Source organism: Streptomyces pilosus (genome assembly GCF_014649835.1).
Taxonomy (GTDB): domain Bacteria; phylum Actinomycetota; class Actinomycetes; order Streptomycetales; family Streptomycetaceae; genus Streptomyces; species Streptomyces pilosus.
In genome coordinates, this window is the sequence record NZ_BMTU01000002.1 from 512572 (window position 1) to 623663 (window position 111092).

Consider the following 111092-nt stretch of genomic DNA (forward strand, 5'->3'; position numbering starts at 1 on the left):
AGCCCCTGCAACGCCTCAACGCCGTCAAGAACGTGCTCGTCGCGATCGTCAACACCGTCGCCGCGACCTTCTTCCTGTTCGTCGCCGACTTCGACTGGACGGCCGTCGCGCTCGTCGCGGCCGGCTCCGCCCTGGGCGGCCAGCTCGGGGCGGCGACCGGCCGCAGGTTCAGCCCCGCGGTGCTGCGCGCCGTCATCGTCGTCGTCGGCACCGTCGCCCTCGTCCAGTTGCTGCTCCGCTGACCGGCCGGTCCGGCCGGAGCGAGCGGGGCACCTTTGTCGTGCACCTTGCCATCCCGGTCGGGCTCTGGTTCCGTCTGGTTAGGAAACTTTCCTAACCATGCGTCCGGACGGAGCCCCCCATGACACCGGCACGTCTCCCGCTACGCCCCGCCGCGGCCGCCGCGGCGCTCGCCAGTGCCCTCCTCCTCACCCTGACCACCGCCCCCACCGCCCGCGCACAGGCCGGCACCCCCGTGGACGTCAACGGCCGCCTCGAGGTCTGCGGCACGAAACTCTGCAACCAGCACGGCAACCCGATCCAGCTGCGCGGCATGAGCACCCACGGCACCCAGTGGTACTCCCAGTGCCTCACCGGCGGATCGCTCGACGCCCTGGCCGAGGACTGGAAGGCCGACGTCCTGCGCGTCTCCACCTACGTCCAGGAAGGCGGCTACGAGACCGACCCGGCGCGCTACACCGACCTGGCCGACTCCCTGATCCGGCAGGCGAGCGAGCGCGGCATGTACGTGATCGTCGACTGGCACATGCTCGACCCCGGCGACCCGATGGCCAACCTCGACCACGCGCGGAAGTTCTTCACCGACATCGCGCACCGCAACAAGGGCCGCGACAACATCCTCTACGAGATCGCCAACGAACCCAGCGGCGTGAGCTGGTCGCGGATCAAGAACTACGCGGAGCGGATCATCCCCGTCATCCGCTCCGTCGACGCGGACGCCCCGGTCCTCGTCGGCACCCGCGCCTGGTCCTCGTTCGGCGTCTCCGAGGGCGCCGACGAGTCCGAGGTCGTCGACAACCCGGTCGACGCCTCCAACATCATGTACACCTTCCACTTCTACGCCGACTCGCACCGCGACGCGTACCTGGCCACCCTCTCCCGCGCCGCCGACCGGCTGCCGGTGTTCGTCACCGAGTTCGGCACCCAGAACTACGCCGGAGAGGGGGCAGACGACTTCGCCATGTCCCAGCGCTACCTCGACCTGATGGCGGACAAGAAGATCAGCTGGGTCAACTGGAACTTCTCCGACGACCACCGCTCCGGCGCCGTCTTCCGCACCGGCACGTGCGCCGCCGACGGACCCTGGACCGGCACGGCGTCACTGAAACCCGCCGGCGTCTGGATCCGCGACCGCGTCAGGACCCCCGACGCCTTCCCCGCCGGCTGACGCGCCCCGTCGGCCTTCGCCCGTCCGGTGTCCGTGCCGGACGGGCGGCACCCCGCCCTCAGGGCAGGATCGAGTCGACGTATCCGCCGTCCACCCGCAGCGCCCCGCCCGTCGTGGCGGAAGCCTGCTCGGAGCTGAGGTACACGACCATGTTCGCGATCTCGTCGGGCTCGATCAGCCGCTGGAGCAGCGACTGCGGCCGGTGCTCGCGCATGAAGGCGCGCTGCGCCTGCTCCCACGGAAGATCCCGGTCCACGAGTTCGTAGACGAAGTCCTCCACCCCTCCGGTGTGCGTGGGCCCGGCGATCACCGAGTTCACCGTGACGCCCGTCCCCGCCGCCTGCTTGGCGAACCCACGGCTCACCGCGAGCAGCGCCGTCTTGGACATCCCGTAGTGGATCATTTCGGCCGGGGTGGCGATCGCCGAGTCGCTGGCGAGGTACTGGACGCGCCCCCAGCCGCGCTCCGTCATGCCGGGCAGGAAGAGCCGGGTCAGCCGCACCGCGGCCAGGACGTTCACCTCGAAGTAGCGCCGCCACTCCTCGTCGGTGATCTCCAGCGGGTCGGCGGACCCGAAGACACCGAGGTTGTTGACGAGGATGTCCAGCCGTCGTCCGAGAGCCTCGGCCACCTGCTCGGCGCCCGCCTCGGTGGTCACGTCCGCCGCGACCGGCACCACGTCGGCGCCGGGCACCTCGTGCTCGATCGCGGCGGCGCTCCGGCGCACGCGTCCGGTGGAGCGCCCGTTGACCGCGACCCGGGCGCCCGCACGGGCGAGCCCGGTCGCGATCGCCGCCCCGATGCCCTGGGTGGAGCCGGTGACCAGCGCGGTACGGCCCCTCAGATCGATCTGCACGTCACGCGTCCCCTTTGCACCTGATGACGGAGGAGGGCGCTGCTCGCCCGTCGGCTGTCTACGCAACGTACCCGGCGGGGCACGCCGCCGCCCCCGGGCGAAGTCGTCGGATTACCCCACCCGGTCGGCGGACATACGCTTGCCGTAGAGAACCGGAAGAGGCGGGAGACGACGTGACGGCCGAACACGCGGACACCCCGGAGAGCCGTGCCGGAGCCGAGGATGCGTCACCCGGCACGAGCGGCGACGACCTGCTCCAGGGGCTGGAGGTGGACACCCGGCGCCCGGAGCGTCCCGTGCTCCTCGACGCCGACGGCACCCCGATCGAGACCTGGCGGGAGAACCACCCCTACGACCGCAGGATCCGCCGGGCGGAGTACGACCGGACGAAGCGCATCCTGCAGATCGAACTGCTGAAGATGCAGCGCTGGGTGAAGGACACCGGCCAGCGGATCGTGGTGGTCTGCGAGGGGCGGGACGCGGCCGGCAAGGGTGGCACCATCCAGCGGTTCATGGAGCGCCTCAACCCCCGCGGCGCCCGCGTGGTCGCCCTGGAGAAGCCGACCGAGAGGGAGGCGGGGCAGTGGTACTTCCAGCGTTACGTGGCCCACCTCCCGGCCCGGGGTGAGATCGTCTTCTTCGACCGCTCCTGGTACAACCGCGCCGGGGTCGAGCGGGTCATGGGGTTCTGCAGCGACGACGAGTACGACCAGTTCCTCCAGCAGACGCCGATGTTCGAGCAGCTGCTCACCGACGACGGCATCATGCTGGTGAAGTTCTGGTTCTCCGTGTCCCGGGCCGAGCAGCGGACCCGGTTCGCGATCCGCCAGGTCGATCCGCTGCGGCGCTGGAAACTGTCCCCGATGGACCTCGCCTCCCTGGACCTGTGGGACGACTACACCAAGGCCAAGGTCGAGATGTTCCGGGCCACCGACACCGCCCACGCGCCCTGGACCGTGGTGAAGAACAACGACAAGCGCCGGGGCCGCCTGGAGGCCATGCGCAGCCTCCTCGACCGCTGCGACTACCCCTCGAAGGACCACGGGGCGCTGGGCAAGCCGGACCCGCTGATCGTGGGCGCGGCGGACACCCTGCTGGAGGCCGGTGAGGAACCAGCGGTCCTCTCACCGACCCCTCTGGCCGGCCCCGGCCACGGCCCGGGCAGCCACCCGGGGGACTGAGCCGGTCAGGCCAGGGGCACGGTCACCTCGCCCGTGCCCCGCGCTTCGGCCCCGCCGGCCACCCGCACCGTGAACGGGCGGTCGGTCCCGGACGCGGTGACCCGCACGACGCCGTCCTCCCACCGGACCCGGAACGTCGCGGCGGGCAGCCCCGCCGTGTCCGGCACCATGACCTGGCCGGTGGTGCCGGGCACCGCCGGCGGGTGGGCGAGCAGCACCGGCTCGTCCAGCCAGTCGCCGTCCGGCCGGGAGTCGTCGCCGGCCAGGGGCAGGACGGCGCCCTCACGGACGTACAGCGGGAGGCTGTCGCAGTCGTGCCGTTCGGTGCGCCAGCACGGGCCGGTGACGCGCTCGCCGCCGAGCAGCGGGGTCCAGGTGCCCTCCGGCAGGTACACCTCCACCTCGCCGTCCTCGCTGAACACCGGCGCGACCAGGAGGTCGGGACCCAGCATGTACTGGCGGTCGAGGGTGCGGCACGCCGGGTCGTGCGGGAACTCCAGCACCATCGGCCGCATCATCGGCACGCCGGTGCGGTGGGTCTCGGCCGCCGCGCCGTACAGGTAGGGCATCAGACGGTGCTTGAGCAGGGTGAAGCGGCGGGCGACCTCGACGGCCTCGTCACCGAACTCCCACGGCACCCGGTACGACGTGGAGCCGTGCAGCCGGCTGTGCGAGGACAGCAGACCGAAGGCGAGCCAGCGCGTGAACACCGCGGGACTCGGTGTGCCCTCGAAGCCGCCGATGTCGTGGCTCCAGAAGCCGAACCCGCTCAGTGACAGGGACAGGCCGCCCCGCAGCGATTCGGCCATCGCCTCGAAGGACGACCAGCAGTCGCCGCCCCAGTGCACCGGGTACTGCTGTCCGCCCGCGGTCGCGGAGCGGGCGAAGAGCACGGCCTCGCCCTGCCCGCGTTCCTTCTCCAGCAGCTCGAAGACGGTGCGGTTGTACAGGTGCGTGTAGTAGTTGTGCATGCGCTCCGGGTCGGAGCCGTCGTGCCAGACGACGTCGGTCGGGATGCGCTCGCCGAAGTCGGTCTTGAAGCAGTCCACGCCCTGGTCGAGGAGCGGCCTGAGCTTGGACTGGAACCAGGCGCGGGCGTCCGGGCTGGTGAAGTCGACCAGGCCCATGCCGGCCTGCCACAGGTCCCACTGCCACACGTCGCCGTTCGCCCGGCGCACCAGGTGCCCGAGGGCCGCGGCCTCGTCGAACAGCGGGGACTTCTGCGCGATGTACGGGTTGATCCAGGCGCTGATGCGCAGGCCCTTGTCCTTGAGCCGGGCCAGCATGCCGTCCGGGTCGGGGAAGACGTCCGGGTCCCACTGGAAGTCGCACCACTGGTACTCGCGCATCCAGAAGCAGTCGAAGTGGAACACGGACAGCGGGATGCCGCGCTCGGCCATGCCGTCGACGAACGAGGTCACCGTCGCCTCGTCGTAGGAGGTGGTGAAGGAGGTGCTCAGCCACAGGCCGAAGGACCAGGCCGGGGGCAGGGCCGGGCGCCCGGTGAGGGCGGTGTAGCGGCCGAGGACCTCCTTGGGAGTCGGTCCCGCGACGACGTAGTACTCCAGCGACTGGTCCTCGACGCTGAACTGCACCTCGCCGACGGACTCGGACCCGATCTCGAAGGAGACCGCGCCCGGGTGGTTGACGAAGACGCCGTAACCGCGCGAGGAGAGGTAGAACGGAACGTTCTTGTAGGCCTGCTCGCTGCTCGTGCCCCCGTCGGCCTGCCAGACGTCGACGGTCTGGCCGTTCTTGACGAACGGGGTGAAACGCTCGCCCAGGCCGTAGACCTGCTCGCCGACGCCGAGCGACAGCCGGCTCAGCACGTGGTGCGCTCCCTCGCCGGTCGTGGCGAAGGCGGTGCTCTTGGCACCGGAGCGGGTCACCTCCCGTCCGTCCGCGTCGAGGAACGTCAGCCCGAAGGGACCGGCGCCGTCGAGCCGCACGGTCAGCGGGCCACTGGTCAGCTCGGTGACCGTGCCGTCCCGGCGCACCGCCCCCGCTCCGCCCGACTCGCCGGTGAGCGCGAAGTCGGGCCCCGGCCGGTGCCTGCCCGCGTGATGGGTGACCCGGACACCGATGACGCCCTCGGCGGGGGAGAAGCACTCGACCGTGATCAGTGGTGCGTTGAGGGTGTCGCCCCTGCGTGTCACCTTCTTCACGGAGGCATAGCTGGTGAAGCGCTTCGATTCGGAGCGCACGTCACGCACTTCGATGGCATACGCGATCTGGACACCGTCGCGGATGCGCCAGAAGCCGTCAGTGAATTTCATGGTCTTCCTCGGAGAGTGAGGGCGGCGGAGGGGCGAGTGTCAGCCTCTGACCAGCCACTATGACAGGCGCTCTGGAGCCTGTCACGCCTTGGTGCGAGCAGATCGTGCGGCCGGGGGGCTAGCGCGAGGGGCTGTCGCTGGCGTATTAGTAATCGGGCCAAACAAATTACACCCGGTGCGGCGCCGAGCAACACCTCGACGCGAGCGGCCTCTCGTCGAAGCGCTTCACCTGCCTCCCTGAAAGAGCCACCGGCTCGGCACACGCCGAGCCGGTCCCACACAAGGGCCCCCACCGTGACAGCACATCCCCCGGTTGCCGCGCACCACCTGCGCGCACGCCCGCGCAGCGCCGTCATCCCGCTGGCCGCCGTCTGCGCCCTCGTCCTCGGAACGGCACTGACCGGCTGCGCACAGCAGCGCGACGGCGACGTCTACACCGTGATGAACTCCTCGACCGACGAGACCTACCACCGCTGGGACGCCGAGGCGATGGCCCGCTGCGGCGAGCGGCTGGGGGTCACCATCGAGCAGCAGAGCGTCCCCGCGTCCCAGGTGATGACGAAGGCGCTGCGCATGGCCTCGTCCAAGTCCCTGCCGGACATCGTGCAGTTCGACGCCTCCGAGATGCCGACCTTCGCCGAGGCCGGCGGACTGGTCGACCTGCGCACCCTGGGACTGGAGACCGAGGGCATCCCCGAGGGCATCGTCGACTTCGGCTCGTACGAGGGCACGTACTACGGGGCGGCCCGCTCCGTGAACACCCTCGCGCTCTTCTACAACAAGGACATCCTCGACGCGGCGGGGGCCGAGGTGCCGGCCACCTGGGACGAACTGCGGCAGACGGCGAAGAAGCTCACCCAGGGCAAGCGGTACGGCCTGGCGCTCAGCGCGGGCGGCGCCGAGGACGGCGTCTTCCAGTTCACCCCGTTCATGTGGTCCAACGGCGGGGACGAGCGGGACCTCGACAGCCCGGAGGTCGTCGAGGCGCTCGACTACTGGAAGGCGCTGCTGGAGGACGGGTCCCTCTCCAAGTCCACGGTCAACTGGACGCAGGCCGACGTGAACGACCAGTTCATGGCGGGCAACGCGGCCATGATGATCAACGGCCCGTGGCAGGTGGAGACCCTCAACACCAAGAAGTCGCTGAACTGGGAGATCGCACGGATCCCCGTCCCCGAGCGGGGCGCCGACTCGGTCGGACCCCTCGGCGGCGCCGTGCTCACCGTGCCGGACACCGGTGACCCCGGGCGCCAGAAGACGGCCGGCCGGATCGTCGCCTGCATGGCGGGCGAGGAGGAACAGCTCACCTACGCGCTGAACAGCTGGATGGTCCCGGCCCACGGGGAGGCGGCCGCCCAGTGGCGCGAGCAGGTGCCCGAACTGGACGCGCTGGCCGACCAGGTCGCCGCCGCCCGGTCACGCACCGCCCAACTCGGCGCCGGCTGGTCGGGCGTCTCGCTCGCGCTGCAGAGCGCCTTCCAGTCCGCCCTGACAGGGCAGTCCAGCGAGGCCGCCCTGAAGCGCGCCCAGCAGCGCGCCACGAGCGGGAACTGAGGTACGCCCCCCATGACCACCTCCACCGCTCCGGCGCCCGCGAAGGCGCCCCGCAAGGCCGCGGCGCCCGGCCCGGACCGCGCGCGCCGCCGCAGGCTCGCCCAGTGGGGCTTCGTCGCCCCCGCCGTCGTCTTCATGCTGCTGTTCTTCGGCTACCCGCTCGTGCGCAACGTCGTGATGAGCTTCCAGCACTACACCCCGAAGACGTTCTTCACCGGCGAGGCCCCGTTCAACGGCACCGACAACTGGTCGTCCGTCTTCCAGGACGCCCTCTTCGGCAAGGCCCTGTGGCACACCCTGCTGTTCACCGCCGGCTCCCTGCTCGGACAGTTCTGCGTCGGCCTCGCCCTCGCCGTCTTCTTCAACCGCAGGTTCCCCCTCGGCGGTGTCCTGCGGTCGCTGATCCTGCTGCCCTGGCTCGTGCCCATGGTGGTGTCCGGCATCGTCTGGCGACGCATCCTCGACCAGGACACCGGCGTACTGAACACCTTCCTCGACACCCTCGGCCTCGGCGGGAACACCCCATGGCTGACCAGCCCCGACATGGCCCTGCTCTCGGTGATCCTGGTCAACATCTGGATCGGCATCCCGTTCAACATGGTCATCCTCTACGGCGGCCTCCAGGAGATCCCGAAGGAGCTGTACGAGGCGGCCGCCCTGGACGGCGCCTCCGCCTGGCGCACCTTCCGTTCCGTCACCCTGCCGATGCTCAAGCCGGTGATCACGGTCGTCCTCGTGCTGGGCTTCATGTCGACGGTCAAGATCCTCGACCTGATCCTCGCCCTCACCGACGGCGGTCCCGCCGACGCGACCCAGACCCTGGGCACGCTCACCTACCAGAACTCCTTCGTCGAACTGGACTTCGGCGCCGGAGCGGTCGTCGGCAACGTACTCATCCTGATCTCCGCGGTGTTCGCGGTGTTCTACCTGCGGGCCAACCGCACCGAGGGGAAGTGACCGACATGGCCGCTCACGCGCCCACCGCGCCCCGCCGCCGCTGGGGCTCCACCGTCGCGGGGCTGCTCGTCCTCGCCGTGATGCTCTTCCCGCTGTACTGGATGCTCAACACCGCGCTCCAGCCGGACTCCGGCCTGCTCCAGGTCGACCCGGTGCCGTCCGGCCTCGACCTCTCCGGCTTCTCCAAGGCCCTCGGCGACCAGGGCGGACACCTGCTGACCTCGCTGGTCGTCTCGTTCGGTGCCGTCGCCATCTGCCTCGCCGTGGCCGCCCCGGCGGCCTACGGACTGGCCCGGTTCGGTCTGCGCGGCTCGCGCACCATCGTCTTCGGCACCCTCATCACGCAGATGGTGCCGGGCATCGTCATCGCCAACGCCCTCTACAACTCCTACGTCGACCTGGGCCTGGTGAACTCCTACTTCGGCCTGATGCTCGCGGACGCCTCGCTCGGCATCCCGTTCGCCATCGTGCTGATGCGCTCGTTCATGGTGTCCATCCCGGGCGAGGTCGTCGAAGCGGCCGAGATCGACGGCGCCGGACCGGTCCGGGTCTTCCTGCGGGTGGTGCTCCCGATGAGCCGCAACGCCGTCATCACCTCCGGCCTGTTCGCGTTCCTGTTCGCGTGGAGCGACTTCATGTTCGCGCTCACCCTGAACACCACCGACGACGTCAAGCCGGTCACGCTGGGCATCTACCAGTACATCGGCGCGCACGTCGGCGACTGGGGGTCGGTGATGGCCGCGTCCGTGCTCTCCGCCGTACCGGCCGCCGCCCTGCTCGTCCTCGCCCAGAAGTACATCGCCGCCGGCATCACCGGCGGCTCCGTCAAGTGAACACCGCGCACCCCGGGATGGACCTGAACCGCATGAGCGACTTCCCCCGTTTCCCGTCCGGCTTCGTCTTCGGCGCCGCGACCGCCTCCTACCAGATCGAGGGGGCGGCCCGCGAGGACGGCCGCGGCCCGTCGATCTGGGACACGTACAGCCACACCCCCGGCCTGGTCGCGGGCGGCGACACCGGCGACGTGGCGTGCGACCACTACCACCGCTACCCGCAGGACGTCGCCCTGCTGCGGGACCTCGGCGTCGGTTCGTACCGCTTCTCGATCGCCTGGCCGCGCGTCGTGCCCGACGGCTCGGGACCGGTGAACCCCAAGGGCCTGGACTTCTACTCCCGCCTGGTCGACGAGCTCCTCGACGCCGGCATCGAGCCCGCCGCCACCCTCTACCACTGGGACCTCCCGCAGGCCCTCGAGGACCGCGGCGGCTGGCGGGTGCGGGAGACCGCCGAACGGTTCGCCGAGTACACGGCCGTCGTCGCCGGCCACCTGGCCGACCGGGTGCCGCGCTGGATCACCCTCAACGAACCCTGGTGCAGCGCCTTCCTCGGCTACTCCGTCGGGCGCCACGCCCCGGGCGCCCGTGAGGGCCGGGGTGCCCTGGCCGCCGCCCACCACCTGCTGGTCGGCCACGGACTGGCCGTCACGGCGCTCCGGTCCGCCGGGGTCCGCGAGGCCGGCATCACCCTCAACCTCGACCACCACCTCCCCGCCACCGGCTCCGCCGCCGACCGGGAAGCCGTCGTGCGCGCCGACACCCTGCACAACCTGGTGTGGACGGAGCCGATCCTCGCCGGGCGCTACCCCGGCACCGAGGAGGAGACCTGGGGCGAGCTGATCACCGCACAGGACTTCCGCCGCGACGGCGACCTGGAGCTGATCGCCCAGCCGCTGGACTTCCTCGGCATCAACTACTACCGGCCCGTCGTCGTCGCCGACGCCCCGTACCGCGAGAGCGACCCCGCCCGGCGGGTGGCGACCGACAACCGCTACGCCGAGACACCGATGCCCGGGGTGCGCCGGACCGCGATGGGCTGGCCGGTGGCCCCGGACACCTTCACCGGCCTCCTGGTGGACCTCAAGGAGCAGTACGGCGACGCCCTGCCCCCCGTCCACATCACCGAGAACGGCTCCGCCGAGGACGACGAGGTGGCCCCCGACGGCTCCGTGCACGACACCGAGCGGGTGGCCTACCTGCGTGACCACCTCACCGCCCTGCGGGCCGCGATCGACGCCGGCGTCGACGTGCGCGGGTACTACGTGTGGTCGCTCCTCGACAACTTCGAATGGGCCTTCGGCTACGACAAGCGGTTCGGCATCGTCCGGGTCGACTACGCCACCCAGGAGCGCACCCCCAAGGACAGCTACCACTGGTACCGCCGTCTGATCGCCGCCCAGCACGCCTGACGCACGCCGCCCCGGTCGTCAGACCGCGCCCTCGCACCCGCCGGCGGCCGGCACGCGACCGTCCGGGCGCGACCCGGCGCCCGGGGCCCGGGCGGCGAGGGGCTTGCGCAGCAGGAGCAGTGCGGCGTCGTCGTGCAGCCGGCCGCCGACGTGGTCCAGCAGTTCCTGGTGCACCGCCGCGAGCGTGCGGGCCGGCTCGTCGCACAGGTGCCGGGCGAGGCCCTCGGTCAGGGGGTAGAACGCACGGGCGGCGTCGCGGGCCTCCGTGACCCCGTCGGTGTAGAGCAGCAGCTGGTCCCCCTCGGTGAACGGCACCACCTGCAGGCAGGGGGACTCGTCCGACAGGGCGCGCAGTCCGAGCGGCGGCGCGGGACGGACCGGGTCGACCGGCGTCACCTCGGTGCCGCGGATCAGCAGCGGGGGCGCGTGCCCGCAGTTCACCATCTCCAGTTGTCCGGGCTCCGGGTACCCGGCGACCACGGCGGTGACGAAGTCGTCGCTGCCGAGGTTGCGGGCCAGGCTCCGCTCGATCCGGCCCACGACGTCCCGCAGGTCCGGCTCGTCGTGGGCCGCCTCCCGGAACACACCGAGCACGAGGGCGGCGGTGCCGACGGCCGGCAGCCCCTTGCCGCGCACATCGCCGACGATCGTCCTGACCCCGTACGGGGTGTCGACGAGCGCGTAGAGGTCGCCACCGATCCGCGCCTCCGCCGCCGCGGCGCTGTAGTGGACCGCCGCCTGGAACGGCCCGACGCTCTCGGGGACCGGCTGGAGCAGGGCGTGCTGCGCGGTCTCCGCGACCGAGCGGACGGCGGCGAGCGTCCGTTCACGCCGTACCCGCAGCGCACTGGCCAGCGTGCCCGCGAGGGTGACGGTCAGCAGCGCGGCGAGTACGGCGACCAGCTGGGAGGCGTCCACGGCGTGGCGGGCCCCGATGCCCGCTCCGAGCAGGGAGGCCAGCAGCCCGACCCCCAGCACTCCGGCCGGCCGGCTGGTCGCCGCCGCCAGCGCCGGTCCGGCGGACAGCAGCGGCAGCCAGATCCTGCCCGTGCCGCCGAAGAGGTCGACGCACACCACGAGGAGGACGATGAGCAGGGGCAGGGCCGTGGTGCTGGCGGCCCAGTGCGCGGCCGTCAGGACCCGGGGGGACCAGGTACGGCCGGTCCTGCGCGGGGAACGCGGGGACGGCCGTGCGGGCGAAGGGTCGCGTCCGTGCTGTGGGGCGTGACTCATGTGTCGTCCGGTGTCCTCACCTCTGCGCGCCGTGCACGCGGCCTGAAAGGTCTGCTTTATTCAGAAAAGGTGATCGTCGCGAACGTCACAAGGGCGGGCTTTTCAGATAGTGAGCGAGAGGCCGCGGGTCACCCGCCCGGCGGTGGGGAGGAGCCGCTCGCGGACCGCGCCGAGCCGGGAGAGCTGGTCCTTCGGCATCGACACCCCGAGTGATCCCAGCGTCCGGCCGCTGCGGACCGGCACCGCGACGCAGACGGTGCCCAGCGCGTACTCCTCCAGGTCGGTCACGGCCGGTGCCAGCGAGGTGGCCTCGATCTCGCGGATCAGTGCCGGGGCCGTGGTGATCGTCCGGGGAGTGAGGTCGTTGAGGGGGTGCCGGGAGAGGTACTCCCGGCGCGCCTCGTCGTCGAGCTCCCGCAGCACGGACTTGCCCAGGGCGGTGGCGTGCCCGGCGTCCTCGAAACCCACCCAGAGATCCACCCGGGGGGCGCGCGGACCGTCGGCGATGTCGGCGACCCGGATCTCGCCGTCCTCGTAGAACGTGAGGTAGACGGCGCTGGACAGCTCGTCGCGCAGCGCGGCGAGGGCGGGCCGGACCCGGCTCAGCAGCGCCTGTCCGCCGCCCGCGGTGTTCAGGGTCCGCATCCGGTCGCCCAGCACGAATCCGCCGTCGTCCAGCTTGCGCAGGTACCCGTCGTGCACGAGCGTGCGCAGCAGGTGGTAGGCGGTCGCCAGCGGCAGTCCCGTCTCCCGCGCCAGTTGCTTGGCCGGCGCGCCGTTCTGATGCGCGCTCGCCGCCTCCAGCAGCCGGAAGGCCCGCTGCACGGAGGAGATGAGCGTCGGGCTCGCACCCATGCGACCAGCCTGCGCCGCTCCTGCGCCACAGGCAAGAGCGGCCCGCGCCGGACGCGTGTCCCCCGGCCGGTGGGCCGGGGGAGTGGCGCGCGGTGCCGTCGGCCGGTCCGTCAGGGAGCGGGGACCTCGTCCACGAAGGAGGTGCCGGCGCCGCGCAGTGCCTGAATCCTCGAGGCGACCTGGGCCGGTGTGAGGACCTGGTCCTTGACGTGCAGCACGTAGTCGACCTGCTGGTCGTAGGCGCGGGGCGTGGTCGAGGTCAGGCCGTCGAGGTCGATCAGCCACTGGTTGAAGTTGATCGACATGGGGCGCTCGGGCAGGTACGCGGCGTCGTGGGTGCCGAAGTGCCGTCCGTCGACGTAGTAGGTGATGGCGCTGTCGTCGATGGTCACCACGAGGTCGTGCCAGCCGGCGAAGCTCTGCCGGCTCTCGCTGTGCTGGTTGACCGCCTGCCAGGGATCCGGGTTGTACGTCTCCCAGGAGGTCGTGTACAGGATGTTGGACGGCTCGCCCCAGCCTCCGTTGGGCAGGTACTCGAAGTCGTACTCGGCGTAGTCGTCCGCCATCGGTGCCTTGAGGTCGTTGATGGTGAAGAAGGTCTGGACGACCCGGTCGCCGTCGGGCCCGTACACGGGGGCGTCGGAGAACCGCACGCGGGCGGCGTACGTGCCGTTCCTGAACTTGGTGCCCCGGGTGAGGACTTCGGTGTGGGTGGTGGAGGCGCCGGTGCCGGCGGTGGAGGTCCGCAGGTTCATCACCGAGGTGCCGCCGGAGGAGGCGAAGGTGACCTGGGAGGGGTCCCAGGTGGCGCCGGGCACCCCGGGGCCGCCGGCGTTGGAGCGCACGCTCCAGCCGTGCGCGGAGAGGTCCGGGTCGGTGTGGGAGGCGTAGTCGAAGTCGTCGAACAGGGTCTGGCCGCCCTCGCCCGGCGGGTCGGTCGGGTCCGTGGGGTCGTTGCCCTCCGGGGCGGTCCCCCACACGGTGGCTCCGGCGAGCTGCGCGGTGACCCTGGGCCAGTCGGTGTAGGAGGTCCGGTCGCCGCCGAAGGAGTAGTCGTCGCTCTGCCTGAGCGTCTGCCAGTCGGAGCGGTGGAAGCGCAGTTGCATGTCCCCGGTGTCGGCGCCCGGGGCCAGCGACCCGGCGGCCGGGGTGAAGCCGATCTCCAGGTAGCGGTCGGCCGTGGCGGTGGGACGGGCGAGCGTCCCGAACGTGCCGGTGACGGCGGAACAGCCCCTGACCGCCCAGGAGCAGGCGAAACGGTACGAGGCGCCCGGTGCGTCGGCCTTGAAGTAGTAGCGGATCTTCACCTGGCTCAGCTGCACGGGTGACGAGCCGGTGTTGCGGACCTTGAACCAGGGCTCGCTCTGGTCGGCGGTGGCTCCGCCGGAGCCGGTGCGGTACTGCACGCTGACGGCACCCTCCGCGGCGGCGGCGGTGGTGGTCGCGGGAAGGCCGGCCAGGACGGCGCTGCCCAGCAGGGTGGTCAGCGCGAGCGCCGCGCGGGTGCGGCGGCCGGTGGGACGAGTACTCATCCGTGGTCCTTTCGGGGGTGGGGGTGGCGCACGGCGGGACGTCGGTGCGGCGCGCGTGGGGGCTGCCGGACGACGAGGAGTTCACGTTCACGGTGGCGGCCCGGCCCTCCGGGTTGACCAGTTGGCCGCCGAGGCTTTACCAGTCGATGTCGAGAGAAGGTGGCATAGACCAATGTGCGCGTCAACCCCCGGCACACGGATGGGAGTTGACGCGGCAGAAGGGCTCTCCCCGGCGAACGGACCAGTTAGGGTCGGAGCCGTACCAGTGGCCCGACGGTCCTCCGCGGCCGACGACGAACGAGAGCCCCGCATGGAGATCGACTCCGCCGCCTCAGGCGCCGTGCTCAAGCGTGAACGGGTCCGCGACGCGATCCTCGAACTCGTCGAGGCCCGGCGCCCGGGGGACGCCATCCCCTCGGAACGAGTCCTGTGTGCCGAACTGGGCGTCTCACGCCCGACCTTGCGTGCCGCGGTGGACGAACTCGTGGTCGCCGGGCTGCTGGTGCGCCAGCACGGACGCGGCATGTTCGTGGCGGCCGAGAAGATCACCCAGGAACTGGTCTCCGGGCGGGACTCGCTCACCCTGCCCCGGGCCGGCGGGGTGTGGACCAGCAGGGTCCTGGAGTTCCGCACCCTGCCGGCGGGTGCCAGGGTGGGCCGCAGGCTGCGTGTGCCGCCCGCGGCGCGGATCCGCTGCGCGACGCGGCTCCGGCTGGTCGACGGCTCGCCCATGGCCATCGAGCACCTGCACGTCCCGGCGGACCTGGTGCCCGGCCTCACCGAGGAGGAGCTGGAACACGGCGACCTCTACGAACACTTCCGGGACCGGCACGGTGTGCGGGTCGGCGAGGCGGTGCAGTCCATCGAGCCCACGGTGCTGACCCGCGCCGAGGCGGACCTGCTGGACGTACCCGAACTGTCGCCCGCCCTGCTGTTCGAGCGGCTCACCGGCGACACCGGCGGGCGTCCGGTCGAGTACGTCCGCTCCCTCTACCGGGGCGACCGCTACCGCATCGTGTCCCGGCTCGCGCTCGGACCGGCGACAGCCCGGCGGGAGCCGCCGGAGGGTCACCATCCGGGCATCCCGCCGGGCGACTTCGCCTCCCGGGGTCCGGTGACCTTCTCGACCCGGGGCGTGGTGCAGGGCGACGGCTGATCCGCCTTCGCCGCGCGAAGCCGAGGGTCACGGCTGATCCGCCTCCGCCCCGCGGACGCCGATCCGGAATCACGAACTCCCAACCCGTTGACAGGTCCATACCAGGGCGGGACGCTGCTGAGAGCGCTCTCACGACGGTTCCCGGCCACGGTTGAACGGAGAAGGAGCATGCTGCGCACCCTCACACGCAAGGTCATGGCGATGGGACTGGGTATCGCCACGGCGCTCGGCGGCTCATTGCTCGCCACCGGGGCGTCGTCCCCCGCCCACGCCGCGGTGCCCGACACCATCCCCATGACGATCACCAACAACTCCGGCCGCGGGGAGCCGGTGTACCTCTACAACCTCGGTACCGAGCTGTCCACCGGCCGGCAGGGCTGGGCCGACGCGGGCGGCACGTTCCACCCCTGGCCCGCCGGCGGCAACCCGCCCACGCCCGCACCCGACGCCTCGATCCCGGGCCCGGCGGCAGGGCAGACCAGGACCATCCGCGTCCCGAAGCTCTCCGGCCGCATCTACTTCTCCTACGGGCAGAAGATGGTCTTCAGGCTGACCACCGGCGGCCTGGTGCAGCCCGCCGTCCAGAACCCCACGGACCCCAACCGCAACATCCTGTTCAACTGGTCGGAGTACACGCTCAACCAGGACGGCCTCTGGCTCAACAGCACCCAGGTCGATATGTTCTCCGCGCCCTACACGGTCGGCGTGCAACGCGCCGACGGCGGCACGGCGACCGCCGGCCGGCTCAGGCCCGGCGGATACACCGGAGTCCTCAACGCCCTCAGGGCACAGCCCGGAGGCTGGGCCAACCTGATCCAGACCCGCCCCGACGGCACCGTGCTGCGCGCGCTGTCCCCGCTCTACGGGGTGGAGACGGGCGCCCTGCCGGCGACGATCCTGGACGACTACATCAACCGGGTCTGGCAGAAGTACTCCGGCTCGACGCTGACCGTCACGCCCTTCGGTGACCGGCCCGACATCAAGTACTCCGGCCGGGTCTCCGGCGGCGTCCTGCACTTCACGAACAGCTCGGGTGCCGTCGTCACCAGCTTCCACAAACCCGACGCCTCGTCCGTGTTCGGCTGCCACCGCCTTCTCGACGCCCCCAACGACCAGGTGCGCGGGCCGATCTCCCGCACCCTGTGCGCGGGCTTCCACCGCACCACCCTGCTCACCAACCCCAACCAGCCGGACTCCGGCGCGGCCGGCTTCTACCGGGAGCCCGTCACCGACCACTACTCCCGGATCATCCACGCGCACATGGCCGACGGGAAGGCCTACGGCTTCGCCTTCGACGACGTCGGCCACCACGAGTCGCTCGTCCACGACGGCAACCCGCGCCAGGCGTCCGTCACGCTCGACCCGCTCAACTGACCCACCCCGACGGTGCCCCGGCATGCTCCCGGGTGATCACACCGAAGCCCGGGCACCGTAAGGTGCCCCCATGTCTGCGACGTTGAACGCGGGGAAGACCCGTGCCGCACTGCGCACCTCGGCGCGCATCTCCGGTGAACTGCTGCTGGTCCTGGTGGCCGCCGCGGTGGTGCTGTGGGTGGTGGGCCGGATGTGGTCGGTGGTCTGGCCCCTCGTGGTCGGTCTGCTCCTCACCACGCTGACCTGGCCCCCGGCCCGCTACCTGCGCCGGCGCGGCATGCCCCCCGCTCTCGCCGCCTCCCTGGTGACCGTCCTGTTCCTGCTGGTGGCGGCGGGCACCGTGGCGCTGATCGCGGTGCCCGTGGCCTCGGAGTCCGGAAAGCTGGGCGAGGGTGTCGTCGAAGGCGTCCAGCGGCTGCGCGAATGGGCCGCCGGGCCGCCGCTGAACATCGACGACGCGCAGATCTCGGACGCCTTCGACAGTGCGACGGCCCGCCTCCAGGACAGCGCCGGGTCCATCGCCACCACCGCCGTCACCGGTGTGAGCACCGTCGTCAGCGGGGTCGTCACCGCCGTACTGGCGCTGTTTCTGATGTTCTTCTTCCTCAAGGACGGCCCGCGCTTCCTGCCGTGGCTGCGCCGCCAGCTCCCCGGCCGCCTCGCCACCGACATCCCGGTCGTGGCCGAGCGGTGCTGGCTCACCCTGGGCTCGTTCGTGCGCTCCCAGGCGCTCGTCGGCCTGTTCGACGCCGTCCTCATCGGCCTGGGCCTGTGGATCCTCGACGTGCCGCTGGTGCTCCCGCTGGCGGTGCTGACCTTCGTGTCCGCGTTCGTCCCCATCATCGGCGCCCTGTTCGCCGGACTGGTCGCGGTACTGATCGCTCTGGTGTCCAACGGACTGATGGACGCCCTGCTCGTGCTGGCGATCATCGTCGTGGTGCAGCAACTGGAGGGCAACGTGTTCCAGCCGCTGATCCAGAGCCGCGGTCTCGGACTGCACGCGGCCGTCGTGCTGCTGGCGGTCACCTTGGGCGGCAGCCTGGCCGGCATCGTCGGCAGCCTGCTCGCGGTACCCGTCGCCGCCCTGATCGCGGTCGTCTGGAACTATCTGCGCGAGCAGCTCACCGACCCGCCGCGGGAACCGGCGCCCGCCGTCCCGCCCACCGGCTGACCGGCACACCGGCCCCGCACCGAGAGGAAGCCCCCGTGACGTACGACCTCACCGCCCTGCGCGCCCAGGTGCCCGCGCTGGCCGCCGGCACCGCGCACTTCGACGGCCCCGGCGGCACCCAGACGCCGCAGCCCGTCATCGACGCCATCGGCGCCGCCCTCTCCGGGCCCCTCTCCAACCGCGGCGCGCTCCTGCCCGGCGAGCGCAACGCCGACACCGTGGTCACCGGGGCCCGCCGCGCCATGGCCGACCTGCTCGGCGCCGACCCCGCGGGCATCGTCTTCGGCCGCAGCGCCACCCAGCTCACCTACGACTTCTCCCGCACCCTGGCCGCCGGCTGGTCGCCCGGCGACGAGGTGGTCGTGACACGCCTGGACCACGACTCCAACATCCGCCCCTGGGTCCAGGCGGCCGAACGGGCCGGCGCCACCGTCCGTCACGCCGACTTCGACCCGGACACCGGTGAACTCACCGCCGACGACATCCGCGAGCGGCTGTCCGGACGCACCCGCCTGGTCGCCGTCACCGCCGCCTCGAACCTCATCGGCACCATCCCCCCGATCGCCGAGATCGCACGGATCGTCCACGAGGCGGGCGCCCTGCTGTACGTCGACGGCGTGCACTACACCGCGCACGCCCTGGTTGACGTCGGGGCGCTCGGCGCGGACTTCTTCGTCTGCTCCCCCTACAAGTTCCTCGGCCCGCACCACGGGGTCCTGGCCGCCCGCCCGGAACTGCTGGAGACCCTCCACCCGGACAAGCTGCTGCCCTCCACGGACGCCGTACCCGAGCGCTTCGAACTCGGCACGCTGCCCTACGAGTTCCTCGCCGGAACCCGAGCGGCCGTCGACTTCCTGGCCGCACTGTCCGGACAGCGGGCCGGCGACCGCCGGGCCCGGCTCGTCCGGACCTACGAACTGCTCGAGGAACACGAGACCGTGCTGCGGGACCGGCTGGAGAAAGGGCTGGCGGCCCTCGACGGGGTCACCGTGCGCTCGCGGGCCGCCCGGCGCACCCCCACCCTGCTGATCACCCTCGACGGCCACCGCACCGAGGACGCCTACCGCTTCCTCGCGGAGCGCGGCGTCCACGCGCCCTCCGGCAGCTTCTACGCCCTGGAGGCCTCCCGCCACCTCGGCCTCGGGGACACCGGAGGACTCCGCGTCAGCCTGGCCCCGTACACCGACGTCGAGGACGTCGACCGCCTCCTGGCCGGCCTGGCGGCCTTCCTGGAGCGGCCGGCGCATGGGTGACGGCACGTCCCTGAGCTACCCCGCCCGCGGGGCCACCTCCCCGGACACCCCGCTCTGGCCCGCCTCCCCGCCCGGGTACCGCCGCTACGAGAAGACCGTCACCCTCGGGCACTCGGACGGCACCTGGGCGGCGGCCAGGGACGCCGTGGTGCGCTGGGAGGTCAAACGCCGCAGCGGCTTCTCCGTCGCCCCGGCCGACGGCGGCGGCCTCCGGGTGCGGAGCGGCGGGCGGTACACCATCACCGCCGGACCCGGCCGGTTCTCCGTCCGCGAGCCGGTCGAGGTGGTCGCCGTGGTGGAGACCGCGAACCGGTGCGGCTTCGCCTACGGCACCCGCTGGGGCCACCCGGTCAGCGGCGAGGAGGCCTTCGTCGTACACCGGGACGACGACGGCCGGGTCCTGCTGACGCTCCGCTCACTGACCCGGGCGGCGCCCGCCGGCCCCTGGCGGTACCTCTTCCCGGTCCTGCTCCTCGTCCAGCTCGGCGTCCGCGCCCGCTACCTCCGCGCGCTGCGGTGAGCGCCACGGCACGGCACCGGCCGGCCGGGCATGGCATCGTGGTCGCATGACCGTCGAAGTCCGCCCCGCCTCCGTCTTCGCGGACGTCCGCGCCGTGCTCGGTCCCAAGTCGCCCACGGCGAACGTGTGCTGGTGCCTGAGCTACCGCGTCCCCTCGAAGCTCAACCAGGAACTGCGCGGACCGGCCCGCGGCGACTACGTCGCCGAACTGTGCCGGACCGGCACACCCATCGGGGTGCTCGCCTACGACGGCGGCGAACCGGTCGGCTGGGCCGCCGTCGCACCCCGCGCGGACACCTCCTTCGCCCGCAGCCGCAAGATCCCCCACGTCGACGACCTGCCCGTCTGGTCCCTGTGGTGCATCCGGGTGCGTCCCGGTCACCGCAAGCAGGGCATCTCGCACGCCCTCATCACCGGCGCGGTCGACTTCGCCCGCGCCCACGGCGCCCCCGCGATCGAGGCGTACCCGCTCGACAACGGCGACGCCCGCGTCGACCTGACGATGGCCTACGCCGGGATCCGCAAGAACTTCGAGCGGGCCGGCTTCACCCACGCCGCCGACACCACCTCGGTGCTGTCCGGCCACCCCCGCGTCCTGATGCGCCTGGACCTGCGCTGAGGGGGCGCCGACGGGGCGGGGGCGTTCAGGAGTACAGGGCCGCGATCTCCGCGGCGTACGCCTGCTCGGCCGCCTGCCGTCTGACCTTGAGGGAGGGGGTCAGCAGCCCGTTCTCCTCGGTGAACTCGCCCTCCACCAGGGTGAAGGCGCGGATGGACTCGGCGCGGGAGACGGCCTCGTTGGCGTAGTCCACGGCCTTCTGCACGTCGGCGCGCATCCGCGGGTCGCGGACCACCTCGGACATCGGGGTGTCGGCGGGCAGCCTGCGCACCGACAGCCAGTGCGCGACCGTCTCGGGGTCGAGGGTGACCAGCGCACCGACGAAGGGCCGGTTGTCGCCGACGACGAGGCACTGGCCGACGGGCGGACGGCTGCGCAGCCGGTCCTCCAGGACGGCGGGGGAGACGTTCTTGCCGCCGGAGGTGACGATGATGTCCTTCTTGCGCCCGGTGATGGTCAGATAACCGTCGTCGTCGAGGGAGCCGAGGTCCCCGGTGGTGAACCAGCCGTCGTCGAGCACCTCCTGGGTGGCGGACGGGTTGTTCCGGTACGACCCGAAGACGATGCCGCCCCTGACGCAGACCTCGCCGTCGTCGGCGATGCGGACCGCCGTGCCGGGCACCGGGAGGCCGACCGTGCCGGGACGGGGGCCGAGCGGCGGGACGATGGTCGCGGCGGCGGTGGTCTCGGTCAGGCCGTAGCCCTCGTAGACCATGATGCCGGCGGCGTAGAAGAACAGGTTGAGGTCGCGCTCCAGGGGGGAGCCGCCGCTGATGGCGTACCGCACGCGCCCGCCGAGCTCCTTGCGCACCCGGCGGTAGACGAGCAGGTCGTACAGCGCCCAGGCCGCGTAGAGGCCGGGGCCGGGGCCCTTGCCGCGGCCGAGGAAGCGGTTCAGATGGGCCTCGCCGAAGCGGACGGCGACGCGGTGGGCCCGTTCGAAGGAGGCGCCGCGGCCCAGCTTCTCGGCGGTGGCCCGGCCGGTGTCGTGGATCTTCTCGAACAGGTAGGGGACCCCCACCAGGAACGTCGGACGGAACGCCTTGAACCTGGGCCGCAGTTCGTCCGGCTTGATGCTCGGGCAGTGGCCGATCTCGATGCGGGCCATCAGGCAGGAGATCTGCAGGGTGCGGCCGAGGATGTGCGCGAGCGGGAGGAACAGCAGGGTCGAGGCGACCTGGTCGGTGACCTCCTTGAAGACGGGGTGCAGCAACTCGATGGTGTTCGCCGCCTCCGCGTACAGGTTGGCGTGGGTGAGGACGCAGCCCTTGGGACGCCCGGTGGTGCCGGAGGTGTAGCAGACGGTCGCGACGGTGTCGGGGGTGAGGGCCGTGCGCCGCTTGGTGACCTCCTCGTCGGACACGCCCTCGCCGAGCGCGGTGAGGTCGGCGAGGGCGCCCGCGTCGAGTTCCCACAGGCGCGGGGGCTCGGTACGGGCGGCGGTGCCCGTGCGGACCGTGGCGGTGTTCTCCGCGGTCTCCGTGACGGCGTACCGGGCACCGGAGTCACCGATGATCCACTCCACCTGGCCGGCGGAGGAGGTCGGGTAGATCGGCACGGTCCGGCCGCCGGCGGACCAGATGGCGAAGTCCAGCACCGCCCACTCGTAGCGGGTGCGGGACATCACGGCGACCCGGTCGCCCGGTTCCAGTCCGGCCGCGATCAGGCCCTTGGCCACGTCGGTGACTTCGCGGGCGAAGGCCGCCGCCGTGACCGGGTGCCAGGCGCCCCGTTCCTCGCGGCGCAGCACCACCGCGTCGGGCGCCTCGGCCGCGTTGGTGAACGGGATGTCCGCGGTACTGCCGGTCGTCCGCCGGGCGGCGAGGGCCGCCGTACGGGCCTCACGGACGACGCCCCGCTCGTCCCTGACGAGCTCGACCCCGGTCCGCCCCGCCAGATCGGTGCGTCGTTTCGCCCGTTTCAGATCCCTGCGTACACCCATGACGGCTCCCGGTCGCGGCTGATGCGGTCGTGCTGGTTGCTGCCGTTCCTACTTACTCAGGAGTCAACTTACCGGTGCGTAAGGCCGAGTCAAAGGGCCGGGGTCACTCCAGACGGTCCGCCCGGCGGATCGCCTCGGCCAGCCCGCGGACGTCGTCGTCCTCGGTCCGCTCCGCCAGTGAACCCGCGCGCTCCGCGAGTTCACCGAGCCCCGGGGCGCCCGGCAGGGCGCTGTGGCGGTGGTCGGAGGAGCGCAGCGCGTCGGCGAAGTAGGCGGCGGTGGCGGTGACCGCCAGACCGCTCCGCGCGCGCCAGACGGAGTCCGCCAGACCCTCGGTCTCCACGTCGCCCGTCTCCTCGTGCGGCGCACGGCTGCCCGGGTCCAGCCAGCGCACGGTCGCCGTCGCCAGATGGCCCTCGGCGCCCGGCCGGGTGCGCACGGCGTACAGGGCCGTCACGGTGTGCCCGGGCCCGACCTCGCCGCCGTCGACGCCGTCGTCGCGGAAGTCCTCGTCGGCGACCCGGCGGTTGTCGTAGCCGACCAGGCGGAACTCGGCGACCGTCCCCGGGTCGAAGGCGACCTGCGCCTTCGCGTCCCGCGCCGTCAGCTCGATGTTCCTCGGCAGCTGTTCGCAGAACACCTCCCGCGCGTCCCGCTCGTCGGACACGTACACCGTGTGGCCGTCGCCGCGGTCCGCGAGCCGCTCCATGAGCGCGTCGCCGTAGTCGCTGCCGACGCCCACGCCGAACAGGGTGACACCGTGCTCGCGGCGGGAGTCGGCGATGCGTTCCAGGATGGTGTCGGCCTCCGTCTCGCCGGTGTTGGCGAGCGCGTCCGAGACCAGGACGACCCGGTTGGTGGCTCCCTCGCGCAGTCCCTCGACGGCCGTCTCATATCCGGTCTCCACGCCCGCGCCGAGGTTGGTGGAGTCGGTGGGCTCCAGGCCGGCGATCGCGTCGTGGATGTCGCCCCGGTTGCCGCCGATCCGCGTCATCGGCAGGACGGCCTCGGCCTCGTCGCTGAAGGTGACGAGGGCCACCGAGTCGTCGTCGCGCAACCGGTCCGTCATGGTGGCCAGGGACTCCTTCGCCAGGTCGAGACGGCCCGGCTCGGCCATCGAACCCGAGACGTCGATGACGAAGGTCAGGGCGGCGGGCGGCCGGTCACCGCTCGGCTCGGCGGTCCGGGTGGCCAGGCCCACCCGGACCAGCGACCAGTCCTTCTCCCCGGTGCGGGCCCCGTCGACGGTGACCGTGAAACCGTCGCCGCCGGGCCGTTCGTAGTCCTGCCGGAAGCTGTTGACGAACTCCTCGGGGCGCACGGTCGACGGCTCGGGCAGCCGGCCCTCCGCGAGGGTGCGGCGGGCGTAGCCGTACGAGGCCGTGTCGACGTCCAGGGCGAAGGTCGACAGGTGGTCGGGTGCCGGGGCGACGTCGCGCGCGTCCTGTTCCCCCTCGTTCCGGTCACCGTCGTACCGTCCGCCCGGCCCCCGGGGACCGTCCGGTGCGGGCATCGGCGCCGAACCGCCGCTCCCGCGGTCGTAGGACGAGTCGCCCGCCCGCGACCCGCCGTCGTCCCCTCCGCCGCACCCGCTCACCAGCAGCCCGCTCGCCACCGTGAGCGCGATCAGCACTCCGGCCGGCCGGCATGACCCGTTCCGCCTCATCGTCCCTGCCCCCTCGCTCCGTTGAACGCCGACTTCCTCGACTGTGACGGCGGGGCGGGCCGGAACGTGCGGTACGGGGCGTTGCGGGTGCGTCTCGAAGTGGCCACGGAAAGAGCCCGCCGAGACCGGTAGGTGATACTCCGCCGGCCCGCGGCGTCACACCCCGGCCCCCGAAGCCGCCTCCGGCCGGTGGGAACGGCGCCCGGCGAGTGCGTCGCGCGGGCCCCCGGGCCTCCGAACCGGGGCCGCGGCGCCGTAGGATCGGGTGATCTCGTGGGGGTGGTCATGGTCAGGCAGCGTCCCGGCACACCGACGCTCGAGGAGGTCGCCGCGCTCGCCGGAGTGGGGCGGGGCACCGTCTCCCGCGTCATCAACAACGCGGCGGGTGTGAAGGAGTCGACGCGCCGCACCGTGCAGCGGGCCATCGCGGAACTGGGCTACGTCCCCAACCTGGCCGCCCGCTCGCTGGCGGGCCGGCGCGCGGACGCCGTCGCGCTGGTCATGACGGAGCCGGACTGGCGGATGTTCGGCGAACCGTTCTTCTCGGAGATCGTGCGGTCCGTCGGCGACGCGCTCACCGACACCAAGGTGCAGCTGCTGCTCACCCTCGTCCGCACGGACGCCGAACGCCGGCGCTTCGTGGAGTACGCGCGCGGCGGCCGGGTGGACGGGGTCATGCTGATGTCCGTGCACGCCGAGGACGCGCTGCCCGACATGCTCGCCGAGGTGGGGCTGCCCACCGTGCTGCTGGGGAGGCGATCGGGCGACGAGGGCGTGACCTATGTGGACGCGGACAACGCCGGAGGCGCCCGCAGCGCGGTGACGCACCTGCTGGACAGCGGCCGCCGCTCCGTCGCGACCGTCACCGGCCCGCTCGACATGTACGTGGCCCAGTGCCGGCTGCGCGGATACCGCGAAGCGCTGCTGCGGGCGGGGGTCGAGAGCCGCCCGTCGTGGATCGCCGAGGGCGACTTCTCCGAGGACAGCGGGCGGCGCGCGACGGCCGGACTGCTGGAGCGCGCACCGGAGATCGACGCGGTGTTCGCCGCCTCGGACACCATGGCCGCCGGAGCGCTGAACGCCCTGCGTGCGGCGGGTCGCCGGGTGCCCGAGGACGTCGCGGTGATCGGTTTCGACGACTTCCCCCTCGCCCAGCACACCGACCCGAAGCTGACCACGGTGCGGCAGCCGCTGGAGGACATCGGCCGGACCATGGTGCGCCTGCTGCTGGAGGAGATGGAGGACTCGGCGGTGGCCTGGCGGCACGTCATCCTCCGTACGGAGCTGGTGCTCCGCGGTTCCGCCTGACGCGCCCGCCTGTCGGACGCGAAAGTTTTCGGGAGCGCTCCCGTCGCGCGACCCCTTCTCGATCACCTCGCTGACCTGCGGTTTCGAAATGAATTCGACAGGCCCGTGCGCACAGTCTTGTCAGGGACATGTGAGCCTTCTACAGTCCGGATCCGAACCAGTAATGGGAGCGCTCCCATCACATGGGGAGACGGGAGCGCTCCCGCCGGTCGCCCACGCACCCTCCAGGAGAGGCCCCCCGCATGCGACGGTTACCGCACCAGACCCGCACACTGTTCGCGACCCTCCTCACGGCTCTCGCCGTGGTCGCCGCCCTGATGAGCGCGACGGCTCCCGCCCGGGCCGACACCACGATCTGCGAACAGTACGGATCGACCACCATCCAGGGCCGCTACGTCGTCCAGAACAACCGCTGGGGCACCAGCGCCCCGCAGTGCGTCACCGCCACGGACAACGGCTTCCGTCTCACGCAGGCCGACGGCTCGGTGCCGACCAACGGCGCCCCGAAGTCGTACCCGTCGGTCTTCAACGGCTGCCACTACACCAACTGTTCGCCCGGCACCGCGCTCCCGGCCCGGATCAGCGGCATCTCCGGCGCGCCCACCAGCATCTCCTACGGCTACGTCGGCGACGCCGTGTACAACGCCTCGTACGACATCTGGCTGGACCCCACGCCCCGCACCGACGGCGTGAACCGGACCGAGATCATGATCTGGTTCAACAAGGTGGGCCCGATCCAGCCGATCGGTTCCCAGGTCGGCACGGCCACCGTCGGCGGACGCACCTGGCAGGTGTGGTCGGGCGGCAACGGGACCAACGACGTGCTGTCGTTCGTCGCACCGTCGGCCATCAGCAGCTGGAGCTTCGACGTCATGGACTTCGTCCGGGAGACCGTCGCGCGCGGGATGGCGCAGAACGACTGGTACCTGACGAGCATCCAGGCCGGTTTCGAGCCCTGGCAGAACGGGGCGGGACTCGCGGTGAACTCCTTCTCCTCCACCATCGAGACCGGCGGCGGCGGCCCCGGTGGGCCCGGCGGCCCCGCGGCGTGCTCGGTGTCGTACGCCACCAACGTGTGGCCGGGCGGCTTCACCGCGAACGTCACGGTGCGCAACACCGGTTCGGCCCCCGTCGACGGCTGGACGCTCGCCTTCACCCTGCCCTCGGGGCAGCGCGTCACCCACGCCTGGAACGCGACGGTCGCTCCCTCCTCGGGTGCCGTCACGGCCAGGGCGACGGACAACAACGCCCGCATCGCGCCCGGCGGCAGCCAGAGCTTCGGGTTCCAGGGAACCTACAGCGGTTCCTTCGCCCAACCGAACGGCTACAGCCTGAACGGCACCGCCTGCACGACCGCCTGACACGTCGCAAGGGGCCGCGCGCCCACCGTGTCCGGCGGCTCCGGGGCCCGCTCTTCCTCCCTGCGCCGGCAGGGCGGCCCCCGGCCCGCCCCAGATCCCCCTGCCCGATCCGGTCGACGCCCCTCCCGGGACGGGCAGGGGTTCCACTCCCTCACCACGCTCCGGCCGCTCCTCCCGCTCCGCCGCCCCCTCGTCCCGGCGCAGGCCGGGTCACCGATTCACCCACCCGCCATCGGCACAGGAGACCCCATGGCCTTACGCAACAGATTCATGGCCCTCGCAGCGGTGCTGGCCACCCTCCTCGGAGGGCTCGGCCTGAGCTTCCTCTGGCAGAACAACGCGCAGGCGCACGGCGTGGCGATGATGCCCGGTTCGCGCACCTACCTCTGCCAGCTGGACGCCGTCACCGGCACCGGGGGACTGGACCCGTCCAACCCGGCGTGCCGCGACGCGCTGAACCGCAGCGGCGCCTCGGCGCTGTACAACTGGTTCGCCGTGCTCGACTCCAACGCCGGTGGCCGCGGCGCCGGTTACGTCCCGGACGGCACCCTCTGCAGCGCCGGTGACCGGTCCCCGTACGACTTCTCCGCCTACAACGCGGCCCGCTCCGACTGGCCCCGGACACATCTGACGTCCGGTTCCACGATCAAGGTGAAGTACAGCAACTGGGCAGCCCACCCGGGCGACTTCCGGGTGTACCTCACCAAGCCCGGCTGGTCGCCCACCTCCCAGCTGCGCTGGGCCGACCTGGAGCTGATCCAGACCGTCACCGACCCGCCCCAGCAGGGTTCGGCGGGCACCAACGGCGGTCACTACAACTGGAACCTGAACCTGCCCTCCGGCCGCTCCGGGAACGCGCTGCTCTTCATGCAGTGGGTGCGTTCGGACAGCCAGGAGAACTTCTTCTCCTGCTCCGACATCGTCTTCGACGGCGGCAACGGCGAGGTCACCGGCATCGGCGACTCGGCGCCCGACCCGGACCCGACTCCCACCGACCCGCCTCCGCACACCGGGTCCTGCATGGCCGTGTACAACGTGGTGAACTCCTGGAACGGCGGCTTCCAGGCCTCGGTCGAGGTCATGAACCACGGGACATCACCGCGCAACGGGTGGGCGGTGCAGTGGAAGCCCGGTGACGGGACCCGGATCGCCAGCGCGTGGAACGGTTCGCTGTCCACCGGTTCCGACGGCACGGTGACGGTCAGGAACGTCGACCACAACCGCGTGATCCCGGCGGACGGAAGCGTCACGTTCGGCTTCACGGCCACCTCGTCGGGCAACAACTTCCCGGCGGGAACGATCGGCTGCGTGAATCCGTGACGCCCGCTGCGGGGACCGACGCCGACGGTCCCCGCAGCGCGGGGCCCCGCACCGCCGCGCGGTACGGGGCCCGTTGCGCGTCACCCGGGCCGAGCCCCGGTCAGACGCCCGCGACCGACTGGATCCAGGAGCGGTACGCCGTCACGTTGGTGTACGCGGTGGTCGTCTGACGGTCACTGGTGGAGGCGACACCGACCTGGACGCCGTTCGCCATCATCGGGCCGCCCGAGTCCCCGCCGGCGGTGATGCCGTCGCCCCTGCGGGCACAGATCGCGGAGCCGCCGTAGGCGTCACCGCACGCACCGGTGACCGTGACGTTCGCGACCTTCAGGTAGCGGGACTGGCAGGTCGCCTCGGAACCGCACCGGGAGGTGGCGCCCCAGCCGTACACCTGCACGCTCTGGCCGACACGCACGGTGCCCGGCTGACCCAGGCGCGCGTAGGTCGCCGACACGGAACGGTCGAGACGGACGAGCGCGAGGTCCGAGCTGTGGGTGTAGGTCTGCGCACCGTTGGCGACGGTTCCGCCGCTGTGCTGGTCCAGACTGCCGATGCGGAAGGACAGTCCGCCGCCGCTGACGCAGTGCTTGGCGGTGAGGATCCAGGTCGGGGCGATGATCGTCGCCGAGCAGGTCTCCCTGCCGTTGGAGAACAGCCGGGCGGCCCACGGGCCGCTGCTCGCCTGGCTGCCGCCGATGATGGGCTGCGGGCCCTGGGAGACCGGGGGTGCCGGGGACTCGGCCGCGGCGGCGTTGGGGGCGAGAAGCGCGAGGACGGAGACCGCCGCGGCGGCGAGAGCGGGCATGAGCCTTGATATGCGCAAGGTTCCTCGATTCCGGAGCCACGCCGATGGGCGTGTGGGTGTGGGGGTCCACGGCCCCGAGGGCCGCGCCCGGACGAACTGCCCCGCACGGCGGTGCGGTTCGCCGAGGCGTCACCCAGAATTCCGGACGATCGCCGAACGGCGGTACTCACACTTGGTGATAACGCGGTGCTATACCCGGCGGGACGGGGAGAGGGGACCGCCGGGACGGACGGACTACAGCCGGACGACGATCAGGGCGATGTCGTCGGGTCCTCCGTCGGCCACGCCGAGGCACGCGAGCAGGGTGTCCGCCAGCTCGTCCGGGCTCAGCCTGGCGTGCCGCGCGACGGCCCCGGTGAGGCGCAGCAGTCCCGAGTCGATGTCCTCACCGCGGCGTTCGACCAGTCCGTCGGTGTACAGCACGAGGGTGTCGCCCGGCGCGTACGGCACTGTCGCCTCAGGGCGTGGTGTCTGGTGGCTGAGGACGCCCAGCGGCGGGTCGGTCGCCTGGTCGAGCAGTGCGGTGGTGCCGTCCGGACGGGACAGGACGGGCGGCAGGTGCCCGGCGCTGGTGTAGGTGATCCGGTGGTTGCGCCGGTCGACGACCGCCTTGACCGCGGTCGTCGCGAGCGCGCTCTCGAACGTACGGGCGTACCCGCTGAGGACGTCCATGGCCCTGCCCGGCTCGGGGATGGCGCGGACGGCCGCGGACAGGGCGCTGCGGAGCATGCCCATCATGGCGGCGGCCTCCAGGCCGTGTCCGACCACGTCGCCGACCGCGACGGTGAACCTGTCGTCGGGGAGGTCGACCACGTCGTACCAGTCGCCGCAGATGTTCATGGACCGGGTCGCGGGCATGTAGCGCACGGCGATCTCACGGTGCGCCGCCAGGTCCGGGGCGTGCAGCATGGCCTTCTGCAGGGTGAGGGCGGTCAGGCGTTCCCAGTCGTGTGCGTCGCGCAGCTCCTCGTTGACGAGCTGGAGGTCCTGGGCGCGGGTGAACAGTTCCAGCTCGACGTCCTCCCCGCCCTCGCGGGCATCGTCCCCCGGCTCGGCCGGCACGGGACGGGACAGCATGTACTCCGTCAGGTCCTGCACCCGGTGGATGATCCACCCGACCTCTCCGTCCGGCGTCAGAACGGGTGTGTTGACGGGGGACCACCACCTCGCCCGGAACACCCCAGGGCGCCCGGAGACGGCGAGGTCGTACCGCTGCACCGCCATGGTGTCCGGCTGTTTCGAGCTCACCACGCGCTCCAGCGAGGCGGTCAGGTTGCGCACTCCGGTGGCGGTGGGGTCCGCCGGATTGTCCGGGTGGACGTCGAAGAGGTGACGGCCGACGAGCTCGTCCCTCGTCCGGCCGGTGACCTCGAGGTAGGCCTCGTTGACCTCGACGATCACGAAGTCCGGGGACAGCACCAGGTAGGGATTGGGCGTAGCGGCGAACAACGCCGGATAGTCGATCCGCGGTGTGCTCACGTGCGCTCTCCCGGTCCGTCCGCGGGCTCTCGTACGCCCCCTCCCACCATTCGACCACGCGGCCGACTCGCGCGGCGGGCACCGGCGCCCCGGGGACACCGCCCGGCCGCCTTCGCCGCGCCCGGCCGATACCGCGCACCGGCGACGGGCGCGGGCCCCGGTGCCGCCTTGTCGGATCCGCCTACGGTGCCGCCCGGTCGGATCGGCCCACGGTGCTGCCTGCTTCCGGCAGCCGGGCGGCCCGCAAGGTTGCCGACCTGCCGCCCCCTCCCGGCCCGGGGCGACTGCCTAGGGTTCGTTCCTGTGCGCCGGGAATCCCGGTCGGCGTCCGGTCCCACCCGGAAGTCTCCGGAGACCCACGCGGACCGGTCGCACCACGACAACGCCGCGTCCTGCTCCACCGCGGCGCACCCGGCCGTATCCCTCCCCCTCCCCCGGAATGACCGCCCATGCCGAGCCGAGACGCATCCCGTGAACCCCTTCCCCCACCGCACGACCTGGTCGAAGAAGTCGTCGTCCGCTTCGACGCCTACGCCCGGGCCCGGGCGGCGCGCGACAGCCTCTTCCCGACGGCGCGGACGACCCCGCGGCAGGAGCAGCGCGCCTTCGACGACCTGCAGGCAGCCGTCACCCGCCTGCGCAAGTGGCTCGGCTGAAGCCGGAGGGACGGCCCGGTGGGGGAGCCGGGCGGGGGAGCGGCCGCGGACGTGGGATCCGGTGCCGCCTCGCGTGAGGAGGACTCCCGGCCTTCCGGCGCCGGGTAACCATGGACCGGTTCACGGCTGCGAAGCTCACCTGGTTCCCGGAGCGCCGTCACGCCGCGCTCGCCGGCCGTCGGGCGACGGCTGCCTCCCGGGTCCCGCCGGCAACGGCGCCGACCGGACCCGGGAGGGCACCGGAGGAGGCCGTGGTGCCGCGCCGCCCGGCCGGCTCCGCCACCCGGGCGGGCGCGGTCGTGCGGTGCCGGAGGCACTGGCGCAGCGGAGCGTCGGGGGACACGGCAGGTCCGCCGCCGGCCGGTCTCAGGACGACTCGCGCACCACCAGCTCCGTCGGCAGTGTCCGTTGCTGCCGGGGCGCGCCGTGCTGGGTGATGTCGGTGAGGATGCGGGCCATGGTGCGGCCCAGTTCCTCCACCGGCTGACGCACCGTCGTCAGCGGCGGGTTGGTGTGCCGTGCCAGGACGGAGTCCTCGAAACCCACCACGGCGACGTCGCCGGGCACCTGCCGCTTCTGACGCCGCAATTCGGCCAGTGCGCCGACCGCCATGAGGTCGGACGCGGCGAACACGGCGTCCAGGTCCGGTGCGCGTTCAAGAAGCAAACGCATCGCGCGACCGCCGCTCTCCTCGCTGAAGTCACCCGTCTCCACGAGCAGTTCGTTCGCCGGTACCCCCGCCTCCGTATGCGCGGCGCTCCACCCGGCGAGCCGGCTGCGGCCGACGTCCATGTCCTGCGGGCCGGTGATCGTGGCGATCCGGGTCCTGCCGCTGCCCAGCAGGTGCCGGACGGCCTCGGCGGCCCCGCCCGCGTTGTCGGAGTTGACGTAACTCAGCTGCTCGCCCGCGTCACGCCGGCCGGCGAGCACGGTGGGCAGGCCCATCTCCTCCAGCATGCCGGGCAGTCTGTCCTCGGCGTGGACGGAGACCAGGAGCACGCCGTCGACACGTCGCGTCGCCACCGACTCGGTGAGCTGGTCACGCTCGGACTGGTCGCGCACCAGCATGAGCTGCAACTGGGTACGGCTCTCGGCGAGGGCGCCGCTGACCCCGCGGATCAGGGCGGCGAAGAACGGCTCCGAGCCGAGCCGGCTCTCCGACTCCGGGATCACGAGGGCCACGGCGTTGGTGCGGTTGGTCACCAGACCGCGGGCGACCGAGTTGGGCACGTAGTTGAGTTCCTTGATCGCCGCCAGGACCCTGGCCCGGGCGTCGGCACTGACCAGGTCGGAGCCGTTGACGACGCGGGAGACCGTGGTGCGGCCCACGCCGGCGCGGGCGGCGACCGTCTTGATCGTGGGACGGCGGTTGCTGCTCATGTGCTCCCCCTCGGCGGCCGCGGCGGCGAGCCTGCCGCGGAGGTGACCTGCGGCAATTCTTGCAGACCCGGACCCCCGCGGAGCACCCGCCGGGGTCCGGGAGGTGAACACCGTGCCGGGTGTGCGGCGACGAGTTGCTTTCAAGTTATTGACAGATCGGCCCGCTGCCAGGAGTCTTCGAGTCGCGATGGGAACGTGCCCACCCCGAGTTGGGCACGTTCCCACTTCGATCAGAGCCGCTGTAGTCATCGCAGAAATCGCCACTCCGATGTGTCAGCGCCGTCGCTAGGAGGAGACCCATGGGAACGCTCGCTTCACTGCGCACGAGAGCGGTGGCGACCGTCGCCGCCGCCGGTGCGCTGGCACTCGTCGTCGGCTGCAGCGACGGCGGTGACTCGGTCACCGGGGGTGGCAAGAAGGACGGCAAGGTCACCATCACGATGGGCCTGTTCGGCGTGATGGGCATCAAGGAAACGGGACTCCTGGAGAAGTACGAGAAGGAGAACCCCGACGTCGACATCAAGGCCGAGATCGCCGGTGACGAGCAGACGTACTACACCGCTCTGCAGACCAGGCTCGCCGCGGGCAACGGCCTGAAGGACATCCAGGGCATAGAGATCGGCCGGGCCAAGGAGATCACCGAGACCCAGTCCGACAAGTTCGCCGACTTTGCCGGAACCGCGGGCACCGACCACTTCCTGCCCTGGAAGCAGTCCCAGATCAGCACCGCGGACGGCAAGGTGCTGGGTCTGGGCACCGACATCGGCCCGATGGCGGTCTGTTACCGCAAGGACTACTTCGAGAAGGCCGGCCTGCCGACCGACCGGGAGGAGGTCGGCAAGCTGTGGGAGGGCGACTGGAACAAGTACGTCGAGGTCGGCCGCACCTTCAAGAAGGACTTCAAGGGCGGCGACGTGGCGTTCATGGACTCGGCCAGCGGCCTGTTCAACGCCATGGTCTACGGCCACTCCGAGCAGTACTACGACGAGAAGGGCGACCTGATCCACGACACGAACCCGGTCGTCAAGGACGCCTGGGCCCTGTCCGCCGACGCCGGTGAGAAGGGACTGACCGCCAAGCTGCGCCAGTTCCAGCCGGGTTGGGACCCCGGTCTGGCCAACGGCACATTCGCGACCGCCGTGTGCCCGGCCTGGATGCTCAGCCACATCAGCGAGAAGGCCGGTGCGGCGAACAAGGGCAAGTGGGACGTCGCCCGGGCCCCCAAGGGCGCCAACTGGGGCGGGGCCTTCCTCAGCGTGGTCGAGAAGAGCCCGGTGAAGGAGGAGGCGCAGAAGCTGGTCGCCTGGCTGACCGCGCCGGAGCAGCAGGCACACATCTTCACGGAGATCGGCAACATCCCGTCCTCGCAGAAGGCGCTGGAGAGCGACGGGGTGAGGAACGCCAAGTCGGAGTACTTCAGCGACGCCCCGATCGGCCAGATCTTCGGCGCGGCCGCGCAGGAGATCCCGGACAAGCAGGTCCTCGGCCGCAAGGACGGCACCATCAAGGACACCTTCTCCCAGGGCCTGGCCCTGGTCGAGCAGGGAACCGCGCGTGACGAGGCGTGGGACACCACGATGGAGCGCATCGAGAAGGCGGTCGGCTGACCGGGGTCCTCCCCGCGACGGTCCCGGGCCCGCCGGCATGGCACCGGCGGGCCCGGGACCCGGTCCACACATCCGCTCTCAGGAAGGAAGTCCGGTGGCCACCTCCACCACCAAGGCCCCGGCGGGCGAGGAGCCGCCGGCCGGGCCGAGCACCGCAGGCGGCCCGGGAACCGCCCGGCGCAGTGCGCTGCTGCACCGACTGGACGTCAAAGGCGCGCCGTTCGCGTTCGTCGCACCGTTCTTCATCGTCTTCGCCGCGTTCAGCTTCTACCCCCTCGTCTACACCTCGTGGATCTCCCTGCACGACGTGGAACTGGCCACCCTCGACGTCATGGAGTGGGTGGCGTTCGACAACTACGTCGAACTCTGGGGCGACTCGCGCTTCTGGAACGCGCTGGTCAACACCATCACCATCGGCGTCATCTCCACGGTGCCGCAGCTGCTGATGGCGCTCGGTCTGGCACACCTGCTCAACTACCGCATGCGCGCCTCGCTGTTCTTCCGCGTGGCCTCGCTGGTCCCGTACGCGACCTCGGTCGCCGCCGCAGCCCTCGTCTTCACCATGATCTTCGAACGTGACTTCGGCATGATCAACTGGGCACTCGGTGCGTTCGGGATCGACCCGGTGAACTGGGAGGCCGACAAGTGGCCCGCCCAGCTGGCGATCTCGACCATCGTCATCTGGCGCTGGACCGGCTACAACGCGCTGCTCTACCTGGCCGCCATGCAGGCCATCCCCGCCGACCGGTACGAGGCGGCCTCGCTCGACGGCGCCTCCCGGTGGAAGCAGTTCACCCACGTCACCGTCCCGGGCATCCGCTCGACCATCGTCTTCACCATCGTGCTCTCCACGATCGGCGCCACACAGCTCTTCGGCGAGCCGCTGATCTTCGGCCAGGGCCCGAACGGCATCACCGGCGGCGCCGACAACCAGTACCAGACGCTGGGCCTGCTGCTGTACGAGGAGGGCTGGAAGAACTACCAGATGGGCCGCTCCGCGACGGTCGCCTGGGCGATGTTCATGCTGCTCGTCCTCGCCTTCGTGGCGCAGCGCCTGATCAAGCGCCTGCGTTCCCGTACGTCCTGACCTGGAGTCGTCATGACCATCCACAGCCTCCCGGCCCGGACGGACGCCCCGGCCCGGACCCCCGACGAGAAGCCGGCCCGCCGCGGCGGCCGCCGGCTGCTGCGCGAGCGCGCCGGGCGCCAGCACCACGCCGGCCCCCTCGCCTACGTCCTGCTCGTCATCATGGCGATCCTGTCCATCTTCCCGCTGTACTGGACGATGGTGGCCGCCTCCACCGACAACACACGGGTCAGCCAGACCCCGCCCCCCTTCCTGCCCGGACCGAACCTCTTCAGCAACCTCGCCCGCGCCTGGGACGAGGCGGCCATGGGCAAAGCCATGATCAACAGCCTGATCGTGGCCGGGGTGATCGCCCTGTCCACGGTGATGTTCGCGACGCTGGCCGGATTCGCCTTCGCCAAACTGCGGTTCAAGGGCCGCAACGTCCTGCTGATGCTGGTGATCGGCACGATGATGGTGCCGCCGCAGCTCGGTGTCGTTCCGCTCTTCATGATGATGTCGGAGCTCGGCTGGTCCCAGCAGCTGCCCGCCGTCATCTTCCCCACCCTGGTGAGCGCGGTCGGCGTGTTCTTCATGCGGCAGTACCTCTCCGAGGCGCTGCCGGACGAGCTCGTCGAGGCGGGGCGCGTGGACGGGGCGCACTCGCTGCGCATCTTCTGGAGCATCGTGCTGCCCGTCGCCCGGCCCGCCATGGCGGTCCTGTTCATGATCACGTTCGTGCACGCGTGGAACGACTTCTTCTGGCCGTTCGTGGTGCTCGACATGACCAATCCGACCGTCCCCGTCGCCCTGACCCAGCTCAGCGCCGGCTACGTCCGTGACCAGTCGCTGATCATGGCGGGCGCGCTGCTCGGCACGCTGCCGCTGCTGGCGATGTTCATCGTCTTCGGCCGCCAGATCGTCAGCGGCATCATGGCGGGCGCCGTCAAGGGCTGACCCGGCCCGCCCCGTTCTCCTCGCCGCACGGCAGCCTCCTGCCAACCCCTCTCCTCCCGAAAGGACTTACGTGGTCACCGCAGCACAGCAGAGCGCGTCCGCCCCGGACGCCGCCCGTACCTTCCCCAAGGGCTTCCTCTGGGGCTCGGCCACCGCCTCCTACCAGATCGAGGGGGCCGCTGCCGAGGACGGACGTACGCCGTCCATCTGGGACACCTACGCCCGCACCCCCGGCCGGGTCCGCAACGGCGACACCGGGGACACCGCCACCGACCACTACCACCGCTGGCGCGAGGACGTCGCCCTGATGGCCGAACTGGGCCTGGACGCCTACCGGTTCTCCCTCGCCTGGCCCCGCATCCAGCCCACCGGCCGGGGCCCGGCCGTGCAGAAGGGCCTGGACTTCTACCGGCGTCTCGTCGACGACCTGCTGGCCAAGGGGATCCAGCCCGTCGCCACCCTCTACCACTGGGACCTGCCGCAGGAACTGGAGGACGCGGGAGGCTGGCCCGAGCGGGTCACGGCGGAGCGGTTCGCCGAGTACGCGGCCCTCGCCGCGGACGCGCTCGGTGACCGGGTGAAGACCTGGACCACCCTGAACGAGCCCTGGTGCAGCGCCTTCCTCGGCTACGGCTCCGGAGTCCACGCCCCGGGCCGCACCGATCCCGTCGCCGCCCTGCGCGCCGCCCACCACCTCAACCTCGCCCACGGCCTCGCCGTGCGGGCGCTGCGCGACCGCCTCCCCGCCGCCGCCCAGTGCTCGGTCACCCTCAACATCCACCACGTCCGCCCGCTCACCGGCAGCGACGCCGACGCGGACGCGGCCCGCCGCATCGACGCCCTCGCCAACCGGGTCTTCACCGGCCCGATGCTGCAGGGCGCCTACCCGGAGGACCTGCTGAAGGACACCGCGGAACTGACCGACTGGTCCTTCGTGCGCGACGGCGACCTCCAGCTCATCCACCAGCCGCTGGACTTCCTCGGCGTCAACTACTACACGCCGACCGTCGTCTCCGAGGCCGACGGCAGCGGCACCCACACCTCGGACGGACACGGCAACAGTTCCCACAGCCCCTGGCCGGGCGCCGACGGGGTCGCCTTCCACCAGCCGCCCGGCGACACCACCGCCATGGGCTGGGCCGTCGACCCCAGCGGCCTGTACGACCTGCTGCGCCGGCTGTCCGCCGACTTCCCGCGGCTGCCGCTGGTCATCACCGAGAACGGCGCGGCGTTCGACGACTACGCCGACCCCTCCGGCAACGTCAACGACCCCGGCCGCATCGCCTACGTACGGGGTCATCTGGCCGCCGTCCACCAGGCCATCCTGGACGGCTCCGACGTGCGCGGCTATTTCCTGTGGTCGCTGCTGGACAACTTCGAGTGGGCCCACGGCTACAGCAAGCGCTTCGGCGCCGTCTACGTGGACTACCCGACCGGAACCCGCATCCCCAAGGCCAGCGCACGCTGGTACTCCGAGGTCGCCCGCAGCGGGGTTCTGCCCGGCGCCTGACCTCCCCGGGGCGCTGCCCCGCAATCCGCCTCCGTCCCCGCGAGTCGCGGGGACGGAGGCGGACTTCTTCCTGGACGGGGACGGGCGATCAGGCTCTTCCTCGCGGGGGTTACGGCGAGTCCGTCACCATCGTCGCGGGAGTGGGGACGACCCGGCTGCTGGGCGTCGTGCCGGGGCCGTCCGTCGCGGCCGGCCGGCCGGGCGGCGACTCGGCGGGCTCCGGTGACACCGGTGCGCTCGGCGCCGGGGAGGGCGACTCACGCACCGGGGGAGGGGCCAGCGGCACCGTGGGGGAGACGGGCCGGCCGGCGTCCGCCGCGTCCCGCAGCGGCAGGGCGACGAGCGCGGCGACGGCGCACGCCAGGCCGACACCGACCACGGCCCGCAACCGCCTGCGCCGGGCCGCCCCGCGACGGATCGCCTCGAACCGCCCGGCGGGCGGGCCGAGGTGGTCGGACGTGGGCCGCAGGATGACGGCGAGGGGATCGTCGGGTGCGAACTCCGGACCCTCGTCAGAGTGTGTGATCAAGACTTCTCCTCAGGTGGGCACGGAGCAACTCCCGGGCCGCGTGGAGATCGGCCTTGACGGTCCCTTCCTTGCGTCCGGTCAGGGCGGACACCTCCCGGACCGGCATGTCAGCGTAGTAGTGCAGCAGGATCGGCACGCGCAGCCGTTCCGGCAGGGACTGCACGAGCAGGCGTACGGACGGGTCGGACGGCTCGGTGTGCGGCCGGACGGCGGCCTCGGTGCCGGCCCGGTGCACGGCCCTGCGCTCACGTTCGAGTCTGCGCCAGTGGTCCCGGACCAGGTTGGCCGCGGTGACGTAGAGGAAGCCCCGGGGTTCCGCCACAGAGGTCCAGCGCGACCACAGCCGGGTGAACGCCTCCGAGGCGATCTCGTGGGCCGTCTCGTCGTCGTCGACCAGCCGGCGGCACCAGCCGGCGAGGCGCGGATAGAGGGCGGCGAACAGCTCGGACGCTGCCTGCTCGCGGGACCGTTTCAAGGTTCTCCATGGTCGTGGCGGTACCGGTGTCGCGGTACCGCTCGTGGAAGGGTCCCGGGCCGGCGCACGGCGCGCCGGCCCGGGGCCCCGGCGGCGGGTCAGGACGTCGTGGCGCTCAGCGTGGCGAACACGATCACGTTGTCGCGGTACTCGTCCCCCTCGCGCGGGCCGCCGCAGGTGATGAGCCGCAGCTCCGGACGGTCGACGTCGCCGTAGACCGCTTCCGTCGGGAAGTCGGCCTTGGCGACCGTGCGGACCGAACCGACGGTGAACGCCGCCGCCGTGCCGTTCTCCAGGCGTGCCGTGATCCGGTCACCCCGGCGCAGCCGCACGAGGTGACGGAAGACGCCGTCCCCGTGGACGCCGACCGTGACGTGCCCGAGGAGGACCGACGGACCGCGCTGACCGGGCGTCGGCGAGTGCCGGTACCAGCCGGCCCGGTCGTCGGCCGTGAGCGGTGGCACCTCGACACTGCGGTCCGGGGCCAGCCCCAGCCGCATCACCGGGGTGTCGACCCCGATGGCGGGGATCTGGAGCCGGACCGGCACCGAACGCCCGAGGACCCGCGCCGGTGCCGCGGACGGGAGCGCGGCCGAGGCCGCGTCCCGGGGGCGTCCGGTGGCGGAGGGCCGGGCCCGGTGTCCGCCGCCGCAGCCGGCCAGGAGGGCCGCCGCGGCCCCGACGGCGAAGACACGCCTGGAGAGCGGCCTCATTCCCCGGTCGCCCGCCGGCGTACCAGGAAGACGGCCGCGCCACCGGCGGCCAGCACCGCGGCGGCACCGCCGCCGACGAGGAGGCCGTCGCTCGCGGACTCCTCCGCCGGGGCGGCACCGGTGTCGGGCGCGCCGCTGGGCACGACGGTGACCCCGCCGGTGTCCTCCGCCGGGGCCGGGTCGCCGCTCTCGGCGGGGACCGGGCTCGGTTCCGTCTCGGCGACGGGGGCCGGCGACGCGCTGGGGGACACCGCCGTGTCGGGAACGGGGGAGGGGTCGTCGGCGAAGGCGGGCATGGCGCTCGCCAGCACAGCGGTACAGGCAAGTGCCACGGCGCTCAGGACAGTTCGGCGCATGGATCGCTCTCTTCTCGGTCCGCCCGCACGGTGACCCGGCGGGCTGGGGAATGGATCGTGCGGAGAGACGAGGCAGCCACCACCCGGGTTGTAAAGAGAAGGCAAAGCCGGGCCGTCGCCGACGCCGGACTCAGTCGAGGATGGCGGTCGCCTCCACCTCGACCAGCACATCGGGCTCGAAGAGGTGGTCCACGCCGATCAGCGACGACGGAGGAAGCGGCACCGCGAGCCCGATCTCCTCCGCCACCTGTTCGACGCCCGCCATGAACGCGCCGATCTTCTCGGGCGCCCAGTCGGTCACGTAGAACGTCAGCCGCAGCACGTCGTCGAACGAGGCGCCCGCGCCGGCCAGACCCGTCGCGGTGTTCCGCAGGGCGTGGGCGACCTGCCCCGCGAGGTCGCCGGGGGCGAGCGGGGATCCGTCCGCCGAGCGGGCGATCTGCCCGCTGACGTGCACGTGACGCGTGCCGGTGCCGACGGCGACGTGCTCGTAGGGCGTGGGGCGCAGCATGCCTTCGGGGGTGAAACGACGGACGGGCATCGAGGTCTCCTCGTGTGAGCCGAACAGGTATACCTTTGCTACCTGGTACACGAAGGACACTTCAAGGAGACCACGTATCGTGCCGGATACCCCGCAGGGCCCCGAGGACAGGTTCGAGATCGCTCACCCTCACCGCGAGCTCCTCGACCAGGTGCTGGACAAGTGGTCGCTGAGCGTCCTCAACGAACTCTGCGAACGGCCCTGCCGCTTCAACGACCTGCGCCGCGCCATCCCCGCGGTGACCCAGAAGTCGCTCACCGCGACGCTGCGGCGGCTCGAACGCAACGGCATCGTCGAGCGCGCGCTCCTCAGCTCCCGGCCCGTCGCCGTCGAGTACCGGATCACCCCGCTGGGCAAGACCATGCGGCCGCCGGTCGAAGTGCTGCTGGAATGGGCCGCCGCCCACATGCCCGAGATCGAACGCGCCCGCCGGGCCTTCGACCTCGCATGACCGCGAGCTCTGTTCCCTGACGTGAGGTTCGTGCCGGGAACCCTCAAGTCGCGTTACTGACAGCGCTGTTCACGGCCCCCTGCCGGTCGTCGACTGGCAGAATCGGTCCGTGACGGCAGGCCTGGGACGGGAGTGGGCACATGAGCGCGACGCGGCACGGGACGACGCGGCGGGCGGAGACGGCAGTTCCGGCGGGGCGGACCCGGTGGGGGATCGTCGCCCTGATCCTCGGGGCGCCCGCTCTGTTCGTGTTCGGCCTGCTCTTCCTCCTGCTGCTCTGGGTGCTGCTCGGCTGACCTCTCCGGGCGCGCGGCACGGACCGTCCTTGACCTGAACCGGACTTGAGCTTCTACGTTCGTGACAGGCCGCGCGGACCGACCGGCGGTGCCCTTCCGAGGAGGTTCGTCATGGGCGAGCGCACAGCTCACACCGACATTCCCGAGCGTTACCGCTATGCCGTGATCCCGCACATCATGGTCGACGACGCCGCGGCGGCGATCGACTTCTACCGGCGGGCGTTCGGCGCGCGCGAGGACTTCCGCATCGACGCTCCGGGCGGCGGGATCCTGCACGCCGAGATCACCATCGGCCGGTCGGTGCTGATGCTGGGGGACGCCAGTGTGGAGGAGGCGGAGGCGGGTTCCTTCGCCGCACCGGCCTCCCTCGGCGGGGGCACGTCCGTCACACTGCACGTCTTCGTGCCCGACGTGGACGGCCTGGCCAAGCGCGCGGAGGCCGCCGGCGCGGAGATCCTCCAGCCGCCGACGGACATGTTCCACGGGGACCGCACCGTCATCCTCAAGGACCCGCAGGGCCACATGTGGGTCTTCCTGACCCATCTGGAGGACGTGACGGAGGAGGAACTCCGGCGACGTCTGGCCGCCGCCGGATGACCGGACCACCGACCGTACGGGCACCGGACCGCCGGACCGTGCGGGCGCCGGCCCACGGGCCGGCGCGCCTCACGCTCCTCGCGCACGTGTGAAGGCCGGCCGGGCGCTCCGGCGAGCCCGCCCCCTCAGGCCGCCGTCCCGTCCTCGAAGGGAACGTCCAGCCGGTCGGCCACCGCGGTGAGCGCGGCACCCAGCGGCAGCGCGATCCTCGTGCGGGCATGCCGGTCGCCACGGGTGGGGTCCCGGTTGACGATCAGTACGGGCTTGCCCGCCTCGGCGGCCTGGCGGACGAACCGCAGCCCGGACATCACCGTCAGCGAGGAGCCGAGGACCAGCAGCGAGGACGCCTCACGGACCAGTGCGCGGCACTGCTCCACCCGCTGCGGCGGCACGTTCTCCCCGAAGAACACCACGTCCGGTTTGAGGACGCCGCCGCACACCGTGCAGGGCACCACGCGGAAGTCGCCGACCTGCTCGTCGGTGAGGTCGGCGTCACCGTCGGGATTGATGCCGGCCGCCGTCGGCGCGAAACCCGGGTTGGCCTCCTCGAGCCGCGCCGCGAGCGCGGCCCGCGGGCTGAAGGCACCGCAGGACAGGCAGACGACCCGGTCCAGGCCCCCGTGGAGCTCCACCACGCCCTCGCTGCCGGCGGCCCGGTGCAGCCCGTCGACGTTCTGGGTGATCACTCCGCGGAGCAGTCCGTGCCGCCCGAACGCGGCCACGGCCCGGTGCCCGGCGTTCGGGCGGGCCCGGCCGAAGGTGCGCCAGCCGAGGTGGCTGCGGGCCCAGTACCGGCGGCGCGCCTGCGGGCTGCCGGTGAAGTCCTGGTAGGTCATCGGGGTGTGCCGGCTCAGGCTGCCGCCCTCGCCCCGGTAGTCGGGGATGCCCGACTCGGTGGAGATGCCCGCCCCGCTGAGCACCAGCACGCCACCGGCGTCCAGCACGTCGGCGACCGGGGCCAGGTCCGTGGTGCCCGGCGGCAGGTCGTCGGCCGGGGTCCAGCTCAGGGTGGGGCGCATGCGCATGCCGCCAGGGTACGGAACCGGCCGCCCCGCCCGCCGTGCCCGCGGGGCCCGGCCGCCCGGACAGCCGGACGCACTGCGCCCGGAGGGCGGGAGGCGCGGGGCCCGTCCGGCGCTCCGGCGCCGTGCGCGAGGGGTGTGCCGCGGCGGGGCCCGGGAGGGGGAGCCCGTTGCCGGGTCCCGCCGCGGTCCTGTGGTCAGCCGCCCACGTTGACGTCGATGCAGGCGTAGAACGCGTTGGTCGTGTCGGCCACGTTCCACACGGCCAGCACCTTCTGCTTCCCGGTCAGGCCGCCGAAGTCGACCTGGTGGTCGACGACCGCACCGGGCTTGGCGCCGCCGTCGTCGAACTGCGCGATCCGGCGGCCGCCGGCGTAGTACTCCCAGGTGCTGGTGGCGTGCTGGGCGGTGAGCCGCCAGGAGAACGTCGTGGTCGCGGCGACCGGCGTGACCGTCCAGCCCTTGCTGTCGTCGTCCAGTTCGGCGAAGCGGCTGTTGCCGCCGCTGCAACCGGTCAGGCCCTTGGGCCCCTCGACGCTCTGCGGTTCGTAGGTGATGTCGCCGCAGGAGACGGTGCCGGCGGCGCACTGGGCCTGCCGGCTGGGCGGGTCGGATATGTAGCCGTGCGCGCTCGCCGACGACGCGGGGAGACTGACGGCGACCACGGGGGCGAGAGCCGCGCCGATCAGCGCGGCGGTCTTCTTGCTGGTACGCATGGGGGAACTCCTTCACATCGGATCGTCCCCGGGCGCGCGTGGTCGTGGATGGTGCAGGGGGGAGACCGCACGCGGCAGGGCGACCGCTCGTGGGTGGGGCCAGGAGGCGCGAAGGTGGCGCGCGCTCGCCGTCCTCGCGGGGAAGTGGTCGGGGCCCGCGAAGGATCAACTCCCTAAGCGGAGCGACGAGTTCTGTTGGCCTAGACCATACAAGCGGTGGGCGTGACCGTGTCAAGGGTGGTGCGGAACGGCACAGTTGTGCCGTTCCGCCCGGTGTGGTGCCTCCGGCGGCCCGCCGGCCGGGGCGACCGTGACGCCGTACCCGGAAGACCCGTCCGCAGGGGGTCAGCGTCCGGTCGTTCCGTCGATGAGCTCCCTCAGCACGTCCGCGTGTCCGGCGTGGCGCCCGGTCTCCTCGATCATGTGGGTGAGCGCCCAACGGACGCTGGGCGCAGGGCTGTCCGGCCGGGACCGCGGCAGCGGCGCCGCGAGGTCGGGGCATCCGTCGAGCACGTCGTCGGCCCGGGCCACCGCCTCCCGGTAGCGGGCGACCACATCGGCCACGCTGTCGTCGTCGGCGGCCCGGAAGGTGCTCTGCCAGTCGGTGACCCGTTCCCCGAGGAACGTCGCCCGCTCGACGAAGGTGAGGTGATGGAGCAGCCCCAGCAGGTTGGTGCCCGACGGCACCGACGCCGTGCGGACCTGCGGTTCGGGGGCTCCCTCCACCTTCGCGCGGATCGACGTGCGGAGGTAACCGAGGAAGCCGCGCAGGACCTCGGCCTCACTGCTCCCGGTGCGCGGCGGCGGGGTGTCCCGGCGGCGTCCGTGACGCGGGGTGGCGGACATGGTGCCTCCTCGTGGGGTGTCCACGGCTCAAGCGGTGCGACGGACGATCAGGACGTGGTCGGTGACCTCGGCGGACCGCCCGTCCGGCCCGGTCGCCGTCCGGCGCGGCGCGTCGGCCCGCTCGACCGTCCACATGTCCGGGGCCAGGGCCAGGTCGGCGGCGACCTCCCGCGGCGAGGGGTACCGGACACCGGGGTCCTGGTTCCACGACCACGGGGCGGTCGAGCCGTGGTCGACGACGAGCAGGCGCCCACCCGGCCGCAGGCCGTGCGCCGCCGCGCGCAGCACGCGTGCCCGGTCCAGGCCGAGCGGGGTGTGCAGGTAGTGGGCGCAGACCAGGTCGAACGAGCCGGCCGGGAAGGACGCCTCCAGGTCGTGCCGCCGGGCGGTGATCAGGTCGTCCACGCCGTGCGCTGCGGCCAGCCCGGTGAGACGCTCGACCGCCACGGACGACACGTCGACCGCCGTGACCTGCCAGCCCCGGCGGGCGAGCCACAGGGCGTCACCCCCGGCGCCGCAGCCGAGGTCCAGCGCCTCGCCGGGCGTCAGGCCGCCGACCACCTCGGTGAGACGCGTGTTCGGCCGTGGATCGGTGGCCGCGGGACGGTTCGCGTGGACGCCGTCCCAGAACGTGACCGCATCGGTGGTACCCATCGAGGACTCCTTCAGCCGGGGATCGGGAATCCGAGTCTCGCCCGGACTCCCGGAAACCGGCACGCGAGCTTGCCGTTATGGCAAGACGCAGGAAGGGCCGGCGGCCGCGCCGGGTTCGGCCGCGGGGAGGCCGGCCGCCCGCCGGTGGTGGGAGCGGGCCGGCCCGGGGAGACCGGGCGCCGCCGAGTACGGCGGTCGGCGTGTACATGCCGGTCGCGGCGAGGGCGGGACGCGGAGGGGACGCGCCCTCCGGCCGCCGCTCACCGGTGCGGTCGCACGGGGAGCGGGCAGCCGATCACACGAGCCGGACGGTATCGGGGCGAACGGCCGCGGCGGAGGCGGCGGGAGCGGACCACGAGAGCCGTGCCCCGGCGACGGCGAGGGTCGCGGGTGCCGCCGAGGACGGCGGTCGGCGTATGCGTGCCGGTCGCGGCGAGGTCGGGACGCGGATCGTGCGCCGCCCGCGGACAGCGCCGGTTGATCCGGGCGAGTGAAGACGGCTCGGGCAGGTGGGGGCACCCTTCGGGGAACGGCCCACGACGGCGTTCCCGCACGCGGTTCGCCTACGCTTCCCCCGTGTCAGCTCCCCGCCTCCGTCGCGTCGCCGTCCTCGTGTCCGAAGGCGCCAAGCCGCTCGACGTCGGCATCCCCGCCCAGGTGTTCACGACCCGGGCGAGCATGCCGTACGAGGTGCGGGTGTGCGGTGCTGCTCCCGGACCGGTCGCCGGGGGCGACGGCCTCTCGTACCACGTCGCCCAGGGCCTAGAGGCCCTGGAGTGGGCCGACATCGTCTTCGTCCCCGGCTACCGGTTCCCGGACCGCGAGGACCCGCCGCGGGCCGTCGTCGAGGCGCTGCTCGCCGCCCATCGGCGGGGCGCACGGCTCGCGGCCATCTCCACCGGCGCCTTCGCGCTGGCCGCCACCGGTCTGCTGGACGGCAGGCGTGCCACGACCCACTGGCACTACACCAGGGCCCTGGCGGCCAAGCACCCGTCGGTCCGCGTCGACGAGAACGTGCTGTTCGTCGACGAGGGCAGTGTGCTGACCTCGGCCGGCGCCGCCTCCGGCATCGACCTGTGTCTGCACATCCTGCGCGGCGACCTGGGCGTGGCCGCGTCCAACCACGCCGCCCGGCGCCTGGTCGCGGCGCCCTACCGCAGTGGCGGCCAGGCCCAGTACGTGCCGCGCAGCGTGCCCGAGCAGCTCGGGGAGCGGTTCGCCGCCACCCGTGAGTGGGCACTGCGCCGGCTCGGCGAACCCCTCACCCTCGGCGCGCTCGCCGGGCACGCGGCGGTCTCGCCGCGCACGTTCTCGCGCCGCTTCGTCGAGGACACCGGCTACACACCCATGCAGTGGGTGATGCGCGCCCGCATCGACGCCGCCCGCGAGCTGCTGGAGCGCTCGCAGCTGGGCGTCGAGCAGATCGCCGCCGACGTCGGCCTGGGCACCGGGGCCAATCTGCGCCTGCACTTCCAGCGCATCCTCGGCACCACACCGAGCGAGTACCGGCGCACCTTCGCCCGGGGCGAATGAGCGGGCGGCACGCCCTGGCGCGATCCTTTCGAACCGTGGCGATCATGCCGCTGCCACGCCCGCGGGCCGAGCGCGATGCTGGCTGTGGACGAAGGGACACCACACATGACGCGTATCGCCATCAACGGGTTCGGCCGCATCGGACGCAACGTGCTGCGTGCGCTCCTGGAGCGCGACAGCACCTTGGAGGTCGTGGCCATCAACGACCTCGCGGATCCGGCCACTTCGGCGCGACTGCTCGCCTACGACACGACCGCCGGCCGGCTCGGCCGACCGGTCACCGTCGACGGGAACGCTCTCGTCGTCGACGGCCGCCGCATCACGGTCCTCGCCGAGCGGGAGCCGGCCCGGCTGCCGTGGGCCGAACTCGGCGTGGACATCGTGCTGGAAGCCACCGGCCGCTTCACCTCCGCCAAGGCCGCCCGGGCCCACCTCGACGCGGGAGCCACCCGGGTCCTGGTCGGCGCGCCGTCGGACGGCGCCGACGTCACCCTGGCGTACGGCGTGAACAACGACGCCTACGACCCCGACCTGCACAGGATCGTCTCCAACGCCTCGTGCACGACGAACGCGCTCGCGCCGCTGGCCGCGGTACTCGACGGCCTCGCCGGCATCGAGCACGGCTTCATGACGACGGTGCACGCCTACACCCAGGAGCAGAACCTCCAGGACGGTCCGCACCGCGACGCCCGCCGGGCCCGCGCCGCCGCCGTCAACATCGTGCCGACGACCACGGGCGCCGCCAAGGCGATCGGCCTGGTGCTGCCCGGCCTCGACGGCAAGCTGTCGGGTGACTCGATCCGCGTGCCGGTCCCCGTGGGCTCGATCGTCGAGCTCAACACCACCGTCACGCGGGACGTCACGCGCGAGGAGGTGCTGGAGGCCTACCGGGCCGCCGCGCAGGGGCCGCTCGCGGGAGTGCTCGAGTACTCGGAGGACCCGCTGGTGTCGTCCGACATCACCGGCAACCCGGCGTCGTCGATCTTCGACGCGGACCTCACCCGGGTGGACGGCCGGCACGTCAAGGTGGTCGCCTGGTACGACAACGAGTGGGGCTTCTCCAACCGGGTGATCGACACCCTGGAACTGCTCGCCGCCCGCTGAACCGGCCCCGGCCGGTCCGGCGGCGCGCACCCCTCGCGGGCCGGTGACTCCGTCGGCACCCTCGCGCGGACGGTGCCGCCGGCCCCGGCCCGTCGCCGCCCACCGGGAAACCGGCTGCTCCGGTCCCTCCCCGCCTACCGTGCAGCCGGCTCCCACTCCTCGGCGAGGAGTCCGAGCACTACCTCGTCGAGGAACTCACCGAGCACCCAGGCCGACCTGCGCAGCACGCCCTCACGGACGAAGCCGTTGCGCTCGGCGGAGCGCAGCATCGCGGTGTTGTCGGCCAGCGTCTCGATCTGCAGCCGGTGCAGTCCGCGCACGACGAAACCGTAATGGCAGAGCACCGCGACCACGTCGGTGCCGTAGCCCTTGCCACGCGACGACGGCAGCAGCCCCAGCCCGATGTGCGCGGACCGGCTGTGCGTGTCGATGCCCCACAGCGTGGCCGTGCCGACCAGCGTGCCACCCTCCGACTCCACCACGGAGAAGGGAACACGCCCGTGCTCCTCGTCGTCGACCACGAGTCGCGGGTCCTGTGAACCGGGTGTGATCGGCCGCCACGGCCTGGCCTCCGACCGTGAGCCGTTCACCACGTCGTCGTAGAGCTCGGCCCGCAGGATCGGTATGTCGTCCTCGTGCCGGGCCCTCAGCCCGACCAGTTTCCCCTTGAGCATGGGGGTTTCCTATCCGACGGGTCCGCCGGGCGGCAAACGATTTCTCCGTCACCGGACGGCGGACGGGTCGGCCGTCGCGTTCCGTGACATCCGGACAGCGAAGGCCACGATCTCAACCAGCGCGTCCCACAGGGTGATCGGCCGCTCCTCCGGGGCACACGGATCACCGACCGCAGTCACGAAGCAGTCGGGCAGGGCCCGTTGAGGAGAGGGGAAAGGGCATGCGTCGCACGGGGATGAAGGCCGGCACGATCGCGATCGCCGCCGTCATGGGGAGCGTCGTCCTGACGGGATGCGGGGGAGACAGTGAGCCGCAGAGCGACGGCAAGTCGTCGGCGGCGAGCGGGAAGGCCCAGGAGCGCGAGCAGGGCACGAAGGCGGTGCGGGCGGCGTACGACAGGACGGCCGAAGCCGAGTCGGCGCGGATGAAGGTCAGGACGCAGCTCGCCGCGGACGGCAGGACGGTCACGTCGGAGGGTGAGGGTGTCCTCGATCTGGCGGAGGGCGACAGCGTCATGACCATCACGGCCGAGGGCGAGAGCCTGGAGCAGCGTGTGGTCGACCAGATGCTCTACCAGAAGGCCCCGGGTCAGAAGACGCAGGGCGGCAAGCCCTGGATCAAGATCGACCTTGAGAAGGTCGCCGCTCAGCAGGGCGTCGGCAACCAGCAGTTCGGCGACCCGGCCCAGACCGCGGCCTTCGCCAGGGCGATCACCGACAAGGACGTCACCGAGGTCGGCACCGAGAAGATCGACGGCGTGGACACCACGCACTACCGGGTCTCCGTGGACGTGGCCGAGCTGCCGGGTGGCGACCGGATGCGTGAACAGCTCGGCCCCACGCTGCCGATGCAGGTCTGGCTCGACGACGAGGGGCGGCTCCGCCGCCAGCAGATCGACATGACCGTCAAGAACACGGCTTCCGCCTCGGCGAAGCCCGGCGACGGTTCGGCACCCCAGCAGCTCAAGATGAGCACGGTCATGCAGTTCACGGACTTCGGCACCGACGTCGACGCCGAGGCCCCGCCGGCCGGCCAGGTGACGGACATGACGGACAAGGCGCTGCAGGGCAGCGGGCGACAGAGCTAGACCGCGACGACACGAGCGGCCACCCGTCGAGGGTGGCCGCTCGTGTCGCGGGTGGTGTCCGTGGGCACGGACGGTGCGGCCACCTCACCTCACCGCCCCCTCGGCTCGTGCGGGAAGTCGTCGGTTACCGTGGGGAGTGACACTGGGAGGCGATGGTGTTCGAACGGGGCACGCGGTTGCTCGCGGGCGCGGTGGTCGTGGCCTGCATGGTGCTCCTCGGGCCGAGCGCGCCGGACGGGTCTCTGTCCGCCGGTCCGATGCCCGTGGGCACCGCCCGTGACTTCGTGCCGAACCGCGTGATGACCTGGAACATCTGCAACCCCTGTGGCCGGGGCAACGCCGACCGTGCGGCGGAGATAGCGGAGTTGGCCCCCCAGGTCGTCGGACTGCAGGAGGCCTGCCGGCGCGACGTCGAACGGGTCCGGGACCATCTGGAGAACCTCTACGGGCTGGACTACCACGTCGAGTACGGCACGGTGCTGCAGAACTGGGGCCGCTGCGGGGGAGTGCCGTGGAACCCCGGGGGTTACGGACAGGCGATCCTCTCCGCGGAGCCGATGACCGACCACGTGAACGTCGAGTACCCCGACGGCGGCTCCGAGGACCGCGGCTTCATGGCCGTCACCACCCTCGTGGACGACCGGCCCGTCCGGGTCTTCAACACCCACCTCGCGCAACGCCGGCAGGAAGCGGTGCGGGCCGAACAGACCGCCGTGATCGCCGCGGAGATCGCCCGGCACGACCGCGCCATCGTGCTCGGCGACTTCAACGCCGTTCCGGACACTCCTGAGCTCACACCCATCTGGGCGCTGGCCGAGGACACCGACCCCGGCTGCCGTCCCGCGCAGGCCGGCGCCTGCGCGCCGACCACCGACTGGCAGAGCAAGTTCGACTACGTCTTCCTGCGCGGCGTCACCTCCCTCGGCCACCGGGTACGGCAGAGCCCGCACTCGGACCACCATGTGCTGCACTCCGACGTCGACGTGACGTGACGTACGGTCCGGGGTCCTGACGGCAGCCGCCGGCCCGTTCGTGTCCGTGGTGCCGGCCGTCCGGCGGTGACGGGTCAGGGAGCGGGCGGGCCGGCGCCCGGGGTGCCGTCGCGCTGGTGGCCACGACGGGCGTCGCGGTCGAAGATGCCGAGGATCTCGCAGGGGCCGCCCTCGGCACCGATGGCGTGCGGAAGCATGGTGGGGAACTCGGCGGCCTGGTTCGTCTCCACGCGGAAGCGCTTGTGTCCCAGCATGAGCACCGCGGTCCCGGACAGGACGACCAGCCATTCGCGGCCCGGGTGGGCGCGCATGCGGGCCGGGTTGTCCGGCGGCGGCACGGTCATGCGCTGGCGTACGACGGTCATGCCCGGGTCGCCCTTCACGGGCCACCGCATCAGTCCGTGGGCGGCGTCGATCATCGGGCTGGTGACGACGTCGTCCGCGGCGGTCTCCACCAGCTGGTCCAGCGTCGTGTCCAGGGCGCGGGCGAGCGTGACCAGCTGATCCAGTGCGAGACGCCGCTGCCCGTTCTCGATCCGGCTGAGCGTCGACTGGCTGACGTTGGCACGCGCGGCCAGTTCCTCCAGTGACCAGCCCTGGGCGACCCGCAGCGCGCGGATGCGTTTGCGTACGAGGCTGTCCAGCTCGCCATCATCTTGCGTCATGCGCAACATCGTATGCCCGAAGGGCAACACGCGGCTACGTTCGCCCGCATGAGCCGTGCGGGCAGGGGCCGCTCCCGAGCCGTCCCGCCCGCACTTCCACGCCTTGGCAGGAGAACCCATGAGTACGAACGAGCCCGCATGTCCGGCCCCCGCACCCGATCAGGACGCACCGGACGCACGCACGCTGCGCGCCGTCCTGGTCGCGGTGTCGGTGGCCCTGATGGCGGTCATCGCCTCGGTGTCGGGGCTGAACGTCGCCCAGACCCACCTGGCCGTCGAGTTCGGCGTGTCGCACGGCACGGTCCTGTGGATCATCAACATCTACACCTTGACCCTGGCGGCCCTGCTGCTGCCGCTCGGCGCGATCGGTGACCGCCTGGGCCGCAAGCCGGTGCTGGTCGCGGGTCTGGTGGTCTTCGGCGTCGCCGGTGCCGCGGCCGGACTCGCCCCGACCGCCGAGGTGATGCTGGCGGCGCGCGTGGTCGGCGGCATCGGTGCCGCGATGATCATGCCGATCACCCTGGCCGTCATCACCTCGACCTTCCCCGAGGAGCAGCGCGGCAGGGCGATCGGCGTGTGGACCGGTGTCGCCGGGGGCGGCGGCATCCTGGGCATGTTCCTCTCCGCCCTGCTGGTCGATGTCGCGGACTGGCGGTGGCTGTTCCTCCTGCCCGTGGTCCTGGTCGCCGTGGCCCTGGCGATGACGCTGAAGTCGGTCCCCGACTCGCGCGAGAGCTCCGCCCGCCCCTTCGACACCGTGGGCGCGCTGACCTCCGCGGTGGCCGTGGTCGGCCTCATCTTCGCCCTCCAGGAGGGACCGGAGAAGGGCTGGACCGCCCCGGCGACCCTGGTCGCAGTCGCGGGCGGACTGGCCGCGGCGGCCGGCTTCGTGGCCTGGGAGCGGCACCGCCGTGACGCCTCCCTCCTGGACGTGCGGCTGTTCCGGGAGCGCGGCCTGGCCGACGGTTCGGTCACGCTGCTGGTGGTCTTCGGTGTCCAGGCGGGCATCGCCGTGGTGCTGTTCCCGTTCCTCCAGGCGGTGCTCGGCTGGTCCGGGCTGCCGGCCACGCTGGCCCTGATGCCCATGGCCGTGGTGATGATGCTGATGTCCGGCCTGGCCCCCCGGATCGCCGCGGGCATCGGTGCCCGGCGGACGACGATGACGGGCGTGGCGCTGGGCGGCACCGGCCTCGCGCTCATGGCCCTGTTCGTCTCCGCGGACGGCGGCTATGTGACGGTCCTGCCCGGCATGCTCGCCATGGGGATCGGCATGGGGCTGTCGATGACCCCGTCCACCGAGGCCATCACCGCGTCGCTGCCGAGCGGGAAGCAGGGAGTCGCCTCCGCCCTGAACGACGTGACCCGCGAGTTCGGCACCGCGCTCGGTGTCGCCCTGCTCGGCGCGCTGCTGTCGGCCGGCTACCGCGACTCCGTCGAGGGCAGGCTCGACGGTGTGCCCGCCGATGTCGCGGACGCCGCCCGGGGAGGGATCGCGGGCGCCGTCGAGGCGGCACCCGCCGGTGGCTCCCACGCGGGGCAGCTGATCCGCGCCGCCGAGCAGTCCTTCGTCGACGGCTGGCAGCAGGCCATGTGGGCGGGCGTGGCCGTCATGGCGGCCCTGTTCGGTTTCCTCGCCCTGCGCGGGCGAAAGGAGCCCGCCCCGCTGCCGGGCGGCGACGGCGACCCGGCCGTCGGGGTGTCCGCGGAACGCTGAGCCGCCGGTGCTCCCGCCCTCGTCCCGGAGCCGGTGCGAAAGGCGGCTCCGTCAGCACCGCTCCAGCAGACGGGCCGCCAGCACGCGGGCGTGCCGCAGACGACCGCTGTCGCCCTCCAGCCCGGCACGCACCATGGCCCCCTCCAGGAGGAAGGCCAGATGTTCCGCCGTGTCGCGAGCGGCGTCGGGACGACCGGGCAGCAACGCGTCGACGTGGGCGGCGATCAGACGTTCGACCTCCTCCTTGTGTCGGCGCACCCGTGTCCGTCCCTCGTCACCGACGGGCAGCTCCGCGGCGGCGTTGAGCAGTCCGCATCCGCGGAAGGCGTCCTCGCGGACCGCTTCGGCGCTGTCGATGTAGGTGTCGAACACGGCCAGCACGCCGTCCCGCGGGTCGTCGCTGCCCTCCAGGCGCGAGCGGTACCGCGTCAGCCACTCCTGGTGCCGGGCCTCCAGGTAGGACAGGACGAGATCCGCCTTGGAGGAGAAGTTGTTGTACAGGCTCATCTTCGCCACCCCGGCCTCGGCGGTGATGGTGTCGATGCCCGTCGCGGTGATGCCGTCGGCGTAGAAACGCCGCGCCGCCGCGGCGAGGACCCGCTCCCGGGCCGGCCGCCGCCTCCCGGCGGCCGGTGGCCGCTCTCCTTCACCCATCACACACCCCGACTCGATTAGGTAGACTGGTCTACCTAGTGTAGCGGAGCGGGTGGGCCGGCGTGCCTCCCCGACCGTGTCCGCCGAGCCGTCCCGCACCCCCAGGGAGCGCCCATGACTCTCCTCACCGACCACCTCGTCGTCGACGGGGTGCGCCTCGCCTACCGGGACCGGGGAGAGGGCCCGCCCGTGGTCTTCCTCCACGGGACGCCCTCGCACGCCTACGAATGGCGGGACGTCGTGCCGCACATCGAGGCGGACGGCTTCCGGACCGTGGCCTACGACCTGCTGGGGTACGGCCTCTCCGAGCGTCCCGTGGACCGCGACACGTCGGTCGCCGCCCAGACCGACCTCCTGGGACACCTCCTCGACGCGCTGGACATCGACCGGGCCGACATCGTCGCGCACGACATCGGCGGAGCCATCGGCCTGCGCTTCGCCGTCGCCCACCCGGGGCGCGTGCGGCGGCTGCTGCTCATCGACTCGGTGAGCTTCGACTCGTGGCCCTCCGCGACCTGGCGGCGGATCATCGACGAGAAGCTCGACGACCGTGCGGGCATGTCCCAGGACGCGTTCGACGCACTGCTGACCCGCCAGCTCACCATGACCGTCGCCGACGAGTCACTCATGACCGGCGACGTTCTCCGGGCGTACCTGGCGCCCCACGCGTCCCCCCTGGGGCGCGTCTCCTTCTTCGAGCACCAAGTGCGCCACTACGACGCGAAGTACACCGAGGAGATCAGCGGCCGGCTGGCGGGCCTCACCGTGCCCGTGCGCATCCTGTGGGGCGAGCAGGACCGGTGGCAGCCCCTCCACTACGCCCAGCGGCTCAGTGCTGCCATCCCCGGCGCGACCCTGGTCACCGTGCCGGAGGCCGGCCACTTCCTCATGGAGGACGCGCCCGCCCGCGTCGTCGCGGAGATCAGGGACTTCCTCACCGCCCATGACCCGGGCGCCCGCCCACCGGCCTGACGCCGCACCAGGCGGACGCCCCGCCTCCGTCCGGCCCGGGGCGAGGCGACACCGCCCGTCCTCGGGCCCGCGCGGACGGGGTGCGCCCGCCGACGACGTCACCGCCGTCGCCGGGCGCACCCCGCGTCCCGTCCCCGATCGGGTAGGGGACCCGACGCTCAGGACTGCGGCCGCTTCCCGTGGTTCGACGGGTGCTTGCGCCGCGACTTCTTCTTCCTGCGCCTCTTCGAGGACATGGGCGTCTCCTTTGTGACATCGGCCGCGGGGCCACGCTCGTCCGCGGTCGAACCGGCATCCGGCAGATGCCCCATTGTTCCGTGGGAGGCCCGGCCCCGCGACTCGCACGGCTTCCCGCAGGTCAGGTGAATGGAGCAGTCCCCAGGATTGGGCGTTGCCTCCGCGAGTCACAGAAGGTGAGAGAGGAACACGGCTCAGCAGGCCGGACCTCCGCCCGCCCAACGTAATGCCGTACTGCCCTTTCCGCCCCCGGAGGCCGCAGCGATGCACGATCCCGCCGCCCATGACCCGCAGCCCGCCGCCCCGGGGCCGAGGGCCCGACTCCTGCCGGAACCCCGACTGCTCAGCGGCGTCTACGGACTCGTCCTGGCCAGTGCGCTCGCGGCGGCCCTCGATTCCCCGGACGAGCAGACCGACCCGGGATCGGACGCGGTGTGGGTCCTGTTCACCGCCGTCGCCGCCGCGGCCGCCCACGGCTACGCCCACGTCCTCGCCCATCGGATGTCGGCGGACGACAGCGGTCTGCGGGTGGGGCTGCGCGCCATGCTCGCCGAGTGGCCCGTCGTCGCCGCGGCCGTCCCCACCGTCGTGTTCCTGCTGACCGCCGTGCCGTCCTGGTGGACGGAGAGCGACGCCGTGAACGCCGCCCTGCTGTTCAACACGGTGGTCCTCGCGGTCGGGGGAGCGTGGACGGCGCGCCGCGCGGGACGCGGCTGGCCGGCGTCCCTCCGGGCAGGAACCGGGGACATGTTCATCGGCCTGGTCATCATCGGAGCCAACGCCCTGATCAAGTGACCACCCCACCCGCCCACCGGCCCACGTCCGGGTCCGTCACCAGCCGCTCCATCATGGTGGGCGGCAGCGACGGGTTGGCCGCGGCCGCTTCCACGACCCGCCAGTCGTCGTCGGAGAGCAGTGCGGCGACGACCGGCGGTGGGAGGGACGGATGCCCGGCAGCCGTGGCGCGTGCCCGCGCGTCCGTCAGGCAGGCGAGGAGCGCCGCGCCGGAAGCGTGGCGGTGCCGTGCGATCTCGCGCAACGCCTTTGGCACCGGCGGGTCGTGTGCGGCCAGTTGCTCCAGCAACAGCGGTGAGGCGTCCGGGTTGGCCGCCACTCTCGCGACGACCTGCGTCCCGTGCCGTACGACCATGCCGCGCAACTGCTTCTCCGACAGCCCGGGGTGGGGTGCGACGGACTTGACCACCTTCGCGTCCGGGTCGTCGGCGAGCGCGTCACGGATCGCGGCCGGTAGATCGCGGCGTTCGGCCAGGAACATGCGCATGGCCGGGTTCGGCGATGCGGCGAGGGCGTCGACCTCGACCGGAGCAGCGGCCGCGATCCTCGGCAGCAACGTCGGACCGATCCTGACGGTACCGGCCAGGCCGCAGAGCACATCAAGGGGGACAAGGGGATTGTGCGCGACACCACGCCGTACTTCGGTAAAAGGATCGGCCGCCAGCGCACGCATCAGGGGCTCGCCGATCGCCGGGTTCGCGGCCAGTTCGGCCCGCACGCCGGGCAGGGCGTCCTGGGCGAGCCGAGCCGCTGTTTCCCGCGGAAGACCGGAGCGGGCCGCCAGCCCGTAACGCAGCACCACCGAGGCACCGGTGGCGAAACGGACGACGGTTGCGGCAGGAGTGGCGGGGTTGCCCAGGGCCGCCTCGATGGTCTCCCGGACGGTGGATTCGTGCGAGCCCGTGCAGAAGGCGCCGGGCCGTGGACAGCAGTCGCACCGCTCCCCGTGTGCGGAAGGCGTCACTTCACCGTCACAGACCGAGCACCGGTCGGCAGGGGGCAGTCCCTCGCCGGTGACCAGCGCCGTCAGTACACGCGCCGGCGTCGACTCGTTGGCCGCCACCGCCCGCCTGACCTCGGCATGCCGGTGTCGTGCGAGCCGAGCGGCCGTGTCCGGCGTCGTCCACAGCGCGAGCTCCGCGACCACCCGCACGTCCGGGTCGGCGGCCAGCACCTTCCGTACGCCGGACGGGAGTCCGGGGCAGGCAGCGAGCTTCATCCTCCGCTCCGGGTCCGGATCCGCGGCGAAGTGCCGAGCCCACTCCTCAGGACCGGTGCCTTCGTCGAGCAGCGCGAGCGCGGCCTCCGGCGCAGTGGCGGGATCAATATCCGCTGCCGTCAACACCCCATTGCGGCACAGCCGTTCAGCGGCTTCCCCGACCCGGGCGGCCAGCGCGACGGCCTGTTCGTGGCGGAGATCCACTCGCTCCGCGAGGCTCCCGGCGATGTCCTCGTCCGCGACCGTGATGAGCCGGTCGACCAGCTCGAGAGGGAGAGCCGGGTTCACGGCGAGCCCGCACCGTACATGGTCCATGCGCACATAGTGACCGGCGCGCAGCCGAACGGCCGCTGATTTTCGGGGTTGCTGTGTCGAGTGGATCGCCGGACTCGCTCGGGCCGGTGGCGGCGCGGCCCTCGGCCCCGCGACACCCACCACCCGGTGTGCCGGGACTGCCGGCACGTACCGCCCGAAAACCGGCGGAGCCGCCCGGTTCGGCTCGCCGGAGCAGGGGCCCTTCCCGCACGGACAGCACCCGCCGGCCGACTCCGTCGTCGCGACCCTCGCCGCCCGCCTGGGGGTACTGGTCATGCCCGAGCGGGCACGGGACGCCACCCTGAGCGGCATCCGGGCCTACCTCGGGAGCCGACCGGGGACCTCTCGGGGCGAGTTCACCCTGCCCTTGCTGACCGGCGTACTGCGCGTCCGGCGGACGTCATAGGATCGCCGGCATGCCGCTGCGCCCGGTGCACGTGAACATCAAGGCCCTCGACGCCGAGGCGGTCGGCGACTTCTGGGCGCGGGCACTCGGCTGGAGTGCCTACAGCGCCGGCGTGACCACCTACGTCGGCCCGCCCGGCGGCCTCGTCTGGCCGAACCCGGCCGCCGTCGGCATCGACGTCGTGCCCGTGCCGGAACCGAAGACGGCGGCCAAGAACCGTATGCACCTCGATCTCGCCACCACGTCCGCAGCCCACCGGGCGGAGCTGGTCGCGCGGCTGCGGGAGTGCGGTGCGACACCCGCCCGCGTGGGCCGGGGACCGGCGCCGTGGACGGTCCTCGCCGACCCCGAGGGCAACGAGTTCTGCGTGCTGGAACCCCGGGAGACCTACCGGGACACCGGGCCGATCGCCCGTGTGGTGGTCGACAGCGCGGATCCACGGGCCATGGCACGGTTCTGGGGCGAGGCACTGGACTGGAACCGGCACGAGGTGACCGACGACCGTGCGGCCCTGCGCTCCGCCGACGACGTCGGCCCCTACCTGGAGTTCCTCCGCACACCCGGCGTGAAGACGGTGCCCGACCGCCTCCATCTCGACCTCCTGCCGTACCGGGGGGACGACGGAGCGGCGGAGGTGGCCCGGCTGCGGACCCTCGGCGCGACCGACCTGGACATCGGCCAGGGCGACGTCCCGTGGACGTGCCTGACCGACCCCGAGGGTCACGAGTTCTGCGTCCTCGCCCACTGACCGTCCCGCGCCCCGCGGCACGCCGCCTCACCCGGAAGACACCTAACGCGCCCGCCACAGATCGCGGAGCAGCGCCACCTCGGCCATGTGATGGATGAACTCCAGGTTGGCGCCCGACAGTACGGAGACGTACGGCTCGTCGGGGTCGGAACCGTACGGATACTGCGAGAGGCCGACCGTGTCGAGCTGCTCCTCGGTGACGGTGGCGACGCTGTCCCGCCAGCGGTCGACCGTCGCCCAGAACCCCTCGAGCGCCGACGCGGCGGAGGGCGTGAAGTCGACCATCAGCTTCGGGTCCCGCCGCCGCGGACCGAAGGTCCACTCCCAGCTGCCCGCGAACGCGTAGTGCAGATGCCCCAGCCGCCAGGCGATGGTCGTCACCGCCGTATCGTCGGGCTCCACCGCCCCGGTGTGGGCGAGGACCTCCTCGACGCGTGCGACGCTCACGCTCCAGTCCGCGGCGATCCTGTCGACGCTCATGCCGCCGGCGGCCTGCCGGGCGACCTCGGCGTACTCGCTCGCCGGGATGTCCGGCGCGCCGAGGTCGAGCACCCACTCGCCCGGTCCGAACGCCCTCGGCGTCGTCGCCTCGTCCCGGCGCCGGACCGACCAGCAACCGGGCACCGGCTCCCACAGGTACTCCTCGTCACCGAGACCCGCCAGCCGAACCCGCGCCATCTCCCTGGCCTGGTCGAACTGCTCCAGCAGGAGGCCCAGTCGGTCTCCCCCCGCGTGTGAAGCCGCCATGTCCCGTTCTCCCGTCGCCCCGGCCGGTGTGTCCGCTGTGCCCACGCGGAAGATAGCGGCTCGCCGCACGGGGGCGCGAGGGACTATTCCCTGCGGGGGCCCGCGGTGTTCCTCCCGTCACCCGTAGGGCTGGAGGAGCTGGTCGACGGGTGCGTAGTCGTCGGTGAGCAGGGGGGCGTCGCCGATCCAGGACGTCAGGTCGTCCCCTGTGGCGATCCGCCAGCCGGTGTCCCTGGCGTCCAGTGCCTTCTGGACCGCGCGGAGGTCGACCCTCCGGTCGGAGGCGACCACCACCAGGTTGCCGCCCCTGGACCCGCCGGCGGGGGCGAGTCCGATGTCGGCGGGCTCGCCGAGGAGTGCCACGTGCGCGAACGTCGCGCGCAGCGTGGCCGCTTCGGCCCGCGCGAAGGCCAGGTCGCCGTGGTCGATGAGGTTGGCGACGTAGAGGCCGTCCTCGTCGAGCACCCGTCGCACGTCGGTCATCGCCTCGGCCGTGGTGAGGTGCCAGGGGACGCTGACGCCGCCGAACGCGTCGCCGACGACGAGGTCACGACTGCCGGTGTCCAGTCGCCGCAGGCCCAGCCTGCCGTCCTCGGCGCGCACCTCGACACCCGACTTGGGGCGCAGGCCGAACTGTTCGCGGTCGATGCGCACGACCCCGTCGTCGATCTCCGAGACGAGGCTGCGGGTGCCGGGCCGCGTCGCGGCGAGGTAGCGGGGGAGGGTGAGTCCGCCGCCGCCGAGGTGGTGGGCGGCGAGCGGCTCACCCTCCGCGAACGCGGAGTCCACCACCGCCGCGACGGCGCGCACGTACGTGAACTCCAGGAACGTCGGGTCCTCGACGTCGACGTAGGAATGACGTATCCCGTCCAGCACGAGGACGCGGCCACTGTCCCGGTCCGGGTCGGCGACGACCCGCGCGCAGTGGTACCGGGTCTCCGTGTCGCAGGCACCGGGCGCGACCGTCGTGCCGACGCCGCCGGCCACCACCACGAGGGCCAGGGCGGGTGTTCCGCTCCAGCCGCGCGTACGCCACTCCACCAGCGCCGAGCCGACCAGCAGCAGTGCGCCCAGACCGATCAGGATGGTGCTGACCGGCAGTCGCGACAGGAGGACGAAACCCGTGAAGACGGTGCCGAAGATCGCCCCGACCGTGCCGACACCGGACAACCGGCCGACGACCGTCCCGGTTTCGGCGAGGCTGGTGAGGCGCAGCTTGGTCGCGATCGGCGTCACCGCGGACAGCAGTGCCCCCGGCACGAGGATGGTCAGCGCGGCGATCAGCAGCAGCAGCGGCCGTACCCCTTCCGCGGTGGTGCGCAGCACCGCGGGGGTGAGCGCGACGACCGCTCCCGAGATGCCGAGCGCCGGGCCCAGGAGCCGAGTGGGGCTGACCAGGTCCGCCACACGCCCGCCCAGCCAGGAGCCGAGGGCGATCGCCGTGAGCGCGATGCCGATCACCAGGGTGCTGGTCTCCAGGGTGAGGCCGAGGTAGGGGGCCAGCAGCCGCAGGGCGACGATCTCGACGACCAGGACCGCGGCCGAGGAGCCGAAGACGAGCACGGCGGCACCTCGTGGACCCAAGCCGCGGTCACGGGACGGGCCTTCGGCGACACGTGGGGGAGTCGATCCGGTCACGGGCGTCATCCTCGCACGCGGCTGGGCCGGTTCGGCGAGGCGTCGGCCCAAGGCTCCCGCGGGCGGCGGCCAGTTGGGCGGCCAGGTGGGCGGCCGGCTCGGCGGCCGAATTCAGGACCGGGCCGGTCCCGGAGCCAGGCCGTCCGCGACCAGACCGGCGAGGACCGCCTCGCCGAGGGCGTGGACGGCGGACCGGGGCCGCACCATGACGGTGAACTCCTTGATCCGGCCGTCGTCGTCGAAGTGCAGCAGGTCGATGCCGTGGATCTCCTTCCCGCCCGCTTCGGCACGGAAGAGAAGCACCGCGGACGGTGCGGTGGTGGCGTCGGTACCGGTCTGCGCGGTGCCGGTGAAGTGGCCGATGTAGCGGAAGTTCTCGAAGGTCCGCAGCAGGACCCCGAAGAGCCCCAGCACGGCGGGCTTGCCCTCGAAGGGGGTGAACGTGACGGGGCTGTAGAGGCGGATGTCGTCGGTCAGCAGGTCGCCCAGGGCCGCCAGGTCCCGGTCGTCGACGGCCGCACGGAAACGCTCGGAGGTGTCCACGCGTCACCCTTCCCTAGTCATCAATCTGAGTAGTCATATTCATGACTATCATGTCGGCCTGTCGAGCGACAGAGGCGTGCGGAAAGCGCCGCGCCGCTCCGGCGGCGCCCCTCTGCTCCATCCGGCGCAATTCGTCCCACCGGCGGCGTCTCCCGGCAGGCCCGTACTCCCGCGGGCGGGTCACCCTGGAGTGCCGGAACGCCGGCGTCACGAAGGGACATGCGGATGTCGAAAACGAGCCGGCCCTTGAGCCGGCGTGGTCTGCTCATAGCCGGCGGGGCCCTGGCCTCCACAGCCGGCACCACACTGCCTCCCCGGGTCTCCCCCGCCGGGGGAGGGGACATGCCCGGCGGGGGAGACCCGGGTGACAACTCCGGACGGGCGGGGAAGATCGACGTCCACCATCACTACACCGCCCCGGAATGGGTGGAGTGGGCGGAGCGCGCAGGGGTGGTCCGCGAGGAGGACCTGCTCTGGTGGGCGCGCTGGGACGAGGACGCCACCCTCGCTCTCATGGACCGGGCGGGAATCGCGACCGCCGTGCTCAACCCCACCATGCAGGACCGCTACCGCTCCGCGGCGCAGGCCAGGGAAGGACTGTCGGTCCTCTTCGACGCGCTGACCGGCCTGACGCACCGGCATCCGGGCCGTTTCGCCCTCCTCTGCCCGGCTCCCCTGGACCACCCGGACGTCACCACCTGGGCGCTCGAGCGCGCCTACGACGACCTCGGCGCCGTCGGAGTGAGCGTCAAGGCGAACCACGACGGCGTCTACCTGGGCGACCCCTCGTACGACCGCTTCCTCGCCGAAGTCGACGAACGTTCCGCCGTCCTCTTCACCCACCCGCTCGACCTTCCCGGAAAGCCACCGGGAGCGCCCACCGTCGCCGGGGTCCCGAACTTCATGTGCGACTTCCTTCTGGACACGACGCGCGCGGCGGTGAACCTCATCCGCACGCGAACACTCGACCGGTACGCCCGGCTGTCGGTCGTCCTGCCGCACGCCGGCGGATTCCTCCCGCAGATCGCCACCCGCCTTGAGGCCTTCGGCGACCACTGCACGCCAGCCCTCGACCCGGGCCGGGTGCGGGACGCCCTCCACCGCTTCTACTACGACACCGCGGGCCCGCTCGCTCCGGCGTGCACCCTCGTGGAGACGGCCGGCGCCGACCGGATCCTCTTCGGCACGGACTGGCCCGCCGCCTCGGCGGAGATCATCACCGAACACACGATGCCGGCCGTCGCAAGCGACCACGCGTTCACCGAGCACCAGCGCCGCGGCATCTACCACGGCAACGCACGACGGCTCATGCCCGCACTCGGCGCCCCCGCCGTACCGGTCACCGGCTCCGCGGGCGCGAGGCCCCAGGCGACCCGGCAGTAGACGACGCGCCGGCCGGTCAGTCGTTCCGCGACGGGACTTGATAGGCAAGTGAGCACTTGCCTATAGTGAGGTGTGGCCGAAGACCTGTTCAAAGCGTTGGCCGACCCCACCCGCCGCGTCATCCTCGACGAGCTCGCCGACAAGTCCGGACAGACCCTGTTCGAGATCTGCTCGCGGTTGGCCATGAGGCATCAGATCGCGATCTCCCGTCAGGGGGTCTCCCAGCATCTCGCCGTGCTGGAGGCCGCGGGGCTGGTCGAGACGCGGCGGGAGGGCCGCTACAAGTTCCATGACCTGAACACGGCCCCGCTGCGGCAGATCGCCGAGCGGTGGCCCCTGCCCGGCCCGTCCGGTCCTGAGGAGAGCACACCATGAGGATTCACCTGACCAGCGTCTTCGTCGACGACCAGGCGGAGGCCCTGCGCTTCTACACCGAGGTCCTCGGCTTCGTGAAGAAGCACGACGTCCCGGTGGGTGAGAAGGACCGGTGGCTGACGGTCGTGTCGCCCGAGCAGCCGGACGGCACCGAACTGCTCCTGGAGCCCGTCGGCCACCCGGCGGCCAAGGCCTACCGCGACGCGCTCGTCACGGACGGCATTCCGCTCGCCCAGTTCGAGGTCGACGACGTCGCCGCGGAGTACGCGCGACTGAGCGACCGCGGGGTGCGCTTCACGCAGGAGCCCCTGGAGATGGGGCCCGTGACGACCGCCGTTCTCGACGACACCTGCGGGAATCTGATCCAGCTCGTCACCCCGTCGCGCTAGCGCGCGCACCCATCGGACCCCCGGGGCGGACCACCCTTCCGCAGCACCGGTCAGTTCTGCCGGGCGTGCACCGGACTGTTCGCGACCTCATCGGGGCACTTCCGGTGCGGTGAGCGCGAGCGCCGGTCGCGCCACCAGTCGGACGTCGCCAGGGCGAGGGACGTCAGCATCGTGGTGAGGGCGGCGCCCAGCGCGACGCCGAGGGCGACCCGGTAGTCGTCGGTCGTGCCCAGGACGAGATAGAAGAGGCCCGGCAGCGCGGCGGTCCCCACCGCGGCACCGAGCCGCTGCCCGGTCTGCAGGGCGCCGCCCGCCGCGCCCGCCATCCGCACCGGTACGTCCCGCAGGGTCATGGTGATGTTGGGGGAGACCACGAATCCGCCGCCCACACCCCCGATGAACAGGGCGGGGGCGGCGATCCAGGGAGCGATGTCCAACGGCGCGAAGCGCAGCAGCAGGGCGGTGGAGCCCAGCCCGACGAGCACGCCCGCGAGCCCCCATACGGTGAGCAGGCGGCCGAACCGGTCCACCAGCCGGCCCGAGACCACGGCCGCCCCGGCCGAGCCGAGGGCGAAGGGGGTGACGGCGAGCCCCGACCGCAGCGGCGAGAAGTCCAGGCCGTGCTGGTAGAAGAGTGCGAAGACCAGCCAGACACCGCTGAACCCGAGGAAGTAGAGCGTGCCGACGCCTGCGCCGACCGCGTAGCCGCGCACCGTGGTGAAAAGTCGCGGGTCCAGCAGCGGTTGTGTTCCCCGGGCGACGAGGCGGCGCTGCCGGCGGACGAAGAGGGTGAGGACGAGGGCGCCGACGGGGAACATCCACCACAGACGGCTCAGTCCGCCGGACTCCGCCTGCACCAGGGGGTACATGAACGCGAACACTCCGAGGCCGAGGAGCAGCACGCCGGGCACGTCCACGTGTCCTCGGCCGGAGCGCCGGGTGCGGGGCAGCAGCCTGCGTCCGAGCAGCACGGCCAGGATGCCGATGGGGACGTTGACGTAGAAGACCCAGCGCCAGCCCGCCTCGTCGCCGGCCAGCGCGAGGATCGTGCCGCCGATGATGGGGCCGGAGGCGGAGGAGATGCCGACGGTCGCACCGAAGTAGCCGAAGGCCCGGCCGCGTTCCGCGCCACGGAACAGCTGCTGGATGAGCGCGGAGTTCTGGGGTGCCATGAAGCCTGCCGCCAGGCCCTGGGCGAGGCGGGCGACGACCAGGAGCATGATGGTGGGCGCGGCCCCGCAGGCCGCGCTGAAGACCACGAATCCGCAGAGGGCGAGCAGGAAGATGCGGCGCCGGTCCAGTGCGTCGCCCAGCCGGCCGGCGGTGACCAGGGCGAGGGCGAACGTGAGCGAGTAGCCGGAGACCACCCACTGCACCTGGGCGGGGGTGGCGTGCAGGTCGTCCTGGATGGTGGGCAGGGCGACCGCCACGATCGTGACGTCCAGCAGACTCATGAATCCGGCGACCAGGGTGACCCAGAGGGCCCGCCACCGGTGCGGGTCCGGCTGGTAGTCGTCCCCACCGGCGCCGGGCTCCCGGTCGCCGGCCTCTGACGTGGTCACATGGAGTCCTCTCGCAGGCCCGGCCCGGGCGGACAGGTTCCCCGGCCGGGCCGCGAGCACACCCCCCGGCCCGCAAATGGGTCAGGCCGTCCCCGGGCTTCCGCCCGGGCAGACGCGAGCCGTGCCGACGGGGACGCTCAGTCGAGACAGAACTCGTTGCCCTCGACGTCCCGCATCACGATGCAGGACTCGTTGTACTCGTCGGCGAGCAGGACGCGCTCCTGTACCGCGCCGAGCGCGACCAGGCGCTTGCTTTCCGCCTCGAGCGCGGCGAGCCGCTCGGCCCCCACGAGTCCGGTGCCGACGCGCACGTCGAGGTGCACCCGGTTCTTGACGACCTTCCCCTCGGGGACGCGCTGGAAGAACAGGCGCGGGCCCACACCCGAGGGATCGCCGCAGGCGAACGCCGCTCCCTGCCGCTCGGGCGGCAGGGAGCGATCGAAGTCGTCCCACGAGGCGAACCCCTCCGGCGGCGGCGGTACGACGTAGCCCAGCACCTCGCACCAGAAGCGGGCGACGCGCTCGGGTTCCGCGCAGTCGAAGGTGACCTGGAACTGCTTGATCGATGACATCGGCGCACGATAGCAGGGCGCCGCCCGGTCCCATGTGCCCCTGTGGAGCCGCGTGTTGTGGTGGTGCCCGCGGTGTCAGGGACCGGTCGTCCCCGGGTCGTCCCTGCCCAGGCGGCTCAGCGCCCGCATGGCCTCGCGCTCCACGCGTGACAGGTCGCCGAGGACGGCGCCGGCCCGCAGCAGGCGCTCCTCGTCGCCTTCCGTACCGGCTTCGGTGATCAGTGCCGCGACCTCCGTCCACAGGGCGGCGGCCTCGCCGTACAGGCGGTGGCCGGTGCGCAGGGGGCCGCTGTCGAGCAGGTGGGTGCATTCGCCGAGGAAGTCGCGGTACAGATTGCGGAACAGGGCGCCCCCCGTGCCGGCCCGCTCCATCATCAGGGCGGCCTGCGGCAGGTCCCGCCGCGGGTCCTCCGACCGCCGGAGCCACGTTCGTACCAGCTTGCCGGCCTTCTCGATGCCCCGGTGACCGAGGTTGGCGATGGGCGGGTCGAGGAAGGCGTCGGCGCAGGCCGTGATGGCGGGAACGATCCGCTGCTCGGGGCCGGGGAGACGCTCGGGAACGGTGAGGGTGAAGGACCGGTTCCGGGCCGTCATCGGACCGCGGGCGGCCCTGGCCCGGGCGAGGCCGGCCAGACCGGTCGACACGGCTCCGCCCTGCTGCTCGGTGTCGACCAGCTGTGCGCTGTGCTCGTCGTAGCCGTAGAGGGCGACCATGTGACCGCCGAAGTGCACCGGCGTCCCGAAGTAGTCGAGGTAGTAGCTGTCGAGCTGGAGTCCGACGGGGTGATCGGAGTCGATGGCGGCCGTCACGTTCTTCCACGCCCTGCGCGGGGAGGTGGTCTCCTCGACCCGCAGGTCCAGCCCCAGTGCCCCGGCCAGGTTCCTCGTCAGCTCGAAGGGTTTGACCCGTCCTCCGAGGAAGGGGAACGGCATGTTCTTGCCGTCCCAGTAGACGAAGGACAGACCGGAGCCCAGGCCGAAGAGCATCGGCTCCGACAAGTCGAGGCCCTGGTGCCGCAGCAGTACGCCGAGCGTCGTCGTCTCGCAGTGCTGCGCACCGCGCGCGTCGATGCCGCTCACCTTCGTCATGCCGGGTCCCCCTGACCGGGACGGTGGTGCGGACCGGTGCGACCCGCCGCGCCGGGCGGGACGCGCGGCGCCCTTCCGCGGGGCCGCCCCGACCGCTCCGCGGAACCTGACCGTGGGCACTCTACGTCGGCCGCGGTCGCCCGCGGCCCCGGATGGCGGTCCCCGCGGGCGCCGCGGTCGCGACGGCGGCATAGTGGTCGTGGAAGGCGCGGGCCGCTCCGGCGGTGGCGTCGGCCGTGCGTTGGTCGTCTAAGGAAAGACGTCCCGCTTCCCGCGGGGAAATGCAGGTGCAAGGCCTGCCCGACGCTCCACTCCGGGCCCTGCCCGGTCTCAGGGACCGGCGGGGAGCCGGCGCTTGTGGTCGGTGAGGCGGTAGCGCTCGACGATGGTGTCGAAGGCCTGCCGGTCCACGGGCTTGCCCTCGAGGAAGTCGTCGATGGCGTCGTAGGTGACTCCGAGCGCGTCCTCGTCGGCCTTGCCGGCGTCGAGGCTTTCCAGGTCGGCGGTGGGGATCTTGCGCACCAGGCCGCTGGGGGCGCCGAGGGCGTCCCCGAGGGCGCGTACCCGGCGTTTGGTCAGGCCGGTCAGCGGGACCAGGTCGGCGGCGCCGTCCCCGAACTTGGTGAAGAAACCGGTGACCGCCTCGGCGGCCTGATCCGTGCCGACCACCAGCCCGTCGTGCGCGCCGGCCACCGCGTACTGGGCGATCATGCGTTGGCGTGCCTTGATGTTGCCGTGCACGAAGTCCTGGTGGCGGGCGTCGCGGAAGGTCACTCCGGCGGCCAGCAGGTCCTCCAGCGCCGCGTCGCCGGCGGGCTTGATGTCCACGGTCAGGACGCGGTCGGGCCGGATGAAGGACAGGGCCAGCTGGGCGTCCCCCTCGTCGGCCTGGATTCCGTAGGGCAGACGCATGGCGTAGAACCGTGCCTCGTGTCCGGCGGCGCGCGCCCGTTCCACGGCGAGCTGGCACAACCGGCCGGCGACGGTGGAGTCCACGCCACCGCTGATGCCGAGCACCAGGGCGCGCAGGCCGGTCGACGTGAGCCGCTCGGTGAGGAAGGCCACCCGGCGCTCGATCTCCTGTTCGGCATCGAAGGTCTGGTCGACACCCAGTTCCCGGGCGATCTCCTGTTGCAGGGCGATGGCCGACTCGCTCAAGTCCGCTGCTCCTTGTTCTGGGTCCCGATGTGCTGACCGGATTCGCCTACCCGGGAGCCGCCCGGTGAATCCGCAGGGGAGTGACGGTACTCGCGACCCGCCGGCCGCGGACGCGGCACGCCGGCCGGGTGGCGCCGTCGGACCGCCGGGCCGCGGTGTCTCCTCACCGCGCCCCCGCGCCCCCGCTCCGACCAGGTAAGAAGGACAACCCAGGTGATGCCGCCCGATCCCGGGGAAAAAGATGCGGCACCTGATGGGAGGTCCCTGTGAAGGGTGGAGATGTGGAGCTGGGCGAGTTGCTGGCCGCTGCGGAGGCGGCACCGCCCGGAGAGTCCGTGGGTGTGGTGGCGCACGATCTGCAGAAGCGCTTCGGTGCGGCGCGCGTGTCGTTCCTGTTCGTCGACCTCGTCGGCCAGCGGCTGGTTCGGCTGAACGCGCCCGGCGCCGACGTCGCGGAGCCCGACGAGCCGGTGGACCTGCAGGGCAGTGTGTACGACCGTGTGCTGCAGAGCCAGCGTCAGCTGGTGGAGCCGGACGGCCAGGGGGGACGGCGCGTCATCACACCGGTGACCAACCGGGGCGACTGCATCGGAGTGCTGGAGGTGAGCCTGCAGTCCGCCGACGACACGGTGCTCCGGCAGGTCCGCGACGCCGCGCACGCGCTGGCCTACATCATCGTCACGGACCGCCGTTTCACCGACCTCTACCACCTGGGCCGGCGCACCACCGAGACCAGTCTGGCCGCGGAGATCCAGCACCAGCTGCTTCCCTCGGCCCCCTGCTGCGAGGCGGCCCAGTTCACTCTCGCCGCCGGGCTCGTCCCGGCGGACGACATCGGCGGCGACACCTACGACTACACCCTCGACCGGGACACCCTGCACCTGTCCGTCACGGACGCCATGGGCCACGACACGAACTCCGCCCTGCTGGCCACCCTGCTGGTCGGCGCACTGCGACGGGCCCGCCGCAGCGGATGTGACGCCCTCCTGCAGGCCGAGCACGCGCACCAGGCCCTGCTGCGCCACAGCCGCGGCCTGGCCACCGGCCAGTTGCTCTGTGTCGACCTGGAGACGGGCCTGTGCGAACTGGTCAACGCCGGCCATCCCCGTCCCCTGCTGCTGCGCGACGGCACCGTCGAGGAGGTCACGCTCTCCGTCAACCTGCCGTTCGGGGTGGTGGCGCCGACCCCCTACCGCCTGCAGGAGCTGCAACTGCGGCCCGGGGACCGCCTGGTCCTGCTCACCGACGGCATGCAGGAGCGCGGTGCCGCGGCCGTCGACCTGCCCGCCCTCGTCCGTGACACCCGCCGGCAGCACCCGCGGGAGGCGGTCCGCGGTCTGACCGCCGCGGTGCTCAAGGCCTGCCACGGCAACCTGAGGGACGACGCCACGGTCCTGATCCTCGACTGGTACGGAGAACGCCGAAGACCTGCGGAGCGCTGACGGACCGGCGGCGGCGACCGGCGACCGGCACCCGGGACGCGGGTGCGCGGACGGCGGACCGCCGAGCCCCGGCCCGCGGGACCGGGTCAGCCCGAGCCCGCCGGGACCCGCGCCCGCCTGACGGCGACCGGTGCTCCCGCGTCCGACGTGGTGACGGCGGCCTTCCACCGGCTCGGCACCACCTGCCGCAGCGGCGCGGCCTCGCCCCGGGCCCGCTCCCCGTCCCACGGATCCGTATCACGGTGCCCGGTGGTCCCCGTGGCCGAGGCGTCCACGGTGGGGGGCGCGAAGAGATCCTGAGCCCCGATCAGGCCGAGCAGTCGCTCGACCGCGGGGCTGCTCGCGCGGAGGGTGACGGTCCTGCCCAGGCCCAGGGCCCGCTGCCGCGCGTCGAGCAGCACGCTCAGCCCGGAGCAGTCGCAGAAGGAGACCCCGCTCAGGTCCAGGTCGACGCCGGTGCCCGAGCTGCGCAGCGCCTCGTGGAGCTCGTAGCGGAGGTGCTGGGCTTCGAAGTCCAGCTCGCCCCGCACCGTCACACGCACCCGGTCCCCGTCCGGCATGACGTCGACCGTCGCCAGGCACGGCGGCAGGGCCGGCCGCGCACCGGTGCGCCGAGCACGGTCCCCGTTCTCCCCGCCGCGTGACCGTGCGGAGGGCGCAGGCCCCGGCCGAGTCACCCTCGACCCCTCAGGACGGCCCGTCTCCATTCCAGATCGCCTCCCCGCACCCGACACCGACTGATGCAGGAACTGTAGTACGTGTTTTTGATTGCATGAACAGTGGGTCGGTAAAGTCGGAGCATGGATGGAGTGCCCGAGCCACACACCGGATGGACGTTCCTGACCAACCACGCCCGTGTGTTGGCAGTCATCGCCGACAACCAGAGTGCCCGCATCCGCGAGATCGCCGCCCACTGCCGGCTCACCGAACGCGCGGTGCAGAAGATCATCTCCGACCTGGAGCGGGACGGATACCTGTCCCACACCCGTGAAGGCCGAACCAACACGTACCAGATCAAACCCGGCAAAGTGCTGCGTCACCCCGCGGAGGCAGGACTGACCGTCGCCTCGCTGCTGTCCTGGCTCGTCGCGGACGAGACCGACCGCGCCAGGGAGCTGAGCGACCAGCTCCCGCAGGAGCACGGACCCGGCCAGGGCGGACCGCCCGCCACGGCGACGTCCGACCGTACGCCCTGAACACCAACTCCCGCATGGCCCCCATCGCTTGGTCCGCCCGACCAGGGGTAGTCGATAGATCCTCGACGACTGGACGGGCGGAGCCCGAGGGGAGACACACCATGGAAGTGAGCCGGACGCAGCAGGGCGGGGAGCTCGGTGATCTTGAACCCGGCACGCGGCAGCGCGCCGCGTTGCGCGCACGCGTGATCGACATTTCCTCGCTGGCGCTGTGCGTGGTGCTGGCGCTGTGGGCGGTGTGGAGCATCGTGGGACTGGCGCGCGGCGCGACCGGATGGGCGTACAGCGCCGTGGCCTGCACCCTGCTCGCCGTCGCCGTGACCGCCCGGACCGTGGGCATCCGGCGCCGCAGCCTCCGGCCCACCCGCTGAGGCCCGTCCGGCTGATCATGCCGGGGACGCGGGGCCTGGACAGGCCTCGGGGCGACCGCCGGAACGCCTCACCGCCTTCCCGGGGGCGCCCCCTCGGGCATGAGCGCCCGGCTACGGGTTAGACGAAGCGTAGGACAGGGCGGTTGTTCACACGAAGTGGCGCTGCGCCGACGGTGGTCGGGGGTCTGGGCCTCTTCCGGGAACACACGAGTTGGGGAAGGGGTTCGGCACATGACGGTGGTCGCGCAGCAAGGAGGTGGGGGAGGTTCCAGCGGCCTGTACGACGTGCTGGAACTGATCCTCGACCGAGGACTGGTGATCGACGCCTTCGTACGGGTCTCCCTGGTCGGCATCGAGATACTCAAGATCGACGTCCGGATCGTGGTGGCCAGCGTCGACACGTACCTGCGTTTCGCGGAGGCGTGCAACCGTCTCGACCTGGAGGCCGGACCGCGCAAACCGGCCGGGCTGACCGAACTCCCCTCCAAGCTCAAGGAGTCCGGGGCGCAGGGCATGACCAAGGGAGTCCTCTCCGGGGCCGCGCAGACGATCTCGGACGCCTTCCAGCAGGCCCGCGGTGAATCGAGGCAGAAGGGCGGTCCCCGCGGCGGCTGAGGAGCCGGAACCCACCGGCCCGCACTCGGGGGCGGCGCGACCGTCACGGTCGCGCCGCCCCCGAGTGCGGTGAGAGCAGGCTGCGGCCTACTCGAGGGTGACCGCGTACAGCTGCACCCGGGGATCGTCCCGCAACCCGACGGAGCGAACCGTCTTCGACGGGTCGAGCGCAGCCGACGCGCCGAACAGTCGCACCGGCGGGCCGTCCACACCGTGGCCCCGCTTGATCCGGTGCGGCATCTCCAGCGCCACCGAACCGCCCTCGGGCGCCGCTCCCGCCCAGTCGCCCACCGTGACCGGCACCTCCGCGGCGGTTCCGTCGGTGTAGCGGACGGTGAGCGAGGTCGTCACCGGGCCGTGGTGGGCCGCGGCGACCAGGCGCAGCGAGCCGTACGATCCGGCCGGGAGCAGGACGGCCTGACCTCGGGCCTCGACGAAGTTCGCGGCCGTCCCGGACGGATCGGGAGCGTGATGGGTGACGCCGTCCCAGACCACCGGACCCGCCGCGGGCAGCAGATCACCGTCGTAACTCCACCCCGCCCCGTCGAAGTCGCCCTCGCCCGAGGCGGCGACGGTCGCCGTGCCGTCGTGGTTCCTCTCCCTGCCGAGGTCCACGGCACACTGCTCGCCGGTGTCCACCGCGCAGCGGGCCGCGGCACGCACCTCGACGGTCGCGACGCGTTCCACGCTCTTCACACCCTTCGCGGCCGCCGTCACCCGCACGGTGTACGAGCCCGGCGCGGTTCCGGCCGGCACGGTCACGTCCACCGCCGTGGTCCGCTGGACGGGAAGCCGGTGGGACGCGAGCGAGAAGGGGCGGGGCTTCTGCACCGTCCAGCCGCCGGGAGCCTTCGCGTCCACATCCACCCGCAGGGTGCCGGGCGACTGGCCCAGCACGTCCAGCTCCAGCCGGACCCGCTGCGCGCTGTCCGCCGTCGGCAGGACCTCGGAGCCGGTGCGCAGCGACGCGTCGAGCCGTCGGCGGGCGTCGGCTGCCGCGTCGTTCACGGACGGCGGCTGCGCGCCCCTGCCCGTACCCCATGCCGACGGCTCGCCGGTCATGTCGAAGGCGAGGCTGCCACCCCTGGCGACCGCGTCCCAGCCCAGCCAGGTGGCGCGCAGCTCTCTGCCGTCGAACTCCGCCTGCCGCACGTAGCGCCGGGCGTCGCTGGTGCCCGGTGCCCTGACGGTCAGGGTCCCGCCCTGCCGGTCGCCGTACGCGCCGATGCGGATGACCGCCGACGGGAACTGGGGGCTGGACAGGGCGAGGAAGTCGCCACCGTTCGTCGTCGGGTACAGGCCGAGGGACGAGAAGACGTACCAGGCCGACATGGTGCCCAGGTCGTCGTTGCCGGTCATGCCGTCGGGCCCGTCGGTGAAGAGCGTCATCGCGGCGCGGACCACGGTCGCGGTCTTGGCGGGCGCGCCGGCCCACAAGTACATGTACGGGGCGTGCAGATCGGGCTCGTTGTTCGGGTTGTAGGTCGGCTTCCCGTAGTAGTCGTACGGTGCGGAGATCCAGTCCTCGCGCGCGGTGCCGGCCGGATCCTCGAGCAGTTCGTCGTAGGCGAAGAAGGCGTCGAGCCGCTTCTCCGTCTCCCGTTCGCCGCCCATCAGGGACACCAGCCCCGCCGGGTCCTGCGGCACCAGCCACTGGTATTGGTACGCGCCCCCCTCGTGGAACTGGTGGCCCGCCTCCGCGGGGTCGTACGGCGTCAGCCAGGTGCCGTCGGTCGTGCGCGGCCGGAACTGCCCGAGGGAGGAATCCCACAGGTTGCGGTACCACTGGCCGCGTGCCGCGAACACCCGGGCGTCCGCGGTGTGCCCCAGCCCTTCGGCCATCAGGGCCAGCGAGGCGTCCGCCGCCGCGTACTCCAGGGTGGCCGAGGCGGGGTGGCGGCAGTCGTTGTCGCCCCCCTTGTCAGGGCAGTCCCTGCCCGGTTCCAGCCCACTGGGGATGTAGCCGCGCTCCTGGTAGGCGGCAATGCCCGCACGGCCGTTGTACGGGGAACCGTCGGGCGGCGCGCCGAGGGCGTTCTTCCTGAGCAGCGCGTACGCCTCCCGCTCGTGACCCGCGAGCAGGCCCTTGGACCACGCCTCGACGAGGAAGGGGGTCACCGGGTCGCCGGTCATGATGTTGGTCTCGCTGTTGGCGAGCGACCAGCGCGGCAGCCAGCCGCCGTCCCGGCCGATCGCGACGACCGACAGCGCGACATCGCGGGCCACCTTCGGCTGCAGCATCTGCAGCAGTTGGTTCTGCGGCCGGTGCGTGTCCCACAGCGACAGGTTCTGGTAGGGCGTGAACCCGGACGCCGTGTGCGTCTTCCCGTCGAAGCCCGCGTACCGGCCGTCGACGTCCCCGGCGAGATTCGGGTGCAACTGCGCGTGGTAGAGCGCGGTGTAGAAGGCGCGCTGCCGCTCCGGGGGACCGCCACCGATCCTGACGGCGGCGAGCTGCCGCTCCCAAGTGGCCTGAAGCGCCGCGCGGGTGGCGTCGAAGTCGTAGGAGTCGTCCGTCTCCGCCGCGAGGTTCTTCCGCGCGCCCTCGATGCCCGTGTAGGACAGCCCCACCTTGACGACGACGTCACGGTCGGCTGCGGCGTCGAAGGTCACCCACGCGCCGTTCCCGCCCTCACCGGCCGCGTCCCGCCCGCCGGGGGCCGGCGTGCTGCCCCGCCAGGTGCCGTGCGAGGTGAACGGCCTGTCGAAGGTCGCCGTGAAGTGGACGGTGTGCCGGTCCTTGCCCGCGCAGAAGTTGCCCGCCTCGACCCGGCCCTCGACCGTCCGGTCGCCGACGACGTGCACCTCCGAGTCGTACACCTTCTGGTTGGCCTTGCCGGTGTTGAACAGGACGTTGGCGCGGTCGGTAGAGGGGAAGGTGTAGCGCTGCCAGCCCGTGCGGGGTGTGGCGGTGAGCTCGGCGTCGATGCCGTACGTCTTCAACCCGACCCGGTAATAGCCGGGTTCGGCGTCCTCGTCGTCGTGCGAGTAGGCCGACCGGTAGGCGTCCGGGTCGACGCTGTCGACCGCTCCGGTCGTCGGCATCAGCGGAAGCTCGCCCATGACGGAGCAGCCGACGCCGGAAAGGTGGGTCTGGCTGAAGCCGTGGATCCTGTCCTGCTGGTAGTCGTAGCCGCCCTGGCCGCCGGTGTCCGGGCTGACCTGGACCATGCCGAAGGGCGCACTCGCGCCGGGAAAGGTGTTCCCGAAGTTCTGCGTGCCGATGAACGGGTTGACCAGGGACGTGAGTCGAGGGGCGGCCGAGGGAACCTGGGCGGCGGCCGGCGCCGGGCCGAGGCCGCCGCCGGCGACGACCAGAGCGGCGAGGACGGTCGACGCGCGGGCGCGCCATCGACGGAAGGGTCTGGGCATCGAAGGGGTCTCCTGTTCCACCCTGGCTGGATGGAAGCGGACTAGATCACGCGCCTGACATCGTTGTCAACACTTTCGACGCCCTCCCCGAGAGGTCACGGACCTGGCCGCTGGAGGCCTGCGGCGCCCGGAAGTTGGCCGTTTTCCGAGCTGACCGTCCGGGGCCGGGGCGCACACAATGGCAGGCGCATGCCCCAAGGAGGCCGCCGTGAGTCCCCAGCGTTCCGAGACCCACCCGCGCGTCGCCGTCCGGGTCACAGTCGTCCTGGTCCTGCTGCTCGGCTGGTGCGCCGCCCTCGCCCCGGCCGCTCGCGCGGGGGAGGAAGCGGGGCGGCAGGCGTCCGTCGCGGTGCGCGGGGGCGACACCCTCTACAGCGCCACCACCCGCTGCACCGTGGGCTTCAACGCCCGCTCCGGCACGGTGGTGTACGCGCTTCTCCCGGGCCGGTGCGCCCAGGGAGCCCGTACCTGGTACGCCGACGCCGCCCTGACCGTCCCGGTCGGCGTCACCGGGGGAGTGAGTTTCCCGGGCAACGACTACGCGAGCATCCGGTACACCAACACGGCGGTCGCCCACCCGGGCGAGATCTCCCTGGGCGCCGGCACCGGTGTCCGCGACATCACGGGAGCGGCGCATCCGGTCGTCGGCCAGTCGATCTGCCATGCCGGCCGGGTCTCCGGACACCGCTGCGGGACCGTCCAGGCCGTGAACGTCACCGTCAACTACGGCGGGGGAGTCGTCCACGGCCTGTTCCGCTCCACCATCTGTTCCGAGCCCGGTGACGCCGGCGGCCCGGCCTTCTCCGGCAGTACCGCTCTGGGCATCATCGTCGGAAGCGGCGGGAACTGCGCCTCGGGGGGCCACACCTACTACCAGCCGGTCACCGAGTGGCTGGCGGCCTACGGTCTGAGCGTCTACTGAGCTGCCCGGGTGTCCTGGGGTGCGCCGGGCCGTGCTCGTGCCTCGTGCTCGCGCACGGCGATGCGGGCGAGCTTGGTGAGCATCATGCCGTTGCGGACGGACACCGCGTAGTCCACCGGGAGCCCGTGCATCCTGGTTCCGGGGCCCCGCAGGGGGTGCCAGTCGAGGAGGAACAAGGTGTGCTCGCCCCACGGGACGAGCTTCATGGCGATACGGGCCGCGCCGAACGGATCCGCCTTCGCTTCCAGCTCGAGACGCCGCCCGGGTTCGCAGATGCGCACGACGCAGGTGTCGTCGACGGTCAGCGGGCCGAGGCCCACGCGCACCCGGAGCCGTGCGCCCACCGCGGGCCAGTGCGGGTCCGCGGTGAGGATCCGCCGGGTGCCGGTCACCCACTCCTGGTACCGGTGGCCGTCGGACAGCAGGGCCCACACCTCGGGGGGTGAGCTGAGGATCAGACGACGGTTCCGGGCCACGGTCACCACGCTTCCCGATCGGCACCTGCGGACCGCCCCGGGCCCGGGCGGTCCACGACGACCGGGCCGGCCGCGGCCCGGTCCCTCCAGACTGGCGTGGGTCCCGGCCGGGGGACCAGCCGGACGGGGCCGTACGAGCGGCGCCTTCGCCGAGGGCGCCGGCCCGCGGTGCCGTTTCCTCCCCGGCGGGGCATCCCGCGGTCATGTCAGGGTGAGCCCATGGGCAGCACGACGGACGAGGACGTTCTCGACGCCGTGGGACCACGGCTGCGTGCCCTGCGCCGTGAGCGCGGGTGAGCGCGACCTGACGTCGTCACCCGGTGAGGCGGCCGAGTTCGACACGTCGGTTGCCGCACTGGGTCGGCAGCTCGGACGGCGGGGTGGTGGAACCGCTCGTGCTGTTCGGACTCCAAGGGGTGCGCGCGCATGTGCGCACGGACCCGCGCCGGGCCTCGCGGTGGGCCGTTTCCTGAGACACGGTCAGGGAATCCGCGTGTCATGGTTGATGACGCGATGACGCTGGCCTCGTCCGACGGCGGCAGTCCTGCCCTCGTCCCCATCATGTCCGTCCTCATGATCATGGGTCTGGTGCAAGTCGTGCGTCCCCAGCTGATCTGGCGGCTGAACAGCCGGCTCCAGCGCGGCTGGGTGAAGAACCCGGAAGCCACCGAACCCACCCGCAGGGGATACACGATGCAGCGGGTGAGCGGCGTGCTCTTCCTGGCCGTCGCCACGTGGATTCTCGTCCGGAATCTCTGACGGCGAGGGTGCCGCCTCCGCCGGCACCCGGGGCGCCCCTCGCGCCGTCCGGCGGGAACCCCCGACGGCCGACTGCCGACAAGATGACAGAGGGAGAAAGGGTCACGCACATGCCGCGCCGCTCCGACCGTCGGGTCCCGCCGTCGTGGACCGCCCCGGGCAATCGATGGGGTCCGTGGATCTACTGGCCCATGCTGGGCGCCGCCGTGGGCCTGCTGGTGTGGCGGGTGGCCGACGGCGCGTCCACGGGCGGCGTCCTGGTGCCGGCCGCCCTGGTCCTCGTCTGGGTGTGCCTGCTGGTCGCCAACCGGAGCGCGCGACGGCGACACACCGGGACCCGCACACCTCCACGCTGACGCGGCCCCCTGGCCGGCGGCACGGCGACGGAACCCCGGCGTGCCGCCGGCCGGCCGCCCCGCTGTTTCCCTGCGTGTGCGGACGGTCCGCGTAGGATCACCGCCCGAGGGGTGATGGCATGATCATGAGAAACGTCCGGTGGTGCGCGGCGGCCGCCGCGGTACTGCTCCTGACCGGTTGCGGCGGCGACGCCGGCGACGACACCGGGAAGGGCGAGGCGGTGGCGCTCACGAAGCAACAGGTGAGGGAGACGCTGCCGGACGGTGAGGCCATGGCGGGCTGGAAGGAGACCGCCCGGCCCACAGCCGTCGAGGTGGACGACCTCTACCGTCGGCAGGCCTGCCCCGTCGAGGGCAACGCGGGCTGCGAGAACTCCCGCTTCTACGGCGCCTCGACCTTCCGGCACGCCGACGACGCCTCCCACGTCACCTTCCTGGTCCTCGCCTACGACAGCGAACAGGCCGCCCGGGACGCCTACGACGTGCTCTGGGACGGCCACTACGCCAAGAAGGCGGGGCCCGGGGCGAAGACGTTCGGACTCGGCCCGATCGGCGACCAGCGCGATGCCCGCTTCGGCACCTCCGGCTTCCGTGGCGAGCCCGGCGCGGTGACGCAGACCCGGGTCGGCACGACCCTGCTGTGGAGCGAGGCGGCTTCGGCGGACAAGGGCGGCATCGACGAGGACCGTGTCCGGGCGCTCGCCACGGTGCTCGCGGAGCGGGCCCGGCAGGCCCAGAACGGGGACTCGCCCTCGGCCGCCCTCGACGGCTGACCGGGGGACAGCCGCACCGGAACGCTCAGGGGGGCGGGGGATAGGTCAAGGAGCCGTCGTCGACCCGCGCGTGCGGGGACAGGGTGGCCGGCTTGACCGACGTGCTCGACATGATGTGCGCGACCTCGACCCCGCGGACGATCAGCGCATCCGTGATCAGCCGTCGATGGCACCGCCACGGCACCGCCTCACTGCACATGATGGCGGGCCGTTCGTGCCGAGCCAGGTCCCGGAGTTCGGCCAGCCCCGTCCCGAACTCCTCGGTGGCCATGTAGTCGGCGTAGTCACGGAAGGCCTTGACCTGCCATGCTCCGTTGACGCTCGGAACACCCTTGGGGGTGTGGCGGCGTCCTCCCAGCTCACGGATCCAGCGGTACCCGATGTCGGAGGGCAGGGCGTCGACGACGGCCGACCGGTTCCACTGCGGGTGCTTCCTGGACGACGGGAACGACCGGACGTCGACCAGGCAGGTGACCCCGTTCGCGCGCAGCATGCCGAGCACCTCGTCGAAGCCGCGTGTCGAGTGGCCGATCGTGAAGACGCGGTCCGTCATGGCGCTCCCGCGGAACTCGGCGCGACGCGACACCCGTACCCGTCACCGCTGCCGCTCACAGCTTCGTCAGTGCTCCCCCCTTGTGCATCGCCACGTGGTCCGTCCTGTCGCTCTTGATCTCGTACTGGGGATCCTCGGCCGAGCAGCGCCGGGTGTGCCCCTTGTACCGCACGTCGCGCGTGTGCTTCGCGACGATCACACCCTCGACGTGTCCGGCCTCGGAGTTCCAGCGCACATGGTCCCCGACGGCGAACTGCTCCGGCATGCGGTTCCTCCCGCTCTCCCGTCCGGCCGCGCCCCCACCGGGACGCACCACCGCGATCGTGTCGTGCCGGGTATCCCCGGCCGCGATCCCCAACCACCGGCGGCGCCCTCTAGTCATCTATCTGACTAGTCATTTTCATGACTATGATGGTGGCCGGCAGGGCAGGCCGCGCACCGAGGAGGAAGTCCCATGGCACTACGGCACGCCGTACTGGCGGCGCTGCTGGACGGTGAACTCAGCGGGTACCAGCTGGCCAAGGCCTTCGACGTCGGTGTGGCCAACTTCTGGTACGCCCAGCCGCAACAGCTCTACGCCGAACTGACCCGGCTGGAGAGGGAAGGACTGATCGCGGGCCGGGAGGTGGTGCAGGAAAGCCGTCCGAACAAACGGCTGTTCCAGGTGACCGACGCCGGGCTCGCGGAGCTGGAGACCTTCACCGCAGCCGCCACCAAGCCGTCCTTCGTCCGCGACGACCTGCTGGTCAAGGTCCAGGCAGCCGACCGGGTCGACACGGCCGCGCTCCTCACCGAGCTCACCGAACGCGCCCAGATGGCCCAGGCCAAGATCGACCTCTTCCGCTCACTGCTGCGCCGCCTGCGCGGCGACCGTACGGAGGAGGAGTTCCTGCGCCACGGCGACCGTGTCGGCCCCTACCTGACCTGCCTGCGCGGCGTGGCCTTCGAGCAGGAGAACCGCGACTGGTGCGTACGCACGATCGCCGTCCTGGAGGAGAGGCGGCAGCTCCATGCCCGGCACTGACGCCGCGTACCTGCGCTACGTCGCCCTGGGGGACAGTCAGACCGAGGGCCTCGGTGACGGCGACGACATCACCGGCGTGCGGGGCTTCGCCGACCGCCTCGCCGAACACCTCGCACGACACGAACCCTCCCTCCAGTACGCCAACCTGGCCGTGCGGGGCCGGCTCGCCGGTCAGATTCACGCCGAACAGCTGACGCCCGCCCTCGCCCTGCGACCCGACCTGGCCACCGTGGTCGCCGGCGTCAACGACCTGCTGCGACCCCGATTCGACGCGGACGAGGTCGCCGCCCACCTGGAGGCCATGTTCGCCGCGCTCACCGCCCAGGGCGCCCACGTGGCCACGATCACCATCCCGGACCCCGCCCGTATCAGCCCCCTCGCACGCCCCCTGGTCCCGCGTGTCACGGCGCTGAACGAGCGCATCCGCGAGGCCGCCCGCCGCCACGGGGTCACCGTCGCCGAGACGGCGCTCCACCCGGTGGCGGGCGACGTCCGCCTGTGGAGTTCCGACCGCCTCCACGCGGGCCCGCTCGGCCACCAGCGGATCGCCGCCGCCCTCGCCCATGCCCTCCGCCTGCCCGGCAGCGACGACACCTGGACCCACCCCCTGCCCCCGGCCCCCACGATCACCGGCCGGCTCCTCGTCGCGGGCGAACTCCGCTGGGCCGCGGGCTTCCTGGGCCCCTGGCTCGTCCGGCGCCTGACGGGCCGTTCCTCGGGAGACGGGCGCACCGCCAAGCGTCCCGCGCTCCTCCCCGTCCGGACGGACGACAGCCCCTCGCCGAAGGCCGACGCGCACTGACCGCGCGTACGACCGGACACGGGAACGCACACGACCCGCGACCTGACGCCCCCGGCGCCGTGGCCACCGGCCACGTGTCCGGCGACGGCAGAGCGGGCGGCGCGTCCTCCGCTCGCTGTCCCCGCGCATCGCCCTGGGAACTGCTCTCCTGGCGAACCCCTCAGTCCGTCGGCTGCCTATGCTGTGACGATGACTGCCCAGTCTCCGGAACCCTCGCCGCGCCCCGCACCCCCGGGAGCGCTCCGTGCCTCCCACGACGACCGGGAAGCGGTGGTGGAGCGGCTGCGCGACGCGGCGGCCGAGGGCCGCATCGACTTCGAGGAGCTGGACGCGCGCCTGGAGCAGGCACTGAAGGCCAGGACCCACGCCGAGTTGACCCCCCTGACCGCCGACCTGCCGGAAGTGCCAGGACCCGGGAGCCGGCCGCCTCTCCTGCTCAAAGGCGGCTTGTACGGCACGTCCAGAGGCCCCGGGCGCTGGGACGTCCCCGGGCACGTGATCGCTCACGGAGGCGTGGGGGGTGTGAGACTCGACTTCACCCGGGCCGAGTGCCGCCTCGAGGAGATCCTGGTGGAGGCGCACGGGGAGACCGCCGGTGTCACCGTCGTCATCCCCGACGGCTGGACGGCGGACACCAGCGGCATGGACCCGGGCTTCGGCGGCCTGACCGACAAGACCACTCCCGACCGGCTTCCCGGGACTCCGTTGATCCGGCTCACCGGCTCCGGTGGCATGGCGGGAGTGGTCATCCGCCACCCCAACCGCCGGGAGCGACGCAAGCTGCAGGCCAACCCGGCGCAGGGATAGGACGCTGCCCGACCGAGCCGGTGCGGGAGTGGGCACAGCCGACCGCTACGCCCTCCGCACCCGCGCTGTGTCCGGCAGGTGCACGTGTTCCCCCCGGAACCGTGCCCGGAGTGCGCGGTCGTGAGTGACCAGCACGATCGCCCCCGGGAATGCGGGCAGCGCCCGCTCCAGCTCTTCGACCAGCGCCGGTGACAGGTGGTTCGTCGGCTCGTCGAGCAGCAGGAGGTCCGCGGGCTCCGAGACCAGTCGTGCCAGGTCCGTGCGACGGCGTTGCCCGTACGACAACTCGCTCATGCGCAGGCCCAGTTCGGCCGGGCGGAAGAGGCCGAGGGACAACAGGGCATCCGCGTGCTCGCCGGCGGAGCCCACGCGGCCCAGTCCGAACGCCTCCGCCACCGTCAGGTCCGGCGGCCACGGTGTCCCGTCCTGCCGCAGATGGCCCACCCGGCCCGGCACCCGCACCGAGCCCTCGTCGGGCCGCAGTTCACCGGCGAGCAGCTTCAGCAGCGTCGTCTTGCCGGCGCCGTTGGGACCGGTGACGAGCAGCCGGCCGTTGCGGCCGAGGGTGAGGGCACCCAGGTGCAGGCGGTCGCCCACGCGTACGTCCGCCAGCCGCACGGCGGGGGCCTCCGCGGAAGCCCCGGTGTTCTCCACGACAGCCGTTGCGGTCTCGATGCGCGCCGCGAAGGCCAGCGGATCCGGCGGGGGTGTCACCGGGTTCGTGGTCAGTCGCTCGACCCGCTCGCGGGCGTTGCGGATGCGGGCCATCGCGCCGTGCGCCCGGCCGCGCGCCCGGAAGCCGCCGTGACCGAAGTTGGCCGGCGACGCCTTGCGCGGGATGGCGTCGAGGCGGACCGCGTGGCCCGCCGCCAGCCGCTCGTTGCGTGCCATCTCCGACTGCCAGTCCTCGTATTCCCGCAGCCGGCGCCGGCGCTCCGCCGCCTTCGCCATGCGGTAGCCGTGATAGCCGTCGCCGTAGCGGGTGACCTTCCCCGCCTCGGCCTCCAAGACCGTGGTGGTCAGCCGTTCCAGGAAAACGCGGTCGTGGGTGACGGCGAGCACCGTGCCGCGGTGCGCGCGCAGTTGTGCCTCCAGCCACTCCACGGCCTGATCGTCCAGGTCGTTCGTCGGCTCGTCCAGGAGCAGCAGTTCCGGGCGGCCGGCGAGGACCCCCGCCAGGGCGAGGCGGGAGCGTTCGCCGCCGGAAAGGGTGCCGAGCCGGCGCTCGCGGGGGAGAGCGGGCAGGCCGAGGTGGTGCAGCGCGACGTCCACCCGGTGGTCGGCGTCGTAACCGCCGCGGGCCTCGTAGCGCCCGAGGAGATCGGCGTACGCGGCGAGCGCCGCCGGGTCCTCGCCGTCACCGAGCGCCTGCTCGGCCCGGCCCACCTCCGCCTCCAGGGCACGCAGGTCCGCGAGGGCCAGGTCCACCGCGTTCTGCACGGTGGCGGTCGGGGGCAGCGGGATGGCCTGCGGCAGATAGCCGATGCCGTCCGCTGCGGCCACGGTCACCTCGCCGCTGTCGGGACGCTCCACGCCTGCCACGAGCTTGAGAAGGGTGGACTTGCCGGCGCCGTTGTCACCGATCAGCCCTGCCTTCTCGCCCGGCTTCAGCGTGAGGGAGACCTGGTCGAGGACGGTTCGGCCGGGGTAGCGCTTGGTGACGTGGCTGAGGGTGAGTTGTGAGGTGTGCACGTGGGGTCCCTCCTGGTCGCGCGGGTCTTCGGCCCGCACGGGAACGGGGGTGGTCGGCTGCACGGCGAGGCGCGGCGAAGGCGGAGCGGTGCTCTACGCGTTCGGCGCCGGTGATCTCACAGGGAACCCATACGGAGGACGTTACGACACCACGTACGGTTTGACAAGACGATACGTCTCGCCTCGCGTGTCGGACCGCCGTGAGGAGTGGGTGCCCGCCCCTTCGTCTAGACCTATTTTGTCTAGACCTCTTGCCCTGTCCGGGATGCCCGGGCTACGTTTCCCGCTGTTCGGAGCACTGCACGTTTCCTTCAACTCCCTTGATAGCAAGGCTGGAAGGAGCATGTCCGCATGCAGGACCGGAGTCTGTCCCGACGAACCGTCCTCGCCTCCGCGACCGTGGCCGCTGCGAGCGCGGTGGGCGTCGTGGGCGTGGCGGCCACCCCGGCGGCAGCGCGCCAGCGCGACCGCCACCTCAAGAAGATCATCTCGAGGATGAGCGTCGAGGCGAAGATCGGCCAGCTCTTCGTGCCGTATTTCTACGGTGCGTCCGCGACTTCTCCCAGCCAGTTCGACCAGGAGCGCAACCTCAGGGAACTCGGCGTCCGCACCGTGGCGGAGCTCATCGCCAAGTACCACGTCGGCGGCGTCATCTACTTCTTCGGCTGGACCAACAACATCCGCGACCCCCGCCAGATAGCGGACTTGACCAACGGGGTGCAACGGGCCTCGATGTCCCTGCCCGTTCCCGTCCCGTCCCTCATCTCCATCGACCAGGAGCACGGGGTCAACGTCCGCATCGGCAGCGGCGCCACCCAGCTGCCGGGTGCGATGGCGCTCGGCGCGGGCCGCTCACTCTCCGACGCCCGCACCGCCGGACGGATATCGGGTACCGAACTCGCCGCCCTGGGCATCCACCAGAACTTCGCCCCGGTCGCCGACGTCAACGTCAATCCGGCCAACCCCATCATCAACGTCCGCTCCTTCGGCGCCGACGCCCGCGAGGTCGGTCGCATGGTGGCGGCGCAGGTGACGGGTTATCAGCAGGCCGGCGTCGTCGCCTGCGCCAAGCACTTCCCGGGTCACGGGGACACCGCGCAGGACAGCCACACCGGACTGCCCGTGATCACCCACACGCGCGAGGAGTGGGACCGTATCGACGCCCCGCCCTTCAAGGCCGCGATCGCCGCCGGCGTCGACTCGATCATGACCGCCCACCTCCAGGTGCCCGCGCTCGATCCCAGCAACGAACCGGCCACCCTGTCGCCCGCCATCCTCCAGGGCGTCCTGCGCGGCGAGCTCGGCTTCGACGGCGTCATCGTCACCGACGCCCTCAACATGGCCGGCGTGCGCACCAAGTACGGCGACGACCGCGTGCCCGTCCTCGCCCTCAAGGCCGGCGCCGACCAGTTGCTGTTCCCGCCGGACATCGACGTCGCCTACAACGGTGTCCTGACGGCCGTCCGCAGCGGGGAGATCACCGAGGACCGGCTCGACGAGTCCGTCCTGCGCATCCTGCGCGTCAAGGACAAGGCCGGCTTGTTCGACGGCAGTCCGTACGTCTCCCCGAAGGAGGTCGACCGGGTCGTCGGCGCCCGCGCGCACCAGCGCGCCGCCGCGCGGATCGCCGACCGCACCACCACCCTGCTGGTCAACAGCAACGGGGCGCTCCCGCTCCGCCGCGGACAGAGGAAGCTGCTCGTCGTCGGCGCCAGTCCGGCCTTCCCGACGGACGACACCCGCACCTCCGTACCCGAGCTGGCCAAGGCCTTCGGCGAACTGGGATACCACACCACCCACCTCGCCACCGGCCGGGCACCCGACGCGGCGAAGATCGACGAGGCCGTGGCCGCCGCCCGGGGACGGGACGCGGTGGTGGTCACCACGGACAACGTCGGCCCCACCAGCACCCAGCGCACCCTGGTCTCGCGGCTGCTCGCGACGGGGGTCCCCGTCGTCCACCTCGCCGTGCGCAACCCCTACGACATCGCCCACCTCGGCGACGTCCCCGCCTCGCTGGTCTCCTACTGCTGGACCGAGGTCGAACTGCGCGCCGCCGCGCGGGTGATCACCGGCCGGGTCGATCCGCGCGGCAGGCTCCCGGTGCCCGTCCAGCGGGCCGACGACCCGACCCGGGTCCTCTTCCGCTCCGGGCACGGCCTGTCGTACGACGACTGACCCGCATGTCCCCGCACCCCGGTGAGGGGAACCACCGGAGCGGAAAACCGTGCCGCTGAACGGTGGGTACCGGGGTACACGGGGCGGCATGGCATCGAAGACTGAACGCGTCATGTCCCTGCGGGCCGTGCGGCAGCTGAGCCGGGTCCGCGCCTTCTACCTGGGAGGCGCCGTGCTCTGGGCGGCGCTGACCGCCTGGACGGGCTGGCAACTGCCCGGAAGCCGGCAGATGTGGGTGTCCGCCCTCCTCCTGGCCGTCTTCACCAGCCTCCTGCTCATGTCGTCCGTGTGGCTGCAACGTCTCCGGGCCGCCGTCTCGCACGAACCCGCGCACCATGCCGCACCGCGGAAGACGGTCGGCACCCGCCGCGCACACGCCTGAACACCTGCCGGCCTCTTCGGTACCGCCCCGCCCTCCCCGGACAGGCCGGGCGGTACCGAAGAGGCCGTCGTACGTCTACGGAGGCGATGACCGGGCATACGGGCTTCACCCCCTTGAGAGGAGCTCATTCCATGCTCGGCATAGTCGCTGCGGTGCTGTTCTTCGTGTCGTTCCTGATCAACGCGGCCGACATCAGCACCAACGATGTGTTCTCTTCGACGAACGTGATGCTGCTGGGGCTCATGGCTCTCGCCCTGCACGTGGCCGGAATCGGCAGCGGCGTGTCCCGCAGACGCTGATCCCACGTCCCTCGCGGGTCCGGTGACGCCCCGTCACCGGCCCGCGAAGGCATGTTCCCGCCGTAACCGGTGCCGTGCGCGCCGCACATCGGCCCGGGCGAGCCCCACCGCGCACGACGCAGCGCACCGGAACGGCGCGACTCCGCCGCCGCTACCCGCTCAGTCCCGGCCGCAGCGGTCGAGAGCGGTACGGACCCGGTGGAGCCCTTCCACTCTCCAGCGCTCCCGATCAGGCATGTGGTCGTCCCGGCGCCAGCGCCAGGCGGAGAACAACGCCCAGTTCAGGGCACGGCACCGGTCCATCAGGTCCTGGTCGGCTCCCGCGTAGTGCCGGCCCACTTCCTCGGGCGCATGGGCGAGGTCGAACTCGACGGGCCCACGGCAGCAGGTGGCGAGGTCCACGAAGAGCGGCCCTCCGCTCGTGTTCAGGAGATTGCCCGGATGCGGCTCCCCGTGCAACAGCTGATCGCACGCGTGCTCCGCGCTGATCGAGGCGCTCAGCCCGCTGAGTGTCCCACTGAGGAACACCCGGTCGGGTTCGGACAACTCGGGGGAGCGCTCAGGGTCGTTCACCTCTCTCAGTGCCGAGGCGACGCGATCGGTGAAGTGCGGTGCGTCCACCTCGATCCGGCGCAGGGCCGCGTGGTGCCGCAGGAACACGTCCGCGTAGTCGGCCGGCGCGACCTCCGCACCCACCGGTTCGTAGTAGGTCCACAGCGAGACGGCGAAGCCGTCCCGTACCCGGACCCGGGGCTCGACCCGGGGATCGAGCCCGGCCACCGGGGCGCCGACCCCGGAGAGACGGCGAGCGACCTCCACCTCGAACTCGGAGTCGGCCAGATGCCCCGGCGGCGCGACCCGGGCCAGGACATCGCAGGGCATCAGACGCAGCGCGACACGGTCCGAGTCGTGGATGATGATCGCCTCATCGACCTGGAGGCCCGCCTCCGACACGGCCGCCCGCCCCGCCTCGATCGCCCGTCCGAGCTCCAACGGCTCCATGCCGCTCCCCTCATCACCGGATACACACGCGTCCGGGTAGTTGACGTGCTCCAGAGATTCCGGCCTGGGTCGGCTGGTCCTTCCGGGGGCTTCCTGCTTCACCGCGCTGTGCGGACACGGGTGCCCGTCTTACCGGCGCTCCACAGGCGTTTAGCGTCGCCGTCCGCCCGGCGGCGACGATACGGCGTCCTTCGAAGAGGACGTTGCGGGCCGCGTTGTGGTCGCGGTCGTGCACGGTGCCACATGCGCCGCACGCCCATTCCCGGACGTGGAGTGGCTTCGGGCCGTCCCGGAACCCGCAGGCCGAGCAGACCTGAGACGAGGGGAAAGCCCGGTCCACCTTGGCGAAGGTGCGGCCGTGCAGAGCCGCCTTGTACTCCAGCATCCGTAGGAACGCGGACCATCCCGCGTCGTGCACGGACTTGGCGAGCCGGGTACGGCCGAGACCGGACACCGCGAGGTCCTCCACATACACCGCTTGGTTGTCGCGGATGATCTGTGTGGATGCCTTGTGGTGGAAGTCCCGGCGCCGGTCGGCCACCTTGGCGTGCTGGCGTGCGACCTTGATGCGGGCCTTGGCCCGGTTCTTCGACCCCTTCTGCTTGCGGGACAGCTCCCGCTGGAGGCGCTTGAGCTTCTTCTCCGCCCGGCGCAGGAAGCGCGGGCTGTCAATCTTCCTGCCGTCGGACAGGACGGCGAAGGCGGACAGACCGAGATCGATACCGGCGTCGGTCTCCGCCTCGGGCAGGACGTCCGGCTCGGTGTCCACGACGAAGCTGAGGAAGTACCGGCCCGCACTGTCCCTGGTGACGGTCAGGGATGTGGGGGCGGCCGGAAGCCTGCGCGACCACGTGACCTTGAGGTTGCCGACCTTGGCCACGTAGACCGTGCCGTCGTCCTTCAGGCGGAAGGCGTTGGTGTTGAGGCGGACCGACTGCCGGGTGTCCTTCTTCGACTTGTACCGGGGCGGGCCCACCTTGCGGCCGGCCCGCTTGCCCCTGAGGCCGTCGAAGAAGTTCTTGTAGGCGGTGTCGAGGTCCCGCAGGGACTGTTGCAGGACGACCGCGGAGACGTCGGCGAGCCAGGCGCGCTCGGTGGTGCGCTTGGCCTGGGTGATGCGAAGCCGGGACAGCTCCGCCGACTTCACATACGGCAGCCCTGCCGCGTGCGCTTGTTTCCGGTCGCGCAGGCAGTCGTTCCACACCACGCGGGCGCACCCGAACGCGCTCGCCAGCGCACAGCGCTGTGCGGCGTCCGGATAGGCCCGGTAGTTGTAGCGGAGCTGCACGACCAAGATCATACTGAAATTGGTCTCTTGGACGGGCAGAACGATTACAGGCGGGGCATACACGTTGTTTCGGCGATGCACGCGCACTTGGTCTTCGTGACGAAGCACCGGCGTGGAGTGTTGAACGACGAGGTGCTGACACGCTGCGAAGAGATCATGCGCAAGGTCTGCAAGGACTTCGAGGCAGAGCTGAAGGAGTTCAACGGCGGACGCGATCACGTCCACCTGCTGATCAACTACCCGCCGAAGGCCGCCGTCTCCAAGCTGGTCAACAGCCTCAAAGGCGTCTCCGCCCGCCGGATACGGCTGGGGGCACCTCCCGGCCGAAGGCTGGGGGGAGAATTCACCGGCCGGATCAATCCCGCCACCACGCATGGGCACCTGTGGTCGCCCTCCTACTTCTCCGCGTCGTGCGGCGGGCGCCGTTGGCGATCATCCGTCAGTACATCGAGCAGCAACAATGTTTGCTTCAAAGCGCACGTCAAAGCGCTCATGAGATGCGTTCATCCCTGGCGTGAACGCCGGGGCTTTCTGCAAGGAACCCGGTAAGCGCCCTTCGATGGTCTCGTGAACATCATTCAGCCGGTGACCGGGGGACTCGGCCGGCCGTCGTCGGCCAGGGATTCGGCGGCGAGCCGCCGGTTGGTGCGGAAGCGGCGCAGGTACGACCGTGCCATGGGTCCCGGCGGGACGCCCCGGGCGAAGGCGCGCATGTTGCGTTCACCCGTGTTGTACCCGAGGGCGAGGAGTTCCTCGCGGGTGTAGCGGCGTACGTGCCGCGGGGGCAGGCTCCGGTCGAGGTCCTTCAGGTGCAGGGCAGCCGCGCGGATGGCGAACGCGGGGTCGTCGCGCAGGTCCTGCCACCGCCCCGGCAAGCCGTGCGTCCGCCGGACCTGCTCGAACGTCGCCCGGTGCATGTTGGCCACGCCGAACGACGCCCCGGGCTTCCACCACTGCCACAGCCGCTCCAGCAGGGGATGGTGGGGCTTGTAGGCCTCGTTGTGGAGGACGGTCATCACGAGCAGGGGGGAGACGCCGGCCTCCCGGGCATGGCGCACCACGACCTCGGCGTAGTCGGCCGGCGTGTACTCGCCGGGACGCAGAGGAGGCTTCCGGGCGTCTTCACGGTCCACGGTTCGCGTCCCGTGTCGCGCCGCCGGCATGGATGGTTCGGCCATGGCGATCGATCACCCTCCCACCGTCCTGAACGATTGTGAGGTGCACGTGCCCCCGTCTCCCCGCCGCATTCCCGGCCCGTGGCGAACGAGGGCGAGCGCCGGCCCACCGGGGCCGGCGCTCACCCTCGCGACGCTGACGAGGACGGCCGGGGCCGTTCGCCCCGTGTCTCCCTCCGGTCCGGTTCCCTCGGTGGGCTCTCCCGCTGCCGCCGTCAGCCCAGGCCGAGGACGCTCATGGTGTGCTCGGCCATGCGCCGCTCTCCGAGGGCGTTGGGATGGACGGGTACCAGGCTGCCGCCGAAGAGCAGCGGTTCGATCCAGCGGGTGCCGGCGGCTTTGCACGCGTCGTGGCCCTCGGAGACTCGCGAGAAGTCCACGTAGGTCGCGCCGGTCTCCTTGCTGGCGCGCTCGACCGCCGCGTTCAGGTGGGTCTGTATGGCGCGCAGGTAGGGCACGTCACCGGCGGCGACCGGCAGCTTCACGAAGCAGGACGGGTCGGCTGCGGCCGGTGTGATCCAGGGGTAACCCAGGACCGCCACCCGGGCGTTGGGCGCCTTGGCGCGTACCGCCCGCAGGGCGTTCTTCAGCGCGGGGTAGGTGTTCGTCTCGATCTGGTCGGTGAAGGAGGTGCCGTACGCCTTCTCGCACGGGTTGCCCTTGCCTCCGGTGAGGACACCCGCGGTGCCGCAGGCGGTGATGGCGTTGATGAAGGTGCCGTTGTCGTTGCCGCCGATCGTCAGCGTCACCAGGTCGGTCTCCGCGCTGAGGGCGTCCACCTGGGGCGCGACCCCGGGGTATTGCGATGCGGTGAAGTCCTTCGTCTGGGCGGCGCCGCAGGTCACGTCCTTCAACCGGGCGCCTGTCCGGGCTGCGATCACGTGGGGGTAGTTCGCGGTGGAGCGCAGGCACAGCAGGTTGGTGGGATCCACGGGCAGCACGCCGGAACCGGCGCTGTAGCTGTCGCCGAGGGCGACGTACTCCGGTGGCGCGGTGGCGTGGGCGGCACCGCCCGTGAGGCTGAGGGCGAGCGCACCGGCCAGTGCGAATGACGTGGCCATGACATTACGGGTGGCGTGCTTCGGCATGTGGTCCCTCTCCTGGGGGCGGAGCTGTGGGGCGGCAGCCGGCAGGGCAGCCGACAGCGGGAGCGGAGTGGTGCTGACGGGGGAGTGGGTCGGGCTGCGCGGTTACTGAACGGTTCTACCGTCAAGTAATGTGCAGGCCCCCCGACCGGGCGTCAACATTGTTGACCGAACTTCTTGAAATGCTCACGCAAGGCCCCGACCCGCCTCCGCGGCCGCGCGCACCCGGGATCGCGCGGCGCCGGGGCCCCTATCCTGTCCCGCATGCTGCAGACCGGCTCCGGCGCCACGACCCGCGAGGCCATCCACTCGGCCGCGACCCGGCTCTTCCGGGCCAGGGGCTACTCCAGGACCACCGTCCGCCAGATCGCGGCGGCTGCCGACACGGACCCCGCGCTGGTGATCCGTCACTTCAGGAGCAAGGAACTCCTGTTCCTGGAGACCATGCACCTGACGATCGACGACGAGCCCCTGCTCGACGTCCCACTGGAGCGCCTCGGGGAGCGCCTCGCCGGCCTTCTCGTCGAACTCGGCGGATCCGCGCGCGGGGTCTTCCTGGCGCTGGTGCACGGCAGCAACGAACCGCACATCCACGAACGTCTGCGCGACACGCACGAGCGTCTCTTCGTCGCACCCCTGCGCCGCCGCCTGTCCTGCCCCGACGCCGACGTCCGCGCGCGCATGGCGGCCGCCCTGGCGGGGGGTCTGCTGTACGCACTGTGGGTGGCCGGGGACGAAGGGCTGCTCCGCATGGACCGCACGGAACTGGTGTCACGGTACGGCGCGCTCCTCCAGGAGGTACTGACTCCCCGGACCTCCTGACGCCGTCACGGCCGGAACACCGCACCGTGCCCCGGCCCGGCGCCTCCGGGACGGGGACGCTCACCCTTCCCCGTCCCGCCGCCCCTTCACCAGGTCCCGTACCGCCCGCTCCAGCCGCGTCCGCCGCGTCTCCGGCGTCGCCGCCTGCAGCAGCGGGAGCATCACCAGGTAGCGGGCGGTCCTGTCGAGCGCGTCGAACGCCGCACGCGCCGCCGGATCCGCCGCGAGCGCCTCGGCCAGGTCGTCCGGCACGACAGCGGTCGCCTGCGACGCGTAGGCCCGGTCCCAGCGGCCGTCCTCCTGCGCCCGCCGGACCTCGGCGAGCCCGGGCTCCCGCATGCGGTTCGCCGCCGCCAGCGCCGCGACCTTCTCGACGTTCACGCGCGACCACAGGCTCCTCGGCCGCCGCGGCCCGTACTTCTGAAGGTAGTACCGGTCGTCCCCACCACGACGTTGCCCGGAGATCCAGCCCCAGCAGAGACCCACGTCGACGAGTTCGTCCTCCGTGACCGACGCGATCCCCGACGCCTTCTTGGCCACCTTGACCCACACGCCCTCCCGGCGCGTGTGGTGCTCGGCCAGCCAGCCCTCGAAGGCCGCGGCATCCGGGAACGCGACGATCTCCACCCCGTTGAACTCCTCCATGCCGGTCAGGCTAGCCCGGCCCGCATGAAGGTTCAGCCGGACCGGACCGGGCGCCGGGCCCGGACGTCTCGGCGGGGCCGCCGTTCGGATGACGCGAGGTGGCCCTTCAGGTGATGGCGGAACCCCTGGTGATCCGGACCCACGCCGCGGGGGTACGACGTCTCGGCGAGGACGAACCCGGCACGCCGTGAGGAGCATGAGGATGTACGCAGCAGTCCGGCGGTACGAAGGCGTGACTGATGCGGCCGAGGCGGCGCGGCTGGTCAACGAGGGGTTCGTACCGCTCATGCGCCAAGTCCCCGGCTTCGTGGCCTACTACTGGATCGACGCCGGCGACGACGTGATGATCTCGACCAGCGTGTTCCAGGACCGGGCCGGGGTCGAGGAGTCGATCCTGCGGGCGGCGGGCTTCGTGCGGGACAACCTCGCCTCACTGCTTCCCAACCCTCCCGAGGTCATGGCCGGCGAGGTGGTGGCTTCCGCGTGACGGCGCACGACCGGGACAAGCCGTGCGGGACGCTCCCGACGAGGCAGTGGCCCTGACGAGGCCGCAGTGGCCCTGACGGGGCTGTAGCCGTCCGGCCTCCTGCTCCGCCCTGCCCCGGCCGTCTGCCTCGCGGACGCGGCGCCGCAGCCGGCGGAGCACCAGGAGACGCGGAAACCCTCCTCACCGCGTTCGACGACGGGCGCGGCTCCTGCCATTCCTGCCACTCCCGCTCTCCCGGACCGGAACGACCGTCGAGGAGCGGCCCACGGCCCTGTCGACCCGTCTCCCTCAGCGCCGGTCCGGACGCATGACCGGATCGAACCGCAACGATCGGGTACGGCCCGGGTGCCCACTGCCAGGGTGGGAGTCGAAAGGGGGCCTCATGATCTCGGCACTCAACCGACTCGTCGAACTCGTCGAGGAGCACCTCGCCGAGGAGCTCGACGTCGACGGGTTGGCCAAGGGGCTCGGCACCACCGAGTACCACCTGCGCCGGATGTTCTCCTCGCTGGCCGGTATGCCGCTGTCGGAGTACGTGCGGCGCCGGCGCATGACCGTGGCCGCCGCCGACGTCGTCCGGGGCGGAGAGGACCTGCTGGGCATCGCCGTCCGGTACGGCTACGGCTCCAGCGAGGCGTTCGGACGCGCGTTCCGAGCGGTCCACGGCGCCGGCCCCGGTGACGTGCGCCGCGACGGAGGCCCCCTGCGCACACAACCGCAGCTCAGGTTCCGCCTGACCGTCGAAGGGAACATCCCCATGGACACCCGCCTCGTCGACCGGCCCGCATTCCGGCTGGTGGGACACGCGACCCGGGTTCCGCTCATTCACGAGGGCGTCAACCCGCACATCCAGCAGCACATCGCCGCGTTGCCGCCGGAGGAGCACCTGCGGCTGAAGGCCCTGAGCGACACCGAACCGGCGGGCCTGCTGCAGGTCAGCGACGGCCTCGACCCCGACGCCGCGGAGGGCAGCGCACTCACCTACCTCCACGGAGTCGCCCTCGGCCAGGACACGGCGGTCCCGGACGGGCTCGACGCGATCGAGCTTCCCGCCGGCATGTGGGCGGTCTTCCGTACCAGCGGGCCGCATCCCCAGGCCCTGCAGACGACCTGGGCGGCGACCGCGACCGATTGGTTCCCCTCCAACCCGTGGCGGCTGCGGCCGGGCCCCTCGATCGTCGCGATCCTGGAGCGCGCGGACGACTTCAGTACCGCTACCTGCGCGTTGTGGCTGCCCGTCGAACCCGCGTGATCCGCCCCGTCCGAGCAGCCGGCGAGCACTCCCGTCCCGACGGCCGCACCCCGCCGGACAGCGCCGTGACCTGCGCTCCTGCCGACACCTATTTCGATTGACGAGCCGTGGCGGGGACGTGTTTGCTGGGCCGGTGACCGACCTTCGCATCCACGTGGTGGACGACGACGTCTCGATCCGCGACTGGCAGTACATCCACAACCTGATCATCCCCGGTGACGTGCTGTCCCTCGACGACGTTCGCGCCCGCACGGGCCGCAACCGCATGGAGGTCGCCTACCTGGACGGCGTCCTGATCGGCTGCACCACCGTGCGCCCGCCCACCACGGACAACGGCGCCACCGCCACGGTCATCGCCCGTGTCCTGCCCGAGTTCCGTCGCCGCGGCCTCGGCGCCCGGCTCTACGAGCGGGCCTTGGGACAGGCGCGCGCGCTGGGCGCCCAGGTCGTCGAGACGGTGGTGCTGGCCTCCAACCCGGACGGTCTGCGCTTCGCCGAACAGCACGGCTTCGTCGAGCTGGAACGCTATCTGCTGCGCGAGGGCGACACGGTGCCGTGGATCGACCTGCGTCTGGCGTGACCGCACGGCACGGTCCCGACATCGGGCCCACCGTGAACTGCGGCGCTTGACCGCCGAATTGCCGACGGTCCCGGCTGCGTGTTCTCCAGCCGGGACCGTCTGTCCCTCCCCGCCCGGTCGGTGCGGTCAGGACGCGTACCGGGTGACCTTCGTGATCTTGCACTTCAGGCCGGACGGCGCGTCCGACAGGCCGACCGCCTTCTCCTCCGCCCTCTGGTCCGGCGCGAGGTTGTTGAGCGCCGCGGTGCCCTCCCCCTTGCGAGTGCCGGCCTCGTCGGTGAACTCGACGGAGATTAGGTAATTGCTCGTCTTGGAACTGCGGTTCGTCACCGTCAACTCGGCCTGTGGGAACATCCCCGAGTCGTCCGTCCCGCACTTCGTCAGCTCGACGTCGTCCTCGGGCTCGTTCGCCTTCGAGGCCGCAGCCCCCGACTTGTCCGAGCCCTTCGCCGCGGACGTCTCACCCGCGCCGCTGGACGACGTCCCTCCGTCACACCCGACGGCGACCCCACCCACCAGCAACACCGCACCGGCCGCAACCAGCCAGATCTTTCGCATGACGTCCTTCCCCAAGCGATCAGGAAGTACCAGAACGTAATGGTGTCGAACGACGCATAATCGACGAACCGTCGGTAATCGCCCGACCGAGGCAACCCCCGATCACCAGACCGACCACAGCCCGCCCGCCACATCGTCCGCCGACGGGCGCGTGCGATCGCATGAGGTTCAGGTCTCCCCCCCACGTATCAGTACCTCGCCGAGTCCGGCCCGAGCACCCCGGGGGCGGGTGCTCGGGCCGTGCGCGGGTCGTCAGAGGCCGGAGGTGCCGGTCATCTCGGCCAGTACGGTGCGCCAGTCCTCGCCCGGTCGCTCCCGCAGGGACGGCGCCAGCCGGTCGGCCCGGTACTGCCAGTGGTGGTCGAGGTCCGGATGCACGTCGTCCGTCTCACGGACCGCCCCGGCGACGCCGTCCCCGGCTCCCGCCCTGCCGGGATGCAGCAGCTCGGCCAGCCGCGTCGTGAGGTCCTGCCACGACACGTGACCGCCGACGGCGTTCGCCACCCCGTGCACGGGCTCGTCGAGACACGAGGTCACGGCCCGCGCCAGGGCAGCCGCGTGCACCCAGGGCGCGCCGTACCAGGCGTGGCCGTGGGTCCCAGGCCTCGGCAGACCGACCGGCTGTCGCCGGCTCACGGCTTGGTAGAGCACACCGGTGGCGCCCCAACGGAGCTGGTCGCGCAACCGCTCGTGCGGCCCCCACACCAGGGGGGAGCGCACGGCACTGGCGCCGCCCCGGTCCCCGGCGCCGGCCGCGTCCAGCAGCATCCGCTCGCAGTCCAGCTTGGCCCGCCCGTACGGGCTGAGCGGCTGTCGTGACGGTGCCCCCTCCGCCACGACGTCCCCGGCGGGATGCCCGTACGCGTCGACACTGCTGACGAAGACGAACGGGCCGCGCCGCCAGGCCTCCACCATCGCCCTCATGGCCGCCACGTCCACCTCGGGACGGACGAAGGTGCACGCGGCGTGGATCACCGCGTCGGCGCTCTCCACCGCCGCGCGCAGACTGCCGGGGTCGGTGAGGTCGCCCTCGACGACGTCCACCCCTTCCCCGTCGACGAGGTGCGCGGACTCGGGTCGGGCCAGGGCGAGTACGGGACGGCCCTGTGCGGCCAGTTCCCGCAGGACGAAGGAGCCGACGCCACCGGTCGCGCCGGTGACCAGGACCGTGCCCCGACGCACGCCTCGGGAACGCGCCGGCCGGGTGGGCGTGGTCGCGGCGGTGGCCCGCTGCGCGGCGCGTTCCTCCAGCAGGGCGGTGAGCGCCCTGGGCGTACGGGCCTGAAGGATGTCCAGGCCGGTCAGGGGAAGCGTCAGCGCTCCCCGCAGCCGCTCGGCGAGCCGGACCGCGATCAGCGAGTGGCCGCCGAGGTCGAAGAAGTCCTCGTCGGGCCCCGGCACCGGGCGGTCCAGCACTGCCGCGAACGCCTCCGTCACGGTCTTCCCGAGCGGACCCCCAAGAGCAGGGGCGGGCGGCAGTCCGGGCAGTCGCGACGTGTCGGTCGCGCCCCGGGGCGTCCGGGGCAGGGCGTCCAGCAGGGTCACGGCCGCAGGCACCGACTCCGGGGGCAGCGACGCCCGCAGGGCGGACCGCAGTTCCGCGCGGGAGGGGCCCGAGACGCCGCGCAGTACGGCGTACGCCAGTGGCGGCCCGCCGTCCGGTTCGACGACGACGGCCTCCGCCACCTGCGGGTGCGCGAGCAGCAGCGCCGCCGCCGGATGCCCGCCCCTGGCGGGCATGTCGTCAGCCTCGCCTAGCCGGTCAGCACCCCCCGCCGGGACGGCCGGCACCCGGGCGGGGACGGCCGAAGCAGGGGACTGGGCAGGGCCCCGGACGGGGAGCTCGGACAGGCGCGCCCCGGGGTCGGCGGCGACCCGGATGAGCAGCGCGGCGAAGCCGTCGGCCAGTGAGGCTGCCGTCGCCTCGTCCAGTGCCGCGCGGCCGAACTGGACGAGCGCGGCGGGACGGCCGGTGTCCAGCAGCCCGAACGACAGGTCGAACTTGGCCTCGCCGACACCGACGTCCACGTGCTCGCTGCGGGTGCCGGGCAGCCGCAGCACCGTGGGCTCCGCCATGACGTCGCTGGTCACCCGGACCAGGGCCGTCCCGTCGGCGGCGCGGGCGGTGCCGCCCAGGCGCTCCACGACGAGGTCGAACGGCACCTCGCGGTGGCGCTGGGCCTCCAGCAGCGCGTCCCGCACCCGCTCCACCAGGACGGTGAAGGCCGGGTCGCCGGAGGTGTCGACGCGCACCGGAAGGGTGTTGACGCACAGACCGACCAGCCCGCGCATGTCCGCCCCCCTGCGGTGGGTGCTCGCCACGCCGATGAGCAGGTCCTCCTCGCCGGTGAAGCGGTGCAGGGCGGCGAAGGCCGCGGCGAGGACCGTGGTGAACAGGGTGGCCCGGTGCGCCGCGCCGAGCGCCCGCAGGTCTTCCGGCAGCCGGGACGGGAGCGGCACGGTGCGCACGCCGGCGGGCCGGACACCGGAGTCGGCGGGCGGGTGAACGGGGCGGGGCAGCGGGGGCGGCGCGGCCCCGTCGAGGCGGCCGGTCCAGTGGCGCAGCCCTTCCTCGAGCCGGTCGGCCGCCGCGTGCTCACGGCGCGCGAAGTCGGCGTAGCGGAGCGGACGCGCGTCCGCCTGCGGAGGTGGGTTGCCGGTGGCGCCCGTGGGACGGCCGGCGGCGGCCGCGTACAGCTCGCCCACCTCCCGGGCGACGATCTCCAGTGAGGCGCCGTCGACCGCGATGTGGTGGAACGTCAGCAGGACCGTGTGGTCCTCCGCGCCGTGCCGCAGCACCAGGACCCGCGGCAGGGGCCCGGCGGACAGGTCGAACGGGCGGCGGGCCTCCTCGACCAGCAGGTCGTGGGCCTGCTCCGGGGCCGTCTCCACGACCCGCACGTCCCCGGCGCGCGGCGCCGGGAGCACCTCCTGGAAGGGGTCGCCGTCCCGCTGCCCGTACCGGGTGCGCAGGATCTCGTGGCGGGCCACGAGCGCGGTCAGTGCGGTGTGCAGCGCGTCCAGGTCCAGCGGACCGCGCAGCCGGGTGGCGAAGGGCACGCTGTAGGAGGCCCCGCCGTGACCGAGCCGGTCCATGAGCCACATACGGCGCTGGGCGTGGGACAGCGGCGCGCGTCCCCGGCCGGCGTCCGCGGGGGCGGCGGCTCCCGCGGACGCACCGGGGCGGCTCGCGGCACGTTCGCGTGCCCGGCGCAGCAGTTCCTCCTGAAGGGACTCGGCCGAGGTCCCCGCGCTCTCAGTGGCCATCCTGGTACTCCTCGGCGCGGGGGCGCAGGTCGTCGTGGGCGGCGAGCAGGGCCTGCTCGACCAAGGCGGCCTGGGCGGCCACGGTGGGGGCGGCGAAGAAGTCGGCGAGCGTCATGTCGACACCGAGTTCCTCACGCAGGTCGTCGGTCACGACCAGGGCGAGCAGCGAGTGCCCGCCCTGGTCGAGGAAGTCGGCGTCGGGCCGGGTGATCTCGCGGCCCAGGGCACGGCCCCATATCCCGGCGACCGCCTGCTCCAGGGGCGTCAGGGGAACGGCCGGGACGACGGCTCCCCCCTGCCCGCCGAGGTCGGCGAGGGCACGGCGGTCGACCTTCCCGGACGGGGTCAGCGGAAGACTGTCGACGACCGTCACCTCGTCGGGGACGAGATGGGCGGGCAGGACCGTGGCGAGGCGGTCGCGCAGCGCGCCGGGCCGGGGCACGGGCCCGGGCGCCGCCACGACGAACGCGACGAGGCGGGTGTCGTCCGGGCCGGGCCGGTGCACGGTGACGGCCGCGTCGTCCACGTCGGGCTGCCGGCGCAGGACGTGCTCGACCTCCCCCGGTTCGATGCGGAAGCCGCGCACCTTCACCTGGTCGTCGGTCCGCCCGTGGAAGTCCAGGGCACCGTCCGGGCGGACGGAGACGAGGTCTCCGGTGCGGTACAGGCGTCCCAGCTCCGGATGGTCGACGAAGCGTTCGGCGGTCAGGTCGGGACGCCCCGTGTACCCGTGCGCCAGCCGGCTGCCGCCCACCCACAGCTCACCGCGCGCACCGTCCGCGACCGGCCTGCCGTCGTCGTCCAGTACGTGTGCGGTCGCACCCGCGACGGGCCGGCCGATCGGCACCGGTCCCTCGCGGTCCGCGGCGGTGACCCGGTGCGCCGTGGCGAACGTGGTGGTCTCCGTGGGCCCGTACCCGTTGACGAGCTCCAGCCACGGGAACGCCTCCAGCACCTGCCCGGCGTGCTGGGCGGACAGCGCCTCCCCGCCCACTACGACCGAGCGGAGCACCGAGAACATCCGGGACCGCCGGGCGGCGAGCCGGTGGAAGAGCGCCGTGGTGAGGAACGCGACGGTGACGCCGTGACGCTCCACGTGCCGGGCCAGGTCCTCGAGCGAGGGCCGGTCGACGGTGCAGACCACGACGGCGGCCCCGTTGGCCAGGGCCCCCCACACCTCGAACGTCGACGCGTCGAAGGTCATGGGGGAGTGGAAGAGCACCCGGTCCCGGGGGGTGAGGGTCACGTAGCCGGGCTCGGACAGCAGCTCGGCCGCGGCCCGATGGGGTACCGACACGCCCTTGGGGCGCCCCGTCGAGCCGGAGGTGAACATGATGAACGCCGTGGCGTCGGCGCCGGGCTCGGGCGCGGGTGCGAAGGAGTCCGGCAGTGGTGTCTCCTCCGGCAGCGCCAGGACCGGACCGGTGCGGGGCGCCGCGTCGAGGAGCTTGCCGTCGCCGACGGTCAGCGTCACTCCCGCGTCGGCGGCCATCGCCTCGGAACGGGGGCGTGGATGCGCCGGGTCGAGCGGCACGCAGGTGGCGCCGGCCCACCACAGGGCGAGCTGCGCGACGACGGTGCGCGCCGAACGGTGCATCAGCAGCGCCACGCGGTCGCCCGGCCGGACGCCGTACGCGCGCAGGTGGGCGGCGAGGGCCCGGGCCGAGGAGACGAGCCGGGCGTAGGTGAGGGTGGTGTCGCCCTCGACCACGGCGAGGGCGTCCGGGGTCCGCGCGGCGTGCCACGCCACGAGGGCGGGCAGCCCGGAGCAGGGTGCGGGCCTGGTCACGTCGGGGGCGGCCGGCAGGGGTCGGGAGAGCATGGGTCCTTCGTCGGGGGCGGTGTGGGTGAGGGTGGTCATCTCAGGCGCCCGTCCTTCGCGCGGCCTCGCGGCGGCGGTCGACGAGAGCGGCGACGGCGCCCAGGTCCGGCTGGCGCAGGAACTCCGGAGCACGCAGGCGGACACCGGTGCGCTGTTCGATGACGGCCAGCAGACGGGCGGCGACGATCGAGGTGCCGCCGATCGTCGCGAAGTCGTCGGTCAGCACCGTCGCGGGCCTGGAGAGGAGATCGCGTACGGCGTCCAGGACGACCCGCTCGCCCGCGGTGGCGCCCTCCGGCGCGTCGGCGCGGTCGCCCGCGGCGGGGGCGGCCGCGTCGCGCGCCAGCCCGGCGCGGTCGACCTTGCCGTTGGCGTCCAGCGGGAAGGCGTCGACGATCCGCACGGCCGAGGGCACGGCCTGTTCGGGAAGCCACGCCCGCGCCGCCTCCAGCAGGGTCTGTTCGGACACCGAGGCACCGGGCGCGAGGCGGACGTACGCGACCAGGCGGACGGCGCCGCCGGGGCCGCGGGGCGCGGTGACCACGGCGCCGAGCACGGCCGGGTCCTTCTCCAGCGCGGCCTCGACCTCGGCGGGCTCGATCCGTACTCCGCTGATCTTCACCTGGTTGTCGAGACGCCCGAGGAACTCCAGGACCCCGTCCCGCCGCATCCGCACCCGGTCGCCGGTGCGGTAGAGCCGGTCCACGCCCGGAAGCTCCACCCCGGGCGCGGGGGCGGTGAAGCGGAGCGCGGTCAGCTCGGGGTCCACGTACCCAAGGGCCAGACCGCTGCCGCCGACGCGGAGTTCGCCCTCCTCGCCCCGCGCCACGGGGCGGCCGTCGGGGCCGGTGACGACGACCGTCACGCCGGGTACGGGGGTGCCGATCGGCGGTGCCCCGGGACCTTCCGCCCCGGCGTCCGCGGCACGCATGGCGTACGTGGTCGTGACCACGGTGGCTTCCGCGGGACCGTAGGCGTTGTGCACGGTCGCGGTCACGTCGGCGCCCGGACGGCGGCGCATCCGGTCGCCGCCGACGACGAGATGGCGCAGCACCAGGCCCTGCGGCCAGGGCCGCTCCAGCAGCGGCTCGACCATGGGGGTGGCGGCCACCGCCACGGACACGGCGGCCTCGCGCCACCACGAGGTGAGCGCCCCGGTGTCCCAGCGGACGTCGTCGGGCGCGGGCACCAGCGCCGCGCCCGACGTCAGTCCCGCCCACAGCTCCATCAGGTGCGGGTCGAACGCCACGCCGATGAGCAGGGACTGCCGGTCGCCGGGTGCGAGAGCGGTCTCGGCCCGGTACCAGTCGAGCAGCGTGCCGAGGGCCGGCTCGGCGACCACGACGGCCTTGGGACGGCCGGTGGAACCCGACGTCAGCACCGCGTAGAACGCCCCGTGGGGCGCGCGGAGCGCACCGGGACGGGACGGCGCGAACGCCGCCACCACCGCTCCGGCCGGGTTGACCCCGCCCTCCGGCAGGGCCAGCGGGACGTGCCCGGCCGTCCGGTGCCGGGCGGGCAGCACGGCGGGGGCGCCGATCAGGCAGGCGACGTCCAGGTCCTCGGTGACGGCTTCGACGCGCCGCTCACCGGGGCGCGGCCCCAGCGGCAGATACACCGCGCCCAGTCTGGCGATCGCCACGGCCGCCACGACGAGCGCGGCCGAGCGGTCCAGGCAGACACCGACGAGGTCACCCGTCCCGACCCGGTCGCGCAGCGCGGCCGCGGTCTCGTCGGCGGCGGCGTCGATCTGCCGGTACGTCCAGGTGCGTCCGCCGTCGATCACGGCGAGGGCGTCCGGGGTGCGGCGTGCCCAGTCCTCGAACAGGTCGAGCATCCCGGTCGCGGCGGCGTTCCCGCGGAGCTCCGGGCCGCGCGTGACGCTGAGCGTGTCATCGGCCGGGGAGGCGGGAGCGGGGGCGGTGAGGAGAACCTCCGGCGGGGTCACCGGCCGGGGGACGGGGGAGGTGGTCGGGTGGCTCATCAGGACTCCGTGGAGGGGGTGGTGGCGGCGGAAGGGTGGGCGGCGAGCGCGCCGGCCTGGTCGGCGAGCACCGGGTGGCGGAAGAACAGCCGCATCGGCGGGCGGTGGCCGAGCCGGGGCTCCAGCCAGGCCGCCAGTTGCGCGGCGCGCAGTGAGTGGCCGCCGGCCCGGAAGAAGTCGGAGCGCTCGTCGAAGTCGTCGTGACCCAGCACCGCGCGCCAGCCGTCGGTGAGCAGCACGGTCACCGGGTCGGCCGGAGCCGTCCCGGTGCGTCCCTCGCCGTCCCGCGGCGCCTCGTCCGGGCCACGCGCCCCACCGCCGGGACCGGAGCCGTCCGCGGTCCCCGCCGCCCCGCCCGGACGGTCGCCGTCCGCGGTCCGTCCCGTACCGCGGGGGCCGGACGCGCCGGCCGTGCCGAGCGCGGCGGCCCTGCGGGCGAGCGCCGTACGGTCCGGCTTGCCCCCGGCCAGCGTGGGCATCGTGTCCAGACGCACCCACCGCTCCGGCACCAGGGCGGTCGGCAGCCGCAGCCCGAGCTGCGCGTGCAGCGTCCGCTCGTCCCACGCGCCGCCCTCGCCGGGGCTCTCCACGAAGCCGACCAGCCGGGGTCCGCCGGCGGGCCCGTGGTCCAGCACGACGGCACAGGACCGGCCGCCCAGCGCGGATGAGGCGGCCGCCTCGATCTCCTCCAGTTCGATCCGGTACCCGCGCAGCTTGATCTGGTTGTCCCGGCGGCCGAGGAAGTAGAGCGCCCCGTCCAGGCCCCGGTAGCCCACGTCACCGGTCAGGTAGACCCGTTCACCGCCGAGCGTGTCGACGCGCGTGAACCGGGCGCTCGTGGTCTGCGGGTCACCCAGGTACCCCTCGGCGAGCCCGGCCCCGGCGATCGCCAGCTCGCCCACCGCACCCGCCGGCAGCGGACGGTGGTACGCGTCCAGGACGTGGACGCGCTCGCCCGGCAGCTCGCTTCCGAGCGGGACCTCCGCCCCGTCGGCCAGGGCTTCCGGGTCGATGCGGTGGACGGTGGTGGTGACGGCCGCTTCGGTGACGCCGTAGGCGTTGAGCACCGTCGCGCCGGTGTCCGCCAGGAAGGAGCGCAGCGCGTCGGCAGGCAGGCGTTCGCCGCCGAGCACGAGCAGGCGCGGCGTCCAGCGGCCGTCGCGCAGGGCGGGCCGCAACTCCTCCCGCACGGCGAGGAAGTAGCTGGTGGGCAGGTTGGCCACGGTGACGCGCGCGTCGGCCAGCAGCCCGGCCAGCTCGGTGCCGGTCGGCACCTCGTGCCCGGGGACGACGAGGCACGCCCCCGCGTACAGGGAGGGCAGCACCTCCTCCAGGGCCACGTCGAACACCGGCTGGGCGAACAGCAGGACCCGGTCGTCGTGCCGCAGCCCGAACCGCCCGGCCACCCCGGTCAGATGGTTCTCCAGTGCCGCGCGCCCGACGGCGACGGCCTTGGGGACGCCGGTCGACCCGGAGGTGTGGATGACGTACGCGGCGCCCGGCACCTCGGGGGCCGCGTGCGCCTTCGGCATCCGCGGCGCGTCCACGGCGGCGGTCGGCAGGCCGCCGGGCACCGTGACGGGGTGGTCGGCCGAGGTGAGGACGAGAGCCGGGGCCAGGCGGTCCAGGAGCAGTGCCAGACGGGCGGGCGGGTCCGAGGGCGACAGCGGGCAGTGGACCGCCCCGGTGCGCAGACAGGCGAGCAGCACCACGACCGCGTCGGCCCCGCGCGGCAGGACGGACGCCACCGGCCGGCCCGCCCGCACCCCGGCGGCCAGCAGGCGTTCCGCGAGGGCGGAGACCCGGGCGTCGAGGTCGCCGTAGGTCAGGAGGCGGGCGCCGTCGAGCAGGGCGGGCGCGGAGGGGTCGTGGGCGGCGACCGGGTCGAGCGGGTCCCCCACCGGCCCGGAGGCGGCGCCGCTCCCCGGCTCCGCCGGCCCGTGCGGGGCCGCAGCGGGTGTCTGCCCGGCGCCGGCGGCGGACCCGGGCGGCGCCAGGTCCGCCAGAGCGGTGTCCGGGGCGTCGAGATAGGCCCGCAGCAGGGCCAGGAACCGCCCGGCGAGCAGCTCGGTCACGTCCTCGTCGAACATGTCGGCGTCGTAGTCCCAGACCAGGGTCATTCCGGCGCCACCGTGCCGGGGACCGACCCCGCGCCGGTCGTCCGGCAGCAGCACCACGTCCAGGTCGAAGCGGGTGGTGCCCGTGTTGAACCCCTCGAACAGCGTGATGTCCAGACCGGGCACGTCGACCTCGGGCAGCTCGGCGTCATGGGCGCTGAACATCACGTCGAACAGCGGGTTGTCCGCGCCCGAGGTGCGCAGGCCGAGCGCGCGGGTCAGCTCCTGGACCGGCACGTCCTGGTGCGGCAGCGCGCGGATGAGGACGTCGGTCACCTCGTCCATCGTCTCCTCGGCCGGCGCGGCGGGGTCCAGCCGCAGCGGCAGGGGGATGGTGTTGACGAACATGCCGACGGTGCCCTCGTGCCCGCGGGGCCGGTTGCCCACCGCGGTGCCGACGACCAGCTGCGAACGGCCGCTGTGGCGCCGCAGCAGTTCGGCGAACAGACCGAGCAGCGTGGAGAACGGGGTCAGCCCGCGCAGCCGCGCGTGCGCGCGCAGCCGCTCCGCCAGGTCCGCTCCGATCGACTGCCGCAGCTGACCACCGTGATGGCGGCGCCGGGCACCGGGACGGGAGAGACCCGGCAGCGGCATGTCGTAGGGGAGTCCCCGCAGTTCGGCGGTCCAGAAGTCCAGCCCGGCGCGGCAGGTTCCGGTCTCCCGGCCGCGGGCCTGCGCCTCGATGTGATCGGCGTAGGAGGGCGCGGGCGGCAGCACGACCGGCTCGCCCAGGACGTGGCCGCGGTAGACGGTGAACACGTCGTCGAGCAGGATCGCGAACGAGTGTCCGTCGTGGATCAGGTGGTGCTCGACGTGGATGAGCCGGTGGTGCTCGTCCCCGAGCCGTACCAGGGTCCAGCGCAGGAGCGGCGCCTCATAGGTGTCGAGCGGGGTCTCCGCCTCGGTGCGCAGCAGCTCCAGGAACGCGGCCTCCGGGTCGGTGTGCGTGCTCAGGTCGACCGTCCGCAGCCGGGGTGCGCACGTCCGGGCGACCCGCTGGCCGGGTACGGCGCCGGAGACGGCGACCAGTTCCAGGCGCAGGCCCGGGTGCCGGTCGAGCGTGGCGGCGAGGCCGCGGTGCAGGGCGTCCGCGTGGAGCGGTCCCCACAGGTCGAGTGCCGCGGTGAAGTTGTAGGCGCGGCTGCCGGGTTGCACCTGTTCGTGCAGCCAGACGATCTCCTGCGAGGAGGAGAGCGGAAGCATGGGCGATCCCTGGGGTCGTCGGGTCGGGTGAGGGCCCACCGGGCACGGTCGTGTCCGGTGGTGGTGGGGGAGCCGGCCGCGGATCGCGCGGACGGGTCCCGCCGGGGAGGAAGCAGCGGAAGGGTGGTGCGGGGTGGCCCGTGGGGTGGTCAGCCGAGGGCCGGTGACGCCTGGGCCTTCGTGCGGAGCGCTTCGGTGAGCGCGTCGAAGGCGGCGAGGGCGGTGCGGTCGGCCGTCACGGCGCGGTCCCACACCATGCGCAACCGCAGTTCCCGTCCGTGGGTGACGGAGACGGCGAACGGTCCGCGTACGGGTCTGCCGTCGACATGGACCTCCCGGCCCTCGACGCCGGCCAGGCGGAGCGAGGGACGCTGCGCACCGTCGTCGACGGTCAGCAGCCCGTCGAGGCGGCCGGACCAGCCGGAGCCGGCCTCCCGGGCCGCGCGCACCACCGCGTCGAAGGGCACGTCCGCCCGGTCCAGGTCCTCCCACCAGGCGTCGGCGGTGGCTTCGGAGCCGGTCGGGGCCGGATCCGTCACGGCGGGGAAGACCACCGTGTTGAGGAAGCAGCCGAGCACGTCCTCCGCGCCGGGCGGACGGCCGCCCCACGGATAGCCGAGCGGCACCGTGTGCCCCGGACCGTACAGCACGCGCACCGCGGACCGGCAGGCGTCCAGCAGGTCGGGGAAAGGGGCCCCGGCGGCGGACCCGGGCAGCACCACGGAAGCCGAGCCGGTCGGCGGTACAGAAGCCGAGCCGGTCGGCGGTACGGGCGTCGAGCCGGTCGGCAGCGTGCCGGCCGTGGGCAGGCCGTGTCGTGCGGCGGGAGCACGGTCACGGACGGCCCGCAGCCGTTCACCCCAGTACGCCAGTGCCCCGGGGGACTCCGCACGCTCCTCGGCGTCCAACTGGAGCAGCACGGCGTCGCGGTACGCAGCCAGCTCGGCGGCGACCTCCCCGGGGGCCGGCGGCCGCGCCCGCGGACCCTCGGCATAGGCGGCGCCGAGTTCCTCGACGATCCGGGCCAGCGTCCGCCCGTCGCACGCCAGGTGGTCGAGGACGACCGCGAGCACCTCCGACGGCCCGCCGCCGTGGGGGAGGACCGAGTGCTCCCGGCCGCCTTCCGGCGCGTCCTCGGTGAGGAACAACCGCAGCGGTGGCCCGTCGGGTGACCAGGCGCCCAGCACCCGACGCAGGGCCGCGCCGGCGTCCTCGCCGGGCCTCGGGCGCACGCGGACGACCGGGACCTCGGGCTCCGCCATGCGCAGCACCGGGGTGCCGCGCACCACGGCGGGCCGGCCACGGAGCACGGGGTGCAGCGAGACGAGGCGTCGCGCCGCGGCGGCGAGGCGCGACGGGTCCACCGTGCCGCGCGGGAAGGCGAAGAACATCGGAACGAGGTCCGGTCGCCCGGTGGGGTCCAGCGCACGCACCAGTGCGAAGCGGCGCTGGGCTCCGGTCACGGGCAGCAGCGCGGGCGCCCCGGCACCAGTGGTCAGTCCCCGATAGCGAGCCAGATACTGGCCCGTGATGCTGGACACGTCGTCCTCTCCGTCGTCGGCCACGGTGGTGTTCACGGTGTTTCCGGAAGGCCGGGTCAGCCGAGTGATGCCGTTCTGTCACGCCTGTCGGTTCCGGTCTGGGCGTCGGGCTCGGCTGCGGTGACGGCGGCGCCGGCCGTGTCGGTGTCCGGGGCGGCGGCGTGGACCTCGTCCGACGGAGCGGGCAGGTCGCGCATCCCGCGCAGCGCGGAGAACAGCAACGGCAGCGGCACGGCGAGGAATCCGGCCGCGCAGCACAGCAGGGCGGCGCGGGCGCCGAAGCCGTCGGCGAGCACCCCGCCGGCCAGCGCCCCGAGCGGCAGCGTGCCCCACATGAGGAAGCGGAGGGTGGCGTTCATCCGGCCCAGCAGGCGCGGGGGGCACAGGACCTGCCGGAAGCTCACCTGGGCGACGTTGTAGACCACGGCGCCGAAGAAGACGACGCCCGAACCCAGCGCGAACAGAGGTGCGCCTCCCGCCCGCTCCGACAGCGGCCACAACACCGCGAACGGCCCTGTGACCAGGGGGGAGAGCCAGATGATCCGGGCCTGTCCCCAGCGGGCAGCCAGCGTGCCCGCGGTCAGCGCGCCCACCAGTCCGCCGACGGCCGCGGCGGACAGTGCGAGACCGACCGCTCCCGGCGCGAGGCCCAGGTCACGAACGAGGAACACCGTCTGCGTGGCCATCAGCACCGCGGTGAGGAAGTTGCCGAGTCCGGTGGCGGCGGCGATCACCCGCAGCAGCGGATGGCCCAGCACGAAGCGCAGCCCCTCACCGATGTCCGCGCGCAACGACGCGCCGGGAGCGGGTTCGGGGCGGGGCTCGGTTCGCCCGATCCGCCACAGGCACAGCGCGGAGAGGGCGTAGCCGGCGGTGTTGGCGGCGACGGCCGGATGGGCGCCGAGCAGCTGGACCAGGCCACCACCGAGCCCCGGACCCGTCACCTGCGCGGACGACCGCACGGTCTCCAGTGCCCCGTTGCCCTTCACCAGCTGGTCCCGCGGCAGGAGGTGCGGCAGGTAGCTCTGGTGGGCCACGTCGAAGAAGACGGTGGCGATGCCGGTGACGAACGCGACGGCGTACAGCTGGGCCATCGTCAGGACGCCGGCCGCGCCCGCCACGGGGACGCTCGCCATGGCCGCGGCCCGGACGACGTCCGCCCGGATCATCAACGGCACCTTGCGCACGCGGTCGACCCAGGCACCGGCGGGCAGCCCGATCAGCAGGAACGCGGCGGTCTCGGCGGCCGTGAGCAGTCCGACCTGGAACGCGGACGCGTCGAGTACCAGCACGGCCACGAGCGGCAGAGCCACCAGGGTGACGTGGGCGCCGAACTGCGCGGCTGCCGCTCCGGCGAGCAGCAGTCTGAAGTCGCGTAAGCGCAGGGGGCCGTTGACCGCGGCGCGGAATGTGACGGACATGTGAACGACCTTCACCGAACGGTCGTTCGTGAGTCAAAAGAGGATGCGCTCTTTTGGTCATTTCTTCTGGCGTTCCCGCGCCTCATCGGAAGAATTTTCGGCAGATCGTGGTGTCTGCCGGATGAATCACTGGTGGCGTGCCGAGTCCGCGCGGGTGCGCGGCTCCGCTCCGGCGGGGGCCGGTACCGGCCGATGCGTACCTCGGACCCTCGAGTGACCGTCATGTCTGAAAAGGATCACCTGCTTGACGTATGCGTCCGGAATTGATCATTCCGACTGATATGGCGCCGACGGCGCTGACGCGGAGCCGATCGGCTGACCTTGAGCGTCAGAGGCGGCCGAGGCGCGACGTGAACGAGCGCCCCGGTTTCCCGGGGCGCTCACGCATGGACAACTACAGTGCTGTAGAAGTCTCTTCTGAGGCATGATCGTTCAGCGATCCCGTGCCCGGCCGATCCGGCCCGGGCACGGGACCGCCGCAGGCACGGAAGAGACATGGCAGCAGGATGCCGCACCACCACGGCCACGTAGCCGGATCCACCGCCCCGTCCGGGCGCCGACGACTCGCACGCCGCTGCCGTGACATCACGGAGGCCCGCTGGTTCGCCCTCGCCGTCTTCGCGTTGATCCTCACCAACGCCGTACTCCTGGGCCTGGAGACGTACTCCGGAGTCCTCGAACAGTGGCACCGCTGGTTACGTCTCGCCGAGCACACCTGTCTGGCCGCGTTCACCGTCGAGATCGTGCTGCGCATGGCCGCGCACGCCGACCGTCCACGGGACTTCGGCAAGGACCCGTGGAACCTCTTCGACCTGGCCGTGGTCCTGTGCGCCTTCCTGCCTGTCGTCCGGGAGAACACCACGGTGCTGCGCCTGCTCAGACTGGCCAGGGTTCTGCGCACCGCCCGCTTCCTGCCCCAGCTGCGCACCGTCCTCGTCGCGGTCGCCCGCAGCCTGCCCGGCACGCTGAGCTTCCTGCTCGTCGGCGCACTGCTGCTGTACGTGTACGCCATGGTCGGCTGGGTCTTCTTCGGCCACCACGACCCCGAGCACTACGGCTCCCTGGGACGCGCCGTCCTCACCCTCTTCCTCCTGATGATGCTCGACGGCATCGGCGACGCGGTCCACGCCGGCCTGGAGATATCCCGCTGGAGCCTCCTCTACTACGCCTCCTATGTGCTGCTCGCCTCCTTCGTCCTGGTCAACGTCCTCATCGGCGTCGTCCTCACCTCCCTCGACGAGGCCCGGGACCTGGGCGAGGAGGAAGAGGAGGTCCCGACAGCACACGACCCGGCTGCGCACCGGCCGGAGCAGCAGGACCTGCGCCGGCGCATCGATGCGGCTCGCCGGGCCCTGGACGACCTGGAACGCGACCTCGCCGCCCGGACCGTGCCCCCCGGAGGCGAGGAAGGGGAACGCCGCCGCACGGCGCAGGGCGCAGAGCCTCGGAACTGAGCCCTTACCGGCGTCGACGCGCGACCGCGGTCACGGAGGTCCGGGACGACGGCACAGGGCTCACCCCACAGGGGCGACACCGGTGGCTGACACGGGTGCGGCGCAGACGGCGACATGGTGCACGCGCCCGTGCGGGCCGAGGTATCCCTCGCCGATGGTGGTGACGTCACCGGACCGCACGGTGTGGCACGGTCCCTCGGCGCCGTCCTGGTAGACGACCTGCAGGCTCATCGTCTCGGCGCAGGCGTTCTCGACCTGCGTGTACCGCCAGCTCTCGTACACGGTGACGCAGGAGGGGGCCGGATCCGTGGCCGGGGCCACGGCGGAAGCCTGACCGGCGGCCATGAACGACAGGAGGAGCGCCCCTCCCGCACCCACGCCGGCCCATCGAGGAAAGTGTCGCTCGCGCATCACTGGTCGCCTTTCTCTGAGGATGTGTCAACTCTTGAACGCCCAGGCCCATTTGCGTGCCCCGCTCGTTCAACAGTCGGAAGCTCTCAGGGTGAGTGGTGGGACGCAACCCGATGTCCCTCCTTCCGGTCAGGAGGGAGATTTCAAGACCGCACCGACATGACCTGCGTGAACGCGGTACGGGCAGTCGAATGGTCGAGGTGATCGTTCAACCATTTCGGGTACACAAGGAAGACACGCGTGATGAAGCGCAGGTCGCGGCCCTGCGTGCTGCTGAGGCGCCACCGGGTCCTGCAAGAAGTCCGGTGACCCATCGGTCCGGTTCTCCCCGTGCGTTCAGCCCGCCGTACGGCTCCCGCTCGCCGAGGACCGCCCGGAGCGCCGTTCGACACCCGGGGCGCGCGGAGGGCCCAGGCCGCCGGGCATGGCGCCGGCTGCGAGCCTTTCCCCCGAGTGGGCCGTTCGGGCCGGGCCCGGCCGGGCACCTGGAGTCCATGACCGACGACGCAAGCCGCATCCGCATGGTGCAGACCGTGCTCGACAGCACCGACGCCCGCAAGCTCGCCGAGTTCTACCGCTCCCTGCTGGGGCTCGCCTACGCCGAGGGCGATGAGCCGCCGCCGGCCGGTCAGCCGGACGAACACGGCAGGGACTGGCTCGTCCTGCGCACGCCCCACGGCGACGCGCAACTCGCCTTCCAGCAGGTGGAGCACCTGCGCGAACCCGACTGGCCCGACGGGCCGGTGCCCCAGCAGATGCACCTCGATCTGAGCGTCGACTCGTTGGACGAACTGTGCAAGCAGCACGAGCGTGTGCTTGCCCTCGGCGGCAGCCTGCTCGACAACCGGGACCGGCCGGACCCCGACGACGACGAGCGCTTCCGCGTCTACCGGGACCCGGAAGGACACCCCTTCTGCATCTTCGTCGCGGAACGGGACCGGTAACCGACGGGGCGGCGTGGAGCACCGACGGCGGATCACCCCGCGGCAGGAGCCGACTGAGGCCGACCGTACCCTGCCGCGGGGTGAGGGGCCGTAGCGTCATGCCATGACCACTGCTGGCGACACGGCCTACCGGTACCGCCTCGCGACTCCCGAGGACACCGACGCCCTCAGGGCCCTGGACAGCGGACGAGCCGGACGGCGACGACGAGGACGACGCGGAGTCGTGCACCTTCGCCGCGCACTGCGCCGCCGGAGACCTGGCCGGGTTCGTCGCTCCTGAGCCGGCCAGGATCCCTCCCGCCGCGACACGGTCACGAGCTCGGGTGTCGGTGGTGCCGCATAGCATCCACGACATGCGTGAGTTCTTCGTGGCCGGTGGACGGAAACTGTCGTACCTGGACACCGGTGGCCCGGGCACCCCGCTTCTGGCCCTGCACGGGCACTACAACGAGGCGTCGACGTTCGCACCGTTGGCGGAGGCGCTGGCACCGCGGTTCCGGGTGATCGCGCTCGACCAACGCGGCCACGGCGAGTCCGACCGTGCCCGGCGTTACGGGCGGGACGACTACGTCGCCGATGTCGCCGCCCTCCATGGGCACTTGGGCTTCGGTCCGGTGGCGGTGCTGGGCCACTCGCTGGGGGGAGTGAACGCCTACCAGTACGCCGCCCGGCGGCCGGACCGGGTCCGTGCGCTCATCGTCGAGGACATCGGCGCGGTGGTGGACAGTGACTGGTCGTTCACCCTGCGTCTGCCCCGCCGTGCGCCCTCGCGCCAGGAACTCGTGACCGCGCTGGGCCCGACGGCTCCCTACGTGGAGTGTTCCTTCCGCCGCACGGCGGGCGGCTGGGGATTCTCGTTCGACATCGAGCACACGGTGGCGTCCCAGAAGGCGCTCAACGGTGACCACTGGCAGGACTGGACGGCGGTGGCGTGCCCCACTCTGCTGATCCGCGGAACGCGCAGCGATGAACTGACGGCCGCCCATGCCGGCGAGATGAT

At 72.4% G+C, this 111092-nt stretch carries 106 protein-coding genes and 2 pseudogenes (2 of these 108 only partly in view); 58 read left to right on the plus strand and 50 right to left on the minus strand.

Going from position 1 to position 111092, the window contains the following annotated elements; translation table 11 throughout:
• Positions 1 to 242, plus strand: the 3' portion of a protein-coding gene (locus IE118_RS07270) for a sulfite exporter TauE/SafE family protein (RefSeq protein WP_189556578.1). 526 nt of this gene lie to the left of the window's left edge; the window shows 242 of its 768 coding nt (coding positions 527–768); its start codon lies off the left edge, out of view; the stop codon is at positions 240 to 242.
• Positions 243 to 361: 119 nt separating this feature from the next.
• Positions 362 to 1408, plus strand: a complete 1047-nt coding sequence (locus tag IE118_RS07275) for a glycoside hydrolase family 5 protein (protein ID WP_189556579.1) — start codon at positions 362 to 364, stop codon at positions 1406 to 1408.
• A 58-nt stretch (positions 1409 to 1466) separates the two neighbouring features.
• Here the strand turns inward: IE118_RS07275 and IE118_RS07280 are convergent, their stop codons facing one another.
• Entirely contained in the window at positions 1467 to 2264 is a 798-nt protein-coding gene (locus IE118_RS07280; RefSeq protein WP_189556581.1) for an SDR family NAD(P)-dependent oxidoreductase, read from the minus strand.
• Between the two features lie 173 nt (positions 2265 to 2437).
• Between IE118_RS07280 and ppk2 the strand changes: the two genes are divergently transcribed.
• Entirely contained in the window at positions 2438 to 3445 is a 1008-nt protein-coding gene (gene ppk2, locus IE118_RS07285) for a polyphosphate kinase 2 (RefSeq protein WP_189556583.1), read from the plus strand.
• 5 nt (positions 3446 to 3450) lie between these two features.
• Here ppk2 and yicI read toward each other — a convergent pair whose 3' ends face one another.
• Positions 3451 to 5721, minus strand: a complete 2271-nt coding sequence (gene yicI / locus IE118_RS07290) for an alpha-xylosidase (RefSeq protein WP_189556585.1) — start codon at positions 5719 to 5721, stop codon at positions 3451 to 3453.
• Between the two features lie 294 nt (positions 5722 to 6015).
• On the opposite strand from yicI, the gene IE118_RS07295 reads away from it, so the two are divergent.
• Genes IE118_RS07295 through IE118_RS07310 form a run of 4 tightly spaced genes read left to right on the plus strand, consistent with a single transcriptional unit; the run spans position 6016 to position 10477 of the window.
• Positions 6016 to 7275: an ABC transporter substrate-binding protein gene (locus IE118_RS07295; protein WP_189556587.1), complete on the plus strand. Its 1260-nt coding sequence runs from the start codon at positions 6016 to 6018 to the stop codon at positions 7273 to 7275.
• Between the two features lie 12 nt (positions 7276 to 7287).
• Positions 7288 to 8232, plus strand: a complete 945-nt coding sequence (locus IE118_RS07300) for a carbohydrate ABC transporter permease (protein ID WP_189556588.1) — start codon at positions 7288 to 7290, stop codon at positions 8230 to 8232.
• A 5-nt stretch (positions 8233 to 8237) separates the two neighbouring features.
• Positions 8238 to 9065 (plus strand): carbohydrate ABC transporter permease, encoded by an 828-nt coding sequence (locus IE118_RS07305; RefSeq protein WP_189556590.1) that lies wholly within the window; start codon positions 8238 to 8240, stop codon positions 9063 to 9065.
• 32 nt (positions 9066 to 9097) lie between these two features.
• Positions 9098 to 10477, plus strand: coding sequence for a GH1 family beta-glucosidase (locus tag IE118_RS07310; RefSeq protein WP_189556592.1), 1380 nt, complete (start codon positions 9098 to 9100; stop codon positions 10475 to 10477).
• An 18-nt stretch (positions 10478 to 10495) separates the two neighbouring features.
• Here the strand turns inward: IE118_RS07310 and IE118_RS07315 are convergent, their stop codons facing one another.
• The 3 genes from IE118_RS07315 to IE118_RS07325 all read right to left on the minus strand — a co-directional run bounded on the left by IE118_RS07315 (position 10496) and on the right by IE118_RS07325 (position 14097).
• Positions 10496 to 11710, minus strand: a complete 1215-nt coding sequence (locus IE118_RS07315; RefSeq protein WP_189556594.1) for a PP2C family protein-serine/threonine phosphatase — start codon at positions 11708 to 11710, stop codon at positions 10496 to 10498.
• Positions 11711 to 11812: 102 nt separating this feature from the next.
• On the minus strand, positions 11813 to 12565 hold the full coding sequence (locus IE118_RS07320) for an IclR family transcriptional regulator (protein WP_189556596.1): 753 nt from the start codon (positions 12563 to 12565) through the stop codon (positions 11813 to 11815).
• Between the two features lie 110 nt (positions 12566 to 12675).
• Positions 12676 to 14097, minus strand: a complete 1422-nt coding sequence (locus IE118_RS07325) for a cellulose binding domain-containing protein (RefSeq protein WP_189556598.1) — start codon at positions 14095 to 14097, stop codon at positions 12676 to 12678.
• A 310-nt stretch (positions 14098 to 14407) separates the two neighbouring features.
• On the opposite strand from IE118_RS07325, the gene IE118_RS07330 reads away from it, so the two are divergent.
• From IE118_RS07330 to IE118_RS07355, 6 genes are all read left to right on the plus strand, one after another.
• Complete coding sequence (locus IE118_RS07330) at positions 14408 to 15253, plus strand: GntR family transcriptional regulator (protein ID WP_189556600.1); 846 nt, start codon at positions 14408 to 14410, stop codon at positions 15251 to 15253.
• Positions 15254 to 15421: 168 nt separating this feature from the next.
• Positions 15422 to 16627 (plus strand): glycoside hydrolase family 64 protein, encoded by a 1206-nt coding sequence (locus IE118_RS07335; protein WP_189556602.1) that lies wholly within the window; start codon positions 15422 to 15424, stop codon positions 16625 to 16627.
• A 70-nt stretch (positions 16628 to 16697) separates the two neighbouring features.
• Positions 16698 to 17798 (plus strand): AI-2E family transporter, encoded by a 1101-nt coding sequence (locus IE118_RS07340; protein WP_189556604.1) that lies wholly within the window; start codon positions 16698 to 16700, stop codon positions 17796 to 17798.
• A gap of 35 nt (positions 17799 to 17833) precedes the next feature.
• The gene (locus IE118_RS07345) at positions 17834 to 19051 is read left to right on the plus strand and encodes a cysteine desulfurase-like protein (protein ID WP_189556606.1); all 1218 of its coding nucleotides are present in this window, start codon (positions 17834 to 17836) and stop codon (positions 19049 to 19051) included.
• The gene (locus IE118_RS07350; protein WP_189556608.1) at positions 19044 to 19571 is read left to right on the plus strand and encodes a DUF1990 domain-containing protein; all 528 of its coding nucleotides are present in this window, start codon (positions 19044 to 19046) and stop codon (positions 19569 to 19571) included. Before IE118_RS07345 ends, IE118_RS07350 begins: the two co-directional genes overlap by 8 nt.
• 46 nt (positions 19572 to 19617) lie before the next feature.
• Positions 19618 to 20190 carry a GNAT family N-acetyltransferase gene (locus IE118_RS07355; protein ID WP_189556611.1) on the plus strand — a complete coding sequence of 191 codons (573 nt, stop codon included), beginning with the start codon at positions 19618 to 19620 and terminating at the stop codon, positions 20188 to 20190.
• A 25-nt stretch (positions 20191 to 20215) separates the two neighbouring features.
• On the opposite strand, the gene IE118_RS07360 is transcribed toward IE118_RS07355, so the two are convergent.
• Both IE118_RS07360 and IE118_RS07365 read right to left on the minus strand, forming a co-directional pair.
• Positions 20216 to 22132 carry an AMP-dependent synthetase/ligase gene (locus IE118_RS07360; RefSeq protein ID WP_189556614.1) on the minus strand — a complete coding sequence of 639 codons (1917 nt, stop codon included), beginning with the start codon at positions 22130 to 22132 and terminating at the stop codon, positions 20216 to 20218.
• Positions 22133 to 22235: 103 nt separating this feature from the next.
• Complete coding sequence (locus IE118_RS07365) at positions 22236 to 23798, minus strand: vWA domain-containing protein (protein WP_189556616.1); 1563 nt, start codon at positions 23796 to 23798, stop codon at positions 22236 to 22238.
• A 285-nt stretch (positions 23799 to 24083) separates the two neighbouring features.
• Between IE118_RS07365 and IE118_RS07370 the strand changes: the two genes are divergently transcribed.
• The 3 genes from IE118_RS07370 (at position 24084) to IE118_RS07380 (ending at position 27787) form a co-directional block, all read left to right on the plus strand.
• A complete protein-coding gene (locus IE118_RS07370; RefSeq protein WP_189556618.1) occupies positions 24084 to 25106 on the plus strand; it encodes a LacI family DNA-binding transcriptional regulator in 1023 nt (340 codons plus the stop codon).
• 242 nt (positions 25107 to 25348) lie between these two features.
• Positions 25349 to 26467: a glycoside hydrolase family 12 protein gene (locus IE118_RS07375; protein WP_189556620.1), complete on the plus strand. Its 1119-nt coding sequence runs from the start codon at positions 25349 to 25351 to the stop codon at positions 26465 to 26467.
• 249 nt (positions 26468 to 26716) lie between these two features.
• Positions 26717 to 27787 carry a lytic polysaccharide monooxygenase auxiliary activity family 9 protein gene (locus IE118_RS07380; protein WP_189556622.1) on the plus strand — a complete coding sequence of 357 codons (1071 nt, stop codon included), beginning with the start codon at positions 26717 to 26719 and terminating at the stop codon, positions 27785 to 27787.
• Between the two features lie 100 nt (positions 27788 to 27887).
• Here IE118_RS07380 and IE118_RS07385 read toward each other — a convergent pair whose 3' ends face one another.
• Entirely contained in the window at positions 27888 to 28592 is a 705-nt protein-coding gene (locus tag IE118_RS07385; RefSeq protein ID WP_373298387.1) for a S1 family peptidase, read from the minus strand.
• A 234-nt stretch (positions 28593 to 28826) separates the two neighbouring features.
• Positions 28827 to 30071: a PP2C family protein-serine/threonine phosphatase gene (locus IE118_RS07390; protein WP_189556626.1), complete on the minus strand. Its 1245-nt coding sequence runs from the start codon at positions 30069 to 30071 to the stop codon at positions 28827 to 28829.
• A gap of 449 nt (positions 30072 to 30520) precedes the next feature.
• On the opposite strand from IE118_RS07390, the gene IE118_RS07395 reads away from it, so the two are divergent.
• Positions 30521 to 30727, plus strand: a complete 207-nt coding sequence (locus IE118_RS07395) for a hypothetical protein (protein WP_189556628.1) — start codon at positions 30521 to 30523, stop codon at positions 30725 to 30727.
• Positions 30728 to 31093: 366 nt separating this feature from the next.
• On the opposite strand, the gene IE118_RS07400 is transcribed toward IE118_RS07395, so the two are convergent.
• Positions 31094 to 32107, minus strand: coding sequence for a LacI family DNA-binding transcriptional regulator (locus IE118_RS07400; protein ID WP_189556630.1), 1014 nt, complete (start codon positions 32105 to 32107; stop codon positions 31094 to 31096).
• Positions 32108 to 32406: 299 nt separating this feature from the next.
• Here IE118_RS07400 and IE118_RS07405 point away from each other — a divergent pair, with 299 nt between their 5' ends.
• The 4 genes from IE118_RS07405 (at position 32407) to IE118_RS07420 (ending at position 37247) form a co-directional block, all read left to right on the plus strand.
• Positions 32407 to 33714, plus strand: coding sequence for an ABC transporter substrate-binding protein (locus IE118_RS07405; RefSeq protein WP_189556632.1), 1308 nt, complete (start codon positions 32407 to 32409; stop codon positions 33712 to 33714).
• A 94-nt stretch (positions 33715 to 33808) separates the two neighbouring features.
• On the plus strand, positions 33809 to 34801 hold the full coding sequence (locus tag IE118_RS07410; protein ID WP_189556634.1) for a carbohydrate ABC transporter permease: 993 nt from the start codon (positions 33809 to 33811) through the stop codon (positions 34799 to 34801).
• A gap of 12 nt (positions 34802 to 34813) precedes the next feature.
• Positions 34814 to 35737, plus strand: a complete 924-nt coding sequence (locus IE118_RS07415) for a carbohydrate ABC transporter permease (RefSeq protein ID WP_189556636.1) — start codon at positions 34814 to 34816, stop codon at positions 35735 to 35737.
• 70 nt (positions 35738 to 35807) lie between these two features.
• Entirely contained in the window at positions 35808 to 37247 is a 1440-nt protein-coding gene (locus tag IE118_RS07420) for a GH1 family beta-glucosidase (RefSeq protein WP_189556638.1), read from the plus strand.
• 109 nt (positions 37248 to 37356) lie between these two features.
• Here the strand turns inward: IE118_RS07420 and IE118_RS07425 are convergent, their stop codons facing one another.
• From IE118_RS07425 to IE118_RS07445, 5 genes are all read right to left on the minus strand, one after another.
• Positions 37357 to 37776 (minus strand): superantigen-like protein SSL4, encoded by a 420-nt coding sequence (locus IE118_RS07425; protein ID WP_189556639.1) that lies wholly within the window; start codon positions 37774 to 37776, stop codon positions 37357 to 37359.
• A complete protein-coding gene (locus IE118_RS07430) occupies positions 37760 to 38251 on the minus strand; it encodes an RNA polymerase sigma factor (protein WP_189556641.1) in 492 nt (163 codons plus the stop codon). The genes IE118_RS07425 and IE118_RS07430 overlap by 17 nt, the downstream gene beginning before the upstream one ends.
• A gap of 98 nt (positions 38252 to 38349) precedes the next feature.
• On the minus strand, positions 38350 to 38964 hold the full coding sequence (locus IE118_RS07435) for a class F sortase (protein WP_189556643.1): 615 nt from the start codon (positions 38962 to 38964) through the stop codon (positions 38350 to 38352).
• Positions 38961 to 39320, minus strand: coding sequence for a hypothetical protein (locus tag IE118_RS07440; RefSeq protein WP_189556645.1), 360 nt, complete (start codon positions 39318 to 39320; stop codon positions 38961 to 38963). The genes IE118_RS07435 and IE118_RS07440 overlap by 4 nt, the downstream gene beginning before the upstream one ends.
• A gap of 130 nt (positions 39321 to 39450) precedes the next feature.
• Entirely contained in the window at positions 39451 to 39861 is a 411-nt protein-coding gene (locus IE118_RS07445; RefSeq protein ID WP_189556647.1) for a RidA family protein, read from the minus strand.
• A gap of 79 nt (positions 39862 to 39940) precedes the next feature.
• Between IE118_RS07445 and IE118_RS07450 the strand changes: the two genes are divergently transcribed.
• The 3 genes from IE118_RS07450 (at position 39941) to IE118_RS07460 (ending at position 41205) form a co-directional block, all read left to right on the plus strand.
• Entirely contained in the window at positions 39941 to 40312 is a 372-nt protein-coding gene (locus IE118_RS07450) for a winged helix-turn-helix transcriptional regulator (RefSeq protein ID WP_189556649.1), read from the plus strand.
• A gap of 140 nt (positions 40313 to 40452) precedes the next feature.
• Positions 40453 to 40608 carry a hypothetical protein gene (locus IE118_RS07455; protein ID WP_189556651.1) on the plus strand — a complete coding sequence of 52 codons (156 nt, stop codon included), beginning with the start codon at positions 40453 to 40455 and terminating at the stop codon, positions 40606 to 40608.
• A 111-nt stretch (positions 40609 to 40719) separates the two neighbouring features.
• Complete coding sequence (locus IE118_RS07460; protein WP_189556653.1) at positions 40720 to 41205, plus strand: VOC family protein; 486 nt, start codon at positions 40720 to 40722, stop codon at positions 41203 to 41205.
• 125 nt (positions 41206 to 41330) lie between these two features.
• Here IE118_RS07460 and IE118_RS07465 read toward each other — a convergent pair whose 3' ends face one another.
• From IE118_RS07465 to IE118_RS07480, 4 genes are all read right to left on the minus strand, one after another.
• Positions 41331 to 42230 carry an NAD-dependent protein deacetylase gene (locus tag IE118_RS07465; RefSeq protein ID WP_189556655.1) on the minus strand — a complete coding sequence of 300 codons (900 nt, stop codon included), beginning with the start codon at positions 42228 to 42230 and terminating at the stop codon, positions 41331 to 41333.
• A 194-nt stretch (positions 42231 to 42424) separates the two neighbouring features.
• Positions 42425 to 42943, minus strand: a complete 519-nt coding sequence (locus IE118_RS07470; protein ID WP_189556657.1) for a lytic polysaccharide monooxygenase auxiliary activity family 9 protein — start codon at positions 42941 to 42943, stop codon at positions 42425 to 42427.
• Positions 42944 to 43288: 345 nt separating this feature from the next.
• On the minus strand, positions 43289 to 43789 hold the full coding sequence (locus tag IE118_RS07475) for a DinB family protein (RefSeq protein ID WP_189556659.1): 501 nt from the start codon (positions 43787 to 43789) through the stop codon (positions 43289 to 43291).
• A gap of 27 nt (positions 43790 to 43816) precedes the next feature.
• The gene (locus IE118_RS07480) at positions 43817 to 44443 is read right to left on the minus strand and encodes a class I SAM-dependent methyltransferase (RefSeq protein ID WP_189556661.1); all 627 of its coding nucleotides are present in this window, start codon (positions 44441 to 44443) and stop codon (positions 43817 to 43819) included.
• Between the two features lie 576 nt (positions 44444 to 45019).
• Between IE118_RS07480 and IE118_RS07485 the strand changes: the two genes are divergently transcribed.
• Positions 45020 to 45976, plus strand: coding sequence for a GlxA family transcriptional regulator (locus IE118_RS07485; protein WP_189556664.1), 957 nt, complete (start codon positions 45020 to 45022; stop codon positions 45974 to 45976).
• Between the two features lie 105 nt (positions 45977 to 46081).
• Complete coding sequence (gap, locus tag IE118_RS07490; RefSeq protein ID WP_189556665.1) at positions 46082 to 47080, plus strand: type I glyceraldehyde-3-phosphate dehydrogenase; 999 nt, start codon at positions 46082 to 46084, stop codon at positions 47078 to 47080.
• A 134-nt stretch (positions 47081 to 47214) separates the two neighbouring features.
• Here gap and IE118_RS07495 read toward each other — a convergent pair whose 3' ends face one another.
• Complete coding sequence (locus IE118_RS07495; RefSeq protein WP_189556667.1) at positions 47215 to 47754, minus strand: GNAT family N-acetyltransferase; 540 nt, start codon at positions 47752 to 47754, stop codon at positions 47215 to 47217.
• Between the two features lie 221 nt (positions 47755 to 47975).
• On the opposite strand from IE118_RS07495, the gene IE118_RS07500 reads away from it, so the two are divergent.
• Both IE118_RS07500 and IE118_RS07505 read left to right on the plus strand, forming a co-directional pair.
• Positions 47976 to 48842, plus strand: a complete 867-nt coding sequence (locus tag IE118_RS07500) for an SCO4651 family lipoprotein (RefSeq protein ID WP_189556669.1) — start codon at positions 47976 to 47978, stop codon at positions 48840 to 48842.
• A gap of 152 nt (positions 48843 to 48994) precedes the next feature.
• A complete protein-coding gene (locus IE118_RS07505) occupies positions 48995 to 49834 on the plus strand; it encodes an endonuclease/exonuclease/phosphatase family protein (protein ID WP_189556670.1) in 840 nt (279 codons plus the stop codon).
• A 74-nt stretch (positions 49835 to 49908) separates the two neighbouring features.
• Here the strand turns inward: IE118_RS07505 and IE118_RS07510 are convergent, their stop codons facing one another.
• A complete protein-coding gene (locus tag IE118_RS07510; RefSeq protein WP_189556672.1) occupies positions 49909 to 50508 on the minus strand; it encodes a helix-turn-helix domain-containing protein in 600 nt (199 codons plus the stop codon).
• A gap of 109 nt (positions 50509 to 50617) precedes the next feature.
• Between IE118_RS07510 and IE118_RS07515 the strand changes: the two genes are divergently transcribed.
• Complete coding sequence (locus tag IE118_RS07515) at positions 50618 to 52213, plus strand: MFS transporter (protein WP_189556674.1); 1596 nt, start codon at positions 50618 to 50620, stop codon at positions 52211 to 52213.
• A 51-nt stretch (positions 52214 to 52264) separates the two neighbouring features.
• Here IE118_RS07515 and IE118_RS07520 read toward each other — a convergent pair whose 3' ends face one another.
• On the minus strand, positions 52265 to 52867 hold the full coding sequence (locus tag IE118_RS07520) for a TetR/AcrR family transcriptional regulator (RefSeq protein WP_189556676.1): 603 nt from the start codon (positions 52865 to 52867) through the stop codon (positions 52265 to 52267).
• A gap of 114 nt (positions 52868 to 52981) precedes the next feature.
• Here IE118_RS07520 and IE118_RS07525 point away from each other — a divergent pair, with 114 nt between their 5' ends.
• On the plus strand, positions 52982 to 53839 hold the full coding sequence (locus IE118_RS07525; RefSeq protein WP_189556677.1) for an alpha/beta fold hydrolase: 858 nt from the start codon (positions 52982 to 52984) through the stop codon (positions 53837 to 53839).
• A 158-nt stretch (positions 53840 to 53997) separates the two neighbouring features.
• Here the strand turns inward: IE118_RS07525 and IE118_RS34850 are convergent, their stop codons facing one another.
• Positions 53998 to 54150 (minus strand): hypothetical protein, encoded by a 153-nt coding sequence (locus IE118_RS34850; protein WP_491591196.1) that lies wholly within the window; start codon positions 54148 to 54150, stop codon positions 53998 to 54000.
• A gap of 190 nt (positions 54151 to 54340) precedes the next feature.
• On the opposite strand from IE118_RS34850, the gene IE118_RS07530 reads away from it, so the two are divergent.
• Entirely contained in the window at positions 54341 to 54871 is a 531-nt protein-coding gene (locus IE118_RS07530; protein ID WP_189556679.1) for a hypothetical protein, read from the plus strand.
• Here IE118_RS07530 and IE118_RS07535 read toward each other — a convergent pair.
• Positions 54864 to 56405: a hypothetical protein gene (locus tag IE118_RS07535; RefSeq protein WP_189556681.1), complete on the minus strand. Its 1542-nt coding sequence runs from the start codon at positions 56403 to 56405 to the stop codon at positions 54864 to 54866. The two genes, IE118_RS07530 and IE118_RS07535, sit on opposite strands and share 8 nt — an antisense overlap.
• 416 nt (positions 56406 to 56821) lie before the next feature.
• On the opposite strand from IE118_RS07535, the gene IE118_RS07540 reads away from it, so the two are divergent.
• Positions 56822 to 57559: a VOC family protein gene (locus IE118_RS07540; protein WP_189556683.1), complete on the plus strand. Its 738-nt coding sequence runs from the start codon at positions 56822 to 56824 to the stop codon at positions 57557 to 57559.
• A gap of 42 nt (positions 57560 to 57601) precedes the next feature.
• Here IE118_RS07540 and IE118_RS07545 read toward each other — a convergent pair whose 3' ends face one another.
• From IE118_RS07545 to IE118_RS07555, 3 genes are all read right to left on the minus strand, one after another.
• The gene (locus tag IE118_RS07545) at positions 57602 to 58306 is read right to left on the minus strand and encodes a DinB family protein (RefSeq protein WP_189556685.1); all 705 of its coding nucleotides are present in this window, start codon (positions 58304 to 58306) and stop codon (positions 57602 to 57604) included.
• A gap of 117 nt (positions 58307 to 58423) precedes the next feature.
• Entirely contained in the window at positions 58424 to 59953 is a 1530-nt protein-coding gene (locus IE118_RS07550; RefSeq protein WP_189556687.1) for a fused MFS/spermidine synthase, read from the minus strand.
• A gap of 102 nt (positions 59954 to 60055) precedes the next feature.
• On the minus strand, positions 60056 to 60487 hold the full coding sequence (locus IE118_RS07555) for a nuclear transport factor 2 family protein (protein ID WP_189556689.1): 432 nt from the start codon (positions 60485 to 60487) through the stop codon (positions 60056 to 60058).
• A 342-nt stretch (positions 60488 to 60829) separates the two neighbouring features.
• Between IE118_RS07555 and IE118_RS07560 the strand changes: the two genes are divergently transcribed.
• From IE118_RS07560 to IE118_RS07570, 3 genes are all read left to right on the plus strand, one after another.
• Complete coding sequence (locus IE118_RS07560) at positions 60830 to 61870, plus strand: amidohydrolase family protein (RefSeq protein ID WP_229846696.1); 1041 nt, start codon at positions 60830 to 60832, stop codon at positions 61868 to 61870.
• A 72-nt stretch (positions 61871 to 61942) separates the two neighbouring features.
• Positions 61943 to 62245, plus strand: a complete 303-nt coding sequence (locus IE118_RS07565; protein WP_189556693.1) for an ArsR/SmtB family transcription factor — start codon at positions 61943 to 61945, stop codon at positions 62243 to 62245.
• On the plus strand, positions 62242 to 62634 hold the full coding sequence (locus tag IE118_RS07570; RefSeq protein ID WP_189556694.1) for a VOC family protein: 393 nt from the start codon (positions 62242 to 62244) through the stop codon (positions 62632 to 62634). Before IE118_RS07565 ends, IE118_RS07570 begins: the two co-directional genes overlap by 4 nt.
• Before the next feature lie 50 nt (positions 62635 to 62684).
• Here IE118_RS07570 and IE118_RS07575 read toward each other — a convergent pair whose 3' ends face one another.
• From IE118_RS07575 to nadE, 4 genes are all read right to left on the minus strand, one after another.
• A complete protein-coding gene (locus IE118_RS07575) occupies positions 62685 to 64196 on the minus strand; it encodes an MFS transporter (protein WP_189556696.1) in 1512 nt (503 codons plus the stop codon).
• A 137-nt stretch (positions 64197 to 64333) separates the two neighbouring features.
• Positions 64334 to 64768: a VOC family protein gene (locus IE118_RS07580; RefSeq protein WP_189556698.1), complete on the minus strand. Its 435-nt coding sequence runs from the start codon at positions 64766 to 64768 to the stop codon at positions 64334 to 64336.
• A 75-nt stretch (positions 64769 to 64843) separates the two neighbouring features.
• Positions 64844 to 65857 (minus strand): BtrH N-terminal domain-containing protein, encoded by a 1014-nt coding sequence (locus IE118_RS07585; RefSeq protein ID WP_189556700.1) that lies wholly within the window; start codon positions 65855 to 65857, stop codon positions 64844 to 64846.
• Positions 65858 to 66187: 330 nt separating this feature from the next.
• Positions 66188 to 67015 carry an NAD(+) synthase gene (gene nadE / locus IE118_RS07590; protein WP_306430386.1) on the minus strand — a complete coding sequence of 276 codons (828 nt, stop codon included), beginning with the start codon at positions 67013 to 67015 and terminating at the stop codon, positions 66188 to 66190.
• Between the two features lie 266 nt (positions 67016 to 67281).
• Between nadE and IE118_RS07595 the strand changes: the two genes are divergently transcribed.
• The gene (locus tag IE118_RS07595) at positions 67282 to 68457 is read left to right on the plus strand and encodes a PP2C family protein-serine/threonine phosphatase (protein WP_189556702.1); all 1176 of its coding nucleotides are present in this window, start codon (positions 67282 to 67284) and stop codon (positions 68455 to 68457) included.
• 86 nt (positions 68458 to 68543) lie between these two features.
• Here the strand turns inward: IE118_RS07595 and IE118_RS07600 are convergent, their stop codons facing one another.
• Complete coding sequence (locus tag IE118_RS07600; protein ID WP_229846697.1) at positions 68544 to 69017, minus strand: STAS domain-containing protein; 474 nt, start codon at positions 69015 to 69017, stop codon at positions 68544 to 68546.
• Between the two features lie 240 nt (positions 69018 to 69257).
• On the opposite strand from IE118_RS07600, the gene IE118_RS07605 reads away from it, so the two are divergent.
• The 3 genes from IE118_RS07605 to IE118_RS07615 all read left to right on the plus strand — a co-directional run bounded on the left by IE118_RS07605 (position 69258) and on the right by IE118_RS07615 (position 70639).
• Complete coding sequence (locus tag IE118_RS07605) at positions 69258 to 69653, plus strand: helix-turn-helix transcriptional regulator (protein ID WP_189556707.1); 396 nt, start codon at positions 69258 to 69260, stop codon at positions 69651 to 69653.
• A 101-nt stretch (positions 69654 to 69754) separates the two neighbouring features.
• Positions 69755 to 70024, plus strand: a complete 270-nt coding sequence (locus tag IE118_RS07610; protein ID WP_189556709.1) for a hypothetical protein — start codon at positions 69755 to 69757, stop codon at positions 70022 to 70024.
• 231 nt (positions 70025 to 70255) lie between these two features.
• On the plus strand, positions 70256 to 70639 hold the full coding sequence (locus tag IE118_RS07615; protein WP_189556711.1) for a gas vesicle structural protein GvpA: 384 nt from the start codon (positions 70256 to 70258) through the stop codon (positions 70637 to 70639).
• Between the two features lie 87 nt (positions 70640 to 70726).
• Here IE118_RS07615 and IE118_RS07620 read toward each other — a convergent pair whose 3' ends face one another.
• Positions 70727 to 74011 carry a GH92 family glycosyl hydrolase gene (locus IE118_RS07620; RefSeq protein ID WP_189556713.1) on the minus strand — a complete coding sequence of 1095 codons (3285 nt, stop codon included), beginning with the start codon at positions 74009 to 74011 and terminating at the stop codon, positions 70727 to 70729.
• A 208-nt stretch (positions 74012 to 74219) separates the two neighbouring features.
• Between IE118_RS07620 and IE118_RS07625 the strand changes: the two genes are divergently transcribed.
• Positions 74220 to 74933 carry a S1 family peptidase gene (locus tag IE118_RS07625; protein WP_189556715.1) on the plus strand — a complete coding sequence of 238 codons (714 nt, stop codon included), beginning with the start codon at positions 74220 to 74222 and terminating at the stop codon, positions 74931 to 74933.
• Here the strand turns inward: IE118_RS07625 and IE118_RS07630 are convergent.
• Positions 74927 to 75409 carry an SRPBCC family protein gene (locus tag IE118_RS07630; protein ID WP_189556717.1) on the minus strand — a complete coding sequence of 161 codons (483 nt, stop codon included), beginning with the start codon at positions 75407 to 75409 and terminating at the stop codon, positions 74927 to 74929. The two genes, IE118_RS07625 and IE118_RS07630, sit on opposite strands and share 7 nt — an antisense overlap.
• A 292-nt stretch (positions 75410 to 75701) precedes the next feature.
• Here IE118_RS07630 and IE118_RS33965 point away from each other — a divergent pair.
• The 4 genes and pseudogenes from IE118_RS33965 to IE118_RS07645 form a co-directional block, all read left to right on the plus strand.
• Positions 75702 to 75882 (plus strand): annotated as a pseudogene (locus IE118_RS33965) (XRE family transcriptional regulator); the annotation flags it as partial.
• A 25-nt stretch (positions 75883 to 75907) separates the two neighbouring features.
• Positions 75908 to 76168: a DUF6199 family natural product biosynthesis protein gene (locus IE118_RS07635; RefSeq protein ID WP_229846698.1), complete on the plus strand. Its 261-nt coding sequence runs from the start codon at positions 75908 to 75910 to the stop codon at positions 76166 to 76168.
• Between the two features lie 110 nt (positions 76169 to 76278).
• Positions 76279 to 76524 (plus strand): hypothetical protein, encoded by a 246-nt coding sequence (locus tag IE118_RS07640; protein WP_189556719.1) that lies wholly within the window; start codon positions 76279 to 76281, stop codon positions 76522 to 76524.
• 119 nt (positions 76525 to 76643) lie between these two features.
• Complete coding sequence (locus tag IE118_RS07645) at positions 76644 to 77297, plus strand: hypothetical protein (protein WP_189556721.1); 654 nt, start codon at positions 76644 to 76646, stop codon at positions 77295 to 77297.
• Positions 77298 to 77322: 25 nt separating this feature from the next.
• Here the strand turns inward: IE118_RS07645 and IE118_RS07650 are convergent, their stop codons facing one another.
• Both IE118_RS07650 and IE118_RS07655 read right to left on the minus strand, forming a co-directional pair.
• Positions 77323 to 77850 carry a DUF488 domain-containing protein gene (locus IE118_RS07650; RefSeq protein ID WP_189556723.1) on the minus strand — a complete coding sequence of 176 codons (528 nt, stop codon included), beginning with the start codon at positions 77848 to 77850 and terminating at the stop codon, positions 77323 to 77325.
• Positions 77851 to 77905: 55 nt separating this feature from the next.
• Positions 77906 to 78115, minus strand: a complete 210-nt coding sequence (locus IE118_RS07655; protein ID WP_189556725.1) for a hypervirulence associated TUDOR domain-containing protein — start codon at positions 78113 to 78115, stop codon at positions 77906 to 77908.
• 189 nt (positions 78116 to 78304) lie between these two features.
• Here IE118_RS07655 and IE118_RS07660 point away from each other — a divergent pair, with 189 nt between their 5' ends.
• From IE118_RS07660 to IE118_RS07670, 3 genes are all read left to right on the plus strand, one after another.
• Positions 78305 to 78874 carry a PadR family transcriptional regulator gene (locus tag IE118_RS07660; protein WP_189556727.1) on the plus strand — a complete coding sequence of 190 codons (570 nt, stop codon included), beginning with the start codon at positions 78305 to 78307 and terminating at the stop codon, positions 78872 to 78874.
• Positions 78861 to 79676, plus strand: a complete 816-nt coding sequence (locus IE118_RS07665) for an SGNH/GDSL hydrolase family protein (protein WP_189556729.1) — start codon at positions 78861 to 78863, stop codon at positions 79674 to 79676. The genes IE118_RS07660 and IE118_RS07665 overlap by 14 nt, the downstream gene beginning before the upstream one ends.
• 189 nt (positions 79677 to 79865) lie before the next feature.
• Positions 79866 to 80483, plus strand: a complete 618-nt coding sequence (locus IE118_RS07670; RefSeq protein ID WP_189556731.1) for a DUF1707 SHOCT-like domain-containing protein — start codon at positions 79866 to 79868, stop codon at positions 80481 to 80483.
• A 45-nt stretch (positions 80484 to 80528) separates the two neighbouring features.
• Here the strand turns inward: IE118_RS07670 and IE118_RS07675 are convergent, their stop codons facing one another.
• A complete protein-coding gene (locus IE118_RS07675) occupies positions 80529 to 82175 on the minus strand; it encodes a TlrC/CarA/OleB/SrmB family ABC-F type ribosomal protection protein (RefSeq protein WP_189556733.1) in 1647 nt (548 codons plus the stop codon).
• Between the two features lie 351 nt (positions 82176 to 82526).
• On the opposite strand from IE118_RS07675, the gene IE118_RS07680 reads away from it, so the two are divergent.
• The 3 genes from IE118_RS07680 (at position 82527) to IE118_RS07690 (ending at position 85034) form a co-directional block, all read left to right on the plus strand.
• On the plus strand, positions 82527 to 84353 hold the full coding sequence (locus IE118_RS07680) for a glycoside hydrolase family 3 protein (RefSeq protein WP_189556735.1): 1827 nt from the start codon (positions 82527 to 82529) through the stop codon (positions 84351 to 84353).
• A gap of 88 nt (positions 84354 to 84441) precedes the next feature.
• The gene (locus tag IE118_RS07685) at positions 84442 to 84735 is read left to right on the plus strand and encodes a hypothetical protein (protein WP_189556737.1); all 294 of its coding nucleotides are present in this window, start codon (positions 84442 to 84444) and stop codon (positions 84733 to 84735) included.
• Between the two features lie 131 nt (positions 84736 to 84866).
• Positions 84867 to 85034 carry a hypothetical protein gene (locus IE118_RS07690; protein ID WP_189556739.1) on the plus strand — a complete coding sequence of 56 codons (168 nt, stop codon included), beginning with the start codon at positions 84867 to 84869 and terminating at the stop codon, positions 85032 to 85034.
• Positions 85035 to 85193: 159 nt separating this feature from the next.
• Here the strand turns inward: IE118_RS07690 and IE118_RS07695 are convergent, their stop codons facing one another.
• Together IE118_RS07695 and IE118_RS07700 are read right to left on the minus strand one after the other, a co-directional pair.
• Positions 85194 to 86036 (minus strand): phosphotransferase, encoded by an 843-nt coding sequence (locus IE118_RS07695; RefSeq protein WP_189556740.1) that lies wholly within the window; start codon positions 86034 to 86036, stop codon positions 85194 to 85196.
• Between the two features lie 13 nt (positions 86037 to 86049).
• Complete coding sequence (locus IE118_RS07700; protein ID WP_189556742.1) at positions 86050 to 87324, minus strand: RNA-guided endonuclease InsQ/TnpB family protein; 1275 nt, start codon at positions 87322 to 87324, stop codon at positions 86050 to 86052.
• Between the two features lie 75 nt (positions 87325 to 87399).
• Here IE118_RS07700 and tnpA point away from each other — a divergent pair.
• Positions 87400 to 87842: pseudogene (gene tnpA, locus IE118_RS07705) on the plus strand (IS200/IS605 family transposase).
• A 60-nt stretch (positions 87843 to 87902) separates the two neighbouring features.
• On the opposite strand, the gene IE118_RS07710 reads toward tnpA, so the two are convergent.
• Together IE118_RS07710 and IE118_RS07715 are read right to left on the minus strand one after the other, a co-directional pair.
• The gene (locus IE118_RS07710; RefSeq protein ID WP_229846699.1) at positions 87903 to 88457 is read right to left on the minus strand and encodes a lytic transglycosylase domain-containing protein; all 555 of its coding nucleotides are present in this window, start codon (positions 88455 to 88457) and stop codon (positions 87903 to 87905) included.
• Between the two features lie 257 nt (positions 88458 to 88714).
• On the minus strand, positions 88715 to 89587 hold the full coding sequence (locus IE118_RS07715; RefSeq protein WP_189556746.1) for an SGNH/GDSL hydrolase family protein: 873 nt from the start codon (positions 89585 to 89587) through the stop codon (positions 88715 to 88717).
• A gap of 261 nt (positions 89588 to 89848) precedes the next feature.
• Between IE118_RS07715 and IE118_RS07720 the strand changes: the two genes are divergently transcribed.
• Positions 89849 to 90406, plus strand: a complete 558-nt coding sequence (locus IE118_RS07720; protein ID WP_189556748.1) for a TetR/AcrR family transcriptional regulator — start codon at positions 89849 to 89851, stop codon at positions 90404 to 90406.
• Positions 90407 to 90466: 60 nt separating this feature from the next.
• Here the strand turns inward: IE118_RS07720 and IE118_RS07725 are convergent, their stop codons facing one another.
• Positions 90467 to 91051 (minus strand): YdeI/OmpD-associated family protein, encoded by a 585-nt coding sequence (locus tag IE118_RS07725; RefSeq protein WP_189556750.1) that lies wholly within the window; start codon positions 91049 to 91051, stop codon positions 90467 to 90469.
• Between the two features lie 202 nt (positions 91052 to 91253).
• On the opposite strand from IE118_RS07725, the gene IE118_RS07730 reads away from it, so the two are divergent.
• The 3 genes from IE118_RS07730 to IE118_RS07740 all read left to right on the plus strand — a co-directional run bounded on the left by IE118_RS07730 (position 91254) and on the right by IE118_RS07740 (position 93370).
• Entirely contained in the window at positions 91254 to 91538 is a 285-nt protein-coding gene (locus IE118_RS07730; RefSeq protein ID WP_189556752.1) for a hypothetical protein, read from the plus strand.
• Positions 91539 to 91920: 382 nt separating this feature from the next.
• Positions 91921 to 92790, plus strand: a complete 870-nt coding sequence (locus tag IE118_RS07735) for an AraC family transcriptional regulator (protein WP_189556753.1) — start codon at positions 91921 to 91923, stop codon at positions 92788 to 92790.
• Between the two features lie 133 nt (positions 92791 to 92923).
• The gene (locus IE118_RS07740; protein ID WP_189556755.1) at positions 92924 to 93370 is read left to right on the plus strand and encodes a GNAT family N-acetyltransferase; all 447 of its coding nucleotides are present in this window, start codon (positions 92924 to 92926) and stop codon (positions 93368 to 93370) included.
• A gap of 126 nt (positions 93371 to 93496) precedes the next feature.
• On the opposite strand, the gene IE118_RS07745 is transcribed toward IE118_RS07740, so the two are convergent.
• The 7 genes from IE118_RS07745 to IE118_RS07775 all read right to left on the minus strand — a co-directional run bounded on the left by IE118_RS07745 (position 93497) and on the right by IE118_RS07775 (position 107283).
• Positions 93497 to 93928, minus strand: a complete 432-nt coding sequence (locus tag IE118_RS07745) for an FxLYD domain-containing protein (protein ID WP_189556757.1) — start codon at positions 93926 to 93928, stop codon at positions 93497 to 93499.
• Between the two features lie 252 nt (positions 93929 to 94180).
• A complete protein-coding gene (locus IE118_RS07750; RefSeq protein WP_189556759.1) occupies positions 94181 to 97195 on the minus strand; it encodes a condensation domain-containing protein in 3015 nt (1004 codons plus the stop codon).
• On the minus strand, positions 97185 to 99056 hold the full coding sequence (locus IE118_RS07755; RefSeq protein ID WP_189556761.1) for a non-ribosomal peptide synthetase: 1872 nt from the start codon (positions 99054 to 99056) through the stop codon (positions 97185 to 97187). Before IE118_RS07755 ends, IE118_RS07750 begins: the two co-directional genes overlap by 11 nt.
• Before the next feature lies 1 nt (position 99057).
• Positions 99058 to 101001 carry a non-ribosomal peptide synthetase gene (locus IE118_RS07760; protein ID WP_189556763.1) on the minus strand — a complete coding sequence of 648 codons (1944 nt, stop codon included), beginning with the start codon at positions 100999 to 101001 and terminating at the stop codon, positions 99058 to 99060.
• On the minus strand, positions 101001 to 104321 hold the full coding sequence (locus tag IE118_RS07765) for a non-ribosomal peptide synthetase (RefSeq protein ID WP_189556765.1): 3321 nt from the start codon (positions 104319 to 104321) through the stop codon (positions 101001 to 101003). Before IE118_RS07765 ends, IE118_RS07760 begins: the two co-directional genes overlap by 1 nt.
• Before the next feature lie 149 nt (positions 104322 to 104470).
• Entirely contained in the window at positions 104471 to 105898 is a 1428-nt protein-coding gene (locus IE118_RS07770; protein ID WP_229846700.1) for a condensation domain-containing protein, read from the minus strand.
• Between the two features lie 20 nt (positions 105899 to 105918).
• Positions 105919 to 107283, minus strand: a complete 1365-nt coding sequence (locus IE118_RS07775) for an MFS transporter (protein WP_189556767.1) — start codon at positions 107281 to 107283, stop codon at positions 105919 to 105921.
• Between the two features lie 506 nt (positions 107284 to 107789).
• On the opposite strand from IE118_RS07775, the gene IE118_RS07780 reads away from it, so the two are divergent.
• Complete coding sequence (locus tag IE118_RS07780; RefSeq protein WP_189556768.1) at positions 107790 to 108737, plus strand: ion transporter; 948 nt, start codon at positions 107790 to 107792, stop codon at positions 108735 to 108737.
• Positions 108738 to 108797: 60 nt separating this feature from the next.
• Here the strand turns inward: IE118_RS07780 and IE118_RS07785 are convergent, their stop codons facing one another.
• The gene (locus tag IE118_RS07785) at positions 108798 to 109058 is read right to left on the minus strand and encodes an alpha-amylase inhibitor (RefSeq protein ID WP_189556770.1); all 261 of its coding nucleotides are present in this window, start codon (positions 109056 to 109058) and stop codon (positions 108798 to 108800) included.
• 584 nt (positions 109059 to 109642) lie between these two features.
• On the opposite strand from IE118_RS07785, the gene IE118_RS07790 reads away from it, so the two are divergent.
• Both IE118_RS07790 and IE118_RS07795 read left to right on the plus strand, forming a co-directional pair.
• Complete coding sequence (locus IE118_RS07790) at positions 109643 to 110092, plus strand: VOC family protein (RefSeq protein WP_189556772.1); 450 nt, start codon at positions 109643 to 109645, stop codon at positions 110090 to 110092.
• Between the two features lie 353 nt (positions 110093 to 110445).
• On the plus strand, positions 110446 to 111092 hold the 5' portion of the coding sequence (locus IE118_RS07795) for an alpha/beta fold hydrolase (RefSeq protein WP_189556774.1). Its footprint extends 115 nt past the window's final position; only the first 647 of its 762 coding nucleotides appear in the window; its start codon is at positions 110446 to 110448; the stop codon falls past the right edge of the window.

What these genes read in the sequence shown, in the direction of transcription:
- IE118_RS07275 (WP_189556579.1), top strand. Translation starts at nt 362, where the DNA reads ATGACACCGGCACGTCTCCCGCTACGCCCCGCCGCGGCCGCCGCGGCG.
- yicI (WP_189556585.1), bottom strand. Translation starts at nt 5,721, where the DNA reads ATGAAATTCACTGACGGCTTCTGGCGCATCCGCGACGGTGTCCAGATC.
- IE118_RS07300 (WP_189556588.1), top strand. Translation starts at nt 7,288, where the DNA reads ATGACCACCTCCACCGCTCCGGCGCCCGCGAAGGCGCCCCGCAAGGCC.
- IE118_RS07305 (WP_189556590.1), top strand. Translation starts at nt 8,238, where the DNA reads ATGGCCGCTCACGCGCCCACCGCGCCCCGCCGCCGCTGGGGCTCCACC.
- IE118_RS07310 (WP_189556592.1), top strand. Translation starts at nt 9,098, where the DNA reads ATGAGCGACTTCCCCCGTTTCCCGTCCGGCTTCGTCTTCGGCGCCGCG.
- IE118_RS07315 (WP_189556594.1), bottom strand. Translation starts at nt 11,710, where the DNA reads ATGAGTCACGCCCCACAGCACGGACGCGACCCTTCGCCCGCACGGCCG.
- IE118_RS07320 (WP_189556596.1), bottom strand. Translation starts at nt 12,565, where the DNA reads ATGGGTGCGAGCCCGACGCTCATCTCCTCCGTGCAGCGGGCCTTCCGG.
- IE118_RS07325 (WP_189556598.1), bottom strand. Translation starts at nt 14,097, where the DNA reads ATGAGTACTCGTCCCACCGGCCGCCGCACCCGCGCGGCGCTCGCGCTG.
- IE118_RS07330 (WP_189556600.1), top strand. Translation starts at nt 14,408, where the DNA reads ATGGAGATCGACTCCGCCGCCTCAGGCGCCGTGCTCAAGCGTGAACGG.
- IE118_RS07335 (WP_189556602.1), top strand. Translation starts at nt 15,422, where the DNA reads ATGCTGCGCACCCTCACACGCAAGGTCATGGCGATGGGACTGGGTATC.
- IE118_RS07340 (WP_189556604.1), top strand. Translation starts at nt 16,698, where the DNA reads ATGTCTGCGACGTTGAACGCGGGGAAGACCCGTGCCGCACTGCGCACC.
- IE118_RS07350 (WP_189556608.1), top strand. Translation starts at nt 19,044, where the DNA reads ATGGGTGACGGCACGTCCCTGAGCTACCCCGCCCGCGGGGCCACCTCC.
- IE118_RS07355 (WP_189556611.1), top strand. Translation starts at nt 19,618, where the DNA reads ATGACCGTCGAAGTCCGCCCCGCCTCCGTCTTCGCGGACGTCCGCGCC.
- IE118_RS07360 (WP_189556614.1), bottom strand. Translation starts at nt 22,132, where the DNA reads ATGGGTGTACGCAGGGATCTGAAACGGGCGAAACGACGCACCGATCTG.
- IE118_RS07365 (WP_189556616.1), bottom strand. Translation starts at nt 23,798, where the DNA reads ATGAGGCGGAACGGGTCATGCCGGCCGGCCGGAGTGCTGATCGCGCTC.
- IE118_RS07370 (WP_189556618.1), top strand. Translation starts at nt 24,084, where the DNA reads ATGGTCAGGCAGCGTCCCGGCACACCGACGCTCGAGGAGGTCGCCGCG.
- IE118_RS07375 (WP_189556620.1), top strand. Translation starts at nt 25,349, where the DNA reads ATGCGACGGTTACCGCACCAGACCCGCACACTGTTCGCGACCCTCCTC.
- IE118_RS07380 (WP_189556622.1), top strand. Translation starts at nt 26,717, where the DNA reads ATGGCCTTACGCAACAGATTCATGGCCCTCGCAGCGGTGCTGGCCACC.
- IE118_RS07385 (WP_373298387.1), bottom strand. Translation starts at nt 28,592, where the DNA reads ATGCCCGCTCTCGCCGCCGCGGCGGTCTCCGTCCTCGCGCTTCTCGCC.
- IE118_RS07395 (WP_189556628.1), top strand. Translation starts at nt 30,521, where the DNA reads ATGCCGAGCCGAGACGCATCCCGTGAACCCCTTCCCCCACCGCACGAC.
- IE118_RS07400 (WP_189556630.1), bottom strand. Translation starts at nt 32,107, where the DNA reads ATGAGCAGCAACCGCCGTCCCACGATCAAGACGGTCGCCGCCCGCGCC.
- IE118_RS07405 (WP_189556632.1), top strand. Translation starts at nt 32,407, where the DNA reads ATGGGAACGCTCGCTTCACTGCGCACGAGAGCGGTGGCGACCGTCGCC.
- IE118_RS07415 (WP_189556636.1), top strand. Translation starts at nt 34,814, where the DNA reads ATGACCATCCACAGCCTCCCGGCCCGGACGGACGCCCCGGCCCGGACC.
- IE118_RS07435 (WP_189556643.1), bottom strand. Translation starts at nt 38,964, where the DNA reads ATGAGGCCGCTCTCCAGGCGTGTCTTCGCCGTCGGGGCCGCGGCGGCC.
- IE118_RS07440 (WP_189556645.1), bottom strand. Translation starts at nt 39,320, where the DNA reads ATGCGCCGAACTGTCCTGAGCGCCGTGGCACTTGCCTGTACCGCTGTG.
- IE118_RS07445 (WP_189556647.1), bottom strand. Translation starts at nt 39,861, where the DNA reads ATGCCCGTCCGTCGTTTCACCCCCGAAGGCATGCTGCGCCCCACGCCC.
- IE118_RS07455 (WP_189556651.1), top strand. Translation starts at nt 40,453, where the DNA reads ATGAGCGCGACGCGGCACGGGACGACGCGGCGGGCGGAGACGGCAGTT.
- IE118_RS07460 (WP_189556653.1), top strand. Translation starts at nt 40,720, where the DNA reads ATGGGCGAGCGCACAGCTCACACCGACATTCCCGAGCGTTACCGCTAT.
- IE118_RS07465 (WP_189556655.1), bottom strand. Translation starts at nt 42,230, where the DNA reads ATGCGCATGCGCCCCACCCTGAGCTGGACCCCGGCCGACGACCTGCCG.
- IE118_RS07470 (WP_189556657.1), bottom strand. Translation starts at nt 42,943, where the DNA reads ATGCGTACCAGCAAGAAGACCGCCGCGCTGATCGGCGCGGCTCTCGCC.
- IE118_RS07475 (WP_189556659.1), bottom strand. Translation starts at nt 43,789, where the DNA reads ATGTCCGCCACCCCGCGTCACGGACGCCGCCGGGACACCCCGCCGCCG.
- IE118_RS07480 (WP_189556661.1), bottom strand. Translation starts at nt 44,443, where the DNA reads ATGGGTACCACCGATGCGGTCACGTTCTGGGACGGCGTCCACGCGAAC.
- gap (WP_189556665.1), top strand. Translation starts at nt 46,082, where the DNA reads ATGACGCGTATCGCCATCAACGGGTTCGGCCGCATCGGACGCAACGTG.
- IE118_RS07495 (WP_189556667.1), bottom strand. Translation starts at nt 47,754, where the DNA reads ATGCTCAAGGGGAAACTGGTCGGGCTGAGGGCCCGGCACGAGGACGAC.
- IE118_RS07500 (WP_189556669.1), top strand. Translation starts at nt 47,976, where the DNA reads ATGCGTCGCACGGGGATGAAGGCCGGCACGATCGCGATCGCCGCCGTC.
- IE118_RS07505 (WP_189556670.1), top strand. Translation starts at nt 48,995, where the DNA reads ATGGTGTTCGAACGGGGCACGCGGTTGCTCGCGGGCGCGGTGGTCGTG.
- IE118_RS07510 (WP_189556672.1), bottom strand. Translation starts at nt 50,508, where the DNA reads ATGTTGCGCATGACGCAAGATGATGGCGAGCTGGACAGCCTCGTACGC.
- IE118_RS07515 (WP_189556674.1), top strand. Translation starts at nt 50,618, where the DNA reads ATGAGTACGAACGAGCCCGCATGTCCGGCCCCCGCACCCGATCAGGAC.
- IE118_RS07520 (WP_189556676.1), bottom strand. Translation starts at nt 52,867, where the DNA reads ATGGGTGAAGGAGAGCGGCCACCGGCCGCCGGGAGGCGGCGGCCGGCC.
- IE118_RS07525 (WP_189556677.1), top strand. Translation starts at nt 52,982, where the DNA reads ATGACTCTCCTCACCGACCACCTCGTCGTCGACGGGGTGCGCCTCGCC.
- IE118_RS34850 (WP_491591196.1), bottom strand. Translation starts at nt 54,150, where the DNA reads ATGGGGCATCTGCCGGATGCCGGTTCGACCGCGGACGAGCGTGGCCCC.
- IE118_RS07530 (WP_189556679.1), top strand. Translation starts at nt 54,341, where the DNA reads ATGCACGATCCCGCCGCCCATGACCCGCAGCCCGCCGCCCCGGGGCCG.
- IE118_RS07535 (WP_189556681.1), bottom strand. Translation starts at nt 56,405, where the DNA reads ATGGACCATGTACGGTGCGGGCTCGCCGTGAACCCGGCTCTCCCTCTC.
- IE118_RS07540 (WP_189556683.1), top strand. Translation starts at nt 56,822, where the DNA reads ATGCCGCTGCGCCCGGTGCACGTGAACATCAAGGCCCTCGACGCCGAG.
- IE118_RS07545 (WP_189556685.1), bottom strand. Translation starts at nt 58,306, where the DNA reads ATGGCGGCTTCACACGCGGGGGGAGACCGACTGGGCCTCCTGCTGGAG.
- IE118_RS07550 (WP_189556687.1), bottom strand. Translation starts at nt 59,953, where the DNA reads ATGACGCCCGTGACCGGATCGACTCCCCCACGTGTCGCCGAAGGCCCG.
- IE118_RS07560 (WP_229846696.1), top strand. Translation starts at nt 60,830, where the DNA reads ATGCCCGGCGGGGGAGACCCGGGTGACAACTCCGGACGGGCGGGGAAG.
- IE118_RS07570 (WP_189556694.1), top strand. Translation starts at nt 62,242, where the DNA reads ATGAGGATTCACCTGACCAGCGTCTTCGTCGACGACCAGGCGGAGGCC.
- IE118_RS07580 (WP_189556698.1), bottom strand. Translation starts at nt 64,768, where the DNA reads ATGTCATCGATCAAGCAGTTCCAGGTCACCTTCGACTGCGCGGAACCC.
- IE118_RS07585 (WP_189556700.1), bottom strand. Translation starts at nt 65,857, where the DNA reads ATGACGAAGGTGAGCGGCATCGACGCGCGCGGTGCGCAGCACTGCGAG.
- IE118_RS07600 (WP_229846697.1), bottom strand. Translation starts at nt 69,017, where the DNA reads ATGCCGGACGGGGACCGGGTGCGTGTGACGGTGCGGGGCGAGCTGGAC.
- IE118_RS07605 (WP_189556707.1), top strand. Translation starts at nt 69,258, where the DNA reads ATGGATGGAGTGCCCGAGCCACACACCGGATGGACGTTCCTGACCAAC.
- IE118_RS07610 (WP_189556709.1), top strand. Translation starts at nt 69,755, where the DNA reads ATGGAAGTGAGCCGGACGCAGCAGGGCGGGGAGCTCGGTGATCTTGAA.
- IE118_RS07615 (WP_189556711.1), top strand. Translation starts at nt 70,256, where the DNA reads ATGACGGTGGTCGCGCAGCAAGGAGGTGGGGGAGGTTCCAGCGGCCTG.
- IE118_RS07620 (WP_189556713.1), bottom strand. Translation starts at nt 74,011, where the DNA reads ATGCCCAGACCCTTCCGTCGATGGCGCGCCCGCGCGTCGACCGTCCTC.
- IE118_RS07635 (WP_229846698.1), top strand. Translation starts at nt 75,908, where the DNA reads ATGGTTGATGACGCGATGACGCTGGCCTCGTCCGACGGCGGCAGTCCT.
- IE118_RS07640 (WP_189556719.1), top strand. Translation starts at nt 76,279, where the DNA reads ATGCCGCGCCGCTCCGACCGTCGGGTCCCGCCGTCGTGGACCGCCCCG.
- IE118_RS07645 (WP_189556721.1), top strand. Translation starts at nt 76,644, where the DNA reads ATGATCATGAGAAACGTCCGGTGGTGCGCGGCGGCCGCCGCGGTACTG.
- IE118_RS07650 (WP_189556723.1), bottom strand. Translation starts at nt 77,850, where the DNA reads ATGACGGACCGCGTCTTCACGATCGGCCACTCGACACGCGGCTTCGAC.
- IE118_RS07655 (WP_189556725.1), bottom strand. Translation starts at nt 78,115, where the DNA reads ATGCCGGAGCAGTTCGCCGTCGGGGACCATGTGCGCTGGAACTCCGAG.
- IE118_RS07660 (WP_189556727.1), top strand. Translation starts at nt 78,305, where the DNA reads ATGGCACTACGGCACGCCGTACTGGCGGCGCTGCTGGACGGTGAACTC.
- IE118_RS07665 (WP_189556729.1), top strand. Translation starts at nt 78,861, where the DNA reads ATGCCCGGCACTGACGCCGCGTACCTGCGCTACGTCGCCCTGGGGGAC.
- IE118_RS07670 (WP_189556731.1), top strand. Translation starts at nt 79,866, where the DNA reads ATGACTGCCCAGTCTCCGGAACCCTCGCCGCGCCCCGCACCCCCGGGA.
- IE118_RS07680 (WP_189556735.1), top strand. Translation starts at nt 82,527, where the DNA reads ATGCAGGACCGGAGTCTGTCCCGACGAACCGTCCTCGCCTCCGCGACC.
- IE118_RS07685 (WP_189556737.1), top strand. Translation starts at nt 84,442, where the DNA reads ATGGCATCGAAGACTGAACGCGTCATGTCCCTGCGGGCCGTGCGGCAG.
- IE118_RS07690 (WP_189556739.1), top strand. Translation starts at nt 84,867, where the DNA reads ATGCTCGGCATAGTCGCTGCGGTGCTGTTCTTCGTGTCGTTCCTGATC.
- IE118_RS07695 (WP_189556740.1), bottom strand. Translation starts at nt 86,036, where the DNA reads ATGGAGCCGTTGGAGCTCGGACGGGCGATCGAGGCGGGGCGGGCGGCC.
- IE118_RS07715 (WP_189556746.1), bottom strand. Translation starts at nt 89,587, where the DNA reads ATGCCGAAGCACGCCACCCGTAATGTCATGGCCACGTCATTCGCACTG.
- IE118_RS07720 (WP_189556748.1), top strand. Translation starts at nt 89,849, where the DNA reads ATGCTGCAGACCGGCTCCGGCGCCACGACCCGCGAGGCCATCCACTCG.
- IE118_RS07725 (WP_189556750.1), bottom strand. Translation starts at nt 91,051, where the DNA reads ATGGAGGAGTTCAACGGGGTGGAGATCGTCGCGTTCCCGGATGCCGCG.
- IE118_RS07730 (WP_189556752.1), top strand. Translation starts at nt 91,254, where the DNA reads ATGTACGCAGCAGTCCGGCGGTACGAAGGCGTGACTGATGCGGCCGAG.
- IE118_RS07735 (WP_189556753.1), top strand. Translation starts at nt 91,921, where the DNA reads ATGATCTCGGCACTCAACCGACTCGTCGAACTCGTCGAGGAGCACCTC.
- IE118_RS07745 (WP_189556757.1), bottom strand. Translation starts at nt 93,928, where the DNA reads ATGCGAAAGATCTGGCTGGTTGCGGCCGGTGCGGTGTTGCTGGTGGGT.
- IE118_RS07750 (WP_189556759.1), bottom strand. Translation starts at nt 97,195, where the DNA reads ATGGCCACTGAGAGCGCGGGGACCTCGGCCGAGTCCCTTCAGGAGGAA.
- IE118_RS07755 (WP_189556761.1), bottom strand. Translation starts at nt 99,056, where the DNA reads ATGACCACCCTCACCCACACCGCCCCCGACGAAGGACCCATGCTCTCC.
- IE118_RS07760 (WP_189556763.1), bottom strand. Translation starts at nt 101,001, where the DNA reads ATGAGCCACCCGACCACCTCCCCCGTCCCCCGGCCGGTGACCCCGCCG.
- IE118_RS07765 (WP_189556765.1), bottom strand. Translation starts at nt 104,321, where the DNA reads ATGCTTCCGCTCTCCTCCTCGCAGGAGATCGTCTGGCTGCACGAACAG.
- IE118_RS07775 (WP_189556767.1), bottom strand. Translation starts at nt 107,283, where the DNA reads ATGTCCGTCACATTCCGCGCCGCGGTCAACGGCCCCCTGCGCTTACGC.
- IE118_RS07780 (WP_189556768.1), top strand. Translation starts at nt 107,790, where the DNA reads ATGCCGCACCACCACGGCCACGTAGCCGGATCCACCGCCCCGTCCGGG.
- IE118_RS07790 (WP_189556772.1), top strand. Translation starts at nt 109,643, where the DNA reads ATGACCGACGACGCAAGCCGCATCCGCATGGTGCAGACCGTGCTCGAC.